This is a genomic window from Qipengyuania gaetbuli (assembly GCF_009827315.1).
Lineage (GTDB): Bacteria > Pseudomonadota > Alphaproteobacteria > Sphingomonadales > Sphingomonadaceae > Qipengyuania > Qipengyuania gaetbuli.
In genome coordinates this window covers 1509175-1622393 of sequence record NZ_WTYF01000004.1, presented here as the reverse complement: position 1 = coordinate 1622393, position 113219 = coordinate 1509175, and the positions used below count along the sequence as shown (strand labels likewise).

Genomic DNA, 113219 nt, shown 5'->3' with positions numbered 1-113219 from the left:
GGCATCACCGTGACCGACGATGCGGATTTCGACCGCTTCGGCCGCCGCCTGCCGCCCCTGGGCGCAAGGGCCAGCAGCAGCCTTTAAGGACTGTCTAGGGCACCAGCACCGTGTCGCGCGCGACGGGGTCCGTTTCCGGATAATCGAGAATGAAATGCAGCCCGCGGCTCTCGTGCCGCTTGAGGGCGCTGCTGACGATGAGCCCTGCGCATTCGAGCAGGTTGCGCAGTTCGATGAGGTCCGTGGTCACGCGGAAGTGGCCGTAATAATCCTCCACCTCCTCGCGCAGCAGGCGGATGCGGTGCGCGGCGCGTTCGAGGCGCTTGGTTGTGCGCACGATACCGACATAGTTCCACATGAAGCGTCGGATTTCGGTCCAGTTCTGTTTGATGACCACTTCTTCGTCGGAATCGGTCACGCGGCTTTCGTCCCACGGCAGGATTTCCGGCGGTTCGTCGAGCTGGTCCCAGCAGCGCAGGATGTCCTTTGCCGCCGCCTCGCCGAAGACGAAGCATTCGAGCAGCGAGTTCGATGCGAGGCGGTTCGCGCCGTGCAGCCCGCTCTCGGTACATTCGCCCGCCGCCCACAGGCCGGGCAGGTCGGTGCGCGCATCGAGGTCCACTTTCACCCCGCCGCAGGTGTAATGCTGGGCGGGGACGACCGGGATCGGCTGCTTCGTCATGTCGATGCCGAGGCCGAGCAGCTTCTCGTGGATCGTGGGGAAATGCTCCTTCACGAATTCGGGCGGCTGGTGGCTGATGTCGAGATGGACATAGTCTAGGCCGTAACGCTTGATCTGGTCGTCGTTCGCGCGCGCCACGATGTCGCGCGGGGCAAGCTCCATGCGCTCCGCGTCGTATTTCTCCATGTATCGTTCGCCCGTCACCGGGTTGAACAGGCGTCCGCCCTCTCCGCGCACGGCCTCCGTGATGAGGAAGTTCTTGACCTCGAGATTGTAGAGGCAGGTCGGGTGGAACTGCATCATCTCCATGTTGGAGACGCGCGCACCGGCCCGCCACGCCATCGCGATGCCGTCTCCGGTCGCGCCGCGCGGTGCGGTCGAGAACAGGTAGACGCGGCCTGCCCCGCCTGCGGCCAGCACGGTCGCCTTCGCAAGATGGGCGACGACCTTGCCGCTCTCCTCGTCCAGCGCATAGGCGCCCCAGACGCGGCCGGATCCCGAATAGTCCTTCTGGTTGCGGCCTGTGATGAGGTCGATGCAGCTCTGGTTGGGCAGCAGCGTGATATTCGGATTTTCCTCCGCCGCCTTGAGCAGGGCGGCCTGTACCGCCCAGCCGGTCGCATCGTTCACATGGACGATGCGGCGGTGCGAGTGGCCTCCTTCGCGGGTGAGGTGGAGGTCGCCCTCTTCGCGGTTGAACGGCACGCCCAGTTCGCACAATCGGTCGATCGCCGCAGGGGCGCGTTCGATGACGAATTCGACCGTCTCGAGATCGTTGAGGCCGGCGCCTGCTACCATCGTGTCGTGGATGTGGTTTTCGAACGTGTCGCCTGCATCAAGCACGGCCGCGATGCCGCCCTGTGCCCAAGCGGTCGAGCCGCTGGTCAGCTTGCCTTTCGCAAGCACCAGCACCTTCTTGTGCTGGGCGATTTCGAGCGCGGCGGTGAGGCCTGCTGCCCCTGATCCGATGACGAGGACGTCGTGTTTCATGGGGCCGTGTCATGCCCATGCAATCGCCATGCGGCAAGCACAGAACGCCTCGCCGATTCCCCGCTTAACACCGCGGATTTGCGCGGTATGCGAGCGTTAACAGGGGTCCCGGGACTTTGGAGGGTCGCAAAAAAATGAAAATGGGTCTGCTTGCCTGCGCCTTCGGGCGCCACGCCGTCGATCATGCCAACATGCGCAAGTCGGGCGGCATGCATGTCGGCAAATGCAAATGCTGCAAGACACCGATGGAAGAAATCGAACCGCACGTCTGGGGCGTGATCCGGGTGAAGGACGCAGGGCTCGGCCCGCGCAACTTCGTCTGAGGATCAGCCCGAACCGGTAAGCTGGACGAAGACATCCTCGAGGTCCGCCTCGCGGGTGGTCACGTCCTCGATACCGTAGCCATGCGACTGGACGAGCGCGAGCACCTGGCCCGCGCTCGCCTTGTCGCGGTCGTAGGTGATGTCGAGCCGGCGCGGCTCGACCACGTCGGCGCGAAGGAAGGCTTCTTCCATGATCGGCCCGCCGAGATCCTTGTCTACCGTGACGGAGACGATCTTTTCGCGTGCCATGCCGACCAGCTCGCGGGTCGGCTTGTTGGCGATGAGTTCGCCGTGGTTGATGATGGCGATGCGGTCGCACAGTTGCTCCGCCTCCTCGAGGTAGTGCGTGGTCAGGACCACGGTGACGCCTTCGTCGTTCAGTTCCTGCACCAGTTCCCACAGCTGGCGGCGCAGTTCGACGTCGACGCCCGCGGTCGGCTCGTCGAGCACGAGAATCGGCGGAGAATGGACCATGGCCTTGGCGATGAGCAGGCGGCGCTTCATCCCGCCCGATAGCGTGCGGGCATAGGCATCGCGCTTGTCGGCAAGGTGGACGGCGGCAAGGAGTTCCTCGCTGCGCCGGTCCTTCTTGCCGATGCCGTAGAAGCCACCCTGGTTTTCCAGCACCTCGAACGGCGTGAAGAAGGGATCGAAGACGATTTCCTGCGGCACGATTCCGATCGACCGCTTGGCATTGCGGGGGTTGTCGTCGATGTCGAAACCCCAGATTTCCGCGCTTCCGGAAGTCTTGCGGACAAGGCCTGCAAGGATGTTGATCAGCGTTGACTTGCCCGCGCCATTGGGGCCGAGCAGGCCGAAGACGCCGCCCTGCGGCACGTCGAAACTGACGCCCTTCAGCGCCAGCTTGGGCGGCTCTCCGGGACCGGGCGGGGCATATTCCTTGACGAGGTTGTCGATGCGGATCGCAGAAGGCGTGGTCATGCAGCGTGACCTAGGCTCTTGAGCGCCTCCGTCAAACCTATTATCGGCCCCTCTCATGAGCCTGCCTCCTCCCGAAGTGTCCAAGGTCACCACGCGCCGCGTGTGGTGCGACGGTGCAACCGACATCCGCAGCGGTGAAAATTACAAGCCGATCGCGCTCGGCCATCCCAAGGTCTACCTCGAGATCGACGAGCATGGCTATGTCGACTGCGGCTATTGCGACCGCCGCTTCGTCCTCGAAGGCGGTCCGGCGGACGGGGTTGACCAGTCCACCCTGATGGACATTTCCGAAGGCGGCGATCCGGGCCACCGGTAAGCCCACTCGCTTATCGCGCGCGAGGTCCCTACATTGGCTGGCATGACGCAAGCCAACGACCCCCACGCACTCCTATACGGCACGAAACTGGACCCGGCAGACGCGCAGCGCCTGACGCGCCAGCTGCTCTCGTCCTGCGATGACGGGGAGCTGTATCTCCAGTTCATCGCGTCCGAGGCCTTCGGCTTCGACGACGGGCGGCTCAAGACGGCCGACTACAGCCGCGATTCGGGGTTCGGCCTGCGCGGCGTGTCGGGCGAGATGACCGGCTTTGCCCATGCCAACGAGATCAGCGCGGCGGCGATCGCGCGCGCGGGCGAGACGCTCAAGCTGCTCGATGCGACGAAGAATCCGCTGGCTGCCCCGCCCGAGCGGACCAACCGCCACCTCTACACCGATGCCTGCCCGCTCGACCTCGTGCCCTTTGCCGAAAAGGTCGCGCTGCTGGAAAAGATCGACTCGGTCGCCCGCGCGAAGGATCCTCGCGTGGCGCAGGTGTCCGCCAGCCTCGCCGCCAGCTGGAGCGTGGTCGAGATCGTGCGTCCCGACGGCCATGTCGCGCGCGACATCCGCCCGCTGGTGCGGCTCAACGTTTCGGTCGTCGCCGAACAGAACGGGCGGCGCGAAACGGGCTCTTACGGCTTCGGCGGACGCCATCTCTACGACCGCCTGTTCGACGAGGGCGCGTGGATGTACGCCATCGACGAGGCAGTGCGCCAGGCGCTGGTGAACCTCGAAAGCATTGCCGCCCCGGCGGGCGAGAAGACCGTCCTGCTCGGCCCCGGCTGGTGCGGCGTGCTGCTGCACGAGGCAGTCGGCCACGGGCTTGAAGGCGATTTCAACCGCAAGGGCACCAGCGCGTTTTCGGGCCGCATCGGCGAACGCGTGGCCTCGCCCGGCGTGACGGTAATCGATGACGGTTCGCTCGCCGACCGGCGCGGCTCGCTCACCATCGACGACGAGGGCACGCCCACGCGCGAAACGGTGCTGATCGAGGACGGCATCCTGAAGGGCTACATGCAAGACCGCCTCAATGCGCGGCTGATGGGCGCCGAGCCGACCGGCAACGGTCGCCGCGAAAGCTACCAGCACGCGCCGATGGTGCGCATGACCAATACCTTCATGCAGGGCGGGCAGGACGATCCTGAAGAACTGCTGAGCCGGGTGGAAGACGGCATCTATGCCACCAGCTTCGGCGGCGGCCAAGTCGACATCACCAGCGGGAAGTTCGTCTTCGCCTGCACGGAAGCCTACAAGGTCGAGAAGGGCAAGGTCGTCGCCCCGATCAAGGGCGCGACGCTGATCGGCGACGGGCCCAGCGTGCTGACGCGCGTGAAGGGCATCGGCAACGACATGGCGCTCGACCAAGGCGTAGGCATGTGCGGCAAGGGCGGGCAGAGCGTGCCTGCCGGCGTCGGCCAGCCCAGCCTGCTGATCGACGGGATCACGGTAGGCGGCACCGGCTGAGCGCTGCCAGGGCTCGACTCATCGCCGGTTCATTTAGGCCATGATACAAGGTTATATCCTTCAAGGAGACTCGCGATGATCAGACGCCTTGCTCTTGCTTCCGCCGCCCTCGGCCTGCTGGCCGCCCCCGTCGCTCACGCCGAAGAACAGGCCGAGATGACCAAGGGCGAGGCCAAGCTCGCCAAGATGCTCGAAGGCCGCGTTGCGGGTAAGCCGGAAAGCTGCATCACGATGATCGGTTCGCGTCCGCTGACGCGGATCGACGAGACCGCGCTGGTCTACAAGTCGGGCAACACGATCTGGGTGAACTACACCAAGACCCCCGACGCGATCGACGACAGCGACTACATGGTGATCCGGAAGTTCAGCGGTTCGCAGCTGTGCCGCAGCGACCAGATCACCACGCGCGACCGCTTCTCGGACATGTACACCGGCTTCATCTTCCTCGATGATTTCGTTCCCTACCGCCTTGCCGACAAGGAAGGCGAAGGCTGACGCTCAGCGTCTAGAACGCTTGGTTCCTGTCTCGCACAAAGCGAGCGCGGGGCAGGTTCCGCATTCAACCGAGGCGGGGCGGCACCAGGTCTGCCCCAGCTTCTTCATCAGCAGGTGGTGCTCGTCGTAATCGGCGGCGCTCCATTCGTCCGGCATCGCGGGCATGATCGCATCGAAAGCTCGGTCGGTCGTTGCCTTGGCCGGCACGAGGCCCATCCGCTGGAGGATACGGGTGTGATGCCCGTCGAGCACGATCGCGCGGCGGTCCAGCGTGGAGGCGTTCATGACTCCCGCCGCAATCTTGCGACCGATGCCGGGCAGCTGTTCCAGCCAGCGCATCGCGGCGCCCGTATCCATCTCGGCGAGGTGCGAGAGGTCCACGGCTCCCCGCAGGGCCACGAGCGCGGTCAGGCTCGCCTTGAGCCGCTCTGCCGCAATGTTGGGATAGGTCTGCGTTGCCAGTTTGGCCTGCAGTTCATCGAGCGGCGCATCGGCCACTGCCTCCCACGAACCGTATCGCCCCAGCAGCCGGTCCGTCGCTATGTTCGACACTTCGGACTTGGTGCGCGCGCCGATCACGCCCTGGACCAGCACCCATTCGGGCTTGCGCCATTCGGCTGCCGCGCGCTCGATCCGTCCGAACCGCTGGACCAGCAGCGCCTGCAACCGGCGCAGCGTCTCGGTACGGGGGTCCGGTCCGAGATCTAGCTGCAAGTCACTCCCACTCGATCGTGCCGGGGGGCTTTGACGTGTAGTCGTAGACCACGCGGTTGATGCCCTGCACCTCGTTGACGATGCGCGTGGCACAGCCTGTCAGGAAGGCGGCGTCGAAGGGATAGACATCGGCGGTCATGCCGTCGGTCGATGTCACCGCGCGCAGGCCGCAGACGCTGTCATAGGTGCGATAGTCGCCCATCACGCCCACGGTCTTGACCGGCAGCAGCACGGCGAAAGCCTGCCAGATCGCGTCGTAGAGGCCCGCCTTGCGGATCTCGTCGAGGTAGATCGCGTCGGCCTTGCGCAGGATATCGCAGCGTTCCTTGGTGACCTCGCCCGGGATGCGGATCGCGAGGCCCGGTCCGGGGAAGGGATGGCGGCCGACGAACATGTCGGGCAGGCCCAGCTCGCGGCCCAGTTCGCGCACTTCGTCCTTGAACAATTCGCGAAGCGGCTCGACCAGCTTCATGTTCATGCGTTCGGGCAGGCCGCCGACATTGTGGTGGCTCTTGATCGTCACGCTCGGTCCGCCGGTGAAGCTGACGCTTTCGATGACGTCGGGGTAGAGCGTGCCCTGCGCGAGGAAGTCCGCACCGCCGACCTTCTTGGCCTCTGCCTCGAACACGTCGATGAAGGTCTTGCCGATGAACTTGCGCTTGGCTTCGGGGTCGGTGACCCCGACAAGGCCTTCCATGAACATCTCTTCGGCGTCCACGACGACCAGCGGGATGTTGTAATGGTCGCGGAACATGGTCTCGACCTGTTCGCGCTCGTTCAGGCGCAGCAGGCCATGGTCGACGAAGACGCAGGTCAGCTGTTCGCCGATCGCCTCGTGGATGAGGATTGCCGCGACCGAGCTGTCGACACCGCCCGACAGGCCGCAAATGACCTTGCCGTCGCCGACCTGCTCGCGGATTTCGCGCACCTTGGTCTCGCGATAGGCGGCCATGGTCCAGTCGCCCGCAAGGCCGCAGACATGGCGCACGAAGTTCGCGATCAGCCTGCCGCCGTCGGGCGTATGGACGACCTCGGGGTGGAATTGCGTGCCGTAGAACTTGCGTTCCTCGTCGGCGATCACTGCGAAGGGCGCGCCGTCGGAAATGGCGACGATCTCGAAGCCGGGGGCGAACTTGGTGACCTTGTCGCCATGGCTCATCCAGACCTGGTGGCGCTCGCCGACCTGCCACAACCCGTCGAACAGGGCGCAGTCCTTGGTGACGGTGAGATAGGCGCGGCCGAATTCGCCGCCTTCGCCCGTTTCATGGCCCGGACGAACTTCGCCGCCCAATTGGTGGCTCATGACCTGCTGGCCGTAGCAGATGCCGAGGATCGGGATGCCTGCTTCAAACAGCATCTCGGGCGCGCGGGGGCTGCCCTCTTCGGGTACGCCGGCGGGAGAGCCCGACAGGATGATGCCCTTGGGCTTCAGCCGGTGGAATGCCTCTTCGGCCTGCGTGAAGGGCGCGATCTCGGAATAGACACCCGCTTCGCGCACGCGGCGTGCGATGAGCTGGGTAACCTGGCTGCCGAAATCGACGATAAGGATGGAATCGGGAAGGTGCGCGTCGTCCATGGCGCAAGCGGTTAGGCAGGACGCGCGCGCAAGTCCAGCGCGCCCGCCCTTGCCTGCAGTCGAATTTACAGATCCGGCTTCCGATTGATGATGACAGGGTCGATGATGATGTCCTTGGACGCCTTGCCCAGGGTGAATTCCATCACCAGGCAATACTTCCAGCTATTCCCGTCGTCATTGTCGTCCTGGAGGATGGCCTTGGTCGAATTGGAATCGTTTCCGACGGCGAACTGGTTGTCCAGCTTGCCCCCGCCCGCCATCGGCGGTGCGTTGCCCTTGCCCGGAGGCGGTCCGCCCTGCCGCGCAATCCAGAAGGCCTCGTTCACGTTTGCCGGAAAGGCACACTGGTAGGACTGGTTGTTCATCACGAAACTGGTGGTCTTGAGATTGAAGGTCAGCTTGGCGCCTTGCGTGACACAGGACAGGTCGACGTCGCCATTGTCCGTCACTTCGCTGGAAGTCGAGGCGAAGTGGAAATCGCACTCGTACTGGTCGGTATAGGGTTGTCCGGTGCGTTTCCTCACGTTGCTGATTGTCACGTCGATCGAGATGTCCTTGCTCATCGTCTGGTCCTCTCTCCTGCTGGTTCGTCGAAATGTCCCGCCTCAAAGCCGGTCGTCGATGAGCGGGTCGATGCCCATCTTCTTCAGGCGGGCGCGAAGCTGTGCTGCCATGCGCGGCTGGCCGGTCTTCTCCGCTGCGACTGCGCGTAGTGCGATGGAGCGGAAGTCGACCCTTTCGCCCTTGGTTTCCGGCACGGCGAGCGCGGCGGAATAGGCTTTGTGGGCGCGGGCGGTATCGCCTTCCTTCCGGTAGGCCGCGGCATGCACCATCCGGCTGGCGACGCGGACGAACTGACGGTCCGGATCCTCGGCATCGAGCGCGTTTTCCCACTTGTCGGCTATTCCGTGCAACGCCGCTGCAGGCAGATCGCTGCGGTCGGTAAGGGCGCGCTGCAGGGCGAGGACGGCCGGACTGCTGACCGTCCATTCGTGATTCTTCGGGTCGCGCGCGATCAGGTCGGTTTGGATGGCTTCCAGCCGGTCGAATTGCCTGCTGGCAAGGGCATTGTCTCCGTCGGACCATGCCAGCAGGGCGCGGTCGCGCAAGGCGGAGCGGCCCAGTTCCTTGAACAGCGTATTGTCCCGGTCCGTGGCGAGCACCCTGTCGAAGTCCGCAATCGCGGCATCGAGCGATCTTCGTGCCGCCGCGCGGTCGCCCTGGAAAGCCTCGAGCTGCCCGATATTGGCCAGCGAGAAGATCCGGCCCTTGCGCGCCTCGATATTGGCAGGACCATCGGCCACGACCTTGTCGATTATGGCGAGTTCCTTGCGCCGTGCCTCCAGCGCCTCATCCATCCGGCCCAGCGACTGCAAGGTAGAGGCGACCCATGACAGGCCGCCGGCGATCTCGATCTCGCGGGCGACGGGGCGCCCTTCCTTTACCGAGACGATCTCGGTCAGTTCGACATTGCGGCGGAAATAGTCGAGCGCGCTTGCCAGCTCGCCCGCCTCCTTGGCCATCGTACCGAGATTGGAAAGCGAATAGGCCTCCTCCATTTGCCAGGCGAGGTTGGAGCGGTCCTTCGCCGCGAGCCGGTGGGAGATGTCGGCATATTCCTCCATCGCCTTGCGCGCCTCCTCCAGCCTGCCGTGCTGCCAGGCGATGTAGCCTACCCAGAACAGGCTCTGTCCGTGGTTGAACATGCGCTCCGGGTCGTCGGGCTTGCGTTCGAGCAGTTCGGCCGTGGTGCGCGCGGCCTGGCGGAAGGCGGGCAGGGCCTCGGCATTGTTGCCGCGCAGGTTCTGGACCTCGGCCACGAGCATGGTGGCGCGTGCACGGCGGCCGAGTTCGGTGGCGGACAGGTCGGCCAGCTTCTGGCGGGCGTAATAGTCCATCGCGCGCTTGCCCACGCCGTCGAGCAGTTCCAGCCGGCCGACCGGCTCCAGCTGCTTGCGCAGGTCGGTCAGCATGTATTCGATCAGACCGTCGGCTTCCGCCCTTTGCTCGCGCGCCTCGTTGCGCTGGTCGATCGCATAGGCCGACAGCGCCGTGGTCCCGATCATGCCGAGGGCCGATGCCCCTGCCACCAAGACCAGCTTGCGCTGGCGGCGGGCCGCATCGCGCTGGACGAGATGGTCGAGATCGACACCCGCCAGCCCGGCGACGAGCTTGAGCTTGGCCAGTTTCTTCCCGTCGGCTTCGGGCCGCATGTCGGCAGCAATGGGCTCGGCCTCGCGGTCGGTCGGCTCGCCGTTCTCGTAGTGGACCAGCAGCGGGGCCGGGAAATTGCCTGGCGGCTCGCCCTCGACCACCACGGGCATCACCCCGCGGTCGCCATGGATGCGCTTGTAGAGATCGACCTCGCGCGCGATCCAGGGCGATGCGGCAGCAGCCGGCGAACACAGGACGATCAACGCGTCACTCGAACGGATGGCGGTCTCGATCGCATCGCCGAGGCTGTCGGATGCTGGCAGCTCGTCGCGATCCTTGAAGATCGGGCGCAGGCGTTCGGCCTTGCCGGCGGCAATCATGTGCGGGGGCAGGCGATAGGTTTCGAGCGCGCGATGGAGCCAGTTCGCCACCTGCCGGTCGCGGTGCGAATAGCTCATGAATGCCTTGTAGTGACGCTCGGCCAAGTGTGCTCTCCGGATGCGACCCCGGATTCGACTCGGCAACCCCCTCTATTTTTTCGCGATTTTGTCGCAGTCTTGCGCGGGATGCAAATGCGGGCGGCGTGCCGCCCTAGGGAGGTGGCGGTTTGGTACTTGCGCAAAACGCAACACACCCTGACCTTTTCTCACTTTTGTTCGTCCGCCAGCAAGATTATTACAACGCTCACATCCGGCGCCGAGGGCACTGCCCCGAGCGTTACCGGAACAGAGATGGCGGCAGATCCTCCTCCCGAGTTTCCTGTCGTCGCCTTCCTCGCTCGGGACGAGCCGGCCAAGTGCCGATGCGACTCCTAGCGCAATGCCGTCCGGCGCGAGGCGATATGGCAGCGAGTAGAGACGCGGCCGCCCACACCTCCTCTCCCCCCTCCCCCCGTGTCGGCGCCGCGTCTCGAACGCGGCTGCCGCATTTCACGCAATGGGATGGGCTGTCAGTCGGGTGCGCCGAGCGTTTCCGCAATCCGGCGCAGTTCCGTCTTGAGCAGCTTGCCGATGTGGCTCCGCGGCATGTCGTCGATCGCGTGCAGCTGGGCGAGGCGCTGCGTTTTGCCGAGCCGGGCATTCACCGCCTCGCGGATCGCGTCGGGTTTCTCGGCATCCTGCGACAGGGTCACAAAGCCGACCGGCGTCTCGCCCCAGCGGCGCGAGGGCATGCCGATGACCGCCGCTTCGCGCACGCCCGCTTCCTTGAGCAGTTCGTTCTCGAGGTCGACCGGGAAGATGTTGAACCCGCCCGAGATGATCATGTCCTTGGCGCGGCCCACCAGCTCGACGAAGCCCTCGGCATCGACGCGGCCGATGTCGCCCATGCGCTGCCAGGTCTCGCCCGTGGCGGGATCGTTCCAGTAGCCGTCGCGCGTCTGGTCGGGGCGGTTCTTGTATCCGCTCATCATGGTGTGGCTGCGGCCCACGAGGTTGCCGGGCGTGCCCGGCGGGACTTCGCGGTCATCGTCGTCCAGCACCTTCAGCTCGCTGCCGGGGGCGGGGCGCCCCACGGTGTGCAGCTTGTCGGGGAACTTGTGCGCTTCCAAGAGGCACACGACCCCGCCTTCGGTCATCGAATAGATCTCGATCAGCGCGCCGGGCATCCGCGCCAGCACCTCGCGTTTCAGCTCTGCAGAGAAGGGGGCGGAGGTGCAGTATTTGAGCTGCAGTGCCGACAGGTCGAAATCGTCGAACCGCGGCTCGTCCATCAGGCGCTGGTATTGCACCGGCACCAGCATGGTGATGGTCGTGCGGTCGGCTGCCGCATGGCCGAGCCAGCCGATCGTGTCGAACTTGCCCATCACGCGCACCGTGCCGCCGGCGAGCAAGGCAGGCAGGAAAGCGACCATGGTGGTGTTCGAATAAAGCGGCGTCGATGCCAGCGTGCGCACCGGCAGACCCGCCTCGATCCAACTGGCGGCGGTCGCGGCGAACTGGCGCCAGCGCATCTGGTGCGAATGGACGATGCCCTTGGGCGTGCCGGTCGTGCCCGAGGAATAGATGATGTTGAACGGGTCGTCCGGCTCGGGGACATGCCTCCGCGCAGTGGTGCCGGCGGGAGCCATCCAGCCGGCGAGCTCCTCGTCGAGGATCACGCGTTCCATGCCCGGAAAGGCGCCATCGCCCATGTCTTCCAGCTTCGCGCGCGTGACGAAGATGTGCTGCGCGCCCGAATCGCGCGCCATGGCGGCAAGCTGCTCGGGACTGGCGCTGGTGGTCAGCGGCGCGGCGACGCCGCCCGCCCTGATCGCGGCAAGAAAGACGAGGGCATAGGGAATCGACGAGATGCCGAGGATGGCGACCGACTGTCCGCGTTCCAGCCCGGTCTCGAGCAGGCGCGCGGCGATCCGTTCGACCTGGTCCCCAAGTGCTCCCCAGGACAGGTTGTCCGCCCCGTCGCACAGGGCAGGCGCATCCGGCTGGCGCTGCGCCCAGTCCGAAATGATCGCGGAAAAATCGCCGAAAGGTTCAGCGAGTCGAGCGGCCGGTTCAGTGTCTCCCATCACGGTTTCCTAGCTGGCTTGTCGCATCTGTCCAGAATCACCCGCTGCGTGCTGCATGAGAGGCGAGATTTAGGTTACGCGCTTCAGCGACAAGATATGCAGTTAAGGTTTCAAAACGCCACGCAAATGTGCCGAACTTACCGGCGGGCGCAAGAAGATTGCGAATTTGGCTGGAATCGGGGATTGTCCGGTCGTGTTTTTGACATTTGCCGAAATCGGCGTAGCCTCGCGACTGCCCGGACAGTTTCCGCAGACCAGTGCCGGGTCGGATCGACCATAGACCGTCATCGCATACACAAATACCACCAGTCGCACCTTGTGTGATACTCTCTGCGGCCGATCATCCCGCCTTAGCGAAAGGATGATCACAATGTTTAAGCCAACCTATTTCATACTAGCCACAGCGGCGGCAGCATCGATGCTGGCCGTGCCTCTTTCCTCGAAGGATGCCGACCAGGACATCATCGTGTCCCTGCGAAGCGACCAGAGCTTCGTCGAAGAAGTGTCGAGCGATCTCGATACCCAGCTGCGCCGGATGCGGTTCGACCCGCGCTGGGAGCCGGCCGGGATCGTCAAGATTCGCTTCCGCGCCGGCGAGGACGGAACGCCTGTCGACATCACGACCTACGAGTCCTCGGGAAGCAAGCGCCTCGATCGTGAAGTCGGCAAGGCAGTGGAGCGGCTCGATTCGCTCACGCCGCTGCCGTCCAGCGCAGGCGATGATCCCGTGATCCAGGCCAATGTCATCGTGGCTTACAGCAAGGGCCACATGGAAAAGCTCAGCCGCAAGCTCGCCGAATCGGAGGCAGCACGTCTCGCCTCGGCCGATCCCGCCGAACGGGCGGTGCTTGCCCTCAGCTTCGCGCCGCGTCCGAGTTCCTGACCCTTCCCCCAAGGGCCAGGAGCCGTCTCGGCGTTGGGGCGGTATCTGTCTGCGGGGTGCCGCCCCGCGCCGGGTCTGCCTAACGAAAGGGCTCCGTCTTCGGACGGGGCCCTTTTTTGATGGCCGGCCGATGCTCCGGATTCGAAAATTGCGCGCCCGGATTCGCATCCTGCGCAATCCCGGATAGCCGGCTTTGCCCGCAAAAATTTTTTCGCAGATTCATTTTGGGGCTTGCGCACGCACAAACCCCAGCTTGGTCCACGCGTCGCTGCGTTGCACCACAATCATACACCTCGCGAAAGCGGCGAATTGACGCATTAAATCTTCATTCACCCTCTTGCGCCGGACTCGGCTCTGATTCACTATCTAGTGGTCGGTCACCGGGGGGTACCCACAAGACCTAGCGAAATACGGCATCCGGCCCCATATCGGGCGGGTGCCGCAATCACGCCGGGCCTGTGGGGAAAAAGGGGATAAGTTTTCGCCCCGGAGACCTGCGAAATTGCTAGGCAGGCATTGCGCTTGCCGACTCGGTTGAAACACGAAATCGCAGGCGGGGCGAACAGCCCGCCGGATGACAACGGACGGTGGGGCACACAATGGATTTCAAGAGCGGGGACGAAGCGGCGATGGGACTGGATCTGGACACTCAGGACACCGTCGATGACACCGCGCCCGTCAAGAACAGCGCAAAGGCGCAGAAGGCTGTCGCAATGGAAAACGAAGACAAGGGCAGCGAAGCACTGGTCGCCGAAGCGGCCGGCGCAGCCATGGCCGGCGCAATGGCCGAAGTCGCCAAGGCCGCTTCCGAAAAGGAAGACAGCAAGAAGGTGCTCGACCGCCGCTTTGACGTGAAGACGGATGCCTCGCGCGACGACCTGCTAACCGCTTTCGGCAAGGAAACGCTCGAAGACCGCTATCTCCTGCCCGGCGAAAGCTACCAGGACCTGTTCGCGCGCGTCGCCGATGCCTTTGCCGACGACGGCGACCACGCCCAACGCCTCTACGACTACATCTCGAAGCTGTGGTTCATGCCCGCAACGCCCGTGCTGTCGAACGGCGGCACGACCCGCGGCCTGCCGATTTCCTGCTACCTCAACTCGGTCAGCGACAGCCTCGACGGCATCGTCAACACCTGGAATGAGAACGTCTGGCTCGCGTCCAAGGGCGGCGGCATTGGCACCTATTGGGGCAATGTGCGCGGCATCGGCGAGCCGGTCGGTTTGAACGGCAAGACCAGCGGCATCATTCCCTTCGTGCGCGTGATGGATAGCCTTACCCTCGCGATCTCGCAGGGTAGCCTGCGCCGCGGTTCGGCTGCCTGCTACATCGACATCACCCACCCGGAGATCGAGGAGTTCCTCGAGATCCGCAAACCCTCGGGCGACTTCAACCGCAAGGCGCTGAACCTGCACCACGGCGTGCTGGTCACCGACGCCTTCATGGAAGCGGTCCGCAACGGTGAGGAATTCGATCTCATCAGCCCGAAGGACGGTTCGGTCCGCAAGACGGTCGACGCGCGCAGCCTGTTCCAGAAGCTGGTCGAGACCCGCCTTGCCACGGGCGAACCCTACATCGTCTTCTCCGACACGGTGAACCGGATGATGCCCAAGCATCACCGCGAACTCGGCCTCAAGGTCTCGACCTCGAACCTGTGCGCCGAAATCACCCTGCCGACCGGCATCGACCACCTCGGCAACGACCGCACTGCGGTCTGCTGCCTGTCCTCGCTCAACATCGAGAAGTGGGACGAATGGTGCACCGACAAGCAGTTCATCGAGGACGTCATGCGCTTCCTCGACAACGTCCTGCAGAACTACATCGACCGCGCGCCCGACGAGATGGCCCGCGCCAAGTATTCCGCCATGCGCGAACGCTCGGTCGGCCTCGGCGTGATGGGCTTCCACTCCTTCCTCCAGCAGAAGGGTATCGGCTTCGAAAGCCCGATGGCCAAGGTCTGGAACCTCAAGATGTTCAAGCACATCCAGTCGAAGGCCTCCGAAGCCTCGATGGTGCTCGCTCAGGAACGCGGTGCCTGCCCGGACGCGGAAGAAATGGGCGCGATGGAACGCTTCAGCTGCAAGATGGCAATCGCGCCGACCGCGTCGATTTCGATCATCTGCGGCGGCACCAGCGCCTGCATCGAGCCGATCCCGGCGAACATCTACACCCACAAGACGCTTTCGGGCAGCTTCGTGGTGAAGAACCCGTACCTTGAAAAGCTGCTCGACAAGAAGAGCAAGAACTCGACCGCGATCTGGAACTCGATCCTCGAGAAGGGCGGCAGCGTCCAGCACCTCGACTTCCTGACGCCGGAAGAGAAGGCGACCTTCAAGACCAGCTTCGAAATCGACCAGCGCTGGCTGCTCGAATTCGCTGCCGACCGTGCGCCCTATATCGACCAGGCCCAGTCGCTGAACCTGTTCATCCCGGCCGACGTCGACAAGTGGGACCTGATGATGCTGCACTTCCAGGCATGGGAGAAGGGCATCAAGTCGCTCTACTACCTGCGCTCCAAGTCGGTGCAGCGCGCCGGTTTCGCTGGCGGGGTCGAGGCGGACAACACCGCCGATGCCGCCAAGTACGAACTGAGCGCGGGCGAGCAGACCGACTACGAGGAGTGCCTCGCCTGCCAGTAAACGATCCCTTGGACGGGACGAACGGGACGGGCCGGCACACCATGAAGGTGAGCTGGCCCGTCCTGCTTTTCGGCCTGGCGCTGTTCGCCGCGTGGCTCGCGCTGATCCCGGTGCTGCAGGATGCGGCCGGGGTCGATCCGCAGTGCCACGGCAGGGTCTATGGCAAGGCGCGCTTTACCGGGCTGGTCCTGTGCTCGCTCGAGGCGGGCTCGCGCGGCTGGCTGTTCCTCGGGTTCCTTGCCTCCTTCCCGGCGCTGACGCTCACATGGCTCGGTGGCAGGTTCCGCGCGATGCGGGCCGGGCGGGACGGCTAGAGCGCCCGCGCGGCGCTTAGCGCCTTGCCCTTTCGCGCTGCCCACGGCACCTAGGTCGCCCATGGGTTCGCTGCGCATCCTTTTCATCTCGCCCAATTTTCCGCCCTATGCGCAGGCAGGGGCCGCTCGCACGGGCGCGCTGGCGCGGCACTGGATCGAACAGGGCCACGAAGTCACCGTGATCGGCGCGCGCATCGGCGCGGCGAACGGCATCCATTCTGGCCTCGACCACGAACACCTCACCGCGATCATGTTGCCGGTAGAAAAGTTGCCTGCAGCCGAAGGAGCCCCTGTGCCTTCCGCCGCGCCGGACAAGCCCGTCAGTCGCCCCAGTCGCCTGCGCCGCTGGCTCTGGCTCTCGCGCCAGATGCCCGACCGCTTCCATCCGCACTGGACCCGCCGCGCGGTCGATACCGCGCGCGGCCTGTGCCTCGCGAAGGGGTTCGACCTCGTCTATTCCTCCGGCCCGCCGCATTCCGCGCATATCGCCGCGCAGAAGATCGCTGCCGAAAGCGGCCTGCCTTGGGTGTGCGAGCAGCGCGACCTGTGGGCCGACAATCCCTATATCGACCGCCAGCCGGTGCTGACCACGCTCTACAACCGGTTGGGCCGGCAGGTGCAGCGCCACGCCGACGCCTTCGTCGCAGTGACCGAAACGGCGGCGGGAGAGCTTGCGGCGCAGACGGGCAAGGCGGTGACGCTGGCGCGCAATGGCTGGGACGGGGCCGATTTCGCCGGACTGGAAGACGTGACGGCGCCGCTCGATTCGGAGCGGCTGACCATCATCCACGCCGGCCTCATCTATGCCGAGCGGCGCGATCCGAAGGCCCTTTTCGAGGCGATCGCCATGCTGGGCGAGGACCGCCGCCGCGTGCGCGCGGTGTTCTATCACGACGAATACGGCTTCCTCGACCAGAGGATCGCGGAATACGGCGTGGCGGACTGCGTCGAGATGCGCGAGTTTCTCCCCCGCAGCGAAATCCTCAAGGTGGAGCGGCAGGCCGACGTGCTGCTGATGTGCCGCTGGCCCGATCCGGCGGAAGACGGGGTGATCCCCGGCAAGCTGTTCGAATATATCGGCGCGCGCCGCCCGATCCTGGCGACAGGACTGGAAAGCGGGGAGGCCGCGGCCATCGTGCGCGAGGGCGGGTTCGGCCTCGCCACGCAGGATGCCGCGCATATCGCTGAGCAACTGCGCACATGGATCGCGGCCAAGGACGCCGGCGGAGGGCGCGTGCCCGACCTGCCGGCGGAAACGGCACGCGGCTACACGCGCGACCAGGCCTTTGCCGATATCGACGCCGCGATTGCGAGGATGCTCGGCGACACATGACAAGACCCCCGCCGGCCGGTGGGCTGGCGGGGGTCTGGCGTGTCTGCGCTTAGGCGCGAGATTGAGGGTCAGGCGCTTTCCATCACCGCCTTGTTGCCAAGGCCTGCGGGGATCCGCGCGCCTTCCTTCAGGTAGATGCGGTTGTCGTCGATCTTCTCGACGTCATCCAGCTTGAGGAAGTGGTGGATGTCGTCGGCGCTGTCCGACTTGGTCAGCTTGATCGCGTCGCCATCGACCTCGTCGACGGTGCCGACGTGCAGCCCTTCCGAATTGGCGACTTCCATGTGTTCCTTGATGCGGAGCTTCTCGAACATAAAATTCCCTTTTGTCTGTGTGGGTTACACCTAACCAACGGACGCAAGGGCAATGCGGTCCACGCTTCGCCGAGGCTCATGCACGGCTCGTTGGATTGGGTCGCAGGGGGGCGAAAAGTTGACGCCCCGACCTCTTGCGAGGCGGGGCGTCGGGGATGCGGAGCCGTAGCCCGCAAAAGGGGAAACCGGACCTGGTCCGCTTAGCCCCGAACCGGCTCGGTGGCCGATTGCTATCCCAACGTCGCATCCGCGCATCGCGTTCCGGCAAATAGTGCCGCGCAAAGAATTTTTTCCCGCGCTTATCCCCGCCGAATCATTCACTCTTGCCTTCGATTCCGGGCTGTGATTCCCTATATGAGTCGTTCACGCGCCAAACCGGAGATCCACAAGATGTCGTTGCTCGAAGCCCGCAAGACCTACAAGCCCTTCGAATACCCCTGGGCTTACGAGTTCTGGAAGCGGCAGCAGCAGATCCACTGGATGCCGGAAGAAGTTCCGCTCGGCGAAGACTGCCGCGACTGGGCGCAGAAGCTGACCGAGCACGAGCGTAACCTGCTCACGCAGATCTTCCGCTTCTTCACGCAGGCCGACGTGGAAGTGCAGGATTGCTATCACGACAAGTACGGCCGCGTGTTCAAGCCGACCGAGATCAAGATGATGCTCACCGCCTTTTCCAACATGGAGACGGTGCACATCGCGGCCTACAGCCACTTGCTCGACACGATCGGCATGCCGGAAAGCGAATATTCCGCCTTCCTCGAATACGAGGAAATGGCCGACAAGCACAATTACATGCAGCAGTTCGGCGTCGACAACGATGAAGACATCGCCCGCACGCTGGCCATGTTTGGCGCCTTCACCGAAGGCATGCAGCTGTTCGCCAGCTTCGCCATGCTGATGAACTTCCCGCGCTTCAACAAGATGAAGGGCATGGGCCAGATCGTCAGCTGGTCGGTGCGCGACGAATCGCTGCACTGCGAAGGCATCATCCGCATGTTCCACGAGTTCGTGCGCGAGCGGGACTGCCTGACCAAGGCGGTCAAGGAAGACATCGTCGACATCTGCCAGAAGACGGTGCGTCTCGAAGACAACTTCATCGACCTCGCCTTCGAAATGGGCCCGGTGTCGGGCATGACGGCGAAGGACATCAAGAAGTACATCCGCTACATCGCCGACTGGCGCCTGGGCCAGCTGGGCATGCAGCCGATCTACATGGTCGACGACCACCCGCTGCCCTGGCTCGCCCCGCTGCTCAACGGTGTGGAGCACGCAAACTTCTTCGAAACCCGCGCGACCGAATATTCCAAGGGCGCAACCCGCGGCAACTGGAACGACGTCTGGGCCAGCTTCGACAAGCGCCAGAGCGCCAAGGCCGCGAACGAGGAAGAAGCCGAAAGCGACGGCCCGGGCCTGTTCGGCGACGACGCGGGGGCCGTGGCGGCGGAGTGATTGCAAAGAGGCGGTTTGGTTAGGACTGACCTTTGTCGCGAGATAAGCGACAGAACATTGCGGGTGGGGTGAAAGTCCCGCCCGCAGTTTTTTTGAGCTTGGATTAGCAGGCGCCGATTCCGATTGGCAGACCGACGCGAATATTCTTCATTCCCCGGACTTGGTTCCCACCAGCAGGGGCATTGCTCCGAATGTGATTTGCCCAACCGTTCCCAAGAGCTGCGGGACTTTCCAGAGTCTTGCGAACCAATCGCCTACGCTCTGTCCCGACAGGCTGGTGGCCAGTACGAGTTCGGCAAGCATCAGAAAAGTGAATGCGCAGACGCCCATTACGGCAGCGCTCGCGAAAGAGTTGATTGAATGCCGGACGCGTAGGCTCCGGGCCGACCACCAGCTCGCTATAAGCAGGATCGGCACTTCGAACAGGATGAAGGTTGTTTCGCCTAGCGCCGCGGCGCCCCACAAGGTGCGAACGGTACCCAGCACAAAGCCGAGCGCAAATATCGTCGCGAAGTAGCTGATGGCGGCGATAACGGTTTTCATGACTGGACTATGCATGACGTTCTCTGCGGCGTCATTACCTCTACCCTAATCGCACCACTCCCTGCCCTCACCCCAGCCGTTACCCTCGGCCAGCCCGGCACCGATCATATGCTCCGCCAGCGTCTCGTCGCCGCGTGAGGCTGCGCGGAGTTCCCGGCCATAGCGGTCGCGGGGAGGGTCGGTGCCGCCGGTCCAAGTGAAGGGGCCTTGGGCGAGCCAGGCGTGGAGGGCCGTGCGGGCCAGACGGGCTTGCGCACTTTCGGCATTGCAGGCGCCGTCCATTTCGGGCGCGTCGAAGCCGGTGAGGCGCACGCGGCGCTGGCCGATGGCCACCGTGTCGCCGTCGATTACGCAGGCGCTGCCCCCGCGCTGGCCGCACAGGCCGAAGCGGTACGTAACCTCGTCGAGCCGCTCGGGCGGGCCCAGCCTGCCGCCGTTGATGTAAAGCATCGCCGCCAGCGCCAGCAGCAGCACCAGCCACCACAGGCTGCGCATGCCCATCCGCCTTCGGCGTGTCGTTCGGAAGCGGATCGGCCGTGCCATTGCCCCCGAACGATAGCGGGCCGGCGCAGGGGTTCAATCCCGCGCCGGCCCGCAATCCGTCCAGCCGTGCAAAGCGTCAGTAGCGCCGCCGGCGCTCCTCCGCCCCGCGCCGTTCGCCCTTGCGACGATCGGGCCCGTCGAAAGGAAGCTGCTGCACGCGCCGGTCGCCCATGCGCCGCTCTTCCCCGTTCCGGTCGTCCATCTTCGTAGCCATGTCGTAACCCCCCAAAGCCCGTTCGCGAAGAAGAGTATCGGGCGGCGGGTTACTTTTCCGTGTATGTCAAATGATGGGCCGATACGGAAAAAAGGATTGAAATCGCGCAGGATTTAAAGCTTTCGCAAGGGCGCGCACGCAGTATCATCGGAGCATGCAGGAAACCCTTTCGCCGATGCGGCTGGCCGAATTCGTCACCTATTACCTGATCGCGGTGAACCTCGTCGCCTTCATCGCCTTCGGCCTCGACAAGGCGCGGGCGGAAAACGGCAGCTGGCGCATTTCGGAAGGAACCTTGCTGATGTGGGCTTTCCTCGGCGGCAGCATCGGCGCCTATGCGGGGCGGTCGGCCTTTCGCCACAAGACCCGCAAGCAGCCCTTCTGCACCATGCTGCACTCCATCGCTTTCATGCACCTGCTGCTGGTCGGGCTGCTGCAGTCAGCAATCTGGGTCGGGCTGGGGGACCGCGTGAACTGGGGCACTGGGGACGGACAATCCTTCGCCTCCGCCTACGCAAATTGACCTGCCTCAAAGATGCCGTGACTTCGCCGTATTACCCGATTCCCTGCAACCACTAGGGAAAGGTATCCGCATGTCGCAGCACACGCCCAACGAACTGACCAAGATCTTCGCCCGCGACCGTGAACTGATCACGCAGCTGAAGACGCAGGACGGGCGGTTCGCGCGCCTCGCCGACGACTATCACGAGGTGAACCGCCAGGTGCACCGGATCGAGGCGGAAACCGAAGCGGCCAGCGACGAGCGGACCGAAGCCCTCAAGAAGCAGCGCCTCAGCCTGCTCGACGAGATCACCGCCATCGTCACCAAGGCCCGCAGCGCACCCTGACAGAAGGAAACACGACCATGAAGTTCGACCCCGTAACCCCGCTCCGCCTCGCCGCACCCGTCGCCGCAGCCCTGCTGCTGGCCGCCTGCGCGCAGGAAGCGGAGGAAAAGACCTACGCCACCGATGTCGAGGATGTCGGCGGCGGCGAGCTGATCGTCACGCAGGAGGATCCCGACGCGGTGCCGGTCGACACGCCCGACACGCCGATGACCCCGACCGCCGAGGCGGAAGAGGAAGCTCCGGCCGAATAAGCGCGGCAGGCGCGGCTTCGCCACCTCGCTCTAGAACGGGCCAAAGGCCCGCAAGGGCGACCGGCCGCCCGCAGCGACCGAAGGGAGCGAGGAAAGCCAAGGGGGCGGATGCCCCCGCCGGCGCATGAGGCGCATAAAAACGATGTCGCCTTTGAACAATACACCCATGTTGCGGTGCACTATTACTGCGCGCCATAAAGAACACGCGGTGTCGCTGTCTGTACGTCTGCTTTGTGGAGCCACGTCATGTCAGCCCAGTTCGTTGCCCTCGAGTATTTCGTTTATTACCTGATCGCGATCAATCTGTGCGCCTTCCTCGCCTTTGCGGTGGACAAGGCCATGGCCGAAAGCGGCGGGTGGCGCGTTCCCGAAACCAGCCTGCTCGGCTGGGCGATGATCGGGGGTACGCCCGGTGCCTATGCCGCGCGCGCGGCCTTCCATCACAAGGAACGCAAGCAGCCCTTCTCCAACCAGCTCCACGGGCTCGCCTGCGTGCACGTGATCCTGCTGGCGGGAACGCTGCTCTATCTCAGCTTCGCCTGACGAGGCGGCGCAATTCCCGGGTGCGGTCTGCTTGTTTGCCGCCGTGATCGCACCCCTGTCCCGGCCCGTGTCCCCCAGGGGATGCGGGCCGTTTCACGCCTGCAAGCCGGTCCCTACCAGCCCCAAGCGGGCAGAGGCGGAGTTACCGGAGACGATGTGTCGAACTCGACGCGGAACAGGCGGGTGGGATCGTTGCGGCGGGTCAGCTGGTAGGCGAAGCGCGTGGCCTGCGTACCGGCGGGGTCGACCTCGATCCGCCAGACATTGGTGAGCGAGGCGGACAGCCCCTCGCGCTCGAACAGGGCGATGGAAAAGGCGTCGACGGGGAAATCCTGCACCCCCGCCGTGCCCGCCGACAGCGTGTCGCCGCCATATTGCGTGACCGCGTCCTCGCTACCGTCCTCGTGCCGGTGGTCGTGCTTGAGCCTCAGGCCATCGGAGGTGCGCGTCAACAACCAGGTGCGCGAGCGGTTCCAGCCGCCCGGTGCCTCCGCGTCCTCAACATGGAAGGCGATGGCGACGCGGCTGTCGGAGCAATCTGCCCAGTGGGCGATCATGCGCTTGCCCGCCCAGTCCGCATCGCGCGCGTCGCTGCTGGCGAGCGCGCCCTCGTAGGCCTCGCCGCAATGGCTGGAGAGCGCCTGCCAGAACCATTCCTGCGTCTCGGGCAGCGGCGGCGCGTCGGGCGTGCTGGCGCAGGCAGCGAGCGGGAGGAGGACGGCGAGGGAGAGCGGGCGGGGCGTGGTCATGACCCGGGGCCTGCCACCACCGCCACGCCCGCGCAAGGTGTTACCGGAACGGTCGTGGTGCGCGGGGCATTGTTTGGGAGAATGCAATCAAGGAGTTAGCCATGACCGACCCCGTTCCCGATACCAAGCCCGGCACGCGCTGGATGTATGTGGGCATCCTCGTCTTCCTCGTCCTCGCGCTGGTTTTCTATCTCTTCAACACCGATGGCGGTGAAGAGCCGGTACCGGTCGGCGAAGTGGCGGGCGAGGCGCCGAACCCCTTGCCGACCACGACTTCGGTCCCCGTTTCGCCCGAGGGCGAATTCGGCGCGGCGCCCGTCAATGGCGACGAACCCGCCGCCGATGCCGATCCCGAGGTCGAGATCGAACCCGCCCCGCAGGCCGAATAACGCCGAGCCCTCTTTCGCCCGCCAGCCGGGCACGCTAACGCCTGCGCATCCCCCGGTGGGACGCGCAGGCTTTGCGCATGAATGGAGCGAAGATGTGACCAGCACGGGCGGCCAGCCGATGCACGAGGCAAGCACCAAGGCGCAGACGCTGATCGAGGCGCTGCCCTATTTCCAGCGCTATGCCGGCAAGAGCTTCGTGGTGAAATACGGCGGCAACGCCATGGGCGACGAGGACGCCGCCCGCGAATTCGCCGAGGACGTCGTGCTGTTGAAAGCAGTCGGCATCAACCCGGTGGTGGTGCATGGCGGCGGCCCGCAGATCGGCCGGATGCTGGAGAAACTGGGCGTGGAGACGCAGTTCATCGACGGGCTGCGCGTCACCGACAAGGCGACCGCCGAGGTGGCGGAGATGGTCCTGTCCGGCGCGATCAACAAGGCGCTGGTTTCCTCCATCGCGCGCGCCGGCGGCAAGGCGGTGGGGATTTCCGGCAAGGACGGCGGCCTCGTGACTGCGCGCAAGGTCGAACGCACGACCAAGGACCCGGAAAGCAATATCGAGCGTGCGCTCGACCTCGGCTTCGTGGGCGAACCCTGCGCGGTCGACACCACGATCATCGAAACCGCGACCGCAGCCGGCATGATCCCGATCGTCGCCCCGATCGCAGCGGGCGAGGACGGCCACACCTACAATATCAACGCCGACACCATGGCCGGCGCGCTGGCTGCGGCGCTGGGCGCGGCAAGGCTGCTGCTGCTGACCGACGTGCCCGGCGTGCTGGGCAAGGACGGCGCGCTGCTGACCGATCTGACGCCTGCCGACATCGCCACGCTGCGCGCCGACGGCACGATCAGCGGCGGGATGATCCCGAAGCTGGAAACCTGCGTCGCGGCAGTCGAGGCGGGATGCGAGGCCGCGGTCGTGCTCGACGGGCGCATTCCCCACGCCATGCTGCTCGAATTCTTCACCCAGCGGGGCGCAGGTACGCTGATAAGCGCCCGATAGGGCTTGGCGCGCCGCGTCCGCCACGTGTAGGACGTTTCGACACGGGATTGCTCAGACAGAAACGGGGTTCACCCTAGTGCTTATCACTCTCTACCAGATCCTCGAGATGCTCACGAACGTGTTCGTGATGCTGATCATCATCCAGTTCATCATCGGCCTGCTGTTCGCCTTCAACGTGGTCGGCCGCAACGAATTCCTGATGAGCTTCTACGACGGCATCAACCGCCTGCTGGACCCGGTGCTTAGGCCGATCCGCAACCTGCTGCCGCAGACCGGCATGATCGACTTTTCACCGCTGGTGCTGATCATCGCGCTCAACATCATCCTTATCGTGCTCGGGAACATCATCTACTCGCTATGACCGCTGAACGGATCGACGGAAAAGCCTTTGCCGCCCTCCTCAGGGAGCGCGTCGGCGCGCTTGCAGGGCAGTTCGAACACAAGGCGGGCCGCAAGGCAGGACTTGCCGTGGTGCTGGTGGGCGAAGACCCGGCAAGCCAGGTCTATGTCGGCTCCAAGCACAAGGCGACCGTGGCCGCGGGCATGGAAAGCTTCGAGTATCGCCTGCCTGCCGATACGTCCGAGGCGGAGCTGCTGGCGCTGGTCGACCAGCTCAACAATGACGATGCGGTGGACGGCATCCTCGTCCAGCTGCCACTGCCCGGTCATCTCGACGAACAGGCGGTCATCGCGAGCATCAGCCCGGACAAGGACGTGGACGGTTTCCATGTCACCAATGCGGGACGCCTCGCCGTGGGTCAGCGCGGTTTCGTGCCCTGCACGCCGCTCGGCTGCATGATGCTGCTGACCGACCGGCTGGGCGACCTCTCCGGCCTCGAGGCGGTGGTGATCGGCCGCTCGAACATCGTCGGCAAGCCGATGGCGCAGCTCCTGCTCGACGCCAATGCCACCGTCACCATCGCGCACAGCCGCACCAAGGACCTGCCCGCCGTGGTCAAGCGCGCGGATATCGTCGTGGCCGCCGTGGGCCGCGCGGAAATGGTCAAGGCCGAATGGCTGAAGGACGGCGCGACCGTGATCGATGTGGGCATCAACCGCCTGCCTCCTGCCGAGGGCGAGGAGAAGGGCAGGCTGGTCGGCGACGTCGACTATGCCGGCGCGCAGAACGTTGCCTCGGCCATCACGCCCGTGCCCGGCGGCGTCGGTCCGATGACCATCGCGGTGCTGCTGCGTAACACGCTGGTCGCGGCCTATCGCAATGCAGGGCTGGAAGTGCCGTCCGCGCTGTGACGCTGCGCCTCGCCTTACTCGCCGCGAGCGCACTGGCTCTTACCGCCTGCTCCACTGCGCCGGGACCGCGCGACCGCTATGCACGGCTGCTGACGCCGACGGCCAGCCCTTCCAAGGTCATCGCCACGGAACTCGCCTTCGCCCGCGCCGCGCGGGAAAAAGGGCAGTGGACCGCCTTCGCCGAATATGCGGCGGATGGCGCGCTGCTGTTCGGACAGAACGGCGCGATCGAGGCCAAGCCCTGGCTCAAGCAGCAGCAGGACCCGCCGCAGGCGGTCGCCTGGGAACCGCATCGCGTGTGGTCGAGCTGCGACGGTTCGATCGCCGTCACGCAAGGGGCCTTCCGCGATCCCGATGGCAAGGTCGGGACCTTCAACACCGTCTGGCAGCGCCAGCGCGACGGCGAATATCTCTACGTCTTCGATTTCGGCATCCCGCAGGACGCCGCGCCGCAAGCGCCGGACATGATCGGAAGCGAAGTGGCTGCCTGCCGCCGTCCGGTCGATGTGGGCGAACCGGATTCGGCTATCCCCTTGCGCGCATCGCGTGACGGTTCGCTGGCATGGGGCTTCCATACCGGCGTCGCGGGCGAGCGTCGCTACGTCGTCTGGCTGGCGAAGGAGACCGGCTGGGAACAGGTCGTCAATGTCACCCTTGGCGCAGGAACGGCCGAATGACCCAGCTTTTCATCTCCGCCTTCATCACGCTTTTCGTGGTGATCGACCCGCCCGGATGCGCACCGATCTATGCCGGCCTGACTAAGGGCGCGAGCGCGGCACAGGCCCGGATGATGGCGATCCGCGCGACGATCATCGCCGGCGTGATCCTGCTCATCTTCGCGCTGTTCGGGCAGGATTTGCTCGGTGCGCTGCATATCGAGCTCGACAGCTTCCGCATCGCGGGCGGGCTGATGCTGTTCTGGATCGCCTTCGAGATGGTCTTCGAAAAGCGCACACAGCGGCGCGAGGAGCGCGCGGAAAAGGTCGCCGCCACGCCCGAGGTGGAGGACGTGTCGGTCTTCCCCATGGCCATGCCCATGCTGGCCGGCCCCGGCGCGATCGCGGCGATCATGCTGCTGATGAACGAGGCGCAAGGGCTGGAACAGTCGCTGGTCGTGCTCGGCGCGCTCGCGAGCGTGCTGCTGCTCACGATGCTGGCGCTGATTGCCGCCGGCCCCCTGATGCGCCTGTTCGGCGACCGTGTGGAGGCAGTGATCACCCGCCTGCTCGGCGTGCTGCTGGCCGCGCTGGCCGCGCAATATGTGATCGATGGCCTCAAGGGCAGTTTCGGGATTTAGTCTAACTGCTTCCAAGGGATGTCGTGGTTGATCCCGCTCAGGCGGAGTCCGCTTTCGCCCGCCTCAAACCAGACCTTGCCGTTGTCCATCATGCATCCGCGCCAGCCGATCGGTTCGAGCCGATCCTCTCCGCGTTTTGCGATGCTTTTCCAGTCGGCGGGGGAAATCAAGCCAGGGGTCGCGGCGCTGAAGTCGGCCTTGTTGTACCGGATATGCCGTCCGTCGCGGGTCACCCCGAAACTGTGACCGAGAAACCCATCGAAATAGGATGCCGAGCGGTTCTCTTCTAAGCCCTGTCGCAAGGCCGCAAAAAATCTGCGCACTTCGATCTTAGTGGTTTCGCCGCCACAATAGACAACTTCGGATTTGGGAAGAATCCCGGCTTGCTCATCGACACTCGCATCCACCCCAGTTTGCGCCATGGCTCCAGAGCGGTCTTCCGCGCGTGCAGCCAGTGGCACCACCGCAAGGCACACAGCGCCGGCGGTGAGGTGGGACAGGAGGTTCACTGCAACGTCACGATCTCATCGCCGTCGTCGCGCAGGGCGAAGAACTGCATCAGCTGGATCATCAGCTCGCACCGCTCCGAGAGGTCGGGGGCTTCGAGAAGGGCTTGCTTGGCGGCCGAATCGAAGGGGATGATCTGGGCGACGCCGTTGATCAGCGTCTCGTCGTCCAGCCGCTCGACCGAATCCCAGTCGACCGAATAGCCCTGCATGGCGGCAAAGCGCTTGGCCTCGAATTCGAAGGCAGCACGCTCGACGCTGGAGAGCACCTCGTCCTCCGGATCGTCGATCAACTCGGCCTCGATCTGGCGGAAGGCGGTCGTCACGTCGAGTTCGCGCAACATGCGGAAGCGCGCCTCGCCTTCGAGCACGATATTGTAGCGCCCGTCTTCCAGCGCCTCGACATCGCCGATGCGGCCGACGCAGCCGACCTCGTAGAGCGGCGCGTTCTCGCCCCCGCGCTGCGGCTGGATCATCGCGATCAGCCGGTCTTTCGCGAGCGCGCTGCCGACCAGTTCGCGGTAGCGCGGCTCGAAAATGTGCAGCGGCAGCTGCAGCCCCGGGAACAGGATCGCGCCGGGCAGGGGGAAGATGGAGAGACGCTTCGTCAACGGATCATCCGAACAGCAGGCGCGACAGCTTGCGGCGCGTGTCGACCACCCAGGGGTCTTCGAGGCCGACGGCGTTGAAGATGTCGATCAGCTTGGCACGGGCCGCACCCTCGTTCCATTCGCGGTCGGCTTCGACCATGGCGAGCAGTTCGCCCGCCGCTGCATCGCGCTGGCCGGCAGCGAAGGCGGCCTCGGCATAGGCCATGCGCGCATCCATGTGGGCGGGGTCGGCCGCGGCCTTGTCGCGCAGGGCGACGAGTTCGCCGTCGTCGACCTTGTTACCGGCGAGTTCCAGCGCGGCAGCGGCATTCTCGACCAGCGGGTCGGCGGCGAGAGCGGGATTGGCGCGGACGGCCTCGAGGACCTTGCGGGCTTCCTCGACTTGGTCGGCCTGCACCAGCGCGCGGATCAGCCCGGCATGGGCCGCTGCGCTGTCGGGTGCCATTTCGGTGACCTGCGCGAAGATACCCGCGGCGCGCGGCGCATCGCCCTCGGCCAGAACCTGCTCGCCCATGGCGACGAACTGGTCGATCTGCTGGGCGGCCTGCGCCGCCTCGTCACCGCCCGCCTGAACGGGAAGCTGGGCGAGGATCTGGTCGAGCGTCTGTTTCAGCTGCGATTCGCTGCGGGCATTGGTGAGGTCGGCGACCGGCTGGCCCTGGAACATGGCATAGACGGTCGGGATCGACTGGACCTGGAACTGGGCTGCAATGAACTGTTCCTTGTCGACATCGACCTTCACCAGCACCACGCCCTTGTCGGCATAGTCGGCCGAAACCTTTTCCAGCAGCGGGGCCAGCGCCTTGCAGGGCCCGCACCAGTCGGCATAGAAATCGAGGATGACGAGCTTCGTCATCGACGGTTCGACGACGTCCTTCTTGAACCGCTCGACTGCCTTCTGCTCGTCGATGCTCAATCCCATGCTCGCCACTGAAACCGCCTTTCCTGGATGAATTCGTTTCGCCCCATGTGGGCCTTCTTGGCCGAATGTGAAGGACCTGCAGCGCCTGCACAAGGGCGGGCCGGGCAGGGCCAAAAAAGCTGCATTTTTTCTCTTGCGGGACTCAAGAGGCGTTGCTAGTTGCGCGCCTCCCCACCGGGCCTTGCGGTTCGGTAGAGCGCCAGTGAGCGGGCGTAGCTCAGGGGTAGAGCACAACCTTGCCAAGGTTGGGGTCGGGCGTTCGAATCGCCTCGCCCGCTCCATTTTCCCGACATCGACATGTATCCGGGCGACACACAAGTCGTTCGTCGTGCCGCGTGCACATTTGGCGGATTGTGCTTGAAACCGGTGGATCGCGCGTTATGTGGCGCGATATGTTGTATCAGAGCAAACACCCCCTCGCCGCCTCCCTGTCCCTGATCGCTATTGCCGTGGCCCAGCCTGCGCTGGCGCAAGACGCGTCTGCGCAGCCCGCCGATGGCCAGGTGGCGCAAGAGCAGGTGGAGGACGATCTCCACGACCGCCGCATGGATTCGCGCGGGACCATCGTGGTCACTGCAGCCGGCCTGCGCCAGTTCGACCTGCTCGCGGGGACCAGCGTCGTCGAAGGCGCGGCGCTCGACGCCAATCTCGACGGCCAGCTGGGCGAAGTGCTCAACAGCGTGCCCGGCGTTTCCGCCAGCGGCTTTGCGCCCGGTGCCTCGCGCCCCGTGCTGCGCGGCTTTTCGGGCGAGCGTGTCAAGGTGCTGGTCGACGGCATCGGCGCGATCGACGTCTCCAACACCTCCGCCGACCATGCCGTCTCGATCGACCCGCTGACCGCAGAGAGCATCGAGGTCCTGCGCGGCCCTGCTGTCCTCCTTTACGGCAGCCAGGCAATCGGCGGCGCGGTCAACGTGATCGACAAGCGCATCCCGCGCCGCGTCCCGAACGAGGCGTTCCATGTCGATGCCATCGTGCGCGCCGACACGGTTAGCGACCTGCGCGAAGGCGGCGCGTCCTTCGATGTGCCGCTGGGCGGCGGTTTCGTCGCCCATGCCGACGGCTCCTATCGCACCACCGATGACCTGAGCGTTCCCGGTTTCCTCGTGGCACCCGAACTGCGCGCCGAACTCCTCGCCGATGCCGACGAGGAAGAGGAAGAGGGCAATCTCGGCGAGGCCGAGGAACTGCGCGAACTCGCGCTCGCCGAAGGCAAGCTGTTCAACAGCGGCACGGAAACCTGGACGGCCAACGGCGGCCTCGCCTTCTTCCGCGACCAGTCGAGCCTTGGCGTATCCTTCGGCGTTTACGACACCTTCTACGGCATCCCGATCCGCCCCGGTGCAGGCCACCACGAGGGCGAGGAAGAAGGCGGCGAAGCCGAGGCCGGGGAAGAAGGTCCGGAAACCGTCAACATCGGCCTGCGCCAGTACCGCGCCGACATGCGCGGCGACATCTACCTTGGCGAGGGCCTGTTCGAGAAGCTGAAGATCCGCGCCGGCTATTCCGACTACACGCACACCGAATTCGAAGGCGCCGAAGTCGGCACGACTTTCGACGTGCAGGGTATCGAGGCGCGCGCCGAACTCGTGCAGAACCCCAACGGCCGCTGGCGCGGTTCGATCGGTACGCAATACTATTTCCGCGACTTCTTCGCCGAGGGCGAGGAAGCCTATGTCGCTCCGAACCGCACCGAGCAGCTCGCCCTCTTCGCCCTGCAGGAATATGGCGACGGCCCGGTACAGCTCGAAGGCGCGGCGCGGTTCGAGACCACCACGGTCGATTCCACCTTCCTCGGGCTTGAGCGCAATTTCGACACCTTCTCCGGTGCGATCGGCCTTGCCTATGACGGACCGCAGGCCTTCCGCGCCGGCATCAACCTGTCACGCGTGGCCCGCGCCCCGAGCGCGGAGGAACTGTTCTCCAACGGTCCGCACATCGCGACGCAGGCGTTCGAGATCGGCGATCCGGACCTTGGCGTCGAACGCGCATGGGGCGCTGAACTGTTCGCGCGCGGCACCGTGGGCGACTTCGAATTCAGCCTCGCAGCGTTCAAGAACTGGTTCGACGACTACATCTACCTGTCCGAAACCGGCGAGGAAGAGGACGAGCTGCCGGTCTTCGTCTACCTCCAGCAGGACGCTACCTACCAGGGCCTCGAAGGCGAGCTGATCTGGCGCTTCCTCGATACCGGCACCTTCGCCATGACGGCGGACCTGCGCGGCGAATATGTCGAAGCGGAACTGTCGGACGGCACGCCGGTCCCGCGCATTCCGCCGGTCAGCCTGCTGGGCGCGCTCGAGGCATCGACGGGCGACCTGGACCTGCGCGGGGAAGTCGAATGGTACGGTGCCCAGCGCGAAGTCGCGCCGTTCGAAACCGAAACCGACGCATTCACCTTCGTCAATGCGATCGCCACCTGGCGCCCGCTACGCAACCAGCCGTCGGTGAGCGTGATCCTGAAGGCGGAGAATATCTTCGACGTCAGCGGCCGCCGTCACGCAAGCTTCACCAAGGATTTCGTGCCCCTGCCCGGGCGCAATATCTCGGCGAGCCTGCGTTTCAGCTACTGATCCCGCTCAATCCTCGACGGCAAAGGTCAGGGCGGCGTGCTCGCGCAGCCGCTCGACCAGCGCTTCGCCGAGGAACGAGCCGGGCGTGCCGACCCCGCCTTCGGCCTTGCAGTCGAGCAGCGCCATTCCGGTTTCGCCCAGCATGCGGCTGGTCGAGCCATAGCCCGGATCGTACTTGCCCTTGACGGCATAGTTCAGCGTCTCGCCGTCCGGCATCTCGGCGATGAACAGCACGTCGTAGAACCCGTTCTCGCGCTCTTCCGGCGTCGGGCCTTCGCCGGGCTTGGGCGGCTTGGCGCCGAAGGGGTTCTTCATCATATCGGCGAGCGCGCTCGCCGCAGCCTTGCCGGCATCGCCGGGGCTGGTCAGCACCATCTCGTCATAGCGGAAGTCCTCGCCATAGGGGTGGCCGAGCAGGAAGTTCGTCCGGTGGACGTTCTTGGTGTTGATCGGCGCCATGACGAAGGGCGCGGCCCACTTGCCGAGCTTCTCTTCGTAGCGCGGCACGAGGCCGGACGGCTGGTCCGGACCTTCGAAACCGGGCGTCAGACCGAAGCTGCTCTTGAGGATCGAGATCAGCTTGGGATTGCGCGCGACCGCCTTCATCGTCTCGGTCAGGCTGGCGACCGTGCCGCCCGACGCGCCGCCCGCCATGCCGCGCACGCGCCCCTTGATGCGCGGTGCGGGCTTGCCGAACCGCTCCTTGGCGACCTTCTGCGCCATCAGCACGCCGAGGTCGAAGGGGATCGAGTCGAAGCCGGAGGAGAAGCAGATCCGCGCGCCGCTCGCCTTGGCGGCTTCCATGTGCTCGTCGATCTTCTGGCGCATCCAGACCGGCTCGCCGCACAAATCGGCATAGTCGGTGCCGGTCTTGACGCAGGCTGCGACCAGCGCGTCGCCATAGAGCTGGTAGGGGCCGACCGTGGTCAGCACGACCTTGGTGCGGTTGCACATGGCCTCCAGGCTTGCCGGATCGTCGGCATCGGCGACCACCAACGGTGTCGACTCCGGCGCGCCGATCTCGTCGCGCACCGCTTCCAGCTTGTCTATGCTGCGGCCGGCCATGGCCCATTTCGGCCCACCGTCCTTGCCGCCGTATTCGCGCACGAAATGCTCGGCGACGAGACGGCCGGTATAGCCGGTGGCGCCATAGACGATGATGTCGAATTCGGTATCAGCCATGGGTTCTCTCCTTTGTCCGCCTGAATGCGCGCGGCGCGGGAGAGAGTCAAAGACGTAGCGTCAGGGCTGCCTTGTCATAGGCGCGGCAGCGTCACCCCGCGCTGGCCCATGTATTTGCCCGCGCGGTCGGCATAGGTCACTTCGGGCCGTTCGTTGCCCTTGAGGAACAGGAACTGGCACGCCCCTTCGTTGGCGTAGATCTTGGCCGGTAGCGGCGTGGTGTTCGAAAACTCCAGCGTCACATGGCCTTCCCAGCCCGGTTCGAGCGGGGTGACGTTCACGATGATGCCGCAGCGGGCATAGGTGCTCTTGCCGAGGCAGATGACCAGCACGTCCTCGGGAATGCGGAAATATTCGACTGTGCGCGCCAAGGCAAAGCTGTTGGGCGGGATCACGCAGACGTCGGTGTCGCGATCAACGAAGCTGTTGCTGGCGAAATCCTTGGGATCGACCACCGCGCTGTCGACATTGGTGAAGATCTTGAACTCGGGCGCGACGCGCGCGTCGTAGCCATAGCTCGACAGCCCGTAGGAAATGCAGCCTTCGCGGCGCTGCGCTTCGACGAAAGGCTCGATCATGCCTTCGTTGAGCGCCTTGTCGCGGATCCACTTGTCGGAAAGAATCGCCATGACAGTGTGATTCCCCACCCGCGCCGCTCGGGCAAGCGGGAGGGGCGTTTAATCCCCTCCCGTGTCGCAAAGCCCGCCTCACGCGTCGGAGAAGAAGCCGCTTTCCTCCCACCGCTGGCGCTCGCGATTGTAGGTGAATTCGATCCAGTCGCATTCGTTCACGAGGCTGCGCGTCGCGGTGACCGCGAAGGATGCGGACGCCCCTTTGCCGAAGCGGAAGCTGCCTGCCGCGCCTACCTTGCTGATGCGCACCGTCTGGCCCTCTGCATAGCCGAAGCTGCTTCCGCCCGAAGGCGGGCGCGACAAGGTCATGTCGGCGATGATCGCGTCGGCAAGCGTGACCGCCATCAGCGGCGCGGTGACCTTTATCTCGCCAGGGCCGGAGAACGCAGGCGCGGCGTACCAGCCGCGCGCCCAGTAGCTGGTGCTGGGCGCGCCGGGGCCGAAGGTGACGAGCGGCATGGAGACGGGCGCGTCCCCGCCGTTGGGAACGCGGCCGCTCGCATATTCGCCCTGCGCGTGGATGGAGCAGGAGGCGTCGACGAGGCCGCTCCAGCTGACGCCCAGCCATTCACGCCCTGCCTCCCGCGCGGCGCTGGTGCGGCGGTGCGTGATGCGCAGCGAGACATTGGCAGGCGGGCGCTTGAACACGCCGGCGGGTGCGCCCGGGACCTGCTCTTCCAGCGTGTCCAACCCATAGAGGCCGAGCGCGTGGATGTTGGTCTTGCGGTCGAGCAGCGCGTCGATCCCGAGGTCCACGTCCCTGATCGCCTGGCCGTCGCTGCCCGGCAGGCCGACCGGCGTGTCCACCGTGCGGATAGATCCCGAAACCCAGCTGAGCACGCGCAGCCAGCCGACGTCGCGAAACTCGCAATTGTCGAGCAGGGTGAGCGGGGGCGGCAAAGCCTCGACGCGCGTCGGCCAGACCCAGTTGTAGAGAAACGCGGCGGTCGAACCGCTGCCGATCGTCGTGTGGTCGCAGTCGTGCCACACGCAATTGCGATAGATCGCGCGGTTCTTGCCGGTCTCCTCCTGCGCCTGGAATGCGTCGCCGAAGGAACAATCGGTGGCGAGGATTTCGGCATTGCAGCCGGGATTGAAGGCGCTGCCATTGGTGCTGGCGAAGCGGCAGCGGGCCAGTTCGACCCGCTCCACCGCGTCGATCGCGCCGCCGAGGTAGAAGATCTCGCCCTTCCAGCCGATCATGTCGGTATCGCGGCAGACGATCTCGCCGACATGGCAATCCTGCACCCACAGCGCCTTGTCGGTGATGTCCCACCCGTCGCCTGTCACAGGATAGGCGGGCCAGGCATGATTGCCCGTGTGCTGCCGGTTGCCGTAAAGGACCAGCCGGTCGAGTTCCAGCCGGGCGACAGTGCGCTGCCCCTTGCCGGGGTCGACGGTATCGCCGCTCACGAAAATCCCCCCGCCGCGCCAGACGGCAAGCGACGGGTCGGATGCGGAGGCGGGGACAAGCTGCCAGTCGCTCTCCGCCGGAGCACCATCGAGCGCGCGGAAGTCGAGCACCGTCCGCCCTGCCGCCATGCCCCTGAAAGCCAGCGACTTGCTGATCACGATGGGGTGCCCGTCACGCGCAAGGCTCTGGTCTGCAGGAGAGGTGCGCAGCGGGCAGTCGATCCGGTAGCGAGGTGCAGGAAAGCGCACCTCCTGCGCGCCCACGGCTTCGGCGTAGTCGACCGCCGCCTGGATCGCGGGCTGGTCGTCCGTCACCCCGTCGCCCGCCGCGCCGCCCTGTTCGGGCGTGATGGCGCCGCTTTCGGGCAGGAGGCGGAAGATGCGCCCGTTGGCGGTGCGGACGACGAAGCGGGGGTGCGCGGCCAATAGCTCGGGCGTGCAGCGCGCATCGCAGACATAGGTGCCCGCGCCAAGGCCGGGCGCTGCGTGCCCGCTCGACACCAGCAGGCCGGCATCCTGTCGGGGCGATTTGAGGGCTAGGTCCGCGAAGAGGCAGGGTTTGCCCTGCGCCGCCTCGACGGCAAGGGCGAGGGAGGAAATCGCCAGCGCGTTCATTGCGCGAGCCTGTAGGCCAGCGTTCCCGAAGCAAGCGCGCAATCGAGCCAGAGCGAGGCCCCCTGTTCGCTCTCGATCCACACCGGCTCGCAGGCCGGTCCGCCGAATTCGGCCCAGCGCACGCCGCCCGCCGTCAAGGGATGCAGCGTCGCGCCGCGGTCGAGCGAGCGCATGACCCCGACCGTGCCGGTGAAATCGCCCGCCAGCGTGCAATAGACCGGATCGAGGCCGGACGGCTCGAAGGGCCCGGCAAGGCCCGAGCCCGTCAGCGTCCCGTCAAGCGGCTCGCTGGTGCTGCCGGCCACCGCCGTGACCGGAAGCGGGCTGGCCGAACTGACGGGCGCAAGATGACCCGTTCCATCGTCGAACCCGCTGGCGGAAAGGGGTGCAAAGCCGCCGGGAGCCTGCAAGGGAATGGGGTTGCTCATCTATCCGGTACCTCTCAATGATTAAACGAGCCAAATCGGTTAATCAGTGGGTGAGGTGTAGGAAAACGGTATTTTATGCCGCCAGCACATCCGGTGTCCGGCGCGGCATGGCTTGAGGTCAGCCGAGCAGGTCTTCCATTGCCGCTTCAAACCCGTCGACCACCTGCCCCTTCGACCAGCGCTCCACGCCTGCGCGCCTCGCATTGGCACCCATCGCCCTGCACGAGGCGGGGTCCCCGGCCAGCTGTTCGATCGTCCATGCGAGGGCGGCAGGATCGCCCGGCGGGACCACGACGCCCGATCCCTCGATCTCGTCCGCGATGCCCGTGCCCCTTGGCACTGTCGCGAGCACGGGGCGGCCCGAGGCGAGCATGTTGCCGAGCTTGGAAGGAAGCACGAGATCCGCCGCTTCGACCAGCTGGGGCAGCAGGTGCACATCCGCCATATGCAGCAGGTCGCCGACGTCCCCGCTCGGCTGCAGGTCCTTGAAGTGCAGCGTAGCGATGCCTTCCCCGAGCTTCTCGAGCCGGCCCCGCGTTGGACCGTCTCCGCAGACAAGCACGGCGATATCCTCGCGATGGACCAACAAGCGCGCTGCTTCCACCACCGTGTCCAGCCCCTGCTTGTTGGCGATGTTGCCCGAGTAGAGCGCGACGAACTTGCCACCGAGGCCCCATTCGGCCCGGTAATCGCGCTCGCCGGCAGGGGAGGCATGGTTGGCCCAATTGCGCAGTTCGACGATCTTTTCCGGCGCCACGCCCTTGGCTGCGAGCAAGCGTTTCATCGGTCCGCTGATCGTGGACACGATGTCGGCGGCGGCAAGCGCGCGTTCCTCGAACCGCAGCGCAGCGTCGGCCACGCGCCCCTTGCCGAGCAGGCCGGTGGCCTGTGCCGCGCCGACCTCGAAATCCTGGACGTGGAGCCAGTAGGGCACGCCAGCACGCCGCGCCATGCGCGCCGCCACCGGCGCAGCGACCAGCGAAGGCGCTACCGTCATGACGAGATCGGGGCGCAGGTCGCGCCGCGCGAGGCGGGCCGCAGGATAGGCGCTGCTGGCAAAGCTGAGGTGATGCGCCAGCCGCCGCGATCCGGTCGGATTGGCCGGGATGTAATGCGGGCAGCGCGTGATGGTGACGCCGTTCTCGGTCGTGTTCGTCCACCGTCCGTGGAAGAATTCGTGCATCTTCCATTCGGGGTAATAGGGCTGGCCGACCACCGCGTGGACCGTGTGGCCCCGCTCTGCCAGCGCCTCCATCAGCCCTGCGCTATAGGGACCGATGCCGATCGGTTCGGGCGCGTAGTTCAAGCCGATGAAAAGGATTCGGCGACTTCGCGACTTCCCGCTCACGCCGGGCGCAGGCCACTCACGCCAGAGGCACCGCCGTCGGTCGCGGAAAGGCCGGCAAAGAGCGTGTCGACGATGGCGGCGAGCTTGTCCTCGGTCAGCCGCTCGTCGACCGTCTGCAGCAGGTCGGGCATGGTGTAGGCCACGGTCATCTGGTTGATGAGCGTCAGCGCGCGGTCGATCTCGAGGCCGGGGAAATGCCCTTCGGCCTGCGCTTCGGCGATCAGTTCGCACAAATAATGGTCGGCAAGGTCGACGAAGCTGCGCACGCGTTCGAACCGCCGTGCGCCCAGTTCGCACAATACGGCGAAGGCGGACGGATCGCGGCGGAATTCCGCGCGGTTGCGGCGGAAACGGCGGACGTAGAATTCATAGAACTTGCGGTTCGGCGGCAGGTCGCTTGCCAGCACTTCTTCCATGATCGCGACATGGGGTTCGAACCAGAGTTCGACCACGGCATCGAACAGGTCCGATTCCTCGGGGAAGATCGCCTCGATGCGCGCCCGCGATACGCCGACCTCTGCCGCAAGGATTTCCGGCGTTACCTCGCCCCCGCGCCGACCGGTCAGGTCCATGGCATAGGCGGCAAGGCGCGCCCGTTCCTGCCTGAGGTCGGGCGTGTTCATGCGCGGCGGGCCGTTAGGTCGGTCATTGGGATAGAGGATAGTGTCCGCGAGCCGCGGGTGCCAGAGCATTGGTGCGAAAAAGGCGGTTTTTTCAGGCGGCGGAGCGCGGCGGCCACGGAATGAAGGACGACGTGCGGCGCTTGTATTCCTCGTACCCCGGGCGCGAATGCTTCATGCCCTTTTCCAGCAGCGCCGCGCCCGACCACTTCACCAGCGTGAAGGTCAGGAACAGCGGGCCGGCGACGGTCAGTGCAGCCACTTCCCAGGCAATGCTCGCCGCGACCAGCCAGATACCCCACCAGGCGCAGGCATCGCCGAAGTAGTTGGGGTGGCGAGTATAGCGCCACAGCCCGCGGTCCATCACCTGGCCCTTGTTGGCCGGATCGGCCTTGAACTTCGCCAGCTGCCAGTCCCCGACCCATTCGAAGAAGATGCCGACCAGATAGAGGGCGATACCCGCCCAAGCGATGCCGGTGATCGGGGCCGGTTCCGCGCTGCTGAGGATGCCGAGCTGCGCGGGAGAGGAGACGAGGAACAGCAGCACGGCCTGGCCGAGCCAGATCTTCGTCAGCGCGGCGATGGCGAAGCGGCCTTTCTCGCGGTCCTTGCGCAGCATGCGTTCATAGCGCTTGTCCTCGCCTTCCGCGCGCCAGCGGCGCAGCAGGTAGATACCGAGCCTGAGGCCCCAGGCCGCCGTCATCGCCAGCAGCAGGTTTGCAAGGGCGCCCGGCTGGGCAAGCTGCATCCAGCTGGCAAAGGCCACCAGGGCCATGCCCGCACCCCAGAAGGAATCGATGAAGGACACATCGTCGATCTGGACGGAAATCACCCACAGGATGAGCACCACGCCGACCAGGATCGCGGCATTGGCAAGCAGGGCGTCGATCATGCGGTTTTCGCCTCCTCGGTCAGACCCAGCGCCTGGGCCTCCAGAACCTTGTAACGTTCGTAATCCGGCAGTTTGGAGCGCATGAAGCGCGCGATTTCAAGCAGCGTCTCGCCGTAATCGGCGGTCGGCACGATGGCCGGGCCGAAGCCGAGTATGCGGCGTTCGTTGCACACCCAGGCCGGAACGATCGGGACATTCGCCGCGCGGGCGATGTTGTAGAAACCCGATTTCCATTCGCCGTTGGAACTGCGCGTGCCTTCTGCCGCGATGACCAGTGCGAGATGGTCGCGTTGCTCGAACTCGGCGGCGACCTGCTCAACGACATTGCTGCGCTTGGTACGGTCGATCGGAATGCCGCCCATGTCGAACATGAAGTTCCTCATCATCCCCTGGAACAGCGTGTGCTTGCCCATGAAATTGGGCTGCACGCCTTCTTCTGCGGTCGCCCCGATGAAGAAAACGAAGTCCCAGTTCGAGGTATGCGGCGCCCCCGCGATGACGAATTTCGGCAGGTCGGGCAGGTGCCCGTCCAGCTTCCAGCCCTTCCAGCGGTAGAGCACCATGATGATGCGCCGCACGATGCGGCTCAGAAGCGAAGGCTTCCGGAAATTGGCTTGCGACATTCTCTCTCCTGCCTGCGAGCCCTAGCAGTTACGTAGCGGAATGCGAGAGGGATGCGGCAGAATCGACACAGCCTGCGAAGGTACTGGGCAGTTCAGGACCAGTCGATGCCGTCAAACCGTTCCGCGCCAAGGACATAGGCCGACAGGACCTGTTTCACTTCTTCCAGCTGGAATGTGGCATCTTGGCCGCCTGCTGCCCGACTGGCCAATTTCGGCCAGTCATCGCCCGCCGCGCGCAGCTCGATCGTGAAGCCGTAGATCGACGGGGCGCATTGCATGAACTCCGTTTCGCTGCGGCTCAGGATCACATGGGTTTCCGTCCCGTCTTCAAGCGCGTCGAGTACGGGAAGCAGGTCGGCCGGGACAATTGGACCGGAGTGGCGCGATCCGGATACGTCCATGCTCACCGGCACGCCCCCTTCCGCCGGCACTTTAAGGCACAGCGTCTTGGGTTGCGACCGCGGCTCGAATTCGCGGCGCAGCGCCTTGACGACGAGGTTTCGATTGGGGTCGGAGCGCAGCGTGAGCCATGCACCTCCCACCAAAGCGGCAAGGGACAGGGCGAGAATCGGGATGGCGCCCATCGGATAGAGACTGCCATTCATCAGGCCGCTCGCAGCCCATAAGGTGCCGAGCGCAGGCAGCAGCAAAAGGGCGAGCGATGTCGCAAGGGAAAAGGTCATGCCCTGGATGCGCGACGTCCAGCCGTTGCGCCGGATCAGCGCCACGCATTCCGGCTGGTTATGGGCACCCATCCCCGACCAGATGCACACGAACCGGCCCACGACGAAGCCGCGCGGGCCCGTCGTCATGTCGAACCAGGGCCTGAGCATGCCGCGAATACGGCGCCGCGTCTCGGCCACATCGCCGCTGGAACTGATCGAAAAACCGAAGTGCGACCCCCGCTTTGCCACGTTTACATTCGGAACACGCCGAACTGCGGCCTCTCCGGAATCGGTGCCTCCAGCGTGGCGGCAAGGGCGAGGCCAAGCACGTCGCGGGTCTGCACCGGGTCGATCACGCCGTCGTCCCACAGGCGGGCGGTGGCGTAATAGGGATTGCCCTCGTCCTCGTATTTTTGGCGAATCGGGGCCTTGAATTCCTCGGCCTGTTCGGGGGTCCAGCTGTCGGCGTCGCGGTGGACGGTCGCCAGCACGCTGGCCGCCTGCTCGCCGCCCATCACGGAAATGCGGGCATTGGGCCAGGTGAACAGGAAGCGCGGCTGGTAGGCGCGGCCGCACATGCCGTAATTGCCCGCGCCGAAGCTGCCGCCGATGACGACGGTGACCTTGGGTACGGTCGCGGTGGCGACGGCGGTGACCAGCTTGGCCCCGTGCTTGGCGATGCCTTCCGCCTCGTATTTGCCGCCGACCATGAAGCCGGAAATGTTCTGGAGGAACAGCAGCGGGATGCGGCGCTGGCACGCGAGCTCGATGAAATGCGCGCCCTTCTGCGCGCTTTCGGAAAACAGCACGCCATTGTTGGCCAGGATCGCCACCGGCATCCCCCAGATATGGGCGAAACCGCAGACCAGCGTGCTGCCGTAATGCGCCTTGAATTCGTGGAACTCTGACCCGTCGACGAGGCGGGCGATAATTTCCTTCACCTCATATGGCGCGCGCACGTCTTCGGGCACGATCGCGTACAGATCGTCCGCGTCGAACTTCGGCGGGCGCGGTTCAACCAATTGTACTCCCGTTGCGGCGGCGTAATTGTCACCCAGGTGACTAACGATGTCGCGCACGATGGTGAGCGCGTGCTCGTCGTTTTCAGCGAGGTGGTCGACCACGCCCGATTTGCGCGCATGGAGGTCGCCGCCGCCAAGGTCCTCGGCGCTGATTTCCTCGCCGGTGGCGGCCTTCACCAGCGGCGGTCCGGCAAGGAAGATCGTGCCCTGTTCGCGCACGATCACCGTCTCGTCCGACATGGCCGGCACATAGGCACCGCCCGCGGTGCAGCTGCCCATGACGCAGGCGATCTGCGGGATACCCATCGCGCTCATGTTCGCCTGGTTGAAGAAGATGCGCCCGAAATGGTCGCGATCGGGGAAGACCTCTGCCTGGTGCGGCAAATTCGCCCCGCCGCTGTCGACGAGGTAGATGCACGGCAGGCGGTTTTCCTGCGCGATTTCCTGGGCGCGCAGGTGCTTCTTGACCGTCATCGGATAGTAGGTGCCGCCTTTGACGGTGGCATCGTTGCACACGATCATCACCTGCCGGCCCGACACGCGGCCGATCCCGGCGATCAGCCCGGCGCCGCTGATCTCGTCGCCGTAGAGGCCGTTGGCCGCCAGTTGGCCGATCTCGAGGAACGGCGCACCCGGATCGAGCAGGCGTTCTACCCTTTCGCGGGGCAGCAGCTTGCCGCGGCTGACATGCCGTTCGCGGTGCTTCTCCGGCCCGCCGAGCGCGGCTTCGGCGACACGCTTGCGCAGTTCCTCGGCCAGCGCCTTGTTGTGATCGAACCGCGCCTTGGTGTCGGGCGCCTCGCGGTCAAGCTTCGTGGTGAGAGCGGGTGCTGTCATGCCTGTGGTCTTACCGTTTCTTCACGAATTCGGCACGCAGGACGAGGCCCTTGATGCCGGGATATTTGCAGTCGATTTCCTGCGGGTCGCCGGTGAGCCGGATCGATTTGATCAGCGTGCCCTGCTTCAGCGTCTGGCCCGCGCCCTTGACCTCGAGGTCCTTGATCAGCGTCACCTGGTCACCGTCGGCAAGCAAATTGCCGACCGCATCGCGCACCTCGACCGTCTCGGCCGCCGCCTGTTTGGCCGCCAGTTCGGAAGCCGGCATCCATTCGCCGCTGTCCTCGTCGTAGACGTAGTCCTCGTCCCCGCTCATCGGGCGGCGCCGATCAGTTCGCGGCCGATCAGCATGCGGCGGATTTCATTCGTGCCGGCACCGATGTCGAGCAGCTTGGCATCGCGCATGTAACGCTCCACCGGCCAATCGAGCGTGTAGCCTGCGCCGCCCAGCGCCTGCACACTCTCGGCCGCTACGCGGAAGGCGTTTTCCGAGGCCAGCAGGATCGTGCCTGCCGCATCGAACCGGGTGGTCTGTCCGGCATCGCAAGCCTTGGCGACGGCGTAGGTGTAGGCACGTGCGGACTGCAGCGCGACATACATGTCGGCGACCTTCGCCTGCATAAGCTGGAAGCTGCCGATGGGCTTGCCGAACTGCTGGCGTTCCCGAAGATAGGGAATGACCGTGTCGAGGCAGGCCTGCATCACGCCGAGCTGCAAACCTGCGAGCACGACGCGCTCGTAATCGAGCCCGCTCATCAGCACGCCGACGCCGCCGTTTTCGGGGCCCATGACGTTTTCTTCCGGAACGAAGCAATCGTCGAACACCAGCTCTGCCGTGGGCGAGCCGCGCATGCCGACCTTTTCGATCTTCTGCCCGATCGAGAAGCCTTCGAACTCCTTTTCGATCAGGAAGGTGGTAATGCCGCGGCTGGCCGCTTCGGGCGAGGTCTTGGCATAAACCACCAGCACGTCCGCATAGGGGGCGTTGGTGATCCAGAACTTGGTTCCGTTGAGGACGTAGCCGCCATCGACCTTGTCGGCCCGGGCCTTCATCGACACGACGTCCGAACCGGCGCCCGCCTCGCTCATGGCAAGGCTGCCGACGTGTTCGCCGCTGATCAGCTTGGGCAGGTATTTCGCCTTCTGGTCATCATTCGCCCAGCGCGCAATCTGGTTGACGCAGAGGTTAGAATGCGCGCCGTAGGACAGTCCGACCGAGGCACTGGCGCGGCTGACTTCCTCGACCGCGATCACGTGTTCGAGGTAGCCGAGGCCAAGACCGCCGTCCGCTTCGGGAACGGTGATGCCGTGGAGGCCGAGTTCGCCCATGGCGGGCCACAGTTCCGCCTTGGGAAACCAGTCCTCGCGGTCGACCTTGGCGGCGAGCGGGGCGATCTGTTCGTCGGCGAAGCGCGAAACGCTTTCGCGGATCATGTCCGCATTGTCGCCGAGCTGGAAATCGAAATCGGGGGTGGCGCGCATGGTGTCTCCTGCTTGCCCTCTGTAGGGGCATTCTCTTGCCGCGCGCGATAGCGAAGGAATGGCGGTCGGGCAAACCGCTTGGTGCGGCAAGCGGCGTCGGGGTTACCGAACTGGACTCTGCCCCGGATGGCTTTATTTAGAACGTCACGGATACAATGGCTTATCGACCCCGCCTTCCCTGGCCCAGCGGCGCCAGCCCGAACTCTGCCGTGTGCGGGGAAGAGGACCGGCTTGCCATCATGGCGTCCTATGGCCTCGATGCGCTTGAAGGCGCACCGGAATTGTCGCGCATCGTCCAGTTCGCTGCCTCGCTATGCGAAGCGCCGATCGCGCTGGTTTCACTGGTGGAAGAAGAGCGCCAGCGGTTCCTCGCCAAGCAGGGGCTGGAGGTCGGGGAAACCCCGCGGCCGACCAGTTTCTGCGCCCATGCAATGCTCGGCGATGCGACCATGATCGTGCCCGATGCAACGCTGGACCCGCGTTTCAGCGGCAACCCGCTGGTCACCGGCGCGCCGCACATCCGGTTCTACGCCGGTGCCCCGCTCATCTCGAGCGAGGGCGCGCCGCTCGGCTCGCTCTGCATTATCGACACGGTGCCGCGCGAGGGGTTGAGCGACCTGCAGCGCGAAGGGCTGGAAGTGCTGGCGGCAAGTGTCATGCAGCGCCTGCTGATCCAGCGGCAGGACCGCGCTGCCATCGCTGCACTCGAGGCGCGGCAGCGCGAATTGCAGCACATGCTCGATTCGGTACCGGGGATTGCCTGGTCGGTCGATCACGCGGGCAATTTCGACATGTTCAGCGCGCGCTGGAAAGAGGTCACGGGCCGCGAACCGCCGCGCACGGCGGACGACTGGGCGGAATTCATCCATCCCGAAGACTACGCCCGCAGCCGCGCCAGCTGGGACAAGGCCTTCAGCGAGGAACGGCTGTTCAACGACGAGTGGCGACTGCGGCAAGCAGACGGCAGCTATCGCTGGGTGCTGAGCCGCGCCATGCCGGTCGACGGGGAGCCGGGCGGACGCCGCTGGTTCGGGACCGTGATCGACATCGACGAGGCGCATCGCACTTCCGAAATGCGCGACCTCCTGGCAAAAGAGCTGTCGCACCGGATCAAGAACATTTTCGCAGTTGTCTCCGGCCTCGTGACCCTCCACTCGCGCGGCAAGGAAACCGTGGCGGATTACGCCGAGGCGCTGTCGACAACCATTCGCGCGCTGGGCAAGGCGCACGACTACGTCCAGCCGGCATCGCCGAGCCGGAAAGAGCATCTGGTCGGGCTGCTCGATGAGCTGCTCGCACCTTACCAGGATGGCGGTGAAGGGCGGATCGAGATTTCGGGCGGCGACGTTGCCATCGGCCCGCGCGCGGCGACTCCGCTGGCGCTCATCATCCATGAACTGGCGACCAATGCAGCCAAGTACGGCGCCCTGTCGCGTGATGGCGGCAAGGTCACGGTCGGGGTCAATGCTGATTGCGATGGCGAAGGCACGGTATGTCTCTCGTGGCGCGAAAAATCCGATGGTTTTGCGCAGGCCGAGCAGGCAAGCGAGGGGTTCGGATCGCGCCTCCTGCGCATGGCTGTCGAAGGCCAGCTGTCGGGCCAGTTCACCCGCGAATTCGAAGACGACGGCCTGAGAGTCGAACTCAAGATCCCTTCCACATCCATCGCCGGATAGGGGCAGGGGTCGCCAGCGGCGAGTGCAGGGGTTATGCCGGAAACCATGAAATCACTCGTCAGCTCTGCCGTGCTCCTTTCCGCCTCCCTCTCTTTGTCCGCCTGTGCGGCCGAACAGGACCTGGCCGCAGATAGTCCCGGCGATGTCGAAGCCTCTGCCGAAGCGGCCGAAGAGGCGAGGGAGCTGAAGGAATTCGTCGGCACGGCCTGGCGCGTATCTGCCGAGGACGGCGCCCGCTATGTCACCTATCTGGATGCGGAAGGGCGCTACCGGGACCTGCGGAATGGCGATCCATGGCAGGAAGGCGGCTGGGCGCTGGAAGCGGCCCCGGGTGACGAGGCGGGACAGGTCCTCCTCTGTTTCCAGCCCGAAGGTGACAATGTCAGGGAGAGGTGCTGGGAAACCGGCAAGCTCGACGATGGTAAGCTGATCGTCACCTCGGGTGGTGGTCGCCGGGTCCAGCTCGAAAAGGTCGCCTACGAAGCGCCGCAGGACGCAGAAACCGCCGAAGCCGCACAGTGAGCGAATCCGGCGAGACGGCGCTTTCCTTCGAGGGCGTCTGCAAGCAATTCGGTAGTGTGCGGGCAGTCGAATCCGTCACCCTCGCAATCCCCTCAGGCCAGTTCGTCGCGCTGGTCGGTGCCTCGGGTTCGGGCAAGTCGACATTGCTGAAGACCGTCAACCGGCTGGTCGATCCCGATGCCGGGCACGTGGTCCTGCAAAGGCGCGAAGTCGCCTCGGTCCCACTTGCGCGCTTGCGCCGCAGCATCGGCTACGTATTCCAGTCGGTCGGGCTCTTCCCGCATATGACGGTGGCGGAAAACATCGGTATCGGGCCGCGTATCGCGGGTGAACCGGTGGACGCGGCGCGGATTTCCGCGCTGCTCGAACTCGTCGACCTCGATCCCGGCATGTCCACGCGCATGCCCGACGAACTCAGCGGCGGACAGCGCCAGCGCGTCGGTGTCGCGCGGGCCTTGGCGAGCGAGCCGTCGATCCTGCTGATGGACGAACCCTTCGGAGCGCTCGATCCCGTCACGCGCGACGCGCTGGGAGAACGGGTGCTCGACCTCCACCGCCGTCTCGGGCTGACCACGGTGATGGTCACGCACGACATGACCGAAGCCCTGCTGCTGGCCGACCGCGTGCTGGTGATGGAAGCGGGCCGCATCGTGGCGGACCAGACCCCGTCTGCACTCGTTGCAGGCGCAGGCGGCGCGGCGGCGCAGGCGCTTGTCGCGGTGCCGCGTCACCAGGCGCAGCGCTTGGCGGAGCTGTCGCAGTGACCGGCCTGCTCGACGCCATCACGGGGCTCGGCGACCAGCTAGCCGCCCATGTCCTCCTGTCGGCTGCGGCCATCGCGCTGGGCATCGCCGTGGCGCTGCCGCTGGCAGTCTGGGCCAGCCGTGCACCCGCCGTGTCGCGCGCGTCGCTGGCATTTGCCAGCCTCGTCCAGACCATTCCGGCGCTTGCCTTGCTGGCGCTGTTCTTCCCGATCTTGCTGAGCCTTCGGGCAGTCTTCGGGGAAGGATTGCCGACATTGGGTTTCCTGCCCGCACTCCTCGCTCTGGCGCTCTACGCCCTGCTGCCGATCCTGCGCAATGCGGTGACTGCGCAGGCCAATCTCGATCCCGGCGTGATCGAGGCGGCGGAAGGCATGGGCATGAGCTTCTGGCAAAGCCTGCGCCTGGTGGAGGCCCCGCTCGCCGCGCCCTATGTAATGGCCGGGATCAGGACCGCGGCCGTCTGGACCATCGGTGCAGCCACGCTGGCGACCACTATCGGGCAGAAGAGCCTGGGCGATCCGATCTTTGCCGGCTTGCAGACGCAGAACTGGATTCTCGTCCTCGCCGGATGCCTTGCCAGCGCCGGGCTCGCACTCTTGGCAGACACGCTGCTGGGCACGATCGAGCGCGGCTTTCGCGAGCGGCGGCGCGGTCTCTGGCTCGGCGGGATGCTGGCCGTGGCGCTTGGCGTCGCCGCGGCGCTGGTGGCGCAGTTCGGGGGCGAGCGAGACGAGGGACGCATCGTGATCGGCGCCAAGGGCTTTTCGGAACAATACATCCTCGCCCGGCTGATCGGCCAGCGGCTAGAGGCGGAGGGCTTCACTGTCGAATATCGCGACGGGCTGGGTTCGGCAGTGGCCCATAGCGCGGCTGCCAGCGGCGAGATCGATATCTATGTCGATTACACCGGCACCATCTGGACCAACCAGATGAGGCGCAAGGACAACCCGCCGCGCGAGCAGATGTACCGGGAGTTAGCTCGCTGGGAAGAAGCGACGAGCGGGATGAGAGTGTTCGGGCGGCTCGGCTTCGAGAATGCCTATGGCTTCGCCGTCAAAGCCGAGACTGCGCAAATGGGAGGGATCGAGAGTATCGAGGATCTCGTCAAAACGGCACCGCAACTGACCGTCGGGGGCGATCCTGAATTCTTCGAGCGGCCCGAATGGTTCGCTGTGCGCGATACCTATGGCCTGCGTTTCAGGGAGCAGCGCAATTTCGCGCCGACCTTCATGTACAGCGCGCTTTCGTCGGGCGAGGCACAAGTGATTGCCGCATATACCTCCGACGGGCGCATAGCGGCGGACAATCTCGTCGTGCTCGACGATCCGCGCGAAGCCTTCCCGAATTACGATGCCGTCCTGATGCTGAGCCCGCAGGCGGCGCGCGAGACGGTGCTGGTCGCAGCGCTCGAGCCGCTGATCGGGGCTCTCGACGTGCACATGATGCGCGAGGCGAATTTCTCGGTCGACCGCGAACAGGACAAGCTGGGCTTCGAACAGGCCGCCCGGCGGCTGGCCGAAAGGGCCGGGCTGTAGCTCAGCGGGCGCGGGTCCAGACCTGTGTCTGGCAGAAGGGACCAATGCAGCCTTTCACTTCCAGCCGGTTAGCGTCCTTGCGCCTGACCACAGAGCGATAGGTCTTGCCGCTCTTGGGATCGTAGATCTGGCCGCGCCACAGTTTGGCGTCTTCGCTGAAACCGGTGAGAACCGGCATGCCGAGCAGCTTGCGCTGGCGCAGCTTCGCATCGGCATTGTTCACGTCGCGCTGGTCGAGGCCCTTGGGCGGAGCAACGAGGAACTTGGTTATCCGCCCGCAGGTCGAACTGCCGCATTCGCCGATGGTGATCACTGCGTCTTCTTCGGCCGTGATCCAGCGCCCCTCGATCGGCTGGGCGGCCAGCAGGGGAGTTGCGCAGAGCAGCGCGGCGAGAGCCAGGGTCGTTTTCCTCATGCGATTCTCCATCCGCGCGAATGCGATTACCGGTTACAGCTTTTTGGCCGGGTGCATATGAACCTCAGCCGAAGCCGGCGCCCTGCGGCCAGCCGGGTGCCGAAACGGCCATTACCTTGAACAATTCGCCCATCTCGTCCGCCGAAGTCAGGCGGTGGAATGCCTGCGAGACGGCCTGCGCATGATCGGGGCTGCGCCGGGCAAGAGCCTGTGCGCGAAGGCCCATGCCCATGGCCAGCAACCATTCGCCCTGCGTGGCGGTGGCCACCTGCAAATCCATGCCGCGCGCCATTTCCGCGAGAGTGGCGAAATCGACATGGGCGGTGAGGTCCATCTCGCCCGGATGATCGAATACGCCGACCTTTTCATGCGTGCGGAGAGCCTGCAGCGTTTCGCCGTTGCGGGGCTCCAAATGGCCGTAGTCGATGAACAGCGCTGCGCCGCCCTGATCGCGCAACCGCTCGCCAAGCGCGCCAATCAGAGCGGCGGCTGCGGGACAGGTCTCGATGACGGTGCCCACCGGTGCATCGCGACGGTCCTGCGGAACGGCCTCGTCCATGGGATTGGGGCCGGCTGCAAAAACGAAGCGGTCATCGTCCAGCGCGACCATCCGCTCGCGCCAGCCATCGGGCGTGTTGACCAGCTGGCGGATCGGAAGCGCGTCGATGAACTCATTGGCGACGACTATCAGCGGCCGGTCGTCCGGCAGCGTGTCGACAGTGTCATGGAAGCGGGCGGCGACCAGAGCGTCGGCCTGCTTTTCGCGCAGTGCCGAGGAGCCTTCCACGAGGTGGATCTCGGGCTGGAGGCCCTGGCTGCCCATGGCGCGCAGCGCATCGCGGGCAAGCGTGCCGCGTCCCGGGCCCAGCTCCACCCAGGCGATCTCGGGGCGGTCTGCCCGCAACCAAAGGTCAGTGCACCACAGCCCCACCATCTCGCCGAACATCTGGCTGATTTCGGGCGCAGTCGTGAAATCTCCGCCCGCGCCCAGGGGGTCGCGGCTGTTGTAATAGCGCGCGTTGTTTTCGCCCATGTAGCGCGACACGGGCATCGGCCCGTGCCGTTCGATCAGCCGCCTGAAGCTTTGCGCGAGCGGCGTTTCGCCGCCGGCTGCGCTCATGCCGATTGCGGCGCGGCGGGCTTGGCCTTGCCGATCGGCTGGCGGGTGAAGGCGTAGATCATGACGATCACGCCGACCGCGATCATCGGCAGGCTCAGCCACTGGCCGCGCGACAGGCCGGTCTCCGCCACCACATAGGCAAGGTGCGCATCGGGTTCGCGGAAGAACTCGCTGACGAAGCGGCCGATGCCCATGCCGATGGTGAATAGGCCGACCAGCAGGCCGGGGCGGTAGCGCGCCCGGGTCTTCCAGAACAGTGCGATGAGGAGGATGCCGAGCAGCAGTCCTTCAAGGCCCGCCTGGTAGAGCTGCGAGGGATGTCGCGCGACGTCGCCGCCACCCGGAAACACCATGGCCCAGGCAATGTCGCCTTCCACCGGGCGGCCGTAAAGCTCGCCGTTGATGAAGTTGGCGATGCGGCCGAGCATGTAGGCGAGCGGCACGTTGACCGAGATATAGTCGCACACCCGCAGCCAGTTGAGGCCGCCGCGCAGGGCCACCCAGCTGATCGCCACCAGCACGCCGATGACCCCGCCGTGGAAGCTCATCCCGCCGTCCCACAGGCGCAGCAGGTCCCAGCTGACGAACTCGCCCGCGGTGAAGCCGGTGAACAGTTCGGGCTTGTAGAAGGCTGCGTAACCGAGCCTTCCGCCCAAGATCACGCCGAGCGTGCAGTAGAAGAACAAATCGTCCGCGTGGCGCTGGGCCATCGGGCTTCCGGGCGCTTTCACCATCTTCGACAAGTGCCAGTACCCCAGCAGGATGCCGAGCAGGTAGGCGAGCGAATAATAGCGCAGCTGGAAACCGCCGATGTCGAACAGGTAGGGCCTGAGGCCCAGTTCCGCCCACTGGATCGGTTCGGCAGAAGCTGCAGTTGCAGCCAATAGTGACAGCAAGGTTTTATCCCCTTAGAGACGTCTCGGAAGCCGCGTGCGCGACCCGTTGCGGGGCGGCTTTTGGCATAGCAGGGGTTTTGGGGAAAGCCTGCGTCGCAACTTCATCGTCCACCGGGCGATGGGAAGCGATTTGTCGCCTTGCGCGTGAAATGGAGAGAGGAAACCGAACGACCATGCCGACCGAACTCGACAAGGATATCCATCGTTTTACCGCCGCCGTGACCGCCCCGGGTCAAATGTTCGAACTGAAGACGGTCGAACGCCGCGGCGTCGAAATGCCCGCATTCGTCAATGCGCCGCCTAGCCTCGCGCATTACTTCGCCCACTTCTGCAACGAGAAGAAGGACGTCCTCTTTCTGGTCGATGGCGACCTGCGCCTGACCTTCGGTGAAGTCTACGCGGCCGCGACCAAGGTCGCGCACGGCCTTGCCACTTTCCACGGCGTCAAGAAGGGTGACCGGGTCGGCATCGCTGCCCGCAACTCCGCCAACTGGATGATCGCCTACATGGGCACGCTGATGGCCGGCGGCTGCGCCACGCTGCTCAACGGCTGGTGGACGGGCGAGGAACTAGCCTACGGCATCGACCTGTGCGGCTGTTCGCTGATCCTTGCCGACGCGCCGCGCGCCGCGCGCATGGAAGATGCCGATATCAAGGCCAAGGTCGTCATCTTCGGTCACGGCGAACCCGCCACGGGCCTGTCCGAGATCTGGGCTGATGGCGATACGGCGATGAAGATGCTCGGCGAACTCGGCCCGTCCGACCTTGCCACCATCCTCTACACCTCGGGTTCGACCGGCCATCCCAAGGGCGCCTATTCGGATCACCTCGGTGTGGTGTCGGGCACGATGAACTATGTCGCGCAGACCGCCATGATCCTGCAGATCCTGACCGAGCGCGGTGAGGCCCCGACCGTCCAGCCGTCCGCGCTGGTCGCAGTGCCGCTGTTCCACGTTACCGGCGAAATCCCGCTGTTCCTCCAGAGCTTCGCCCTGGGGCGCAAGCTGGTGCTGATGCCCAAGTGGGATGCACGTGAAGCGCTGCGCCTGCTGGACGAGGAAAAGGTCACCTATTTCGTCGGCGTCCCGCTCATGAGCTACGAAATGGCCACCCATCCCGAGCGCGACCAGTTCGACCTGTCGAGCTGCAAGAGCTTTGCCGCCGGCGGTTCGCCGCGCCCGCCCGAACATGTGAAGAAGATCAAGGACGCCTTCCCCGAAGGCTTCCCGCTGCTTGGCTACGGCCTCACCGAAACCAATGCGGTGGGCTGCGGCAATCTCAACGAGAACTACATCGCCAAGCCCGGTTCGACCGGCATGGCGTCGAAGCCGCTGGTCGATCTCGCCATCCTCGACGATGACGGGAACAAACTGGCGTCGGGCGCAGTGGGCGAGGTCTGCATCCGCTCGGTGTGTAATTTCCTCGGTTACTGGAAGAACGAGGACGCGACCAAGTCGGCCTATACGGACGATGCCTATTTCCGCACCGGCGACCTCGGCTACGTCGACGAGGACGGATACCTCTTCATCGTCGACCGCAAAAAGGACATCATCATCCGCGGCGGCGAGAACATCTCCTGCATCGAGGTGGAAGAGGCCATTTACGCGCATGAAGCGGTGGCCGAATGCAGCGTCTTCGGCGTGCCGGACGAACGCTTCGGTGAAATCCCGGCGGCGGTCTACATGACCCACCCGGGCAAGGATTTGACGCCCGACGATTTGCGCGAATTCCTTGCCGAGCACATCGCGGCCTTCAAGATCCCCGCGCACGTGTTCCGTTCGGCCGACCACCTCCCGCGTCTCGGCACGCAGAAGGTGGACAAGCGGACGGTCAAGGCGACCTTCGCCAAGGAGCTCCTCTAGGCTTGGGCGAGCCCCGGATCCCCGACCAGCGCGCAATCATCGACCGGCGGGCACTGGCCTCGCGGATCGAGGTGCTGGCCGGCGAGCGGGGGGCAAAGGCGCGCGGAGAAGTCGTTGCCGCGCTGAAGGAAGCGCTGGAGGCCGGGCGGGCCGAAATGGAAGCCCGGCTGACGGCGCGCCCTTCTGCGGGTCATGCCATCGCAGGCGGGTACTCTTTCCTCGTCGACCAGCTGATCCGCGTCATCCACGAATATGTGACGCGCTTCGTCTATCCGGCACCGAACCGTTCTTCGGGAGAGCGGCTGGCGATCATGGCGGTGGGCGGATACGGTCGCGCCGAAATGGCGCCCCATTCCGACGTCGATATCGCCTTCTTGGTGGGCGAGCGGCGCAACGCCTGGTGCGAACAGGTGGTGGAGGCAATGCTCTACCTGCTGTGGGACCTCGGCCTCAAGGTCGGCCATTCGACCCGCACGCTGGACGAGGCGATCCGCCTTGCGAAAGACGACCTCACGATCCGGACCGCGCTGCTCGAAGGGCGCTATGTCTGGGGCGACCGCGAGCTTTATGAAGAAGGCGAGCGCCGGTTCACCGCCGAGGTGGTGAAGGGGAACGAACGCGCCTTCCTCAGCCAGAAGCTGGAAGAACGCAACGCGCGCCACCGCCGTATGGGCGACAGCCGCTATGTCGTCGAACCCAACGTCAAGGACGGCAAGGGCGGCTTGCGCGATCTCCAGACGCTTTACTGGATCGGCAAGTTCCTCCACCGTGTGCGCAGTGCGTCGGAACTGGTCGATGTCGGCCTGATGACCGACAATGAATACCGCACCTTCCGCCGGGCAGAGCGGTTCCTGCTCGCCGTGCGCTGCCACATGCATATCCTGACCGGCCGCGCGGACGACCGGCTCACCTTCGACTTGCAGCGGCGCGTGGCGGAGCGGATGAATTTTGCCGATCGCCCGGGCAAGAGCGCCGTCGAGCGGTTCATGCAGTTCTATTTCCTGCAGGCAAAGCGGGTGGGCAGCCTGACCGGCGTATTCCTCGCCCATATCGAGGACGATCTGGCCCAGCGCGCCGCGCGCAGCGGCTTTTTCGCGACGTTCCGGCAGAAGCCGCGCGTCCTCAAGGGATACCGCGTCTTCGGCGGGCGTATCGCCGCGCCCTCGGACGATTATTTCCGCAAGGACCCGGTCCGGCTGGTCGAGATTTTCCAGGTCGCCGAGGCGGAAAGTCTCGACATCCACCCCGAAACCATGCGGCAGGCTGCACGCGATGCGAAGCTGATCGACAATGCCGTGCGCGAGGACCCGCGCGCCAACGCTCTGTTCCTCGACCTGCTGAGCGGCCGTAACGATCCCGAAACGGTCCTGAGGTGGATGAACGAGGCCGGCGTGTTCGGCCGCTTCGTGCCCGATTTCGGCAAGGTCAACGCGCAGATGCAGTTCGACATGTACCACCACTACACGGTGGACGAGCACACCATTCGCGCCATCGGCCTGCTGAGCCAGATCGAGAAGGGCGAGCTGAAAGCGGACCACCCGCGTGCAACCCGCCTGATCCACAAGGTCAACTCGCGCCGCGTCGCCTACGTCGCCGCGCTGCTTCACGACATCGCCAAGGGCCGCAAGGGGGACCATTCCATCCTCGGCGCGGAGGTGGCGCGCGAGCTGTGCCCGCGCTTCGGCCTGAACGAGAACGAGACCGAGCTGGTCGCCTGGCTGGTGCTCAATCACCTGCTCATGAGCCATGTCGCGCAAAAGCGCGATCTCACCGACCCCAAGACGATCGAGGATTTCGTCGGCCAGGTCCAGAGCACGGAGCGCCTGCGCCATCTCGCCATCCTCACCGCGGTCGATATCCGCGCGGTCGGGCCGGGCACGTGGAACAGCTGGAAGGGGCAGCTGCTGGGCGAGCTTTACGACACGGCATCGGAGCGTTTGCGCCTTGGTCACATGCGTCATGGCCGCAAGGAAAAGGTCGCCGCGAAGAAGGCGCAGGCCGCCGAACTGCTGGGCGACAAGGCATCCCTGATCGAGGATCTGTCCGCGACCTTCGACGATTCCTACTGGATTGCAGAACCCGTCGACATCATCGCCCTCAACCTCGTGCACTACGCGGCGGCGCGCGATCTGGAGCACGCGCTTTCGGTCCATTGCGAGTATTACGAGGCGCGAGGGGCAACGCTCGTCACCGTCATCGCAGCAGACCACCCGGGCCTGTTCTACCGCATTGCCGGCGGAATCCACCTGGCCGGCGGGAACATCATCGATGCCCGCATCCATACGACGCGGAACGGCTGGGCGCTCGACAACTTCCTCGTCCAGGACCCGCACGGCGCGCCGTTCCGGGAAGCTTCGCAGATGAAAAGGATCGAGACGACCATCGCCGATGCGCTGGCGAACCGGATCGATCTTGCGCCCAAGCTGGCCCAGCGTCCGCTGCCGCACAGCCGCTCGCGCGCTTTCGATGTGAGCCCGCGCGTCCTGTTCGACCACAAGGCGTCCAACCGGTTTACCGTGATCGAGGTCAATGCCCGCGACCGCCCTGCGCTGCTCAACCGGCTTGCAAGGGTGTTGTTCGAAAACCGCCTGGTGGTGCATTCCGCACACATCACCAATTACGGCGAACGGGCCGCAGATACCTTCTATGTCACTGATCTTACAGGCGGCAAGCTGGTGGAAGGGGAGCGCCTAAACACCATCGAGGCGCGCCTCATCGAAGCGGCAAGTGATGCAATGCAGGCACGGTTGGAAGACGCCTGACAGCCGTTTGACGTTTGATAGTTGCGTTTTGCATACCTATTCGCCATCCAAAATTTCGAGAGAAACACAGAGGAGAGGTCTTCCCATGAGGAAAACATCAGTTTCATTGCGCACGCTTGCTTTCATGGGTGCAGGTCTTGCACTTGCCCCGCAGACGGCTTTTGCCCAGTCCGCCGACGCTGCGGACAGCGGCGATGTCGAGGCGGATACGCCGGTCATCATCGTTACCGCACAGGGCCGTGCCCAGGAACTGGCAGACGTCCCCGTGGCAATTTCGGCAGTTTCGGCCGAAACGCTGGAGAACTCCGGCACCACCGACATCCGCGAACTGAACCAGGTCGCCCCGTCGCTGCTCGTCTCCTCGACTGGTAACGAAGCCAACGGTTCGGCGCGTATCCGCGGTATCGGTACCGTGGGCGACAACCCGGGCCTCGAAAGCTCGGTCGCCGTGTTCGTCGACGGCGTCTACCGTTCGCGCTCGGGTAACGCTTTGTCCGAACTCGGCCCGCTCGACCGCATCGAAATCCTGCGCGGTCCGCAGGGCACGCTCGGCGGCCGTAACTCCTCGGCCGGTATGCTCAACATCTTCACCGCGCCGCCCAGCTTCGCCTTCGAAGGCCATGCCAGCGCCAGCTTCGGCAACTTCAACGCCCTGCGCTTCGAAGGCGGGGTCAATGCGCCGCTGTCGGAAAGCATCGCGGCCCGTATCGACGGTGTCTGGTTCCAGCGTGACGGCTTCTACACCGACGTCACCAACGACACCGACGTCAACAATCGCGACCGTTACCTCGTTCGCGCGCAGGTCCTCTTCGAGCCGAACGACGACGTTAGCTTCCGTCTGATCGGCGACTATTCGAAAAAGGACGAAGCCTGCTGTGCTGCGACCTTCGTCCAGCCCGACTTCGCCCAGTTCGCACGCGTTTCGCCGGGCCTCGATCCGTTCGCGCAGCCGGTAGGCGCATCGCCTGCGCTCACCAGCACCAGCAACCCGATCGTCAACGTGCTCCTCGGCCTCGGCCAGGATCCGCGCGGGCTTACGCAGTCGACCTTCGACCGCAACATCTACCCGACCGCCGGTCGCAGCTATGACGGCGAGACCGAGGATTACGGTATCTCGGGCGAACTCAACTGGTCGCTCGGCAATGTGAACTTCACCTCGATCACCGCCTATCGCGAATATGCGAACACGCAGGGTTCGGACACCGACTACACGACGGTCGACATTCTCTACCGCGCACCCGGCGACAATGCCGGTGCGCGCGAGTTCGCGACCTTCACGCAGGAATTCCGCCTCAACGGCACCGCCTTCAACGACAAGCTCGACTGGCTGGTAGGCGCCTATTACGCGAACGAAGACCTGCAGACGCGCGACAACCTGCGCTTCGGCAATGACTACGGCACTTTCGTGAGCTGCCGTATCGCGCTCGCCATCAACCCGGCGCTGGTCAACCCGGCAGCACAGGACTGCCTCGGTGCAACCGGCCGCGGTGCCTTGCAGGCTGCAAACGGCGGTGCCGGTGCCTTCGGCGCTGCCACCCCGGCGATCCTGGCCGGCATCACCAACCTGTCGAACGTCAACGACCTCGGCGGTACGGGCGATGTGTACAACCAGACGAGCGAAAACTTCGCCGTCTTCACGCACAACATCTTCCACATCACCGATACGCTCGATCTGACCCTGGGCCTTCGCTACACCAGCGAAACCAAGGACTTCGACGCGACCTTCAGCAACGACAATGTGATCTGCCCGCAGAACCGCGCGCTGCTGTCGAGCTTCCTGACGACGCCGCTCGCCGGCCTTGCAGGCGGCCTCATCGCACTGTCGTGCCAGGGCAACTCGACTGCCGAACTCGACGGCGTGTCGCTTTCGGACTCGCGTGACGAAGACAAGCTCACCGGCACTGCCATCCTGAGCTGGAAGCCGGTCGACGACCTGCTCGTCTACGGTTCGTATTCGCGTGGCTACAAGGCCGGCGGCTTCAACCTCGACCGCTCGGCACTGGGCAACCCGGTGACCCTGCGCGTCGCGAACCTCGACCCTGCAACTCTGCAGTTCGATGAGGAAACCGTGGATGCCTATGAAGTGGGCCTGAAGTACTCGGGTCGTCGCTGGGGCGTCAGCCTTGCCGCGTTCCGCCAGGAGTTCAGCAACTTCCAGCTGAACACTTTCAACGGCTCGGTCTTCCTGGTGCAGAACATCAATGGCTGCTCCACCAGCCTGAACGGTGCTGACAGCGACGCCAGCGCTGCGACCGGTGCCTGCGCTGCGGACGATGTGAGCCCGGGCGTGGTTTCGCAGGGCTTCGAATTCGAAGCCTCGCTCAGCCCGATCCGCGATCTCACCATGACCATGGGCATCACCCACGCCGACACGCGCTATGCCGACGACGTCGTGGGTAGCGATGCGGGCGCTCCGCTCGATCCGGCGCTGCGCCTGCTGCCCGGCGACAACCTGTCGAATGCACCGGCATGGGTCGGCACCAGCTCGCTGACCTGGACTCCGCCGATCGGCGACAGCGGCATGGAGGGCCTGTTCTTCATCAACGCCCGCATGACCAGCGACTACAACACCGGTTCGGACCTGCTCTACGGCAAGGAACAGGACGGCTACATCCTGGTAAACGGCCGCATCGGCCTGACCAATATCGCCGACCGCTTCTCGATCGAGGGCTGGGTGCAGAACATGTTCGACGTCGACTACACGCAGGTCGCGTTCAACACCCCGTTCGTCGCACCGCAGCAGACCTACTCGGCGTTCCTCGCCGAGCCGCGCACCTACGGTGTCACGGTCAAGGCCAAGTTCTAAACTCGGCGCCGGTCACGGCAAGAAAAGGAAGGGCGCTGCCGGAAGGCGGCGCCCTTTCCCTTTGGCAGGCTAGGGATTGACGGTCAGCCGCGCGCGCCGAACAGCGCGGTCCCCACGCGAATATGGGTCGCGCCGAGCATGATGGCGGTTTCGAAATCGCCGCTCATCCCCATCGACCGGCCGGGCAGGCCGTTTTCGCGTGCAAGCTTGTCGAGCAGTGCGAAGAAAGGTGCTGGTTCAGTATCGGCCGGCGGGATGCACATGAGGCCCGCAAGCGGAATGCCTGCCTTCCGTGCCTCGGCAACCAGCGCGGGCAGGTCGGCAATCGCACACCCGCCCTTCTGGTCTTCCTCGCCCACGTCGACCTGGATGAAGCATTCGGGACAGCGTCCAGCCTTCTCCTTCGCCTTGGCCAGCGCCTTCACGAGGCTGGAGCGGTCGAGCGAGTGGATCACATCGAACAGTTCGACGGCATCCTCCGCCTTGTTCGACTGCAATTGCCCGACGAGGTGCAGCACGGTTGCAGGGAACTGCTCTTTCAGCGCGGGCCACTTGCCTTGTGCTTCCTGCACCCGGTTCTCGCCGAAATGGCGCTGGCCTTCGATCAGCAAGGGTTCGATCGCTTCAGCGGGATGCGTCTTGCTGACGGCGACGAGCGTCACCTCGCCCGGATCGCGGCGGGCAATCTTGCAGGCCTTGGCGATCTGTGCCCGGACCTCTTGAAGCGGAGTCTCTGCCTTTTCCATGGCGAGGCGCTATAGCGGTCCCATGCACGCGCGCCAGTCCCTCCCACTGCTTTGGCTCCTTTCGGATGCGCGTAACGATGCCGGGCTGGAGCAGGCGCTCGAGAGATTGCCGCAGGGGTCGGGCTTCGTCTTCAGGCATTACCACCTCGATCCCGCCCCCCGCCGCGCGCGTTACGAAACGCTTTGCGCCAAGGCGCGGACGAGGCGACACCTCGTGATCCTCTCGCGGGCAGACTGGGAAACGGTCGCCGCGTGGGATGCGGACGGCCTGTACGGATCGCCGGAGCACTTCGCGGGTGCCCCGCCGGAGGGCAAGTTGTGGCTCGCGACGGCGCACGATAGCGAGGAGATGCAGCGTGCTCTCGCGCTTGGCGCCTCGGGCATCTTTCTCTCGCCCGTTTTCGCCTCGGCCTCGCACCCGGGCGGCGAAACGCTTGGCGTGTTCGGTTTTCGTGTGCTCGCGCAGCAATCGCCGGTGCCGGTAATCGCGCTCGGCGGGATGGACGAGGCGCGTGCAAGGGAACTCGATTGGCCGCGCTGGGGCGCGATCGACGGACTCGCCTCGACGAAGGTCGCTTGACGGGCGAGTCCCGCCCGATTCATACTGCAAATTCACGACGGACCAGGGGAAAGACAATGGCATCGCGCGCAGGCGCCAAACCCGATTGGCGGGCGGCTTTCCGCCGTTCGCTGCGCCGCGCCATGCATATGGCGGGCGCCGCCTTCCTGCTGTTCATGCTGGTGTTCCTCGCCCTGTCGTTGGCCAGCTATACGCAAACCGATCCCAGCGCCTCGACCGCTGCGGCCGGTACGCAGGTGGCAAACTGGATGGGAGCGAGCGGCGCCTGGATAGCAGAGCGCGCCTATTTCTATTTCGGTCTTCCGGCCCTGCTTCTGCTGCCGCTGCTGTGGATCTCGGCCCGCCGCCTCTGGACCGGTGTCGAGAATGCCGACGAGGAGGAAACGCCGGGCAAGTGGTGGGGCCCCCTCGCCCTGCTGTTGCTCGCAATGGCCCTGTTGGGAACGGTCGTCGCGCTGCTGTTCGACACCAGCCCCGGCCCCTTCCCGGCTGGCGCGGGCGGGCTCGCCGGCCTGCTGGGCGCAGGCGGGATCGATGCCGTGGCGACCCGCTTCGGCGGCGATTTCAGCGGCTGGATTACGGGTGCACTCGGTGTCGTGTCGCTGGGTGCCGGACTGGCACTGGTAACGAAGGTCTTTGCGCTCGACTGGGCGCAATTCTTCACTCTGCCGCGCTTCTTCGACCGGCGCGTCGAACTGTCCGATATCGACCTGCCGCTGGTCCCGAAGAAAGCACGCCGCGCCCGGCCCAAGGTGGACGGGGGCGACGACGACGCGGACGAGGACGCGCCGCAGGAACGCCGCCGCGCGCCGGAAATCGCCGACCCCAAGCCCGCTCCCGCCCGCTCGCAGCCGGCCAAGGCGAAGCAGCGCGACATGTTCGCCAATTACCAGCTACCGAGCCACGATTTGCTCGACGATGCGCCGCCGCATTCGGCGCAGAAGCTCGACAAGATAGCGCTCGAACGCAATGCCCGCCTGCTCGAAAATGTGCTCGACGACTTCAACGTCAAGGGCGAGATCACCGCGGTGCGCGCCGGTCCGGTCGTCACCATGTACGAGCTGGAGCCCGCGCCCGGCATCAAGGCCAGTCGCGTGGTCGGGCTTGCCGAGGATATCGCCCGCAACATGAGCGCGATCAGCGCGCGCGTTTCCCCCATTCCGGGCAAGACGGTGATCGGCATCGAACTGCCCAACGCCGACCGCCAGATGGTCAGCTACAAGGAGCTGGCGACTTCGGCCGCCTTCGTTGACAGCAAGGGCTCGCTGCCGATGATCCTGGGCAAGGACATCGCGGGCGAACCGATCATCGCCGACCTTGCAGCCATGCCGCACCTGCTGGTCGCAGGTACCACCGGTTCGGGTAAATCGGTGGGGCTCAACGCGATCCTGCTGTCGCTGCTGTACCGCTTCACGCCGGACGAGTGCCGCCTGATCCTGATCGATCCCAAAGTCTTGGAACTCAAGACCTACGACGATATCCCGCACCTCCTTTCGCCCGTGGTGACCGAACCGGCGAAGTCGGTCCGCGCGCTCAAGTGGGCGGTCGAGGAAATGGAGCGGCGCTACCGCATGATGAGCAGCGTGAATTCGCGCAACATCGCGGGCTTCAACGAAAAGGTGAAGGCGGCCGCCGCCAAGGGCAAGCCGCTGGGCCGCCGCGTACAGACGGGCTTCGATGCAGAGACGGGCGAGGAACTCTACGAGGAAGAACAGCTTGATTACCAGCCGCTGCCGCTGATCGTCTTGATTGTCGACGAGCTGGCCGACCTCATGGTCACCGTCGGCAAGGAGATCGAGGTGCTGATCCAGCGCCTGTCGCAGAAATCGCGTGCCGCCGGCATCCACCTGATCATGGCGACGCAGCGCCCATCGGTCGACGTCATCACCGGCGTGATCAAGGCGAACCTGCCGACGCGCATCAGCTTCAAGGTCACCAGCCGCATCGACAGCCGCACGATCCTTGGCGAACAGGGCGCGGAGCAGCTGCTGGGCAAGGGCGACATGCTCTACAAGCCGAACACCGGCGCGATGATCCGCGTACACGGCCCCTTCGTCGCCGACGAGGAGGTCGAGCGGGTGGCTGATCACTGGCGCGCGCAGGGCAAGCCCGACTATGTCGACGCCGTTACCGAAGAGCCGGAAGACGGCGGCTTCAATTTCGAGGACGATTTCACCGCTTCCGACAATCCGGAAGAGCGCAAATACCGCCAAGCCTGCCAGATCGTGGTCGAGAACCAGAAGGCGAGCGGCTCGTGGCTGCAGCGCCAGATGGGGGTCGGCTACAACACCGCCGCCAAGTGGATCGAGCGGATGGAAAGCGAAGGGCTGGTTGGACCCGCAAACCATGTGGGCCGGCGCGAGATTTATCGCGACCAGGACGGCAACCCGATCTAGGGAGACACGATGGCCCGTATCGTCACGCCTGAAGCCGAAGAAGCGGACCGCCGCCCCACGCCGGGCTGGGTTCACAGTCCGATCGGCCGGGCGCTGGTCCCGCTGCGCCGGTGGTGGTTCGACAGCGTTATCGAGGGCGTCGACCATTCCGCCGTTATCGCCAAGGTCGCCGGCGAGAGCGATACCAGCCCGCGCTATATCTTCATGATCATGATGTCGGCGGGCATTGCCATCCTCGGCATGCTGTTGTCTTCGCCGGCGGTCGTCATCGGGGCCATGCTGCTGTCGCCGCTGATGAGCCCGATCATCGGTGCGGGCTTCGCGCTGGCCTCGGGCAAGATCAAGTGGCTCAAGATCAGTATCCGCGCACTCGCCATCGGGACGATTGCGGCGGTCCTCTTCACTGCGCTCATCGTGCTTGTCTCGCCGCTGCAGACGGTGACGCCGGAGATCGCGGCCCGTACGCAGCCGAACCTGTTCGACCTGCTGGTGGCGTTGTTCTCCTCGCTGGCAGGCTCTTACGCACTCATTCGCGGACGCGAAGGCACTATCGTGGGCGTCGCCATCGCCACGGCCTTGATGCCGCCGCTGGCTGCCGTCGGTTACGGCCTTGCCACGGCCAACTGGACCGTCTTCGGCGGGGCGCTGGCGCTCTATGTCACCAACTTCCTGACCATCGCCCTGTCGGCGACGGTCATGGCGCGCCTCTACGGTTTCCGCACCGATCTGTCGGCGCGGCAGGGCTGGTTCCAGAACGTGGGGATCTTCGTGGTCTTCATCGCGCTGGCGATCCCGCTCGGCTTTTCGCTGCGCGACATCGCCTTCGAGGCCACCTCGCAGCGCGTGGTGATCGACACGATTTCCGACAGTTTCCCGGCCAAGGCGCGGGTCAGCGATACCGTTATCGACTGGGATGCCGAGCCGCTGCAGATCAGCGCCACGGTCTTTACGCCGCAGTTCAACACGGGCGCGAACGATGAGATCAAGCGCCGCCTCGAGCGCCGGTTCGAACGGCCCGTCACAGTGGTCATCGAACAGCTGCGCGTAGGCGCGGACCCGGGCGCGGCCGAGCAGGCCGAACTGGTCAAGGCGCGCGCGGAACAGCAGGCTGCGGCGACCGAACGGCAGATCTCCGAAATGGTCGGCGAGCTCGCCATGGTCGCAGGCGTCCCCAAGACCGAGGTCACTGTCGACCGCGACAACCGCCGCGCAGTGGTCGAGGCATCGCAGCTGCCCGGCCTGACGCTGGATGGGTGGCGGATGCTGGAAGGCCGTGTCGATGCAGGCATGCCGGGCTGGACCATCGAACTGCACCCGCCGATGCTGCCGCTTCCCGCCATTACGCTGATCGATGGCCAGCCGGACGAGGCGGGCAAGGTGGCCATGGACGTCATCGCTTGGGCTTCGGAGCGCCGCGACCTTGGTGTCGTGGTGGCGGGTAGGGGCGAGGCCCTCGATTCGGTCGCTACGGCATTGCGGGCAAAGGGCGTGACACTAACGCAAACCGACGGCGGCTCCGCCAACCGTATCGAAGTGCGCTGGCAGGCGCTTCCGCAATAAGATTTCGCGCGCCCCGCCCGTGCTTGCCGGTGGGACGGCGCGGGCGTAACGGCTGGTTCCGAGAAGGAGACCCAGGCAATGCGCATCGGCTGCCCCAAGGAAATCAAGAACCACGAATATCGCGTCGGCCTGACGCCCGAAAGCGCGCGCGAACTGACCGCACGCGGCCACGAGGTGTGGATCGAGACCGGCGCCGGTCTCGGCATCGATGCGACCGATGCGCAGTACCAGGCCGCCGGTGCGAAGATCGTCGACGGGCCGGACCCGATTTTTGCCGAGTGCGAAATGGTGGTGAAGGTCAAGGAACCGCAGGCGGTCGAACGGGCCAAGCTGCGCGAAGACCAGATCCTCTACACCTACCTCCACCTCGCGCCCGATCCGGAGCAGACCAAGGAACTCGTGGCGAGCGGTGTGACCGCGATCGCCTATGAAACGGTGACCGGACCCAACCGGACGCTCCCGCTGCTGAAGCCAATGAGCCAGGTCGCAGGTCGCATGAGCGTGCAGGCCGGCGCCACCGCGCTCGAAAAGGCCCATGGCGGCCGCGGCGTGCTGCTGGGCGGCGTTCCGGGCGTGATGCCGGGCAAGGTCGTCGTCATCGGTGGCGGCGTGGTCGGCTTCAACGCGGCGCAGATGGCAGCGGGCCTCGGCGCCGATGTCACCATCCTCGACCGCGATCCCGAAGTGCTGGAGCGTGTCGGCACGCATTTCGAAAGCCGCGCCAAGACGCGCTTCTCCAATGTCGCGAACCTGCATGATGCAGTGTGCGGTGCGGACCTCGTCATCGGTGCAGTCCTGATCCCGGGCGCTGCCGCACCGAAGCTGGTCACCCGCGAGATGCTGGGCGACATGCAGAAGGGCGCAGTCCTCGTCGACGTCGCGATCGACCAGGGCGGCTGCTTCGCAACCAGCCGTCCCACGACCCATGCAGAGCCGACCTATGTGGTCGACGACATCGTGCATTATTGCGTCGCCAACATGCCCGGTGCCGTCGCGCGCACCAGCACCTATGCGCTGAACAACGTGACGCTGCCGCACGCGCTGCGCATTGCCGATCTTGGCTGGAAGGAAGCCCTGCGCACCGACCCGCACCTGGCAGAAGGCCTCAACGTGCACGCCGGCGAAGTGACCTATGAAGCCGTCGCGCGCGAACTCGGCTACACTTACCGCCCGACCAGCGAGCTCGTCGGCTGATCAGTCCCGGAAGGGTGCCAGCACTTCGCTGCGCACCCTGACGAGGCGCTGGGTTTCCCGGTCGAGCATCGCCCATGTGGTCGATGCCGAGACGATGACCTTGCCCGCCTCGTTGCGGAACTCGACGCGGCGAACGGATGTCGCCCCGCGCGGTTCGCCCTCGATCCAGGTCCGGCCGGTGACTGTCTGGCCTTCGTCGACATTGCCGCGGTAATCGATCTCGTGGCGTGTCACGACCCAGAAACAGGTGGCACGGTCTTCCTCGCGTGCGGCACTTTCCCAGTGGCTGGTCGCAAGGTCCTGGATCCACTGGACCCAGACGGCATTGTTCACGTGGCCGAGCTCGTCGATGTGCTCGGGCCGGGCGGTGAATTCTTTCGAAAACAGTTTGGTCATGCGGTGCATCCCGGTGCGCGGCGGCCCACGCGCGCCAGCATGGCGCAAAGGTCTGCCTGCGGGTCGTCGGACCCGTCGTGGATGAAACTGCGGACGCGCGCGGCCAGTTCGCGGTCCTTGCTCTCGCGGGAGAGCTGGGCGAGCCAGTCGCTCACCGACACGATCCCGTCGCCGCCCTTGTCGCGGCGGTTCGCATCGATCAGCGAACGCCAGAAATTGAAGAAGTCGCGCGATCCGTTCTGCTGCGCCGCCCCTTCGGCGATCATGCCGAGCACGGTGCCGCAGGCATAATTGGCACGGTAGTCGCGGCGGTTGTCAGCCTCGTCGAGCGGTCCCTTGGAGGACAGATCGATACAGTCCTTCCACTCGCGCGCGATATCGAAGCCGGGCTCGTAAGCCGGGTCGATCGACTGGGTCAGGCGATACGCGAGCAGCGTCGCGCCGCCTTCGCTGATCCAGGCCGCCGTCTCGTCGGGATGCCTGACCGTCTGGCCGAGCCAGAAATGGGCAGTTTCATGGGCGAGGAACCAGCGGACTGGCTGGATCTCGTCGGCTCGCTCTTCGAGCATGCTTTCGCCTTCGAAACGCAGGGTGACCATCCCTGGAAGAACGCTTCCTCCCCGCGTTATGACATCCGCAGTAGGTCCGGCCCATGTCGCTAGGATCGTGGGGTCACTGTCCATCGCATGCGGCCCCAGCCGCGCAGCCAAACCGTCGAGTAGTCGGGGGACCAAGAAATGAAGCTTTGTTCGCATCCAAGCGGGGATCCCCGGGTCGATGATCGCGGTAAGATGGGGTGTCGTCACAAGCTGGGGTGTTCCGACAATCACGTAGGTATTGAGATCGGCGGTCTTTACCGATGCGACCTTCTCCCCGTCGGCGATGAACCCACTGTCGTCGGATCTGAAAGTGAGTTCGGTGAGGGGCGCTTGTGAGGGCGCGTATCCATCTGCGCCTGTCCAGGGCCAAATCTGAAAATGACCGGTATAAAGCGCGACGGTGCCATCGCTGAAAACCATGGCCGGGTGATAATCGGCGTTTAGGTCCCCATCGAAGAGATCGAATTCGATCGTCACATTTTCCGGCATGGTCGTCCCGGTGGCGCGCAGCAGATCACGTTCGCCTTCGCGCACCAGTTCCACTCCCGGCGTGATTATTCGCCAAGTCGCTAGGCGCCAGCTGGCATCGAGTTGGCTGGATCGATTGGAACGAACAAAGGCCCATTCCTTATGGTTGCCCGGAAATTCGAACGTTGCGAACCACTGCTCGTCTTCCTGCGAGACGGTTACGCGGAGCGGTCGCGCGGCGGCGCTCTTGCTGTCCTCCGCCGCCAGCGGCGCTGCGAAAGCAGCAAGGAGGAGGGTGAGCGCCCCCCTCACCAGCCTCATTTGGTCATCCCGAGCTGCCACAGGATGAAGGCGTATTCCTCGGCCACCTCGTAGATCGAGGCGAAGCGGCCCGACTTGCCGCCGTGGCCTGCTCCCATGTTGGTCTTGAGGAGCAGCTCGTTGTCGTCGGTCTTGTATTCGCGCAACTTGGCGACCCACTTGGCAGGTTCCCAATAGGTGACGCGCGGATCGTTGAGGCCGGCGGTGACCAGCAGCGGCGGATAGTCCTGCGCGATGACCTGGTCGTAAGGCGAGTAGCTGAGGATGTAAGCGAAGGCCTGCTTGCTCTCGATCGGGTTGCCCCATTCAGGCCATTCGCCCGGAGTCAGCGGTAGGTCCTTGTCGAGCATGGTGTTGAGCACGTCGACGAAAGGCACATGCGCCACCACCGCGCCCCACAGGTCGGGATCGGTGTTGAGCACCACGCCCATCAGTTCGCCGCCGGCCGAACCGCCGCTGGCGGAAATCTTGCCCTTCTGCGTGTAGCCCCTGTCGATCAGGCCCTTCGCCACGTCGACGAAATCGTTGAACGTGTTGGTCCGCTCGTTGAGCTTACCCTGCAGGTACCAGTTGCGGCCCAGATCGTCGCCGCCGCGGATATGCGCGATGGCGAAGGCGAAGCCTCGATCGACCAGGCTGAGGCGCGTGGTCGAGAAGTTCGGCGGATATGCAAAGCCGTAAGCGCCGTAGGCATAAAGGTGCAGCGCGCCGCCCATGGGGCGATCTTTCAGGCTGACGATGCTGACCGGCACCAACGTACCGTCGCGTGCCTTCACCTCGATCCGCTCGACCTTGTAGAGCGAGGGGTCGTAACCGCTCGGGATTTCCTGCTGCTTGAGGAGTTCCAGCTCGCCCGTTTTCACGTGGTAGTCGAACACCGAATCCGGCGTGACCATGCTTTCATAGGCGAGGCGCAGCCTGTCGGTATCGTATTCCGGATTGTTCGACAGGCCGGTCGAAAAGCTCGCCTCGGTAAAGGCGACCGGCTTGACCAGGTTCGGGTCCGCGTACGAACGCAGCTGGATCTGGTCGAGGCCGCGCAGGCGCCCTTCGGTGACGTAGAAGTCCTTAAACAGCTCGAAACCCGAAAGGTAGAATTCGTCCGAGCCGGGGATTAGCGTCTTCCATTCGCCGGGCTTGTCGAGGCTGGCCGTGGCGAGGCGGAAGTTCACGTGATCGTCGTTGGTGTGCACGTAGAGGACGCCGTCGCGCACATCGACGTCATACTCGCGGCCACGCTTGCGCGGGGCGACGAGGATCTGCTCGCCGGTCGGATCGTCGGCGCGGACCAGGCGGATCTCACTCGTCTCGTTGTCGCCGGTGGCGATGACCAGCCAGTCTTCCTGTGCGGTCAGGCCGGTAGCCACGCTGAAGCCTTCTTCTTCTGTTTCGCGGTAGAGTTCGACGTCCTCGGACACCGGCGTGCCGAGCACGTGCAGCGTCGCGTCATGGGTACGCCACTGTTCGGTGCTCTTGCCGTAGACGATGCCCTTGTCGCCCATGACCCAGGTCGGGCCGGAACGCGTGCCGGGAATCTCGTCCGCCAGCATCTCGCCCGTCTCGAGGTCCTTGATCACGATGGTGAAGCGTTCGGACCCGTTGGTGTCGGTCGAATAGGCGAGATAGCGACCGCTCTTCGACACAGAGAAAGCACCGAGGCGGAAATAGTCGAGCCCTTCGGCAAGCTGGTTCTCGTCGAGGATCAGCACCTTGTCGCCGCCGGCCACCGGCTTGCGGTACCACTTGCGGTATTCCGCGCCTTCCTCGAACTCGGTCCAGTAGAGCCAGTCGCCGTCCTTCTGCGGCACTGTGGAATCGTCTTCCTTGATGCGCGCCTTCATCTCTTCGTAGAGTTCGTCGACGAGCGCCTTCTGCGGCTCCATCCGCGTCTCGAACCAGGCGTTCTCCGCCTTCACATAGGCGAGGATGTCCTCGTCATCGACGACTGGATAACCCTGGTCCTTCAGCCAGTGATAGGGGTCGGAAATCGTGATCCCGTGGTGGGTATAGGAATGGTCGCGCTTCTCTGCAGTGGGCGTCGAGGTCGGTGCAGTCACGGAAGTCCCTTCGGATGTTTGCGCGGCAATGGGGGCGCCGGCGAGAAGTGAGGCAGCAGATAGGCACGCGGCCATTCGCTTCAAAGACATGAATCATTTCTCCCCGGGGCGGCACAAAGGTGGAAAGCCGTGCCGCGAGTGGCTAAGTTGGCAAAGTGACTATGCGGCGGGACGCCCCGCCGCAAGCGCGCTCTCCACCGATGCGGGAGGGCGCCCGACGAACGAATACTGGAAGGATCGCCGCCATGCTGATGCAGACCCACGAAGCGCGTCTCGATGCGCTCAGGACCGAACTCGAAAAGCGGGGCCTCAACGGTTTCGTCGTGCCGATTTCCGACGAGCACATGAGCGAATATGTCGGCTCCTATGCCCAGCGCCTGCACTGGCTGACCGGCTTCGGCGGCAGCGCGGGCAGCGCGGTCGTGCTGAAGGACCGGGCCGCCATGTTCACCGATGGCCGGTATACCGTGCAGGTGCGCGAGCAGGTCGACGGCAAGCTCTACGATTACGAGGATGTGCCCGCGACGAGCCCGGCCAAGTGGATCGCCGCCAATGCGCCTCAGGGCGCGAAGATCGGCTACGACGCATGGCTGCACGGCATTGGCTGGGCGGAAGAGGCTGAAAAGCTCTTCGCCAAGAAGGGCATCGAACTGGTCGCGGTCGACGGCAATCCGATCGACGCGGTCTGGGGCGACCGGCCCGAGCCGAGCAAGGCGGCGGCCGTCCCGCACGACGAACGCTTCGCCGGCCGCTCCAGCGCCGACAAGCGCGCCGAGATCGCCGACTGGCTGAAGCGCGAAGGATACGACGCGACCGTAATCAGTGCGCTCGATTCGGTGGCATGGCTGCTCAACATGCGCGGCACCGACGTCGACAATACGCCGGTCGCGCTGTCCTATGTACTGGCCCATGCCGACGGCACGGCCGAGCTGTTCATCGCACCGGACAAGGTCACGCCGGAACTCTCGCAGCACCTCGGCAATGCCGTGCGCATTCGCGACCGCGACCAGTTCGAGCCTGCGCTGGCAGAACTCGCGGGCAAGACCGTGGCGGTGGACCCCAAGCATGCCGTCGCAGGTATCTTCCACGCGCTCCAGGCGGGCGGGGCGAAAATCGTGCGCGACGATGATCCGACAGTCCTGCCCAAGGCTATCAAGAACGAGGCCGAACGCCAGGGCCACCGCGATGCGCAGGCGCGCGACGGCGCGGCCATGGTCAAGTACCTGCGCTGGATCGAAGAGAACGCGCCTTCGGGCGAAATCGACGAACTGGGTGCGGCGGCCAAGCTGCGCGAATTGCGCGGCCTCAGCCCCGACATGAAGGATACCAGCTTCGACACCATCAGTGCCGCAGCCGGCCACGCCGCCCTGCCGCACTACAAGGTGGACGAGGACAGCAATATCCCGATCCCGCCGTCCAGCATCTACCTGTGCGATTCGGGCGGCCAGTATCCCGACGGAACTACCGATATTACCCGCACCGTGTGGGTCGGTCCGGGCGAGCCGACTGCGGAAATGATCGACCGAAACACCCGCGTGCTGAAGGGCCATATCGAGCTCGATCTCGCCCGCTTCCCCGACGGGACGCCGGGCGGTGCGCTGGACGTGCTGGCGCGCATGCACCTGTGGCAGGCGGGCATGGATTACGGCCACGGCACCGGCCATGGCGTCGGCAGCTACCTGTCGGTCCATGAAGGCCCGCAGCGCATCTCCAAGCCGGGCGGTGCGTTCCCCGGAACGGAGACCCCGCTGCGCGAAGGCATGATCCTGTCGAACGAGCCGGGCTACTACAAGCCGGGCGCCTACGGCATCCGCATCGAGAACCTCGTGCTGGTGGTCGATGCACAGATCGAGGGTAGCGAGGGCAAGTACCTCACCTTCGAGACGCTGACCCACGTGCCGCTCGACCGCAGGCTCGTCGACAAATCGCTGCTGACCGAGCGCGAGATCGCATGGTGGAACGCCTATCATGCCAAGACCCGCGATATTCTCGCGCCGCAGCTCGAAGGCGACGACCTCGCCTGGCTCGAACGGGAATGCCGCCCCTTGTAGCGCGCCAAATGTTCCCGTAATGTTCCGACGGTCGCGAGTCGTATTCGAAGGAGCAGGCTGATGATCGGTTACGTTACACTGGGGACCAATGACCTCGCGCGAGCGGCGAAGTTCTATGACGCCATCGCCGCCGAAATGGGCGTCGGGCGCATGATGGATTTCGACACCTTCATCGCCTGGGGCAAATGGGATGGCGGGGCCGGCATCGCTGCCACCAAGCCGTTCGACGGCGAAGCGGCAAGCGTTGGCAACGGCACGATGGTGGCGCTTGAAGCGAAGGACCGCGACCAGGTCCAGCGGCTCTACGACATCGCACTCAGCCACGGCGGGTCCGACGAAGGCGCGCCCGGTCCGCGCGGCGAGCCGGACGAGAACGGCTTGGTGTTTTACGCTGCCTATTTCCGCGATCCGGATGGCAACAAGCTCAACGCCTTCCTCATGGACAAGGTGGCCTGAGCCGGGCGGGACCTTGCGCCTGAGTGAACGCGGCGGCGTGGCTGCGACAAAGCGATACAATTCGTCCTGTTTGCGGCATAAAGCTGCGACATGGCGCGCCTAGACAAGGGGGCATGAGCTGCGGCGCTGTCCCTACAGACCCTCCCCCCAGACCCCGGCGCGTCGCAGCTCTCCCGTTTTCAGGAGATTGAACCATGAAGAAGATCGCCCTTTCGCTTTCGGCAGCCGCCCTTGCCCTGACCGGCACCGCCGCGCTCGCCAACCATCACGGCCAGCGGCCCAATCCCGATGCCAATGGCGACGGCAATGTCACCCGCGCCGAAATGACCGCCCATGCCGACAAGGCCTTTGCCCGCATGGACGCGAATGGCGACGGCGCCATCAATGCGCAGGACCGCACCGGACACCGCCAGGAGATGTTCGCCAAGGCGGATGCCAATGGCGATGGCGAGCTCTCGCAGGCCGAGCTGAAGGCCATGCACGAAGCGCGCAAGGAACGCCGCGAACAGCGCCGCGAAGCCCGCGCGCCACAGCGCGAAGCCCGCATGGCCGAACATTTCGCACGCATGGATACCGACAAGTCGGGTGGCCTTTCGCAGGAAGAGCTGAAAGCCATGCACGAGGCGCGCGGCGAACGCGGCAAGGAAGCGCGCAAGGGTCGCCGCGGCGGACGTGGCGGCGGCATGCAGATGCTGCGCACGGCCGATGCCAATGGCGACAAGAGTGTGACCCGCGCCGAATTCGACGCGGCCCTCAAGGCGCACTTCGCCAATGCGGATACCGACGCCAACGGCGTGATCACCGCCGAGGAACGCCAGGCCATGCACGAGGCGCGCAAGGAGCGCCGCATTGAACGCCGCGGCCAGTAAGGCGCTTGCTCCACCCTATGCCCGCACGGTAGGCGCAGTGACGAGACATGACCGAAACTGCGCCCACCAAGCTCCTGCTCGTCGATGACGAGCGCACCTTGCGCGAACCCCTGGCCGAATATCTGACCGGGCAGGGGTTCGTGGTGCAGGAAGCCGAAAGTGCTGCTGCCGCGCGCAACCTGCTGACGCGCGATACGCCCGATCTTGTCCTGCTCGACATCATGATGCCGGGCGAGGACGGCCTGTCACTCTGCCGCCACCTCGTCGAGAGCCGCGGCCTGCCGGTTATCCTGCTGACCGCCAAAGGCGAGGCGATGGACCGGATCATCGGCCTCGAAATCGGCGCCGACGACTATGTCACCAAGCCCTTCGAACCACGTGAATTGGTCGCCCGCATCCGGTCGGTCCTGCGCCGCGCGGACCGCGTGCCCGACCAGGCCGACGAGGAAATGCTCTATTCCTTCGAGGGCTGGCAGCTCGATCCGCTGAAGCGCCGCCTGACCGATCCTGAAGGGACGCTGGTGCCCATCTCGACCGCCGAATTCCGCATGCTGCGCGCGTTCTGCGACCATCCCCGCCAGGTCCTCGACCGCGACCGCCTGCTCGACATGGTGCAGGGACGCGAGGCGCAATTGTTCGACCGTGCGGTCGACAACCAGGTTTCTCGCCTGCGCCGCAAGATCGAGGCGGACAGCCGCGACCCGCAACTTATCCAGACCGTGCGCGGCGGCGGCTACCGGCTCGCGGCCGATGTCGTGCGCATTCAGGGCGGGAAGGGCTGATGCGCCTGATGCCGCGTAGCCTGCTGGGCCAGGTGATGCTGGCGCTCGCCGTAGCCCTGCTCGCCGCGCAGGCGATTTCGGCGACGCTGCTCTACCGGGCGTCCGAACAGCGGCGCGAACTTGCGCTGATGCATGCCGCCGCTTTCCAGCTCCTCGCCGGCTCGCAGCGTAGCGAGGGGGGGCGGGACTATCGCGCCATCGATCGCGAGATGGCACGCCCCCTACGCCCCCGCGGCGACGGTCGCACGCGCCTGCCGCGCCGCTTGCGCTACATCGAAAGCGCGGCGAGCCCCTTGAAGCCGGGCGAAACACGCATGGCCGAGCGCGAGGAAATGCTGGCAGGCCTGCTCGAGACGCAGGGCATTCCAGTCGACCGGGTCGAAATGACCATCCGCCCGATGCGCGAGGACGAACGGGTCCTTCAACTCATGCGCGATCGGCCCCGCCTGCGCCGGCTGCACGGCGACATGCCATCTGACCTGCTGGTCGTCGGACTGCGCCAGCAGGGCAGCGACACGTGGCAGGTCGCGCGCCTGCCTGTCCCGCAGCGCGACCGCGCCCCGGTCCGCACGCTGATCATGCAGAGCATCATCATGTTCGTGCTGCTGGTGGGCATCCTCTATCTGGTGCTGCGCCGGATAACCCGCCCGCTCAATGCACTGGCGGAGCGCACAGCACGGTTCGGCACTTCGGGCGTGGCTGCGGAGCCGCTCGAACCGACGGGCCCGGATGATGTCAGCCGCCTGATCACCGCCCACAACGCGATGGAAGCGCGCATCGGCGCCATGCTCGATGAAAAGGACGTGATGCTGGGCGCCATCGGACACGACCTCAAGACACCGCTCGCCGCCTTGCGCGTGCGCGTCGAGGGTGTGGAGGATGCAACCGCGCGCGAACGCATGGCGGAGAGCATCGAGGACATCACCCGCACGCTCGACGACATCCTTTCGCTGGCGCGCGTCGGCAGGGCCAACGGGGACGCGGAACGCACCGACCTATCCGCCCTGGCCGCCTCCGTGGTCGAGGAATTCGAGGACATGGGCGAGCCCGTCACCCTGGCCGAAGGGGAACGGCTGGTCGCCCCGGTCCATGTCACATGGCTCAAGCGGGGGCTCCGGAACCTCGTCACCAATGCGCTGCGCTACGCAGGGTCCGCCCGCGTGGCAGTGCTGCGCGGCGAGGGTGGCATAGTCCTCCGCGTCGATGACGAGGGGCCGGGCATTCCGCCCGACCGCATTGCCGACATGCTCGAACCGTTTGCTCGCGGCGAAGCCAGCCGCAACCGATCGACCGGCGGTGCCGGCCTCGGCCTCACGCTGGCGCGCGCGGTGGCCGAACAGCACGGCGGCAAGCTGGTGCTGGCAAACCGCCCGGAAGGCGGATTGAGAGCGGAAATCCGCCTGCCGGCCTAGCGCATCAGCCCGCCGACGATATTGCGCACGAAGGCGTTGAGCCCGGTGCGCACCGGGTCGGCGCTCGACTTCTTGCCCAGCACCGTCGCCACCGCGATCGAGGTGAGCGAGCCTGCAGCCGCAGTGGCAGCGGCCTTGCCGGCCTTGCCCCACATGGACGTCGTCTTGCGGCTGCGCTTGGCAACTTCCTCGCGGCCTTGCTCCTCGACTTCGGCGGCGGTGGCGGAGGCGTCCGCGGCCTTGGCGGCCAGCACTTCCTCGGCACTCTCGCGGTCGACCGCTTCGTCGTATTTCCCGTCGATGTCGCTCACCGAATTGATGATCGCCCGCTCTTTCTCGGTCACCGGGCCGAGGCGGGAATGGGGCGGCTTGATCAGCGTGCGCTGGACGATGGAAGGCGCGCCGTCCTCGTCGAGCGTGGACACCAGCGCCTCGCCCACTTTCAGCTGGGTGATCGCCTCGGCGACATCGAGGTCGGGATTGATGCGGAAGGTTTCGGCGGCCGCCTTGATCGCCCGCTGGTCGCGCGGGGTGAAGGCGCGCAGCGCGTGCTGCACGCGGTTGCCCAGCTGGCCGGCAATCTTTTCGGGAATGTCGATCGGGTTCTGGGTGACGAAATAGACACCCACGCCCTTGGACCGGATGAGGCGCACGACCTGCTCCACCTTGTCCTCCAGCGCTTCGGGTGCGCCGTCGAACAGCAGGTGCGCCTCGTCGAAGAAGAACACCAGTTTGGGCTTTTCGGGATCGCCCACCTCGGGCAGGGTTTCGAACAGTTCGGCGAGCAACCACAGCAGGAAGGTCGCGTAGAGCTTGGGGCTGCGCATCAGAGTGTCGGCGGCAAGTACGTTGATGACGCCGCGCCTCTGGTCGTCGACCTTGAGGAAATCGTCGATCTCCAGCGCCGGCTCGCCGAAGAAGCGGTCGGCCCCTTGCGATTCGAAGCTCAGCAGCTGGCGCTGGATCGCCCCGACCGTGGCCCGAGCGACATTGCCGTACTTGCCCGACATCTCGCTCGCATTCTCGCTCGCGAAAGCCAGCATCGACTGCAAGTCGCCAAGGTCGAGCAGCAGCAGGCCGTTATCGTCGGCATAGCGGAAGATGATGTTGAGCACGCCTTCCTGCGTCTCGTTGAGATCGAGCAGGCGGGCGAGCAGCAGGGGCCCCATCTCCGACACCGTGGTGCGGATTGGGAAGCCTTTCTCGCCATAGAGGTCCCAGAAGACGGCTGCGTTATCGGCATAGGCATAGTCGTCCATGCCCAGTTCCTTCGCCCGGCTTTCCAGCTTGTCAGCGTGCTTGAACTGGGGCGAGCCGGCCGTGGAGATACCGGAGAGGTCGCCCTTCACGTCGGCGACGAAGACCGGCACGCCGTGCGCGGAGAAGCTTTCCGCAAGACCTTGCAGCGTGACCGTCTTGCCGGTGCCCGTCGCACCCGCGATCAGGCCGTGGCGATTGGCCTGCGCCAGCCGCAGGAACTGGTTCTCGCCATTTGCGCCTAGACCCAGGAAAATATCGTCCATCGACCCTCTGTCCCTCTCGTCAACTGTCGGCTGCGGTGTGGCGCAGGGGGAGCGGCAAGGTCAAGCAATCCCTCGACATGAGCGGCGGCTGCGGTAAAGGCTTGGCCCATGGCGGGCCGCGAACCTTTCGTATTTCTCGACGATGCACGCGATCATGGTGCAGCAGATGCGCTGCTCTATTCCGGCCCGCGCCAGCTGTTCATCGCCTCCCGCCCCGACGAGGTGGCCGGAGCACTGGCGGCGGCCGATGCCGCACGCCGCGAAGGCGGGGAACTGGCAGGCTATATCGCTTACGAGGCTGGGCTCGCGCTGGAGGATCGGCTGTCTGGTCTTGCAGCGGAGAAGTCCGGCGGTTCAGGGCCGCTGGTCTGGCTCGGCCTGTTCGACGAGCCGGAGCGGATCCCGGCTGGCGAGGTGGAAGCATGGCTGCAGGCAAGGGCGGAAGGGACCGGAAGCGTCGGGCCGCTCGAGCCGCAGCTTTCGCCGGGCGGATATGCCGCCGCCTTCGAGCGGCTGCAGGAAGCCATCCGCGCAGGCGATATCTACCAGGCAAACCTGACCTTCCCGCTGGCGGGCAATTTCACCGGCGATCCCATGGGCCTTTATGCCGCGCTGCGACCGGCAGCGCAGGCGGGCTATGGCGGCGTGATTTTCGACGGGTCACACTGGCTACTCAGCCTCAGCCCCGAACTTTTCTTCTCGCTGAAAGGGCGCGAGGCCAAGGCCAAGCCGATGAAGGGCACCCGCCCGCGTTCGGCAGACCCGGTGCAGGACGCCGCGCAGGCTGCGGAACTGGCGGCTTCCGTCAAGGACAAGGCCGAAAACCTGATGATCGTCGACCTGATGCGCAACGACCTCGCCCGCGTGGCCGAGGCAGGCAGCGTGCGTGTGGACGAACCGTTCGCCGTCGAAAGCTATCCGACGGTCCACCAGATGGTCAGCGTCGTGCGCGCAAGCCTGAACGAGGAAGCCGGCGCCATCGACCTCGTGCGGGCGCTGTTCCCTTGCGGCTCGATCACCGGTGCACCCAAGATCCGCGCGATGGAGTTGATCCACGAGGTCGAGCGTGACCCGCGCGGGCCCTATTGCGGGGCGATCGGACGGATCGGCGCGGACGGCGATGCCGCATTCAACGTCGCTATCCGCACGCTGCGCCTGACCGAGATCGAGAACAGTCGCGGCAAGGCCGTGCTCGGCGTTGGCGGAGCAATCGTGGCCGACAGCGATGCGCGCAGCGAATGGCGCGAAGCCGTGCTCAAGGGAGCCTTCGCCCGCGCGTCCTCGCCTGCCCACAAGGCAGCCCAATTCGACCTGCTCGAAACCATGCGCTTCACTCCGGAAGAAGGCATCGCCTTTCTGGAAGAGCACTTGCTGCGCATGAAGAACAGCGCGGCAGAGCTCGGCTTTGCCTTCGATCGCCACGAAGCGCGCAACCAGCTCCATGCGCTGTGTTTCGTGGTCGAGAAGGCGAGCCGGATCAGGCTGATGGCCGCCCGCTCGGGCGCCTTGGCGCTCGCGGTGGAGGACATGCCGCCGGCCTGGAGCGAACCTGCGGCATGCGTGCTGCTGCCGCTGCCGGTCGATCCGGGTGACTGGCGCCTGCGGCACAAGACCAGCGACCGCGGCTTTTACGAGGACGCGCAGAGCGTGGCGCGCGCCAACGGGGCACAGGAAGCGATCTTCGCGCGCGAGGACGGGCTTGTGACCGAAGGCTGCGTCACCAATATCTTCGTCGAGCGCGATGGCGTATTGCTGACCCCGAGGGCCGAGAGCGGCCTGCTTTCGGGCATCCTGCGCCAGCACCTCCTCGAAACGGGAGAAGCGCGGGAAGCCGACCTTACCATCGCCGACCTGGAAGCAGGTTTCTTCCTCGGCAATTCCCTGCGCGGCATGATGCGCGCAAGACTGAAAGACTAGATGACCGACATTTCCATCCTGTTCGAAGACGGCGAAGCCCTTGTCATCTACAAGCCCGGCGGCCTGCCGATCGAACGCCCGCGCAAGGGTGGCCGCAGCCTCGAGGACCATTTCGCGCAGCTGCGTCTCGGTTTCCAGCGCGACCCCGTGCCGGTGCACCGGATCGACACCGATACCAGCGGCTGCCTGCTGCTGGCCCGCAATCCCAAAGCGCTGAAACGCTTCGCCAAGGCCTTCGAAGACCGGCTGGTGGGGAAGCGCTATCTGGGCATCCTAGCCGGCGTGCCGTCGGACGCGGAAGGGACGATCGAGCTGTCGCTGTCCAAGATCAGCAGCGCCGAGAAGGGCTGGCGCATGATCGCGGCGAAGAAGGGCAAGCCTTCGGTGACGCACTGGAAGCTCTTGGGCGAAAAGGATGGGCGCGCGCTCGTCGAATTCCGCCCGGAGACGGGGCGCACCCACCAGATCCGCATCCACTGCCAGGCCGGCCTCGGCCTGCCGCTGCTGGGCGATCCGGTCTATGGCGATGGCAAGGGCGCACCGCGCACCATGCTCCATGCCGCAGGGCTGGTCGTGCCGCGGGACAAGAAGGACCCCATCGAGGCGACCGCTCCCTTGCCGCGCGATTTCGCGGCCCTCGGATTTTCGGATGGGTAGGATCGTCGACAAGGCGATGGAAATTGCCGAGGAGAAGTTCATCGCTTCTTCCGGCCCGGGCGGCCAGAACGTCAACAAGGTCGCCACCGCAGTGCAGCTGAGGGTCGACGTCTTCCAGCTGGGCCTGCCACCCGACGCCTTCGAGCGGCTGAAGGAACTGGCCGGCAGCCGGTTCACGCAGGATGGCGAGATCGTGCTGACCGCCAACGAGCACCGCACGCAGGAACGCAACCGCGAGGCGGCCCGCGCACGGCTGACCGCAATGCTCACCGAAGCGCTGACGCCGCCGCGCAAACGGGCCAAGAGCCGAGTCAACCGCGTCGGCAAGGTCAAGCGGCTGAAGGCCAAGAAAGCCCGCGGCGAGGTGAAGGCGAACAGGGGCAAGGTGCAGCTCTAGGCGCACGGCGCTGCACGCTTGACTTTCGCCCGTGAATCGCCCAATGGGCGCGCCGGACGGCGGTGCAGCTCGCGCCGCCCTTATTTTTTCGGCCCTGAAACGGCCCATCTTTAGATCTTTAGGAACACGCCATGGCGAAGCCCGCAACCGTCAAGATCAAGCTCGTCTCGACCGCCGACACGGGCTTCTATTACGTGACCAAGAAGAACCCCCGTAACCACACGGAAAAGTTCACCTTCCGCAAGTACGATCCCGTCGCGCGCAAGCACGTCGAGTTCAAGGAAGCCAAGATCAAGTAATCGGCCGCGGGCGGATGCCCGGGCTAGCTGAACGGCGGGAACGCATCGAGTTCAGTGACAGTTCAATGCTCCGACGCTAAATCCCGGAGCATGAACACCTTGACCATCTTCAAGACCAAGCCTTTCGCATCGGCCATCGCACTCGCGGTGGCCGCAGCGATTCCTGCATCCTTCGTCGCCGCGCCGGCTCCTGTCGAAGCGGCCGCCGGCGATCTCGACCGTGCGGTTGAGGCCCTGCGCGGCATCAGCACGATGAAGGCCGATTTCGTCCAGACCGACCGCAATGGCCAGTCGGTCTCGGGCGTCATGACGCTGAAGCGCCCCGGCAAGATCCGCTTCGAATACGAAAAGTCGGTGCCTCTGCTCGTCGTCTCGAACGGCAAGTCGATGTACATGGTCGACTACGAGGTGAACCAGGTCCAGCGTTGGCCGATCAAGAATTCGCCGCTCGGTGCGCTGCTCGATCCCAGCCGCGACGTGAAGCAGTACGGCAAGCTGATCCCGACCGGCCATGGCGATGTCATCAGCATCGAGGTGCGCGATCCCAAGCGGCCCGAATTCGGCGCGATCACGCTGATTTTCTCCCGCGATGCAGCCTCGCCCGGCGGCCTCAGGCTGACCCACTGGGTAGCGCTCGATTCGCAGAATCATCGCACCACCGTGCGCCTGCGCAACCATCGTTACGGCGTGTCGGTGGCCGACAGCGCGTTCACGTTCCGCGATCCGCGCAAATCGTCCCGTCGCCCGGGGTAAACGCTCTGGCGACGAACCGTTCGCCTGATGCGATTTTCCGCTGTGCAATGTTCATTGAGCAGCAAGCCGGGGACGCCTATTTATGAGTCTACGAAGCGACGGAAGGCAATTTCCCCCCTGTTGATTGCCACCCCTCAAAATCGCTTCGTTCCAAGCGTGACGAACGCTCACAAGGAACCCTCGAGCCATTTGCCCCCGGCTCGAGGGTTTTTTGTTGTGCGCGGCAGGGTGGACCGACCGCCTTTGCGGCCCTATCTCCGCCCGCATGGTCTCAGTCGCTTCCTGGAACATCAATTCCGTCCGCCTCCGCATGCCGATCGTCGAGCGCTTCCTTAGGGAACAGGCGCCCGACATCCTCTGCTTGCAGGAAATCAAGTGCCAGGAGCACCAGTTTCCTTTCGAAGCCTTCCGCGCGCTCGGTTACGAGCATTTCGCGATCCACGGGCAAAAGGGCTATCACGGCGTCGCCACGGTCGGGAAAGTGCCCTTCCGCGATTTCTCCAGGCACGACTGGCAGGACAATGGCGAGGCGCGCCATGTTGGCGTGGAGCTGACCGACCCGCAGTACCAGGCCATGATCGTCGAGAATGTCTACGTGCCTGCAGGCGGCGACGAGCCCGACCGCGAAATCAATCCCAAGTTCGGCCAGAAGCTCGACTTCCTCGAGCGCATGACCCGCTGGGCGGACAAGGTGGATCGCCCGACGCTGATCGTGGGCGATTTCAACATCGCCCCGCTCGAAAGCGACGTGTGGAACCACAAGCAGCTGCTGAAGGTGGTCAGCCACACGCCGATCGAGGTGGAGGCCCTGCAGCGCTTCATGGACGCGCACGGCTGGGCCGATATCGGGCGCGAGCACATTCCTGCCCCTGAACGCTATTACAGCTGGTGGAGCTACCGCGCGAAGGACTGGCAAGCGAACGATCGCGGGCGGCGCCTCGACCACATGTGGGCGAGTCCCGAACTGGCAAAGCAGGCAACCGGTCACAGAGTGCACGAGGATGCGCGCGGCTGGGAAAAGCCGTCTGACCACGTTCCGCTGGTGACGGAGTTCACGTTCTGAACGCAGCCTCGCCTTCCCGCCGCGCGGCGCAGGCGGTGGACGCGCTCCGCCATGGCTGGCCGCTGGCGATCGCGGGTGCGCCGCTGCTCCAGCCGGTGGAGACGGCGTTTGGCGAAGTGTCGGGCGACACCATGCTAATTTCCGCGAGCCGGGCGGCAACGCTCAAGCTGGCGAACCAGCGTGAAGCGGCAGTTCCGCGCCAGCCCGTGCTGCTGCGCGGGGCGGAAGGTTTCGACCTGGCGCACGCATTGGCGGCTGCGGACCCTGCGCTCGACCTCAATGCCCCGATGAAAGGCCCGTTCAAGGCCATGCCGTTCGCATGGGAAGAACAGGCCCGCGCGGCGCTCGAACTGGCGCGCATTGCCGGAATCCTGCCCGCCTTCCTGGTCGATCCGGTCGGAGCGGGAGAACCGGTCGCGCTCGAAGCGGCCGACCTTGCGGAATTCTCGGACGCGCAGGCACTGCGGATCGCCTCGCGTGCGCACTTGCCGGTTAAAGCGGCTCCCGAAGCGAAGATCGTCGCATTCCGCAGTCCGGACGATACGCGCGAACACGTGGCGCTCGTCATCGGAAAGGAGCGGTCGGACCGTCCGCCGCTAGTGCGGCTGCATTCCGAATGCCTGACCGGTGACGTGCTCGGCAGCTTGAAGTGCGATTGCGGCCCACAGCTTGACGCTGCGCTCCATGCGATGGCCCATGAAGCGGGCGAGGGCGGCTGGGGCGTCCTGCTCTACATGCGCCAGGAAGGGCGCGGCATCGGTTTGATCAACAAGCTGCGCGCTTACCGCCTGCAGGACCAGGGCTTCGACACGGTCGACGCAAACACCCGTCTCGGCCTGCCGGACGAGGCGCGCGATTTTCCCACGGCTGCGCGCATGCTCGACCTGCTCGGCGTGCGCGATATCCGGCTGATGACGAACAATCCGGCCAAGGTCGATGCGCTCGCCGCCCACGGTGTCAGCATTACCGAGCGTGTGCCGCACGCCCTGCCGGACAACCCGCACAACGCCCGCTACCTTGCAACCAAGCGCGACCGGGCGGGCCATTTGCTGCCATGAGCGCGATCACCATCCGGCCGGAGCGCGACGGTGACGAGGCGGTCATCCACGAACTCACCGAGGCTGCCTTTCGCGACATGCCGTTCAGCGAGGGGGACGAGCAGGACCTCGTCGATGCGCTGCGGAACGAGGGCGACCTGACCCTATCGCTGGTTGCCGAAGACGGAACACGGATCGTCGGCCACATCGCTTTCTCCCGAGTCGCGATCTCGGACGGGACGCGGGACTGGTACGGCCTCGGCCCGGTCAGCGTCTGGCCCGAGCTACACGGGCAGGGCATCGGCTCGGCGCTGGTCAGGCGCGGGATCGCGGACATGCGGGCCAAGGGTGCGAAAGGCATCGTGCTGCTTGGCAGCCCGGACTATTATGGCCGCTTCGGGTTCGAGCACGACCCGCATTTGCAATATCCGGGGCCGCCGCCGGAATACTTCCAGCGGCTGGTACTGGATAGCCCCGCGCCGAACGGCGTCGTGCGCTACGTGCCCGCCTTCGGCTAGAGGCGCCGGCCCAGCGCCTGCCCCATGCGGACGGCGTCGCCGGGCTTGAACTCGGCCAGCCATTCGACCTTGCCCGGTTCGAAAAGCAGCACCACGGTCGAGCCGAGGATAAAGCGGCCCATCTCGTCGCCAGCGGCGAACCGATGTTCGTCCGATTGGAAATCGCGGCGCTTGAGCCGGGGCGAATGAGTTTCTTCCAGCCCCGACCACACGGTCTCGATACCTGCGACAATCATTGCGCCAACCATGACGCTGGCAAAGCTGCCGTCGGGCCCGTCGAACAGGCAGGCAAGCCTCTCGTTGCGGGCGAACAGGCCGTCGACATTCTCCGCCGTGACCTGGTTCACCGAAAACAGTTCACCGGGAACATAGGTTGCCGATGCCAGCGTTCCGGCTGCGGGCATGTGAACGCGGTGATAATCGCGCGGGCTGAGATAGATGGTGGCAAAGGCGCCGCCTTCGAAGCGCGCTGCCGCCTCGGTATCGCCGCCCAGGAGCTGCGTTGCCGTGAAGTGCCTGCCCTTGGCCTGGAAGATGCGTCCCTCTTCCACGCGCCCGATCTGGCTGATCGCGCCGTCGGCAGGAGACAGGATGAACTCCTCCGCATCAGCCAGCGGGCGGGCGCCGGGCTTCAGTTCGCGGGTGAAGAAGTCGTTGAAGCTGCGGAATTCGCCGATGCCGCGCGCCGCCTCTCCCATGTCGACGTCATAGGCGTCGATGAAGCGGCGGATCATCAGGTCTTTCAGCCAGGGCACTTCGCTCGAGGCGAGCGCCCCTGCCGAACGCGAGACCGCGTGATGCGGCAGGATATGCTGGAGCCAGATGAAGGGTGAGGACATGGGGGAGCGCCGTGGACGCAATCGCGCTTCAGCGCAACTGGCTGTCCTTGCTGCCGCGCCGGTTTATCGCCGAATGGCGAACCGCTGTATCGCGGCCCGACTGGCACGCGACACAGGTGCGCACGCCCGGCAGGGCCTCGCGGCGTTTCTCCGGGATTTGCTCGCCGCATTCGTCGCAATATTCGGCGCTTTCCCCGCGCGGCATTCGCGCGCGTGCAGCCCTCACTGCGTCGCTCACCGTGTCGTCGATCTGGTCCTGAACCGCGCCGTCGCGCGCCCATCCGCCTGCCATGGTCCTAACTCCTCGACCCAAGAACGGGTGTAGGGGCAGAGGCGTTCCTCAGCGGGTTTCGAACGGCTTGAGATTGGGGCCGAGCGCATTCCTGCCGATAGCCAGCCGGTCGCCCGTCCAGTCTGCCACGAATACCGGTTGACGAGTGATGCCGGGCGCAAGGCGGGCATCGTTGCCCTCTATGACGAGGCCGTCGGAGGAATATTTCGCGCCTTCCGCTCCAACGGCGATCAGGGTCGACCAGTTTTCCTTGTCCTTGCCCTGAACGAACCAGTTGCCGGTGATCGATCCCGCACCGCCGGAGGGCAGGTCGATCATGTAGTTGGTGCCGCGACCGCCGGTATCGTCGAAGCTATTGTCGGAAATCGTGTTCCGCGAGGCGCGCGACTTCACATAATGGCCGCCGCGCCCTTCCTCGAACCGGCTGCGGGTGACGACCAGTTCGCCATAATCGCCGATGTAGATCGAATGTGCGCAGCCGCCGCGTCCTTCGCAGGTGCCGAGACGGGTGAAGGTCGACTTGTCGATGGTGATGCGGCTCTGCTTGCCGTTGACGGTCAGGATGCCCTGTTCGCTGTCGCGGAACCAGCTCTGGCTCACGTCCAGCGTGCCGTTTTCGAGCCGGATGCCCGCACCGTTCTTCTCGGGCACGCGCATGTTGGTGAAGGTGAGGCCCGTGACACGCGCCGCTTTGCCGCGCAGGACCAGTGCGGCCTTGCCTTCGCAGATCGTGCCGTTGAGCACTGTCCGGCCCGGTTCTTGCGCGCGGTATTCGATGCGGCCCGAGCGCTGGATAGCGCATTGTTCGTGGATGCCGGGAGCGATGAGGATCGCCGCATCGCCGTCACCCACGGCATCGACTGCCGCTTGCAGGCTGGAGAAGCCCTGGCCTGTTGCCGCGATGGTAAAGCTTGAAGAAGCCGGCTGCGCCATGACCGCGGCAAGCGGGATGGCCGCGACGGCAAATGCCGCGACGCCGCCGACGAACCAGCGCGGCAAGCGTTCGGCGGCAAGGGCGAAAGGCGAAACCATCACTTTTGCATAGGAGATAATGGTTAACATCGCGGAAAGACTGCCCTCCGCGACGGCCGAAATCAATCGTCCCCGCCCCAACGCCACTTCCAGCCGCCACGAGTCTTGGCCTTGGCGATGTACATGAGGGCGATTGTCGCGACGAAGAAGATGGCAAAGCCCGTCGCCCCTCCGATCTCGGCATCCCATTCGATGAGCAGTGCCACCGAGAGGGCGATCGCGATGTAGCCGATAAGCAGCGCCCAACCCTGCCACGCGATCGGCAGGCCCGCGCCGTATCCGTAGCGTTTCGGAGCGAACCAGCCTTGGTCTTCCTTGCTCATCCTCAATCCTCCCTGGCAGGCCGTCCGCGCTGGGGCTGCGGGCTGGTCTTCACCCTGATCCCGCGCCGCTCCAGCGCTTCGCGCAGCAGCATCTCGATCTGCGCGTTGGCGCTCCTGAGTTCGTCTGCCGCCAGGCGCTCGATCGCGGCATGGACTGCCGGATCGAGACGCAAGGCGAAGGCTTTCTTTGCTGGTGCTTTGGCCACGAGGCCTCTCCGTCAGGCGCCGATCAGTAGATCGAACCGGCGTTCACCACCGGATGGGCGTCCTTCTCGCCGCACAGCACGACGAGCAGGTTCGAGACCATGGCAGCCCGGCGTTCGTCGTCGAGGTGGACGATATCGTCCTGTGCCAGTTTGGTCAGCGCATCCTCGACCATGCCCACCGCGCCGAGCACGATCTTAGCGCGTGCCGCGATCACCGCATCGGCCTGCTGGCGTTTGAGCATCGCGCTGGCGATCTCGCTGGCATAGGCGAGGTGGGTGAGGCCCGCCTCGTCGACTACGACGCCGGCGACCTTGAGCCGGTCGTTCAGTTCTTCCAGCAGCTCGCGGTTCACGGTTTCCGCGCCGCCGCGCAGCGTCACTTCCTCGCCTTCGAAATCGTCATAGGGGTGGCGCGAACCGACCGTGCGGAGGCCCGCCTCGATCTGGATGTTCACGAACTCCTTGTAATCGTCGACGTCGAAGCTGGCCTGCGCGGTGTCGCGCACGCGCCATACGACGTTGCAGGCGATCTCGATCGGGTTGCCGCGCAGGTCGTTGATCTTCACGCGTTCCGAATGGACGTTGTGCGCGCGGGCGGAAATCTTGTTGCGCCCCATCCACGGCCAGATCCAGCGCAGCCCCTCGGTCCGCTCCGATCCCTTGTATTCGCCGAACAGCGTGATCACCACGGCCTGGTTCGGCTGGATCATGAAGAAGCCGGCCGAAATGACCAGTACCGCGGTGACCGAGAACACCAGCGAGCCCACGAAGAGGATCTTCGCGCCCTTCGATGCCCCGCTTTCGGGCGCCATGCCCGGCAATACGAATGCCAGCAATGCGATCAGTGCAACCAGCACCAGCAGCATCACATAGCCGTTGTAACTCGTGGCCACGCTTTCGCGGCTTGTCTTCATCCCTGTTAGTTCGACGGACATCTCACACTCCTTCGATATAATTATGATATCATGATTATATCAAAAGATGCGGGTCGTCAATGATTCGCGATTTCCCTCAGGAAGCGCTCGCCATAGGCATCGAGCTTCTTCGCGCCGACGCCGCCGAGCCGGCCGAGTTCGGCAAGGCTCGACGGTCGCGATGCGGCCATTTCGCGCAGCGTCGAATCGTGGAAGATCACATAGGGCGGGACCTGTGCTTCCTGCGCCAGTTCGCGGCGCAAATCGCGCAGCGCCTCGAACAGCGGATCGCCCACGGGATTCGCTGCCGCATCGCCCCGGCGCGAACGCGAACGGCGCGGCGGCACGACGATTTCCACCCCGCGCTCGCCCTTCAGGATCTCGCGCGCGGCACCGCCCAGCGCCAGCCCGCCGTGTTCGGTCGGGACGAGGTCGCCGCGGGCCTGCAGCGCGCGGCCAAGCGGCTGGAGCAGGCGCGCCTCCTCGCCCTCGACGATGCCGAAGACGCTCAGGCGGTCGTGCCCGCGCTGGCGCACGCGCTCGTCTTCTGCGCCGACCAGCACCTTCTGGAGGTGGCCCATGCCGAAGCTCTGCCCGGTGCGGTAGACCGCCGAAAGCAGCTTGCGCGCCAGCTCGGTGGCATCGGTCACGGCAGGCGGGTCGAGGCAATTGTCGCAATTGCCGCAAGTCTCCGGCGGATCTTCCCCGAAATGGCGCAGCAGCACGGCCCTGCGGCACTGCGGTGTCTCGACCAGCCCGGCAAGCGCGTCGAGCCTGGCGCGTTCGGCGTTGCGGCGGTCTTCGGGCACTTCGGCCAGCCGCTGGCGCGCCGTGGCGAAATCGCCCGCGCCCCAGAACATCGTCGCAAGCGAAGGATCGCCGTCGCGCCCCGCGCGGCCCGTTTCCTGGTAATAGCCCTCGATCGACTTGGGTACGCCGACATGGGCGACGAAGCGCACGTCCGGCTTGTCGATGCCCATGCCGAAGGCGATAGTGGCCACGATCACCATGTCCTCGCTGGCGACGAAGGCGGCCTGGTTCGCCGCGCGCGTCTCCGCCGGCAGGCCCGCGTGATAGGGCAGCACGCTGCGACCTGTCGCCGCGGCCAGCTTTTCGGCAAGCTCCTCCACCTTGCGGCGCGTCTGCGCGTAAACGATGCCCGGACCCGGCTGGCGTGCCATGAGATCGGCGATCTGGCGCACCGGGTTGTCGCGCGGGCGGATCGCGTAGCGGATGTTCGGCCGGTCGAACCCTGCCAGCACCAGCCCGTCATCGGGAATGCCGAGCTGGGCCATGACGTCGCGCCGCGTCTGGCTGTCCGCCGTCGCGGTCAGGGCAAGGCGTGCAACCTGCGGGAACTGGTCCATCAGCGGGCGCAGCATGCGGTAGTCGGGGCGGAAGTCGTGACCCCATTCCGAGACGCAATGCGCCTCGTCCACAGCGAACAGGGCGATCGGCGCCGCGGTGAGGAAGTCGCGGAAGCCCTGCTGGCTGGCCCGTTCGGGCGCGACGTAGAGCAGGTCGAGCTCGCCTGCGCGGAAGGCGTCCTGCGTCTCGCGCCAGTCGGCATCGGCACTGGTCAGCGTGGCGGCGCGGATGCCGTTGGCCCGCGCGCTGCGCAACTGGTCGTGCATCAGCGCAATCAGCGGGCTGATGACCACGCAGGTCCCTTCGAGCATGACTGCGGGAAGCTGGTAGGTGAGCGACTTGCCAGCCCCTGTCGGCATGACCGCCAGGGTGGACTGGCCGTGCAGCACCCGCTCCACCACGTCCTCCTGCCGGCCGCGAAACCCGTCGAAGCCGAAAGTCGCGCGCAGGGCCGTGCGGGCGCGTTCGAGTTCGGAGGTCGCAAGCGGGGACATGCCACCCCTCTTGCGGCAGGCTTCGCGCGGCGCAACCGGCGGAGATGCATTTTCCCCTTGGACCTTGGGCGCAGGGCATATTAACCACCCTCCGCCCGCGCCGACGTGCGCGTTCGATAGGAGATACAGATGAAGTTCCGCATTCTTGCCGCCGCCACCGCCTCGCTCGCCCTTGCCGCCTGCGGCAGCGCCGACGACGCATCGACGGAAGCCGAAGCCGACACCGTCGAAATCGCTGCCGACGAAGCGCTCGAAGAAGTGACGGAAGAGCCGGTCGCCGACGCTTCGGCCAACGACGTTTCGGAAACCGCTGCCGCAGCGGAAGCCGCCGAAGCCGCCTCGATCGAGGAAGCTGGCGACAATGCCGCCGCCACCGCCGAAGCGGCGATGGACGCGATGGCCGAGGAAGGCCAGTAATGGACTGGCGGGCGGACCTGCTCGCAGGGCCCGCCCGCTCCCTTGCCGTAGGGGATTTTGCGCAGGCGCGGCGCGGCGATAGGTTCGCCGCCATGACCCGACTCGCGATCCCCTGCGCACCCGCCCTCCTGCTGCTTGCCGCCTGCGGCGATGCCGGTGACGAAGGACCCGAGCCTGTCAGCGTCGAAGAGGCGCAGGCGCTCGATGATGCCGCCAGCATGCTCGACGAACAGCGGCTGGAAACCGAGGTCGCACCCGAGAACAACGAAACAGAATTACCGGAAGAGGAGTGAGCCCCATGTCGACCGTCAACCCGGGCATGGATTCCGACGTTTTCGACCAGTTCCTCGACCAGCTTGAACGATATGTCCGCGAACGGCTGATCCCCGCCGAGGCGGAAGTGATCGAGACCGACAAGGTCCCCGACGATATCCTCGCCGAAATGAAGGACATGGGCCTGTTCGGCCTGACCGTGCCCGAGGAATACGGCGGCGCAGGGCTGAACGTGACGCAATATGCGCGAGTGGTGCAGACCATGGCCTATGCCGCGCCGGCCTACCGCTCGATCTTCTCGATCAATGTCGGCATGTTCAATTCCGCGATCAAGAACGGCGGTACCGAAGCGCAGAAGGCCGAGTGGTGGCCGAAGATCGCCAGCGGCTCGATCGCCTGTTTCGGCCTGACCGAACCGGGCTCCGGCAGCGACAGCGCCGCGATGCAGACCTTCGCCAGGCCCGATCCGGACGGCAACGGCTGGATCCTCAACGGCACCAAGCGCTACATCACCAACGCCCCCCACGCCGACGTCGCGCTGATCATGGCGCGCACCGAGAAGGAGGCGCTGCCCAAGAACGCGCATGTGTCGGCCTTCATCGTGCCGATGGACACGCCGGGCATCTCGACCGGCAGCCCGGACAAGAAGATGGGCCAGTCGGGCAGCCATATCTCCGACGTGATGCTCGACGACGTACACGTGCCGGGCGAGGCGCTGCTGGGCGGCGAGACGGGGCAGGGTTTCCGCTTTGCCATGATGAGCCTCGACAATGGCCGCATTTCCGTAGGCGCGGCCAGCACGGGCTATGCGCGCCGCGCGCTCGACAGCGCGATCCGCTATGCCAACGAGCGGCAGGCGTTCGGCGAACCGATCGCCAATTTCCAGCTGATCCAGCAGATGCTCGCGGAAAGCTGGACCGAGATCTACGCGGCCGAGGCGATGATGGCGGACGTGACCGCACGCGTCGATCGCGGCGAGAACGCGATCAAGCAGGCTGCCGCCTTCAAGGTCTTCGCTTCGGAAATGTGCGGCCGCGTGGTCGACCGCGTGGTGCAGATTTACGGCGGCGCGGGCTACCTTGCCGAGTACGATGCCGAACGCTTCTTCCGCGATGCGCGCATCTACCGCATCTACGAGGGCACGACGCAGATCCTCCAGCTGCAGATCGCCAAGCACATGCTGCGCGATTACGCTGCGGGCCTGTAAGGGGTGTACAAGCTCCTCAGCGATCTCTCGATCATCGAGACGTCAAGCTTCGTCGCCTCGCCCACGGCCGGCCTCTACTGCGCGCAGATGGGGGCCGAGGTGATCCGCGTCGACCACAAGGAAGGCGGGCTCGACTACGACCGCTACATGCTCACCAAAGAGGGCCGCTCGCTCAGCTGGGAGAACCTCAACCGGGCGAAGAAGTCGGTCGCGCTCGACCTGCGCAGCGCGGAAGGGCGCGAACTGCTGGTCGAACTGGCGGCGAAGACCGGCAATCTCATCACCAATCTGCCGGAGAAGAGCTTCCTGTCGCAAGAAGCCGTGGCGGCGAAACGCGACGACCTCGTCAGCGTGCGCATCATGGGCTGGCATGACGGGCGCCAGGCGATGGATTTCACGGTCAATGCTGCAAGTGGCTACCCGCTTATGTGCGGGCCGGAAGACTGGGACGCGGCAACCGCGCCGCCGGTAAACCAGGTGCTGCCGGCCTGGGACTTCATCACCGGCGCCTATTGCGCTTTCGCCATGATCGCCGCGATCCGCCACCGCGACCAGACGGGCGAGGGCAGCGAGCTGCGCGTGCCTCTGGGCGACGTTGCCATCGGCACGGTCGCCAACAGCGGGGCGATGGCGGAAATGCTCTATCGCGGCGCGGACCGCGAACGGCTCGGCAATGCGATCTGGGGCGCTTTCGGGCGCGATTTCCGCAGCAAGGACGGCACGCGTTTCATGGTCGCCGCGCTGACGCCCAAGCAGTGGGACGGGCTCGTCACCGCTTTCGGAGTGGAGGCGGAGATCGCCGCGCTGGAGCAGGAATGCGGAGTGCGTTTCGCCGATGGCGACCGCCCGCGGTTCGAGCATCGCCATGCACTCTTCGACCTGTTCCAGTCCCGCGCCGATGCGCTGTCGTGGGACGATCTCGCCAGTCGCATGGGCGCGCAGGGCTGCACGTTCGAACGCTACCGTACCATGCACGAGGCGGCTAACGACCCCGTTCTGGTGGACCAGAACCCGCTGTTCACGCGCACCAGCGCGAACCCCTCGGGCTTCGAATATCCCGCCACCCGCAGCTTTGCGAACATCCCGGGACGCGAGGCAGCACCTCCCGCACCGGCCCCCTATCTGGGGCAGCACACCGAGGAGGTTCTCGCGACACGTCTCGGCCTGTCCTCCGGCGCGATCGGCGACCTGATCGACCGCGACATCGCCCGCCTTTCCGATGCCTGATTTCTTGAGGGACTAGACCATGACCCAGCTTCGCCGCGTCGCCATCTGCAAGCCCTTGCGCACGCCCGTGGGCAAGTATCTCGGCAGCCTCGCCCCGCTTGAGGCTGGCGCCTTGGGCGCGGTCATCATCAAGGCGCTGGTCGACCGATCCGGGGTGGACCCTGAGCGCGTCGACGACGTGGTATTCAGTCAGGGCTACGGCAGCGGCGAGGCCCCGGCCATCGGGCGCTGGAGCTGGCTTGCCGCAGGCCTGCCCATCGAGGTGCCCGGAATGCAGCTTGACCGGCGCTGCGGTTCGGGCCTGCAGGCGGTCGCGACGGCGGCCATGATGGTCCAGACCGGCATGGCCGACTGCGTGCTGGCCGGCGGCGTCGAAAGCATGAGCAATGTCGAGCACTACACGACCAAGGCCCGCCACGGTGCGCGCCTTGGCGACATGGTGCTGTGGGACCGCCTTACGCGCGGGCGCCTGATGAGCCAGCCGATCGAGCGCTTCGGCATCATCACCGGCATGATCGAGACCGCCGAGAACCTCGCCAAGGATTACGGCATTTCGCGCGAGGCATCGGACGAGTTCGCCGTGCGCAGCCACATGAACGCGGCAAAGGCATGGTCCGAGGGCAAGTTCGACGAACAGCTCGTGCCGGTCGAAATCCCCTCGCGCCGGGGCGATCCGGTCGTCTTCGCGAAGGACGAGGGCTTCCGCGAGGATGCCAGCATGGAAACGCTGTCGGCGCTGCGTCCGATCGATATCAAGCGCGATCCCGATGCGGTCGTGACGGCTGGCAATGCCAGCCAGCAGAACGATGCCGCGGCCGCCTGCCTCGTGGTAGCGGAAGACAAGGTCGAGGAACTGGGGCTCGAACCGATCCTGTGGTTCCATTCGTGGAGCGCGGCGGGCTGCGATCCCAGCCGCATGGGCATCGGTCCGGTTCCGGCGGTCGAGCGCCTGTTCGCGCGAAACGGTCTTGGCTGGGACGATATCGGCCTCATCGAACTCAACGAGGCCTTCGCCCCGCAGGCGCTGGCCGTCTTGAAGGGCTGGGGCTTTGCCGAAGACGACAGCCGCCGCGAGATCGTCAACGTCAACGGCTCGGGCATCTCGCTCGGCCACCCGATCGGTGCGACCGGCATCCGCATCCTCGCCGACATGGCGCACGAGATGCAGCGCCGCGAGGTCCGCTACGGGCTGGAAACCATGTGCATCGGCGGCGGGCAGGGCATGGCCGCTGTGTTCGAGCGGGCTGCCTGATGCCGGACTGGCAGGAGTGGGTCGGGCGCGAGATGCGCGCCCGCGATGCGCTGGGGCCGCGGCTGGCGGCGCAATGGTGCGCGACCTTCGACCGCGATGCGCCGCCCGATACCGCCATGCCGCAGGGCATCCACCTGTGCCTCTGCACGCCGGACGCGCGCACGGGCGACCTGGCTCCCGACGGGCATCCGGTCCGCGACGACGACATGACGAGCTTCCTGCCGCCCGTGCCCCTGCCGCGCCGGATGTGGGCCTCGAGCGCGATGCGCTTCCATGCGCCGGTGACCGTCGGTGCCGCTATCGAGCGGACCAGCAAGGTTGCCTCGGTCACGCCCAAATCGGGCAGCCGCGGCGAGATGGTCTTCGTCGAGGTCGATCACGAAACCCGCGCCGACGGCGTGCTGGCGGTGAGCGAGCGGCAGAGCATCGTCTATCTCGAAGGGCTGGCCCCCGACGCGCCGCTTTCGCCGCCCGAAACGGACGGAGGCAGCTTCGATCCGGCGGGCTGGGACGCGCACCGCGAAGTCCTGCCCGACGAACGGCTGCTGTTCCGCTATTCGGCGCTGACCTTCAATACCCACCGCATCCATTATGACGCGCCCTATGCGCAGCGTGTGGAGCGGTATCGCGGTCTCGTGGTCCACGGTCCGCTCAGCACCAGCCTGCTGCTCCAGCTGGCCGGAGCCCACTTTGGCGAGAACCGCCTCGCCAGCTTCACCTTTCGCGGGGTCAGCCCGGCGATCTGCGGCGAGCCGCTGCACCTCGTCCTGCGCGGCAGCGGCGAGGACATCGAGATGGGCGCCTTTGCCGCCGATGGCCGGCAGGTCGTGAAGGCGAGCGCGACGCTCGCCTAGGTGACCGGATAGCCCCGCAGCGGCTGGATCTGCGAATAGGTCTCCACCGCGGGCTCGTGGCCGAGTTCGGGAAAATCGATAGCTGGCGGCTCGACCTGCATGTCAGGCAGGCGGTCGAGCAGGTCGCGCACCAGCGTCAGCCTGCCGCGCTTCTGGTCGTTGAAATCGACCAGCGTCCACGGTGCCCAGTCCGTGTGGGTTGCGGCCAGCATGGCCTCGCGCGCCTTGGTATAGGCATCGTATTTTTCGCGCGCGGCGAGGTCGACGGGGGAGAGTTTCCAGCGTTTCAGCGGGTCTTCGAGCCTTTCGCGCAGGCGTTCCTCCTGCTGCGCCTGGTCGGTCCCGAGCCAGTATTTGAACAGCAGTATCCCATCGTCGACCAGCATCCTTTCGAACGTCGGGACCTGGCGAAGGAAATCCTCCACCTGCTCCTCGTCGGCATAGCCCATGACCTTCTCGACCCCGGCACGGTTGTACCAGCTGCGGTCGAACAGGACGATCTCGCCCGCGCTCGGCAGGTGGGCGACATAGCGCTGGAAATACCACTGGGTCAGTTCGGCCTCGGTCGGCTTCGACAGGGCCACCACACGGCACTGGCGCGGGTTCAACTGTTCGCGCACCGCCTTGATCGCGCCGCCCTTGCCGGCGGTATCGCGCCCCTCGAAGATCACCACGATGCGCTGCCCGGTCGTGCGCGCCCAGCGTGCCATTCCGACCAGCTCGGCCTGCATCGGCTCGATCGCGTCTTCGTATTCGTCCTTTTTCAAAGGCATCCCCCCGCCTGCGGTTTGTGTCGGGCCGCCAAAGGTAGTATCAATGGCAACTATGGCGACTCTAGCAGAACCCGAACATGACTTCAGCCGTTTGCCCGACCTTCCGGCAGATGTCTTTACCGCACCGCTGAAAAAGCCCGCCCACGTGGGCGACGACTGGCTGGAACCGGCGCAGACGCAGTATTCTTCCGAAGACGATGCGATCTGGAACGACCTGTTCGCGCGCCAGATGGACGTCCTGCCGGGCCGCGCGGCGAGCGCGTTCATGGCGGGCCTGCAGAAGCTCAACCTCAACCGCGGCGGCGTGCCCGAATTCGGCAAGCTGTCGGAGGATCTGAATGCGCTGACCGGCTGGACGGTCGTGCCCGTACCCATGCTGATCCCCGATCACGTGTTCTTCTGGCACCTTGCCAACCGCCGCTTCCCGGCCGGCAATTTCATCCGCACGCGCGAGACCTTCGACTATATACAGGAGCCGGACGTATTCCACGACGTGTTCGGCCACGTGCCGATGCTGACCGACCCGGTCTATGCCGGCTACATGCAGGAATACGGCCGCGCCGGGTGGAAGGCGATGCGCTACAACCGGCTGAAGGCGCTGGGCTCGCTTTATTGGTACACGGTCGAATTCGGGCTGATCCAGGAGAGGGACGGCATAAAAGCCTATGGCGCGGGCATTCTCTCCGGCCCGACCGAAGTCGTCTACGCGACCGAGGCGAAGAGCCCCAACCGCATCATGCTCAACGTCGACCGCGTAATGCGCACCGATTACGTGATCAGCGACCTCCAGCCGACCTATTTCGTGATCGAGAGTTTCGAGGATCTCTACCGCCAGACGGTGGAGCGCGATTTCGACAAGCTCTACCGCCATCTCGGCCCCGGTTTCACCTATGCCAACACGGCGGTGATTGACGTCGATTACGTGGTGAACGAAGGCACGCTCGAATACACGCTGCGCGGCGGGCGCGGCAGCGGCGCGAAGCCCGTATAGCAAAACGGCCCCGGATTGCTCCGGGGCCGCTTCGTTTTATCCGATTGGAAAAGCGTCTTAGTTGACGGCTTCTTCCGCGCCTTCGGTCAGCGCATCGGTGTCGCCTTCGGCAGCATCTTCGATGTCGTCGGCTTCAGCTTCCATGGCGTCGGCCTGTTCGTCGGTGATCGCGCCGGCGTCTTCCATGGCATCGGCCTGGTCTTCGATGGCTTCAGCCTGCTCTTCAGCAGCTTCTTCAGTCGGGCTGTCGCAAGCGGCGAGGCCGAGGCTCAGAGCGGCGGCCGAAGCGACGATGGCAGCTTTGTTGAACTTCATTTCAGTCTTCCCCTTTTAAATTCGGGAGCAGCCGGGATGACGGCTCCCACTGGTAATCAGGTTTTGGTGGAACCGCCTGTCAGCGGACAGCCCGCTGACGGACGAAGTTGTAGAGCCCGATCGCGACGATGGCGCCCAGCACGGCCCACAGCAGGGTGCTTCCACGGATCGCTCCGAGGAATACGCCGCCAGAGGTCGCGATCCCCACTACGAGCGAACCGGCAATGCCAGCGAGCACGTTGCGGAGAATGGCACGGCCATCTTCGATTTTCAGTGCGATCGTTCCCAGCCAGCCCAGAAGGGCACCGGTTACGACCAGAATGATCAGACCCATCGGTCAGTCCTTGCGGTTACTTCGTGACCAGTAAAACCGCATTGCCACGAATGGTTCCGCGATTGTGACGAAAAGAAGGCTAAAAGGGGATCCGGCCTAGAGGAAGAGCAGCAAGGCCGCGCCCAGCGCCACGCGGTAGAGGACGAAGACCATCATCGATGCTTTCTTCAGGAAATTCATGAGGAAAATCATCGTCGCGAGTGCGGTGAAGAAAGTGAGCGCACCGGCTACCAGCGCATCCTGCTGCATCTGCGCTGTCGCCTCGACAAGGTCGAGCGCTGCCAGGAGGCCCGCTCCGGCGACGGCCGGAATGGCCAGCAGGAAGGAAAAACGGGCGGATTCGACGCGCGAATATCCGAGCGCGCGGGCCGCGGTCATGGTCGCTCCGGAACGGCTGGTGCCCGGGATCAGCGCCATCGCCTGGGCAATACCCACGAGGATCGCGTCGCGCAGGCTCATGTCCTCATACGCCTTGGTTTCGCGCCCGAAGCGGTCGGCGATGCCGAGCAGGATACCGAAGACGATCAGATTGGTCGCCACGAGCTGAGTCGAGCGGAAGCCTTCGAGATAGTCGCCCATCTTCAGGAACAGGCCCAGCGCGACCGCCGGGATCGTGCCAATGGCGACGAACCAGAACAGGCGGCGCTGCGGATCGTCCTTGCCGATGCCCACGCTGGCGAAACCGCCCCGCGCGAGGCCCATCACGTCCTTGCGGAAGTAGAGGATGATCGCCAGCAGCGAACCGACATGGACCGCGACATCGATCAGCGGCCCCTGGTCGGGGAAATCGGTCAGCTTGGGAATGAGGATCAGGTGCCCCGACGAAGAGATCGGGAGGAATTCGGTGATCCCCTGCACCAGCGCGATCAGCAGTTCTTGGAAGAAGGTCATGGCTTGAGCCCCATGAACAAAGGGCGGAGCAAGTCAAGCGACCTGCTCCGCCCCAAGGCATTTCTGCGCCGGAATGCGCTTACCAGATGGAAATGCGCTGCTCCGGAGGCAGGTAGAGCGCATCGTCCGGACCCACGTCGAACGCATCGTACCATGCATCAATGTGGCGAACGGCGTTGTTGAGGCGGAATTCGCCCGGCGGGTGGTTGGCGGTCATCACGCGGTTGCGCAGCGATTCCTCGCGCTCCATGCCGCGCCAGATCTGCGCGAAGCCGAGGAAGAAGCGCTGGTCGCCGGTCAGCCCGTCGATCACCGGCGCTTCCTGTCCGTTCAGCGACAGCTTGTAGGCGCGGTAGGCCATCTGCAGGCCGACCACGTCGCCAAGCGTTTCGCCCATCGACTGGCGGCCGCGCAGGCAGACCGGGCCTTCGGGGCTGTCGACCGGGCAATAGGCCTCGATGAATTCCGCCATGCGGGCGGTGTACTGCTCGAAGCCCTTGCGGTCGTTGTCCTGCCACCAGTTCCTGAGCGTACCCTTGGCATCGTACTGCGAGCCCTGGTCGTCATAGCCGTGGCCGATCTCGTGACCGATGACCGCCCCGATGCCGCCGTAGTTCACGGCCGGGTCGGCGCTGGCATTGAAGAAGGGCGGCTGCAGGATCGCGGCCGGGAAGACGATGCGGTTGGTCAGCGGCGAATAATAGGCATTCACCGTCTGAGGGGTCATGCCCCATTCGCTCGGGTCGACCTCGGTGCCGAGGCGCGCGCGCGAATCTTCCACGTTCCAGCGGATCGTGTTGAGGCGGTTGCCCAGCGGGTCTGCCGGATCGATCTCGAGGCCGTCATAGGTCTCGAACTCGTCGGGATAGCCGATCATCGGGACGAAGCCGTTCAGCTTTTCGCGCGCCTGGGTGATCGTGTCGGGCGTCATCCAGTCGTTCTTGTCGAGCGCCATGCCCATCGAACGCGAAAGGTTTGCGACGAGCTCGTCCATCGCGGCCTTGCTCTCCGGCGGGAAGTGGCGTTCGACGTAGAGCTTGCCCAGCTGTTCGCCCAGAGCACCTTCGACCGCGCTGATCGCGCGCTTCCAGCGGTCCTGCTGCTTTTCCTGGCCGTTGATGGTGCGGCCGTAGAAATCGAACACCGCATCGTCGAGTTCGGTCGAGAGGACCGAGGCGCTCGAGGACAGGAAGCTCTTGGCCATATAGGCCTTGAGCGTGGCGAGCGGGGTTTCCTGCAGCAGCTTCATCATCGCCGGCAGTCCGCCGCCGATCATGGCGAGCTGTTCAGGCGTCAGGCCGAGCTGCTCGATTTCCTCCGCGGTCGGCGGGATCTGGCGCACAAGGTAGCGCTCCTGCCCGCCGAGCTGTGCGGATTCGAGCAGCGCATCGATCGGGAAGTCGCCCGCCATTGCCGAGACGTCGGCCGGGGTCAGCTCGTTATAGGTGAGCGTCGGCATGCGCAGGACCTGGCGGGCCCATTCGAGTTCGGCGACCTTGTGCTCGAAGGCATAGACCGCTTCCGCTGCAGCAGCCGGATCGGCGTATCCGGCCTTGCCCAGCAGGGTGGCCAGCAGTTCCTTGTAGGCGGCGCGGATCTTCAGGTTGCTTTCCGAATCCACGAGGTAATAGTCGCGGTCGGGCAGGCCCGTGCCGTTGAAGTTCAGCCCCACCGCATACTGCGTGGGGTTGCGGGCATCGATGGTCACGCCCGCGCTCACCAGCGAAGGATATTCGGGCTGGCCGAACAGGCGCACCAGCGCCTCCAGGTCGGGCGCGCCGGCAATCTCGTCGAGATAGGGCTGGGCGGGCGCGATGCCGCTGGCATCGATCGCCTCCACGTTCATGAAGGAATTGTAGGCATCGACGATGCGGCGGGCCTGCGTACCCGGAGCCGGGTTAGAGGCAACGAGGTCGTTGACCAGCTTCTGCACGTCGCGGACCGAACCTTCGCGCAGCATGTCGAAGGCGCCATAACGCTGGCGGTCGGCGGGAATCTCGTTTTCCGCGACCCACTTTCCGTTGACGTAGGCGTTGAAGTCGTCGCCCGGATCGACGGTCTTGTCGATCAGGTCGGTGCCGACACCCCAGGTGCCGAAATCCATGGTCGGGGCTTCTGCCTCCTCGGCGGCGGCAGGCACCGCCATCATCAGCGCAAGCGCGGATGCGCCGGCAGCGAGAATAGTCCTGGTCATGTGTATTGTCCTTTCCTCCCGGCCTCGCGTGCTCCCCCGCGCGCGTAGGGCCGTGTGCAGCCTTGCTAGCAGCAGGCGCGCGGCGCGGTCGCCTTTCGTCGTTCCCGCAAGGGGATTGGTCGATTTTCGCCCCTGAAAGGGCGGTTCGTCAGGCGCTTTCGAGCGTGAACTGCAGCGATGCGAGGCGGGCGTAGAGGCCGCCTGCGGATGCCAGCTGGTCGTGTGTGCCCTGCTCGACGATGCGCCCTTCTTCCATCACCACGATCCGGTCGGCGGCGCGCACGGTGGCGAGGCGGTGGGCGATGACCAGCGTGGTGCGGTCTTCCATCAACCGTTCGAGCGCGTCCTGCACCAGCCGCTCGCTCTCGGCATCGAGCGCGCTCGTAGCCTCGTCCAGCAGCAGGATCGGGGCATCGCGCAGCAGCGCACGGGCAATCGCGACACGCTGGCGCTGGCCCCCCGACAGCTGCGTACCGTTCTCGCCGAGATAGGTGTCGAGGCCTTGGGGGAGCTTTTCGAGGAATTCGGCGGCATTAGCGGCGCGCGCGGCGGTCCAGATGTCCTCTTCCGATGCATCCCAATTGCCGTAGCGCAGATTGTCGCGCGCACTGGCGGAAAACAGCACGCCCTCCTGCGGCACGAAAGCGATGCGGCGGCGGATTTCGGCCGGGTCGGCACTGGTCAGCGGAATGCCGTCGATGCGCACGCTGCCGGCCTGCGGATCGTAGAACCGTTCTGCCAGCTGGAAGATGGTCGACTTGCCGCCGCCCGAAGGGCCGACGATGGCGACCGTCTCGCCCGGCTCGATCTCGAGGCTGAAATCGGCGAGCGCCGGGGTTTCCAGCCGCGTCGGATAGCGGAAGGTCACGTTGCGGAACGACAGGCTGCCGCGCGGCGGCTCGGGCAGGGCTTCGGGGCGCGCGGGCGGGGCGATGGTCGGCTTTTCCTCCAGCAGCTCGGTCAGGCGGCTGGCCGCGCCCGAGGCGCGCAGGAGATCGCCGTAGACTTCCGTCAGGGCACCGAAGGCCCCGGCGACAAGGCCGGCCGTAAGCACGAAGGCGAAGATGGTGCCGTAGCTGATCGTGCCGGCGTTGGCGGCTTCCGCCCCGCGCCACACCAGCATGGTGATGCCGCCGAAAATGAACAGGATGATGCAGGCCGTCAGCACGGCGCGGATGAGGATGCGGCGCTTGGCGACCGAGAATGTCCGTTCGACCGCGGCGCCGAAACGTTCATGCTCGCGCGCTTCCTGGTTGAAGCCCTGGACGATTTTCATCGCCGACAGCACTTCGGTCACCATCGCGCCGATGTCGGCCACGCGGTCCTGGCTGGTGCGGCTGACCGTGCGGAGGCGGCGTCCGAAGACGGTGATGGGGATGGTGATCGCCGGGATGATCAGGAACAGGCCCAGCGTCAGGCTGGGGACCAGCGTGAAGAGGTAGATTGTGCCGCCCACCGCGACGAGGAAATTGCGCAGCGCGACGGAAATGGTGGTGCCCACGACCTGTTCGATCAGCGCGGTATCGCTGGTCATGCGGCTGGAAATTTCCTTGGGGCTGTTCTCTTCGTAGAAGCCAGGCGCGAGGCGCAGGAGATTGGCTTGCACCCGCATGCGCACGTCGGCGACCACGCGTTCGCCCAGCCAGCTGACAAAATAGAACCGTGCTGCCGTGCCCATGGCGAGCACGCCGACGATCAGCAGCAGGTACTGGAACCAGCGACCGATATCGCTGCCGTCACCGGCAAAGCCGCGGTCGACCACCAGCTTGAAGCCTGCCGGAATGGCCAGCGTGGCGGCCGCCGTCACGATCAGCGCCACCAGCGCCATCGCCACGTGGCCGGGATATTTGCGTGCTTCCTCGAACACCATGCGCAGCGGCCTGAGGCTGCGCGGTTCCGCGTCCTTGTCGCGGCGGAACAGCTTGCGGCGCTTCTTTTCGTTCGAACCCGTCTCGTCCATGCCGGTCAACTAGGCTTGCTGCGGCGCAAAATCCACAGGTGAGGCGCAATTCGGGCACTTTTGCACGTTTTGTGCATTGCACAACGACCGATCGCTCGGCAGACTGCCCTTTTTTCAAGGAGTGCCCGCAGCGAGAACACAACAGCGCGGGCAGCAGGGGACGCCGATGCTTTATCACGCCTATGAATTGCAGCGCAGCTGGCTGTCGAGCGCCAGCGCTTGGGCCTCGATCGGGGCCGAGATGCTGTCCAATCCCGCCATGCCCTTCGGCTACATGGGGATGGGGCCCGTCGCCGCGAGCGCGCTGGAAGTCTTCGCCCACGCCACTGCCACCTACGGCAAGCCGGCCTGGGGCATCGAAAGCGTGGAAGCGGGCGGCAAGCACTGGCCGGTGGTCGAGGCAACCGTGCTCAACAGGCCGTTCGGCGATCTGAAGCGCTTCCACCGCGAGAACCTGCCCGACGACGCCCCGCGACTCCTCATCGTCGCGCCGATGAGCGGGCACTACGCCACGCTGCTGCGCGGAACGGTCGAGCGGATGCTCGAAAACTACGTCGTCTACGTCACCGACTGGGCCGATGCGCGCAACGTGCCGCTGCACGAGGGGCAGTTCGACCTCGACGATTACATGGACTACGTCATCGAGTTCCTCGACCATATCGGTCCGGGAGCGCACGCGATGGCCGTGTGCCAGCCCTCGGTCCCCGTCTTCGCCGCGACGGCGATCATGAACCGCGACAAGCACCCTTGCACGCCGAAGACGCTGACCATGATGGGCGGCCCGATCGACACGCGCTGTTCGCCGACCAGCGTCAACGACCTTGCCATGGAACGCCCGATCGAGTGGTTCCGCCACAATGTCATCGCCACCGTGCCGATGCAGTATCGCGGCGCCGGGCGCGACGTGTACCCCGGTTTCATGCAGCTGGCCGGCTTCATGAGCATGAACCTCGGCAATCACATGATGAGCCACTACGAGATGTTCAAACACCTCACCGTAGGCGACGAGGCGAGCGCGCAGGCGACCAAGGATTTCTACGACGAATACCGCAGCGTCTGCGACATGACGGCGGAATTCTATCTCCAGACGGTCAAAGAGGTGTTCCAGGATCACGCGATCCCGAACGGCACTTTCATGCACCGCGGCAAGCTGATCGACCTCGGCGACATCACGCAGACCGCGCTGCTGGCGATCGAGGGTGAGCGCGACGACATTTCCGGCCTCGGCCAGACCAAGGCCGCGCTCGACCTGACGCCCAATCTCAAGGCTTCGAAGAAGCGCTACTACATGGCCGAAGGCGCCGGGCACTATGGCATCTTCAACGGCAGCAGGTGGCGCACGAAGATCGCCCCGGTGGTCGAGGATTTCATCGCCAAGCACGGCTGAACGGCCGGGGTCTTCGCGCCCCTTTGCACTTGGACTAAAGTCGATGCGACGAAGCGGCACCAAAGGTGCTAGGCTTCGCGCATGGCCAGCGAGCTGAGCGAGATCCGGTCCTTCCTGGGCGATGTGTCGCCCTTCGACAGGCTGGACGCGGACTGCATCGCCGCGATCGCGCGGCGGGTGACGGTGCGCTATTTCCGGGCCGGGGACACGATCCTCGAGGCGGGTTCGCACAACGACCAGCTGTTTATCGTTCGCTCCGGCTCGGTCGAATTGCGCCTCGCGGGCGAGGAACTGACCATGCGGCTGGGGAAGGGCGGCAGCTTCGCCTTCCCGTCGCTCCTGCGCGGCGGCGAGGTGCGCAACACGACTACGGCGCTGGAAGACACGCTGGTCTATTGCCTGCCGGGCGAGGAATTCCACCGGCTGCGCAGCGAATGCGATGCCGTGCGCGACTATTTCAACGAGAGCGAGACCGAACGCATCCGCAGCGCCGTGCGCGACTTGCGCCTGAAACGACCGAGCACGCTCCAGCACGCGACCATCGATCAGCTGCTGGTGCACAAGCAGCCAGTGTCCTGCGAGCCCGGCCTCAGCATTGCCGATGCCGCCACGCTGATGAGCGAGCGCGACGTGAGCACGCTGGCGATCTGCGAGGGCGGGCGGCTGGTGGGCATCTTTACCGACAAGGATTTGCGCAAGCGCGTGGTCGCCGCGCGGACCGATTTCGACAGGCCGATCCGCGAGGTCATGACCGCTGCGCCGCGCACCCTGCCGCGCCACGCCACTGCGGCAGAGGCGATGGCGCTGATGGCGGCTGGCGGCTTTCGCCACATCCCCGTGCTGGGTTCTGCAGGGGAACTGGTCGCTATCCTCAGTGCGACGGACATCCTCGCCTATCTCGGCGACAGCGCCATCGATACCGGCATGCTGGTAGCGAAGGCCGCCGGTCCGCAGGCGCTGGTCGCAGCGGCGCGCCAGATACCCGAAGGCTTTGCGCGAATGGATGCGGGCGGCTTCCATGCCGAACACACGATGCGGTTCACCTCGGCGCTGGGCGAGGCGGTCCACCGGCGTGCGGCCGAGCTGGCCGAAGCGGAACTGGGGCCGCCGCCGGTTCCCTATGCGCTGCTGGTCTTCGGCTCGCTTGCGCGGGGGGAGCAGCTGGTCGGTTCGGACCAGGACAACGGCATCGTCATGGACGACCGCGTGGACGAAAGCGGGCGCGAATATTTCGCAGCGCTGGGTGCGCGCATATCCGACCTGCTCGACGAATGCGGCTTCGTCTATTGCAAGGGCGGCATCATGGCGAAGAATGCCGAACAGCGCCTGACGCGCAGCGAATGGAGCGAGCGTTACGGCCGCTGGATCGCCAATCCGGACGAGGACCGCATCCTTCGCGCAACGATCTATTTCGACATGCGCGCAGTCCACGGCGATGCGGTGATGGCACAGGCCCTGCACGAAGACGTGGTCGACAAGGCACGCGGTTCGGGCCTGTTCCTCAGCTTCCTTGCCCGCGATGCGCAGCGCAGCAAGGTGCCGCTGGGCTTCTTCCGCAACCTCGTGCTGGAAAAGTCGGAGGACGGGCAGAAGGTCTTCGATGCCAAGGCGCAGGCCATCCTGCCGGTGATCGACATCGCCCGCACTTTCGCGCTGGCGGAGGGGCTGGCCGCGGTCGGCACGATCGAGCGGCTGGAGGTGCTGGCTGCCGCCGGACGCATGGCGCGCGGCGATGCCGAAAGCCTGAAGGACGCCTTCCTGCTGGTGAGCGAGTTGCGCATCGCACACCAGGCCGCGCAAGTCCGCGCGGGCACCGCGCCCGACAACGCGATTGCCCCTGCGGCCCTGTCCCCGCTCGAGCGGGATTACCTGAAGGATGCGTTCTCGGTCATCAGCGGCGGGCTGGATTCGCTGAAACGCAACCTGGCAGGCGGGATTGCGTGAGCGCATAGCCGACTGGCGCTTCCGGCGCCGTCTCGCAGCGCTCGGGAAGAGCGGGCAGGAGCTGCTCTGCGCCTATGCCGGTGCCCGATGGCCCGCCCCCGACCTGCCGCTGCGCGAAGCGGCGCTGCTGGCGCTCGATTTCGAGCTCGACGGACTCGCGCGCGATGCGCACGTCCTCCAGGCGGGATGGCTTGCCTTCGATACCGGCGGCATCGCGCTGGACGGGGCGATGTCGCTCGACATCCGCAGCGCGCGGCGTCTCGATGACGGCGCAGTCACCGTGCACGGCATCGGCGAGGAACGCGCACGCGAAGGCCAGCCGCTGCGGCAGGTCCTCGGACCGCTCGTTTCGGCGCTATCGGGCCGCGTGCTCGTCGCTCACGGCGCCGCGATCGAGGTAGAGGTCATCGAGCGCACGACGCGCGCCTGTTTCGGCGAGGCGCTGCCGGTGCGCGCCATCTGCACGCTGGAACTGGAGCGCAGGCTTCACCCCAATCTGGTGGGCAGCGATGCCTATCGCCTCGCCGCCGTACGGGCGCGCTACAACCTTCCCGCCTACGACCAGCACGATGCGCTGTCGGACGCGCTGGCGGCGGCGGAACTGCTGCTGGCCCAGGCGCGCAGGCTGCCTGCCGACGTGCGGCTGGGCTCGGTCCTGCGGGGCTGAGGCCCTATTAGACTTATGTCGCTCTCGCCGCGGGGGCCACGCTCCCATAGCCTTCCCGTGATGCTCCCGTTTCTGCGGGTGGCAGACACCACAAGACGACGCCAAAAGAATACGAGGGGGAGGCCATGTCAGACGATACCGATACCCACCAGACCAGCGAGGCAGAGGGCGCCTACTGGCGTGACAATGTCCGCCTGCTGATCACACTCATGGCGATCTGGTTCGCCTGTTCCTTCGGGGCGGGCATCCTGTTCCGCGAGTTCCTCGACCAGTTCATGATCGGCGGATACCCGCTCGGCTTCTGGTTCGCCCAGCAGGGCTCGATCTACATCTTCATCGCGCTGATCTTCTACTACGTCGTCAAGATGCGGAAGCTCGAGCGCAAGTACGATCTCGACGACTGAGGGAGGGGACGATGGACACGCAAACTCTGATCTACCTCTTCGTCGGCGCCAGCTTCGCACTCTACATCGGCATCGCCCTGTGGAGCAGGGCAGGTTCGACGAAGGAATTCTACGTCGCCGGCGGCGGGGTGAACCCGGTCGTCAACGGCATGGCCACGGCTGCCGACTGGATGAGCGCGGCCAGCTTCATCTCGATGGCGGGCCTGATCGCCTTCCTCGGTTATGACGGCTCGGTCTACCTGATGGGCTGGACCGGCGGCTACGTCATGCTGGCGCTCCTGCTGGCGCCTTACCTGCGCAAGTTCGGCCAGTTCACCGTGCCCGATTTCATCGGCACGCGGTACTATTCCAAGACCGCGCGCGTAGTCGCGGTGATCTGCCTGATCTTCATCAGCTTCACCTATATCGCCGGTCAGATGCGCGGCGTGGGGATCGTGTTCTCGCGCTTCCTCGACGTCGACATCACCATGGGCGTGATCATCGGCATGGGCATCGTCTTCGTCTACGCCGTGCTCGGCGGGATGAAGGGCATCACCTACACGCAGGTCGCGCAATATTGCGTGCTGATCTTCGCCTACATGGTGCCGGCCTTCTTCCTGAGCTTCATGATCACGGGCAACCCGATCCCGCAGTTCGGCCTGGGCAGTCAGGTCAACGACGGGTCGGGGCTGTACGTGCTGCAGAAACTCAACCTGGTGCTCACCGACCTGGGGTTCGGGGAATATACCGACGGGTCCAAGAGCATGATCGACGTGTTCTGCATCACGCTGGCCCTGATGGTCGGGACCGCGGGCCTGCCGCACGTGATCGTGCGCTTCTTCACCGTTCCCAAGGCATCCGATGCCCGCAAGTCGGCCGGCTGGGCGCTGATCTTCATTGCCCTGCTCTACACGACCGCACCGGCCGTGGGCGCCTTTGCCCGCCTCAACTTCATCGATACGGTGAACGAGACGAGCTATTCGGAAGCACCGCGCTGGTTCAAGAACTGGGAGCGCAACGATCTCATCGCCTTCCAGGACAAGAACGGCGACGGCGTGATGCAGTACCGTAGCGGCGCAGCCTTCGAGGGCGCACCCGCCTATGGCGAGGGTACCGGTCCTTCGGGCGAACGCGTGGTCACCAATGCGCCGGTTACAGACAGCCAGAACGAGGTCTATGTCGACAACGACATCATGGTCCTCGCCAACCCGGAAATCGGCAATCTGCCGGGCTGGGTGATCGCGCTGGTCGCCGCCGGCGGGCTTGCCGCGGCATTGTCGACCGCAGCCGGCCTGCTGCTGGTGATCTCCAGCTCGGTCAGCCACGATTTGCTCAAGTCGACCTTCAAGCCCGACATATCGGAGAAGGGCGAATTGCTGGCGGCGCGCCTTGCGGCAACGGCAGCGATCGTGGTGGCAGGCTATCTCGGCATCTACCCGCCGGGCTGGGTGGCACAGGTGGTGGCATTCGCCTTCGGCCTTGCCGCAGCCAGCCTGTTCCCCGCCATCTTCATGGGCATCTTCTCGAAGCGCATGAACAAGGAAGGGGCGATTGCGGGCATGGTGACGGGCCTGGCCTTCACCTTCGGCTACATCTTCTACTTCAAGCTGGCGAACCCGGCAGCGAACGTGGCGGACAACTGGCTCTTCGGCATCTCGCCCGAAGGGATCGGCGTGGTCGGAATGGTGCTGAACTTCGTCGTCGCCATCGCGGTGTCGAAGATGACCGCCAGCCCGCCGGTCGAAATCCGCAAGCTGGTGGATTCGATCCGCGTGCCCCGCGGCGCGGGCGATGCCCACGCACACTGACGCCCACAGGGACAGTCGCAGAGGAAGGGCGGTGCCGCGCGGCGCCGCCCTTTCTTGCATGATGCGGCAGTTTCGATAGGCTGCATGTGGGGGAAGGGAGAGGTCCATGCTGTTCGGCACGGCGATCGTTACGGCGACGCTATACCTGGCACTGCTGTTCTGGCTGGCATCGCGGCAGGACCGGCTGGCCGAGACCGGCCGCACGGTGTCCGCCCGCCGGCGCGACTGGATCTACGGCCTCAGCCTGGCGGTCTATTGCACCAGCTGGACCTTCTTCGGCGGGGTCGGTTCGGCCGCAAGTTCCGGCTGGCATTACCTGCCGATTTACCTCGGCCCGGTGCTGGTCTTCTCGCTCGGCTATCCGCTTGTGCGGCGCATCCTCGCGCAGGCCAAGGCCCAGCATTCCACCTCGATCGCCGACTTCCTGTCGGCACGCTACGGCAAGAGCGCACTGGTCGCCGCGCTGGTGACGATCTTCGCGACAGTCGGCTCGCTCCCCTACATGGCGCTGCAGCTGCAATCGGTCGGCACGTCGCTGCTGGCGCTCGATCCCGAGCTGGAGGCGAGCGTCTCGCCCGACGAGCTGGTCCTGCTGGTCGCAGGCAGCATGGCGCTGTTCGCGATCCTGTTCGGTTCGCGCAGGGCCGACCGCGCCGGCGACAATGCCGGGCTGGTCCTCACCATCGCGGTGGAATCGGCAGTGAAGCTGTTCGCGCTGCTGGCGCTGGCGGCATTCGCGATGGTGCTGCTTGCGGGGCAGCCTGGCGGTGCGGGAGCAGCGGTCTCGCCCTTCTCCGCGCAGCAGTTCGATGCGCGCTTTGCCGTACTCACCCTGATTGCGGCCTGTGCCGCGCTGTGCCTGCCGCGCCAGTTCCACATGACCTTCGTCGAAGCCCAGACCGACCGCGCCAGCGCGGCGATGCGCTGGGTCTTCCCGGCCTATCTGGCGGTCACCTCGCTGGTCATCGTGCCGATCGTGCTGGCAGGCTTGTCCGCGCTTCCGGCGAAGACGCCGGGCGACATGATCGTGATGGCCCTGCCGCTTTCCTCGGGCAGCGAGTTGCTGGCCCTGCTCGTCTTTATCGGCGGGTTCGCGGCATCGACCGGCATGATCGTGGTCGCCAGCGTGGCGCTTTCGACGATGATCACCAACGACCTCGTACTGCCAGTGGTGTTCCGGCGCGAATTGCGTGGCGGGGGCGATCGCACCCGGCTCGCGCTGCGCCTGCTGATGGTGCGCCGCCTCGTCATCGGCGGCCTGCTGTTCTTCGCCTATCTGTTCTATCTCGGCTTCGGCGCGGCGGCAGAACTGGCCGGTCTCGGCACGCTGGCCTTTGCCGCCATGGCGCAGTTCGCGCCCGGCCTCGTGCTCGGCATGATGACGCGCCACGGCAACAAGACCGGCATGACCAGCGGCCTGCTGGCCGGGTTCGCCTGCTGGGCGGTGCTGCTGATCCTGCCCGCGGCGACGAACCAGCCACCGGTCTTCGCCATCCATCCCGATACGCTGGTGTCGGGCGTGCTGCTGAGCCTCGGTTTCAATGTCGCGGCCTACTGGGCTGGCTCTGCCTTCGGGCGCGAGACGCTGGTCGATGCCGCGCAGGCGGCGGCTTTCGTCGGTACCGCACCGCCCGGCGCACGGCCCGGGTTCGTCACTGCCAAGCGCGTTGCCGACATCCGCCTCCTGCTGGCCCAGTTCATCGGCCAGCGGCGCGCGGCAGAGGCGCTGGGCGCAGGCTACCGCGACAGCGATCCGGCCGACGAGCAGGCGCTTGCCATGGCGGAACGGCTGATCGCGGGCGTGGTCGGCACATCGTCCGCGCGGATGCTCACCGCCAGCTGGGCGCAGGGCGATGCCGTCCCGCTCGAACAGGTCGTGGCCATGTTCGACGAGACCAGCCGCCGCCTGACCTTCAGCGGCGACCTGCTGCAACTGGCCATCGAGAACATCGACCAGGGCGTGGCGCTGGTGGACAGCGACATGAACCTCGTGGCGTGGAACAGCCGCTACCAGGAAATGTTCGCGCTGCCCGACGAGCTTGCCAGCGTGGGCACGCCGATCGCCGATCTCATCCGTTTCAACCTGCGCCAGGGCGGCGTGCCGCATGCCGAGATCGAGGAACAGGTCGCCCGCCGGCTCGAACACATGCGCGCCGGGCGTACCCACCGCATGGAGCGCGAGCAGCACGACGGGCGGATCATGCGCATCGTCGGCAACCCCGCGCCGGGCGGCGGCTACGTCACCAGCTACAGCGACGTGACCGCGGACCGGCGGGCGGAACAGGCGCTCGAACAGAAGGTCGCAGAACGCACGCAGCAGCTGAGCGAGGCGAACAACGCGCTCGAAGCGGCTACCCGGTCGAAGACGCGGTTCCTTGCCGCTGCCAGCCACGATCTGATCCAGCCGCTCAATGCGGCGCGCCTGTTTGCCTCCGCGCTGGGCGAGGAAGTGCGCGGGCGCGACCAGCTCGAACGGCTGGTGCGCGATCTCGACGGGTCGATTACCTCGGCCGACCGGCTGATCCGCACGCTGCTCGATATCTCCAAGCTCGATGGCGGCGGTATCGAACCGCGCCCCGAACCGGTCGCGCTCGACGAGATATTCGACGAGATGATGCGCGAGTTTTCGGTGCAGGCGGAAAGCAAGGGGCTGGCGCTGAAACGCGTGCCCACCAGCGTGTGGATCGACACCGACCGCGCCCTGCTCGGCAGCGTGGTGCGCAACCTCCTCAGCAATGCCATCCGCTATACCGACAAGGGCGGCGTGCTGCTCGGCGTGCGGCGTGCGGGAGGCGACGTGGACCTGTGCGTCTACGACACCGGCGCAGGTATCGCGGACGAGGATATCGAGCGGATGTTCGGCGAATTCCAGCGCGGCAGGACGCAGGACCGCGAAGGCCTCGGCCTCGGCCTTGCCATCGTCAGGCGCATCACCGCCCTGCTCGGAGTGGAGGTGCAGACGCGCTCAGTCGTCGGGCGCGGCAGCCGGTTCGCGGTGCGCCTGCCGGTGCTGCGCTGGGGCGCGCGGGTGCAGGCGGAGCGGAGGCGTGCGGCATCCTCGCTGGCGGGCGCGCGGATACTGGTGGTCGACAATGATCCCGCCGCGCTCAGCGCCACGGCGGCGTTGCTGGGCAAATGGGGCCTCGCCGTGACCTGTGCGCATGGCCTGTCGCAGGCGTTGGAGGTGGCCGGAACGCCGCCCGACGTCGCCATAATGGACTTCCGCCTCGACGAGGACGAGCGCGGCGACGGTGTCTACGAGGCGCTGTGCGCAGCCTGGGGCAAGCGGCCACCGGCCATCCTGCTGACCGCGGAGGCGGGCGAGGAAACCGAGCGGGCGGCAGCGCGCATGGGTGCCCAGCGACTGCTCAAGCCGTCGTCTCCCGCAGCCCTGCGCGCACTGATTTCGGATTGCGTGGCGCGGGGAACCGGCGGCGATCAGCCGGCCGCGGGGTCCGCCTCCGCCTGATCGACATCGAGCTTGCCCGCCAGCAGCACGGCCTGCGTGCGGTTGACCACGCCCAGCTTGCGGAAGATCGCAGTGATATGCGCCTTCACGGTCGCTTCGCTGATATCGAGTTCATAGGCGATCTGCTTGTTCAGCAGGCCTTCGCTCAGCTGGCCGAGGATGCGGCGCTGCGCGGGAGTGAGGCTGGCGATCTTCGCCAAATCTTTGTCCGGTCCGCTGCCGGTTTCGGGAAACCAGTTCTCGCCCTCGCGCACGCGGGCCAGCGCCTCGCGCATGGTCTCGAGGCTGGCGGACTTGGGAATGAAAGCGGCAGCGCCCAGCTGGCTGGCGGCGGCATAGACCCGCGTTTCCTCGCTCGCCGAAACGATCACGACCGGCAGTGCCGGGAAATCCTGGCGGAAGTCCATCAGCGCCGACAGCCCGTTCGAATCTTCCATATGGAGGTCGAGCAACAGGGCTTCGGCCCCCGTCTCCACCGCCTCGCGCGCACCCTTGGCCGACGAGGTCTCGACGATTTCGGCCTCGGGCCACACCCGGCCCACTGCGTGGCCCAGCGCCGTGCGGAAGAGCGGGTGGTCGTCGGCGATGATGATGCGCTGTGCCATGCCTGTCAGCGGTTCTGCCGTCCTTCGATCAAACGATCAACCAGGCTTGGATCGGCCAGCGTGGAGGTATCCCCGAGCGAGCCGTAATCGTTCTCCGCGATCTTCCTCAAGATGCGCCGCATGATCTTGCCGCTGCGCGTCTTGGGCAGGCCGTCGGTGAACTGGATGTGGTCGGGCGAGGCGATCGGGCCGATCTCCTTGCGCACATGGCCGCGCAGTTCTGCATAGAGGGCATCGGAACCTTCCTCGCCCGCGTTGAGCGTGACGTAGCAATAGATACCCTGGCCCTTGATGTCGTGCGGGTAGCCGACGACCGCCGCCTCGCTCACCTTGGCATGGCTGACCAAGGCGCTTTCGACCTCGGCCGTGCCCATGCGGTGGCCGGAGACGTTGATGACATCGTCCACGCGGCCTGTGATCCAGTAGTATCCGTCCTCGTCGCGCTTGCAGCCGTCGCCGGTGAAGTACTTGCCCTTGTAGGTGCTGAAATAGGTCTGCTCGAAGCGCTCGTGATCGCCGTAGACCGTGCGCGCCTGCCCCGGCCAGCTGTGCGTGATGCACAGATTGCCCTCGGTCGCGCCCTCCAGAACCGCGCCGTCATTGTCGACCAGCTGCGGACGGATCCCGAAGAAGGGCTTGCCTGCGCTGCCCGGCTTCATGTCGTGGGCATTGGGCAGCGTCGTGATCATCACGCCGCCGGTTTCCGTCTGCCACCAGGTGTCGACGATCGGGCAGCGCTTCTCGCCGACCACGTCGAAATACCAGCGCCAGGCTTCCGGATTGATCGGCTCGCCCACCGTGCCGAGCAGGCGGAGCGACGAACGATTTCGGCTGGTCACGAATGCATCGCCCTCGCGCATCAGCGCGCGGATCGCGGTGGGGGCGGTGTAGAGGAAGTTGACCTGGTGCTTGTCCACCACGTCCCAGAACCGGCCGTGGTCGGGGTAGTTGGGCACGCCCTCGAACACCACCTGCGTCGCCCCGTTCAGCAGGGGGCCGTAGGCTATGTAGCTGTGGCCCGTGATCCAGCCGATATCGGCGGTGCACCAGAACACCTCGCCCGGGCGATAGTCGAAGACATAGCTGAAGGTGGTCGCCGTCCACACGCCGTAGCCGCCGGTGGTGTGCACCACGCCCTTGGGCTTGCCGGTCGAACCGGAGGTGTAGAGGATGAACAGCGGGTCTTCCGCGCCCATCGGCTCGCACGGGCATTCCTCGTCGCTGGCGAGCTCGTGATACCAGTGGTCGCGCCCCTCAGTCATGGTGACCTCGGTGCCGGTGTGGCGCACGACCAGCATGCCGTCGATCGGCGTGTCGTGATCGGGTTCGGCCAGCGCGGCATCGACATTGGCCTTCAGCGGCACGCGCTTCGATCCGCGCAGGCCTTCATCGGCGGTGACGACGAAGCGGCTGGCACAGCCTTCGATTCGGCCGGCCAGCGCCTCGGGAGAGAAGCCTCCGAAGACCACCGAATGGATCGCGCCGAGGCGGGCGCAGGCCAGCATGGCGAGCACGCCTTCGACGATCATCGGCATGTAGATGGTCACGCGGTCGCCGCGCTTGACGCCTATCGCCTTGAGCGCATTCGCCATGCGCACGACCTCGCCGCGAAGCTCCGCATAGGTCAGGCTGCGGCCCGGGGTTGCCGGATCGTCCGGCTCGAAGATCAGCGCGGTGGCATCGCCGCGGCCCGCCTCGACATGGCGGTCGACGGCATTGTGGCACAGGTTGAGCGTGCCGTCGGCAAACCACTCGATACCGACCGGATCATACGACCAATCGCCGCCTTTGGTCGGGGGCGTGACCCATTCGAGGCGCTTGGCCTGTTCGAGCCAGAAGCCGTCCGGATCCTCTACCGAGCGGCGATAGAGCTGCTCGTACATTTCCGGCGTGCAGTTGGTTTCGCGGGCCGTATCGAGGCGCTGGACGGCATTGAGCATGGGTCGTCTCCCTTCACCTTCGTGATAGCAGCACAAGGCCCCCTCGCGCTTTCAGACGAAGGTCTTACGACCATCCGCTCATACCCTTCGCGGCGTCTTGCAGCCCATACTTGCCTGAAATGACAGCGAGGGAGGCTGCGATGGCGATGAGGGGAATGAGGACCGTACTGCGTGCAGGCCTGCTGGCGGGTACGTGCATGGCAGCTGCACCGGCAGCGGCGCAGGATGCGGATGTAGAGCAGCGGCTCGACCGGCTGGAAGCGCTGGTGATGCAACTGGTCGAACGGCTCGATGCGCAAAAGGGGCAGATGGAAAGCCAGCAGGCCGAAGCTGTCGCCGCCACGCAGCAGGCGCTGGCCGAAACGAAGGCGCTGCAGGCGCGCCAGGCCGAACTCGCCGCCCAGATCGACGAGCCCAAGAAGCAGGAAGACAAGGGCTTCCGTGTGGGCAACACGACCATTTCCTATGCCGGCTACGTCAAGTTCGACGCGATCTCGCAGCGCACCAGCGGCGGGCAGGTAGACAGCGGCAATATCGTGCGCGATTTCCTCATTCCCGGGGCGATCCCCGTGGGCGGGGACGGGTCCGGCTGGGACACCGATTACAACGCCCGCCAGTCGCGCCTGATCTTCAAGACCGCGACCGACGTCGGCGCGGAACACACGCTCAATTCGCAGATCGAGCTCGACTTCATGGTCACGCCGGGCGGGGACGAGCGGATTTCGAACAGCTACGAACCGCGCCTGCGGCAGGCCTTCATCACTTACGACAACTGGCTGTTCGGCCAGGCCTGGTCGACCTTCCAGAACGTGGGCGCGCTGCCGGACAGCCTCGACTTCATCGGCACGACGCCGGGCACGGTCTTCGTGCGCCAGCCGATGATCCGCTACACCAGCGGCGGCCTAATGCTCGCTGCCGAACAGCCCGAGACGACCGTGACCACGCCGGCGGGCGGGCGCGTGCTGGGCGGGGACGACACGCTTCCCGATTTCGTGGCGCGCTATAACTTCTCGGGCGACTGGGGCAGCGTGACCGCCGCCGGCATCCTGCGCAATTTGCGCATTTCCGACGACGACCTCGGCTCCGACGGCGACAGCGCGATCGGCTACGGCCTCAGCGTGTCGGGCAAGCTGGCTTTGGGCGAGCGGGACGATCTGCGCTTCATGGGCACGGTCGGCGACGGCCTGGGTCGCTACATCGGGCTCAACATCGTCAACGATGCCGCGCTCGACCTCGATGGCGACCTCGACCCGATCTTCACCTATTCGGGCTTTGCCGCCTACCGCCACCTGTGGTCGGACAAGCTGCGCTCCAGCGTGGCGGGGTCCTATTTCAAGGCCGACAACCCGGTC

At 65.5% G+C, this 113219-nt stretch carries 109 protein-coding genes and 1 tRNA gene (2 of these 110 only partly in view); 60 read left to right on the top strand and 50 right to left on the bottom strand.

Annotated elements, in window-relative coordinates; genetic code table 11:
* Positions 1-87 carry the end of a PilZ domain-containing protein gene (locus GRI42_RS10450; RefSeq protein WP_160608434.1) on the top strand. Its footprint begins 279 nt before the window's first position, so 87 of the gene's 366 nt are visible here — the last part of the coding sequence; its start codon lies beyond the left edge, outside the window; its stop codon occupies positions 85-87.
* A 7-nt stretch (positions 88-94) separates the two neighbouring features.
* On the opposite strand, the gene nadB is transcribed toward GRI42_RS10450, so the two are convergent.
* A complete protein-coding gene (gene nadB, locus GRI42_RS10445) occupies positions 95-1672 on the bottom strand; it encodes an L-aspartate oxidase (RefSeq protein ID WP_160608433.1) in 1578 nt (525 codons plus the stop codon).
* A gap of 134 nt (positions 1673-1806) precedes the next feature.
* Between nadB and GRI42_RS10440 the strand changes: the two genes are divergently transcribed.
* Entirely contained in the window at positions 1807-1995 is a 189-nt protein-coding gene (locus tag GRI42_RS10440) for a hypothetical protein (RefSeq protein ID WP_160608432.1), read from the top strand.
* A 3-nt stretch (positions 1996-1998) separates the two neighbouring features.
* Here GRI42_RS10440 and GRI42_RS10435 read toward each other — a convergent pair whose 3' ends face one another.
* The gene (locus GRI42_RS10435) at positions 1999-2937 is read right to left on the bottom strand and encodes an ABC transporter ATP-binding protein (protein WP_160608431.1); all 939 of its coding nucleotides are present in this window, start codon (positions 2935-2937) and stop codon (positions 1999-2001) included.
* A gap of 55 nt (positions 2938-2992) precedes the next feature.
* Here GRI42_RS10435 and GRI42_RS10430 point away from each other — a divergent pair, with 55 nt between their 5' ends.
* From GRI42_RS10430 to GRI42_RS10420, 3 genes are all read left to right on the top strand, one after another.
* Complete coding sequence (locus GRI42_RS10430; protein ID WP_090476750.1) at positions 2993-3253, top strand: zinc-finger domain-containing protein; 261 nt, start codon at positions 2993-2995, stop codon at positions 3251-3253.
* Positions 3254-3295: 42 nt separating this feature from the next.
* Positions 3296-4720 carry a metalloprotease TldD gene (tldD, locus tag GRI42_RS10425; protein WP_160608430.1) on the top strand — a complete coding sequence of 475 codons (1425 nt, stop codon included), beginning with the start codon at positions 3296-3298 and terminating at the stop codon, positions 4718-4720.
* A gap of 75 nt (positions 4721-4795) precedes the next feature.
* Positions 4796-5215, top strand: coding sequence for a hypothetical protein (locus GRI42_RS10420; RefSeq protein ID WP_160608429.1), 420 nt, complete (start codon positions 4796-4798; stop codon positions 5213-5215).
* 3 nt (positions 5216-5218) lie between these two features.
* On the opposite strand, the gene GRI42_RS10415 is transcribed toward GRI42_RS10420, so the two are convergent.
* The 5 genes from GRI42_RS10415 to GRI42_RS10395 all read right to left on the bottom strand — a co-directional run bounded on the left by GRI42_RS10415 (position 5219) and on the right by GRI42_RS10395 (position 12165).
* A complete protein-coding gene (locus GRI42_RS10415; RefSeq protein WP_160608428.1) occupies positions 5219-5929 on the bottom strand; it encodes an endonuclease III domain-containing protein in 711 nt (236 codons plus the stop codon).
* Between the two features lies 1 nt (position 5930).
* Positions 5931-7505: a glutamine-hydrolyzing GMP synthase gene (gene guaA, locus GRI42_RS10410; protein ID WP_160608427.1), complete on the bottom strand. Its 1575-nt coding sequence runs from the start codon at positions 7503-7505 to the stop codon at positions 5931-5933.
* A 65-nt stretch (positions 7506-7570) separates the two neighbouring features.
* Positions 7571-8068: a hypothetical protein gene (locus tag GRI42_RS10405; protein ID WP_160608426.1), complete on the bottom strand. Its 498-nt coding sequence runs from the start codon at positions 8066-8068 to the stop codon at positions 7571-7573.
* Between the two features lie 42 nt (positions 8069-8110).
* The gene (locus GRI42_RS10400) at positions 8111-10144 is read right to left on the bottom strand and encodes a toll/interleukin-1 receptor domain-containing protein (protein ID WP_160608425.1); all 2034 of its coding nucleotides are present in this window, start codon (positions 10142-10144) and stop codon (positions 8111-8113) included.
* 464 nt (positions 10145-10608) lie between these two features.
* Complete coding sequence (locus GRI42_RS10395; RefSeq protein ID WP_160608424.1) at positions 10609-12165, bottom strand: class I adenylate-forming enzyme family protein; 1557 nt, start codon at positions 12163-12165, stop codon at positions 10609-10611.
* Positions 12166-12535: 370 nt separating this feature from the next.
* On the opposite strand from GRI42_RS10395, the gene GRI42_RS10390 reads away from it, so the two are divergent.
* From GRI42_RS10390 to GRI42_RS10375, 4 genes are all read left to right on the top strand, one after another.
* A complete protein-coding gene (locus GRI42_RS10390) occupies positions 12536-13048 on the top strand; it encodes an energy transducer TonB (protein WP_160608423.1) in 513 nt (170 codons plus the stop codon).
* 599 nt (positions 13049-13647) lie between these two features.
* Positions 13648-15687 (top strand): ribonucleoside-diphosphate reductase subunit alpha, encoded by a 2040-nt coding sequence (locus tag GRI42_RS10385; protein ID WP_160608422.1) that lies wholly within the window; start codon positions 13648-13650, stop codon positions 15685-15687.
* A 41-nt stretch (positions 15688-15728) separates the two neighbouring features.
* Positions 15729-16001 carry a hypothetical protein gene (locus tag GRI42_RS10380; protein WP_234033933.1) on the top strand — a complete coding sequence of 91 codons (273 nt, stop codon included), beginning with the start codon at positions 15729-15731 and terminating at the stop codon, positions 15999-16001.
* Positions 16002-16062: 61 nt separating this feature from the next.
* Complete coding sequence (locus GRI42_RS10375; protein WP_160608420.1) at positions 16063-17334, top strand: glycosyltransferase; 1272 nt, start codon at positions 16063-16065, stop codon at positions 17332-17334.
* Positions 17335-17402: 68 nt separating this feature from the next.
* Here the strand turns inward: GRI42_RS10375 and GRI42_RS10370 are convergent, their stop codons facing one another.
* Positions 17403-17648: a DUF2171 domain-containing protein gene (locus GRI42_RS10370; protein ID WP_160608419.1), complete on the bottom strand. Its 246-nt coding sequence runs from the start codon at positions 17646-17648 to the stop codon at positions 17403-17405.
* 390 nt (positions 17649-18038) lie between these two features.
* On the opposite strand from GRI42_RS10370, the gene GRI42_RS10365 reads away from it, so the two are divergent.
* Positions 18039-19097: a ribonucleotide-diphosphate reductase subunit beta gene (locus GRI42_RS10365; protein ID WP_160609180.1), complete on the top strand. Its 1059-nt coding sequence runs from the start codon at positions 18039-18041 to the stop codon at positions 19095-19097.
* A gap of 147 nt (positions 19098-19244) precedes the next feature.
* Here the strand turns inward: GRI42_RS10365 and GRI42_RS10360 are convergent, their stop codons facing one another.
* The 3 genes from GRI42_RS10360 to GRI42_RS10350 all read right to left on the bottom strand — a co-directional run bounded on the left by GRI42_RS10360 (position 19245) and on the right by GRI42_RS10350 (position 20397).
* Positions 19245-19640, bottom strand: coding sequence for a hypothetical protein (locus GRI42_RS10360; RefSeq protein WP_160608418.1), 396 nt, complete (start codon positions 19638-19640; stop codon positions 19245-19247).
* 45 nt (positions 19641-19685) lie between these two features.
* Positions 19686-20183, bottom strand: coding sequence for a thermonuclease family protein (locus GRI42_RS10355; protein WP_160608417.1), 498 nt, complete (start codon positions 20181-20183; stop codon positions 19686-19688).
* A gap of 76 nt (positions 20184-20259) precedes the next feature.
* A complete protein-coding gene (locus GRI42_RS10350) occupies positions 20260-20397 on the bottom strand; it encodes a hypothetical protein (protein ID WP_160608416.1) in 138 nt (45 codons plus the stop codon).
* A 154-nt stretch (positions 20398-20551) separates the two neighbouring features.
* On the opposite strand from GRI42_RS10350, the gene GRI42_RS10345 reads away from it, so the two are divergent.
* The 4 genes from GRI42_RS10345 (at position 20552) to GRI42_RS10330 (ending at position 22039) form a co-directional block, all read left to right on the top strand.
* The gene (locus GRI42_RS10345) at positions 20552-20920 is read left to right on the top strand and encodes a DUF1294 domain-containing protein (RefSeq protein WP_234033932.1); all 369 of its coding nucleotides are present in this window, start codon (positions 20552-20554) and stop codon (positions 20918-20920) included.
* A 70-nt stretch (positions 20921-20990) separates the two neighbouring features.
* The gene (locus GRI42_RS10340) at positions 20991-21245 is read left to right on the top strand and encodes a YdcH family protein (RefSeq protein WP_160608415.1); all 255 of its coding nucleotides are present in this window, start codon (positions 20991-20993) and stop codon (positions 21243-21245) included.
* A gap of 17 nt (positions 21246-21262) precedes the next feature.
* The gene (locus tag GRI42_RS10335) at positions 21263-21496 is read left to right on the top strand and encodes a hypothetical protein (protein WP_160608414.1); all 234 of its coding nucleotides are present in this window, start codon (positions 21263-21265) and stop codon (positions 21494-21496) included.
* Between the two features lie 246 nt (positions 21497-21742).
* Entirely contained in the window at positions 21743-22039 is a 297-nt protein-coding gene (locus GRI42_RS10330) for a DUF1294 domain-containing protein (protein WP_160608413.1), read from the top strand.
* 113 nt (positions 22040-22152) lie between these two features.
* Here the strand turns inward: GRI42_RS10330 and GRI42_RS10325 are convergent, their stop codons facing one another.
* Positions 22153-22788, bottom strand: coding sequence for a hypothetical protein (locus GRI42_RS10325; protein WP_160608412.1), 636 nt, complete (start codon positions 22786-22788; stop codon positions 22153-22155).
* Positions 22789-22889: 101 nt separating this feature from the next.
* Between GRI42_RS10325 and GRI42_RS10320 the strand changes: the two genes are divergently transcribed.
* The 6 genes from GRI42_RS10320 (at position 22890) to GRI42_RS10295 (ending at position 26728) form a co-directional block, all read left to right on the top strand.
* The gene (locus GRI42_RS10320) at positions 22890-23177 is read left to right on the top strand and encodes a hypothetical protein (protein WP_160608411.1); all 288 of its coding nucleotides are present in this window, start codon (positions 22890-22892) and stop codon (positions 23175-23177) included.
* Between the two features lie 118 nt (positions 23178-23295).
* A complete protein-coding gene (gene argB, locus GRI42_RS10315) occupies positions 23296-24180 on the top strand; it encodes an acetylglutamate kinase (protein ID WP_160609178.1) in 885 nt (294 codons plus the stop codon).
* Between the two features lie 76 nt (positions 24181-24256).
* A complete protein-coding gene (locus GRI42_RS10310; protein ID WP_224831389.1) occupies positions 24257-24541 on the top strand; it encodes a YggT family protein in 285 nt (94 codons plus the stop codon).
* A complete protein-coding gene (folD, locus tag GRI42_RS10305; protein ID WP_160608410.1) occupies positions 24538-25431 on the top strand; it encodes a bifunctional methylenetetrahydrofolate dehydrogenase/methenyltetrahydrofolate cyclohydrolase FolD in 894 nt (297 codons plus the stop codon). The genes GRI42_RS10310 and folD overlap by 4 nt, the downstream gene beginning before the upstream one ends.
* Positions 25428-26108, top strand: coding sequence for a Cif family virulence factor (locus tag GRI42_RS10300; RefSeq protein ID WP_160608409.1), 681 nt, complete (start codon positions 25428-25430; stop codon positions 26106-26108). Before folD ends, GRI42_RS10300 begins: the two co-directional genes overlap by 4 nt.
* Positions 26105-26728, top strand: a complete 624-nt coding sequence (locus tag GRI42_RS10295; protein WP_160608408.1) for a MarC family protein — start codon at positions 26105-26107, stop codon at positions 26726-26728. Before GRI42_RS10300 ends, GRI42_RS10295 begins: the two co-directional genes overlap by 4 nt.
* On the opposite strand, the gene GRI42_RS10290 is transcribed toward GRI42_RS10295, so the two are convergent.
* Genes GRI42_RS10290 through GRI42_RS10280 form a run of 3 tightly spaced genes read right to left on the bottom strand, consistent with a single transcriptional unit; the run spans position 26725 to position 28767 of the window.
* Positions 26725-27237 (bottom strand): hypothetical protein, encoded by a 513-nt coding sequence (locus GRI42_RS10290; protein ID WP_160608407.1) that lies wholly within the window; start codon positions 27235-27237, stop codon positions 26725-26727. The two genes, GRI42_RS10295 and GRI42_RS10290, sit on opposite strands and share 4 nt — an antisense overlap.
* Positions 27234-27845, bottom strand: a complete 612-nt coding sequence (locus tag GRI42_RS10285) for an LON peptidase substrate-binding domain-containing protein (protein WP_160608406.1) — start codon at positions 27843-27845, stop codon at positions 27234-27236. The genes GRI42_RS10290 and GRI42_RS10285 overlap by 4 nt, the downstream gene beginning before the upstream one ends.
* A gap of 4 nt (positions 27846-27849) precedes the next feature.
* On the bottom strand, positions 27850-28767 hold the full coding sequence (locus tag GRI42_RS10280; protein ID WP_160609176.1) for a tetratricopeptide repeat protein: 918 nt from the start codon (positions 28765-28767) through the stop codon (positions 27850-27852).
* 206 nt (positions 28768-28973) lie between these two features.
* Between GRI42_RS10280 and GRI42_RS10275 the strand changes: the two genes are divergently transcribed.
* Positions 28974-29048, top strand: a tRNA-Gly gene (locus GRI42_RS10275).
* Positions 29049-29159: 111 nt separating this feature from the next.
* The gene (locus GRI42_RS10270; RefSeq protein WP_160608405.1) at positions 29160-31340 is read left to right on the top strand and encodes a TonB-dependent receptor; all 2181 of its coding nucleotides are present in this window, start codon (positions 29160-29162) and stop codon (positions 31338-31340) included.
* Positions 31341-31346: 6 nt separating this feature from the next.
* Here the strand turns inward: GRI42_RS10270 and GRI42_RS10265 are convergent, their stop codons facing one another.
* The 12 genes from GRI42_RS10265 to GRI42_RS10210 form a co-directional block, all read right to left on the bottom strand.
* Complete coding sequence (locus tag GRI42_RS10265; protein ID WP_160608404.1) at positions 31347-32522, bottom strand: saccharopine dehydrogenase family protein; 1176 nt, start codon at positions 32520-32522, stop codon at positions 31347-31349.
* A gap of 74 nt (positions 32523-32596) precedes the next feature.
* Complete coding sequence (dcd, locus tag GRI42_RS10260) at positions 32597-33151, bottom strand: dCTP deaminase (RefSeq protein WP_160608403.1); 555 nt, start codon at positions 33149-33151, stop codon at positions 32597-32599.
* Positions 33152-33229: 78 nt separating this feature from the next.
* Positions 33230-35182, bottom strand: a complete 1953-nt coding sequence (locus tag GRI42_RS10255) for a pectate lyase family protein (protein WP_160608402.1) — start codon at positions 35180-35182, stop codon at positions 33230-33232.
* Entirely contained in the window at positions 35179-35610 is a 432-nt protein-coding gene (locus GRI42_RS10250) for a hypothetical protein (protein WP_160608401.1), read from the bottom strand. The genes GRI42_RS10255 and GRI42_RS10250 overlap by 4 nt, the downstream gene beginning before the upstream one ends.
* Before the next feature lie 118 nt (positions 35611-35728).
* Positions 35729-36958, bottom strand: coding sequence for a WcaI family glycosyltransferase (locus GRI42_RS10245; RefSeq protein ID WP_160608400.1), 1230 nt, complete (start codon positions 36956-36958; stop codon positions 35729-35731).
* On the bottom strand, positions 36955-37650 hold the full coding sequence (locus GRI42_RS10240; protein WP_234033931.1) for a hypothetical protein: 696 nt from the start codon (positions 37648-37650) through the stop codon (positions 36955-36957). Before GRI42_RS10240 ends, GRI42_RS10245 begins: the two co-directional genes overlap by 4 nt.
* A gap of 22 nt (positions 37651-37672) precedes the next feature.
* Complete coding sequence (locus GRI42_RS10235) at positions 37673-38470, bottom strand: DUF1295 domain-containing protein (protein WP_160608399.1); 798 nt, start codon at positions 38468-38470, stop codon at positions 37673-37675.
* Positions 38467-39093 carry a 1-acyl-sn-glycerol-3-phosphate acyltransferase gene (locus GRI42_RS10230; protein WP_160608398.1) on the bottom strand — a complete coding sequence of 209 codons (627 nt, stop codon included), beginning with the start codon at positions 39091-39093 and terminating at the stop codon, positions 38467-38469. Before GRI42_RS10230 ends, GRI42_RS10235 begins: the two co-directional genes overlap by 4 nt.
* A gap of 92 nt (positions 39094-39185) precedes the next feature.
* Positions 39186-39956 (bottom strand): hypothetical protein, encoded by a 771-nt coding sequence (locus GRI42_RS10225; RefSeq protein ID WP_160608397.1) that lies wholly within the window; start codon positions 39954-39956, stop codon positions 39186-39188.
* A gap of 53 nt (positions 39957-40009) precedes the next feature.
* On the bottom strand, positions 40010-41617 hold the full coding sequence (locus tag GRI42_RS10220) for a carboxyl transferase domain-containing protein (RefSeq protein ID WP_160608396.1): 1608 nt from the start codon (positions 41615-41617) through the stop codon (positions 40010-40012).
* A 10-nt stretch (positions 41618-41627) separates the two neighbouring features.
* Positions 41628-41933: an alkylphosphonate utilization protein gene (locus tag GRI42_RS10215; RefSeq protein WP_160608395.1), complete on the bottom strand. Its 306-nt coding sequence runs from the start codon at positions 41931-41933 to the stop codon at positions 41628-41630.
* Positions 41930-43099, bottom strand: coding sequence for an isovaleryl-CoA dehydrogenase (locus GRI42_RS10210; RefSeq protein ID WP_160608394.1), 1170 nt, complete (start codon positions 43097-43099; stop codon positions 41930-41932). The genes GRI42_RS10215 and GRI42_RS10210 overlap by 4 nt, the downstream gene beginning before the upstream one ends.
* Positions 43100-43254: 155 nt before the next feature.
* Between GRI42_RS10210 and GRI42_RS10205 the strand changes: the two genes are divergently transcribed.
* Genes GRI42_RS10205 through GRI42_RS10190 form a run of 4 tightly spaced genes read left to right on the top strand, consistent with a single transcriptional unit; the run spans position 43255 to position 47596 of the window.
* Positions 43255-44775, top strand: coding sequence for a sensor histidine kinase (locus GRI42_RS10205; protein WP_160608393.1), 1521 nt, complete (start codon positions 43255-43257; stop codon positions 44773-44775).
* 45 nt (positions 44776-44820) lie between these two features.
* On the top strand, positions 44821-45297 hold the full coding sequence (locus tag GRI42_RS10200; protein ID WP_160608392.1) for a hypothetical protein: 477 nt from the start codon (positions 44821-44823) through the stop codon (positions 45295-45297).
* 56 nt (positions 45298-45353) lie between these two features.
* Positions 45354-46061, top strand: a complete 708-nt coding sequence (locus GRI42_RS10195) for an ATP-binding cassette domain-containing protein (protein ID WP_325065324.1) — start codon at positions 45354-45356, stop codon at positions 46059-46061.
* Entirely contained in the window at positions 46058-47596 is a 1539-nt protein-coding gene (locus GRI42_RS10190; RefSeq protein WP_160608390.1) for an ABC transporter permease/substrate-binding protein, read from the top strand. The genes GRI42_RS10195 and GRI42_RS10190 overlap by 4 nt, the downstream gene beginning before the upstream one ends.
* A gap of 1 nt (position 47597) precedes the next feature.
* Here GRI42_RS10190 and GRI42_RS10185 read toward each other — a convergent pair whose 3' ends face one another.
* The 3 genes from GRI42_RS10185 to lgt form a co-directional block, all read right to left on the bottom strand.
* Positions 47598-48011, bottom strand: a complete 414-nt coding sequence (locus GRI42_RS10185; RefSeq protein ID WP_160608389.1) for a DUF2147 domain-containing protein — start codon at positions 48009-48011, stop codon at positions 47598-47600.
* Positions 48012-48075: 64 nt separating this feature from the next.
* Positions 48076-49131 (bottom strand): class I SAM-dependent methyltransferase, encoded by a 1056-nt coding sequence (locus tag GRI42_RS10180; RefSeq protein ID WP_234033930.1) that lies wholly within the window; start codon positions 49129-49131, stop codon positions 48076-48078.
* Positions 49128-50027, bottom strand: coding sequence for a prolipoprotein diacylglyceryl transferase (lgt, locus tag GRI42_RS10175; RefSeq protein ID WP_160608388.1), 900 nt, complete (start codon positions 50025-50027; stop codon positions 49128-49130). Before lgt ends, GRI42_RS10180 begins: the two co-directional genes overlap by 4 nt.
* 173 nt (positions 50028-50200) lie before the next feature.
* Between lgt and GRI42_RS10170 the strand changes: the two genes are divergently transcribed.
* The 3 genes from GRI42_RS10170 (at position 50201) to GRI42_RS10160 (ending at position 57457) form a co-directional block, all read left to right on the top strand.
* Positions 50201-51889, top strand: a complete 1689-nt coding sequence (locus tag GRI42_RS10170) for a class I adenylate-forming enzyme family protein (protein WP_160608387.1) — start codon at positions 50201-50203, stop codon at positions 51887-51889.
* Between the two features lie 2 nt (positions 51890-51891).
* Positions 51892-54651, top strand: coding sequence for a [protein-PII] uridylyltransferase (locus tag GRI42_RS10165; protein WP_160608386.1), 2760 nt, complete (start codon positions 51892-51894; stop codon positions 54649-54651).
* Positions 54652-54775: 124 nt separating this feature from the next.
* A complete protein-coding gene (locus GRI42_RS10160) occupies positions 54776-57457 on the top strand; it encodes a TonB-dependent receptor (RefSeq protein WP_234033929.1) in 2682 nt (893 codons plus the stop codon).
* 83 nt (positions 57458-57540) lie between these two features.
* On the opposite strand, the gene GRI42_RS10155 is transcribed toward GRI42_RS10160, so the two are convergent.
* Positions 57541-58203, bottom strand: coding sequence for a YggS family pyridoxal phosphate-dependent enzyme (locus GRI42_RS10155; protein ID WP_160608384.1), 663 nt, complete (start codon positions 58201-58203; stop codon positions 57541-57543).
* Between GRI42_RS10155 and GRI42_RS10150 the strand changes: the two genes are divergently transcribed.
* The 4 genes from GRI42_RS10150 (at position 58202) to ald (ending at position 63933) form a co-directional block, all read left to right on the top strand.
* Complete coding sequence (locus GRI42_RS10150; RefSeq protein ID WP_160608383.1) at positions 58202-58783, top strand: thiamine phosphate synthase; 582 nt, start codon at positions 58202-58204, stop codon at positions 58781-58783. The two genes, GRI42_RS10155 and GRI42_RS10150, sit on opposite strands and share 2 nt — an antisense overlap.
* Positions 58784-58839: 56 nt before the next feature.
* Entirely contained in the window at positions 58840-61179 is a 2340-nt protein-coding gene (locus tag GRI42_RS10145; RefSeq protein ID WP_160608382.1) for an FtsK/SpoIIIE family DNA translocase, read from the top strand.
* 9 nt (positions 61180-61188) lie between these two features.
* A complete protein-coding gene (locus GRI42_RS10140) occupies positions 61189-62739 on the top strand; it encodes a DUF389 domain-containing protein (RefSeq protein WP_160608381.1) in 1551 nt (516 codons plus the stop codon).
* Positions 62740-62817: 78 nt separating this feature from the next.
* Entirely contained in the window at positions 62818-63933 is a 1116-nt protein-coding gene (gene ald, locus GRI42_RS10135) for an alanine dehydrogenase (RefSeq protein WP_160608380.1), read from the top strand.
* Here the strand turns inward: ald and GRI42_RS10130 are convergent, their stop codons facing one another.
* From GRI42_RS10130 to GRI42_RS10120, 3 genes are read right to left on the bottom strand one after another with little or no spacing between them, the layout of a single operon-like run.
* A complete protein-coding gene (locus GRI42_RS10130; protein ID WP_160608379.1) occupies positions 63934-64329 on the bottom strand; it encodes an acyl-CoA thioesterase in 396 nt (131 codons plus the stop codon).
* A complete protein-coding gene (locus GRI42_RS10125; RefSeq protein ID WP_160608378.1) occupies positions 64326-65717 on the bottom strand; it encodes a hypothetical protein in 1392 nt (463 codons plus the stop codon). Before GRI42_RS10125 ends, GRI42_RS10130 begins: the two co-directional genes overlap by 4 nt.
* Positions 65714-67864: a S9 family peptidase gene (locus GRI42_RS10120; RefSeq protein WP_199800455.1), complete on the bottom strand. Its 2151-nt coding sequence runs from the start codon at positions 67862-67864 to the stop codon at positions 65714-65716. The genes GRI42_RS10125 and GRI42_RS10120 overlap by 4 nt, the downstream gene beginning before the upstream one ends.
* A gap of 155 nt (positions 67865-68019) precedes the next feature.
* Here GRI42_RS10120 and GRI42_RS10115 point away from each other — a divergent pair, with 155 nt between their 5' ends.
* The 5 genes from GRI42_RS10115 (at position 68020) to GRI42_RS10095 (ending at position 73344) form a co-directional block, all read left to right on the top strand.
* Positions 68020-69825, top strand: a complete 1806-nt coding sequence (locus tag GRI42_RS10115; protein ID WP_160608377.1) for an aminopeptidase P family protein — start codon at positions 68020-68022, stop codon at positions 69823-69825.
* A gap of 60 nt (positions 69826-69885) precedes the next feature.
* Positions 69886-70281 (top strand): VOC family protein, encoded by a 396-nt coding sequence (locus tag GRI42_RS10110; protein WP_160608376.1) that lies wholly within the window; start codon positions 69886-69888, stop codon positions 70279-70281.
* Between the two features lie 194 nt (positions 70282-70475).
* Positions 70476-71150, top strand: a complete 675-nt coding sequence (locus GRI42_RS10105; protein WP_160608375.1) for an EF-hand domain-containing protein — start codon at positions 70476-70478, stop codon at positions 71148-71150.
* Between the two features lie 47 nt (positions 71151-71197).
* The gene (locus GRI42_RS10100) at positions 71198-71932 is read left to right on the top strand and encodes a response regulator (protein WP_160608374.1); all 735 of its coding nucleotides are present in this window, start codon (positions 71198-71200) and stop codon (positions 71930-71932) included.
* Positions 71932-73344 carry an ATP-binding protein gene (locus tag GRI42_RS10095; protein WP_160608373.1) on the top strand — a complete coding sequence of 471 codons (1413 nt, stop codon included), beginning with the start codon at positions 71932-71934 and terminating at the stop codon, positions 73342-73344. The genes GRI42_RS10100 and GRI42_RS10095 overlap by 1 nt, the downstream gene beginning before the upstream one ends.
* Here GRI42_RS10095 and GRI42_RS10090 read toward each other — a convergent pair.
* Positions 73341-74867, bottom strand: a complete 1527-nt coding sequence (locus GRI42_RS10090) for a helicase HerA-like domain-containing protein (RefSeq protein ID WP_160608372.1) — start codon at positions 74865-74867, stop codon at positions 73341-73343. The two genes, GRI42_RS10095 and GRI42_RS10090, sit on opposite strands and share 4 nt — an antisense overlap.
* 108 nt (positions 74868-74975) lie before the next feature.
* Between GRI42_RS10090 and pabB the strand changes: the two genes are divergently transcribed.
* The 8 genes from pabB to GRI42_RS10050 all read left to right on the top strand — a co-directional run bounded on the left by pabB (position 74976) and on the right by GRI42_RS10050 (position 81508).
* Entirely contained in the window at positions 74976-76784 is a 1809-nt protein-coding gene (gene pabB, locus GRI42_RS10085; RefSeq protein WP_160608371.1) for an aminodeoxychorismate synthase component I, read from the top strand.
* Positions 76785-77441 carry an RluA family pseudouridine synthase gene (locus GRI42_RS10080; protein WP_160608370.1) on the top strand — a complete coding sequence of 219 codons (657 nt, stop codon included), beginning with the start codon at positions 76785-76787 and terminating at the stop codon, positions 77439-77441.
* Positions 77434-77838: an alternative ribosome rescue aminoacyl-tRNA hydrolase ArfB gene (gene arfB / locus GRI42_RS10075; RefSeq protein ID WP_160608369.1), complete on the top strand. Its 405-nt coding sequence runs from the start codon at positions 77434-77436 to the stop codon at positions 77836-77838. Before GRI42_RS10080 ends, arfB begins: the two co-directional genes overlap by 8 nt.
* A gap of 131 nt (positions 77839-77969) precedes the next feature.
* Complete coding sequence (gene rpmG, locus GRI42_RS10070; protein ID WP_050601641.1) at positions 77970-78137, top strand: 50S ribosomal protein L33; 168 nt, start codon at positions 77970-77972, stop codon at positions 78135-78137.
* Between the two features lie 90 nt (positions 78138-78227).
* Positions 78228-78890, top strand: a complete 663-nt coding sequence (locus GRI42_RS10065; RefSeq protein WP_160608368.1) for a LolA family protein — start codon at positions 78228-78230, stop codon at positions 78888-78890.
* 265 nt (positions 78891-79155) lie between these two features.
* Positions 79156-79953 (top strand): exodeoxyribonuclease III, encoded by a 798-nt coding sequence (xth, locus tag GRI42_RS10060; RefSeq protein ID WP_160608367.1) that lies wholly within the window; start codon positions 79156-79158, stop codon positions 79951-79953.
* Positions 79954-79988: 35 nt separating this feature from the next.
* The gene (ribA, locus tag GRI42_RS10055; protein ID WP_160608366.1) at positions 79989-81011 is read left to right on the top strand and encodes a GTP cyclohydrolase II; all 1023 of its coding nucleotides are present in this window, start codon (positions 79989-79991) and stop codon (positions 81009-81011) included.
* Entirely contained in the window at positions 81008-81508 is a 501-nt protein-coding gene (locus GRI42_RS10050) for a GNAT family N-acetyltransferase (RefSeq protein WP_160608365.1), read from the top strand. Before ribA ends, GRI42_RS10050 begins: the two co-directional genes overlap by 4 nt.
* Here the strand turns inward: GRI42_RS10050 and asd are convergent.
* From asd to recQ, 7 genes are read right to left on the bottom strand one after another with little or no spacing between them, the layout of a single operon-like run.
* Positions 81505-82347 carry an archaetidylserine decarboxylase gene (gene asd / locus GRI42_RS10045; RefSeq protein WP_160608364.1) on the bottom strand — a complete coding sequence of 281 codons (843 nt, stop codon included), beginning with the start codon at positions 82345-82347 and terminating at the stop codon, positions 81505-81507. The genes GRI42_RS10050 and asd overlap by 4 nt on opposite strands.
* A 28-nt stretch (positions 82348-82375) precedes the next feature.
* The gene (locus tag GRI42_RS10040) at positions 82376-82639 is read right to left on the bottom strand and encodes a DksA/TraR family C4-type zinc finger protein (protein WP_160608363.1); all 264 of its coding nucleotides are present in this window, start codon (positions 82637-82639) and stop codon (positions 82376-82378) included.
* Between the two features lie 48 nt (positions 82640-82687).
* Positions 82688-83701, bottom strand: a complete 1014-nt coding sequence (locus tag GRI42_RS10035) for a right-handed parallel beta-helix repeat-containing protein (RefSeq protein ID WP_325065323.1) — start codon at positions 83699-83701, stop codon at positions 82688-82690.
* 32 nt (positions 83702-83733) lie between these two features.
* Positions 83734-83994 carry a hypothetical protein gene (locus GRI42_RS10030; RefSeq protein WP_160608362.1) on the bottom strand — a complete coding sequence of 87 codons (261 nt, stop codon included), beginning with the start codon at positions 83992-83994 and terminating at the stop codon, positions 83734-83736.
* Positions 83995-83996: 2 nt separating this feature from the next.
* Positions 83997-84200, bottom strand: a complete 204-nt coding sequence (locus GRI42_RS10025) for a toxin-antitoxin system HicB family antitoxin (protein ID WP_160608361.1) — start codon at positions 84198-84200, stop codon at positions 83997-83999.
* Positions 84201-84223: 23 nt separating this feature from the next.
* Positions 84224-85135: an SPFH domain-containing protein gene (locus GRI42_RS10020; RefSeq protein WP_234033928.1), complete on the bottom strand. Its 912-nt coding sequence runs from the start codon at positions 85133-85135 to the stop codon at positions 84224-84226.
* Positions 85136-85191: 56 nt separating this feature from the next.
* Entirely contained in the window at positions 85192-86976 is a 1785-nt protein-coding gene (gene recQ, locus GRI42_RS10015; protein ID WP_160608360.1) for a DNA helicase RecQ, read from the bottom strand.
* A gap of 129 nt (positions 86977-87105) precedes the next feature.
* On the opposite strand from recQ, the gene GRI42_RS10010 reads away from it, so the two are divergent.
* The 6 genes from GRI42_RS10010 (at position 87106) to GRI42_RS09985 (ending at position 92206) form a co-directional block, all read left to right on the top strand.
* A complete protein-coding gene (locus GRI42_RS10010) occupies positions 87106-87393 on the top strand; it encodes a hypothetical protein (RefSeq protein ID WP_160608359.1) in 288 nt (95 codons plus the stop codon).
* Between the two features lie 92 nt (positions 87394-87485).
* Entirely contained in the window at positions 87486-87686 is a 201-nt protein-coding gene (locus GRI42_RS10005) for a hypothetical protein (RefSeq protein WP_160608358.1), read from the top strand.
* 5 nt (positions 87687-87691) lie between these two features.
* Positions 87692-88873, top strand: a complete 1182-nt coding sequence (locus GRI42_RS10000) for an acyl-CoA dehydrogenase family protein (protein ID WP_234033927.1) — start codon at positions 87692-87694, stop codon at positions 88871-88873.
* 3 nt (positions 88874-88876) lie between these two features.
* Positions 88877-90100 carry a CoA transferase gene (locus tag GRI42_RS09995; protein WP_160608357.1) on the top strand — a complete coding sequence of 408 codons (1224 nt, stop codon included), beginning with the start codon at positions 88877-88879 and terminating at the stop codon, positions 90098-90100.
* A 19-nt stretch (positions 90101-90119) separates the two neighbouring features.
* The gene (locus tag GRI42_RS09990; RefSeq protein ID WP_160608356.1) at positions 90120-91352 is read left to right on the top strand and encodes an acetyl-CoA C-acetyltransferase; all 1233 of its coding nucleotides are present in this window, start codon (positions 90120-90122) and stop codon (positions 91350-91352) included.
* On the top strand, positions 91352-92206 hold the full coding sequence (locus GRI42_RS09985; RefSeq protein ID WP_160608355.1) for an FAS1-like dehydratase domain-containing protein: 855 nt from the start codon (positions 91352-91354) through the stop codon (positions 92204-92206). The genes GRI42_RS09990 and GRI42_RS09985 overlap by 1 nt, the downstream gene beginning before the upstream one ends.
* On the opposite strand, the gene ppk2 is transcribed toward GRI42_RS09985, so the two are convergent.
* Entirely contained in the window at positions 92203-92979 is a 777-nt protein-coding gene (gene ppk2, locus GRI42_RS09980; protein ID WP_160608354.1) for a polyphosphate kinase 2, read from the bottom strand. The two genes, GRI42_RS09985 and ppk2, sit on opposite strands and share 4 nt — an antisense overlap.
* Positions 92980-93031: 52 nt before the next feature.
* Between ppk2 and phhA the strand changes: the two genes are divergently transcribed.
* Complete coding sequence (gene phhA / locus GRI42_RS09975) at positions 93032-93970, top strand: phenylalanine 4-monooxygenase (RefSeq protein ID WP_160608353.1); 939 nt, start codon at positions 93032-93034, stop codon at positions 93968-93970.
* Between the two features lie 57 nt (positions 93971-94027).
* On the opposite strand, the gene GRI42_RS09970 is transcribed toward phhA, so the two are convergent.
* From GRI42_RS09970 to GRI42_RS09950, 5 genes are all read right to left on the bottom strand, one after another.
* Positions 94028-94285 (bottom strand): hypothetical protein, encoded by a 258-nt coding sequence (locus tag GRI42_RS09970; protein WP_160608352.1) that lies wholly within the window; start codon positions 94283-94285, stop codon positions 94028-94030.
* Between the two features lie 79 nt (positions 94286-94364).
* Positions 94365-94619, bottom strand: coding sequence for a hypothetical protein (locus GRI42_RS09965; protein WP_160608351.1), 255 nt, complete (start codon positions 94617-94619; stop codon positions 94365-94367).
* Between the two features lie 96 nt (positions 94620-94715).
* Positions 94716-95510: an undecaprenyl-diphosphate phosphatase gene (locus GRI42_RS09960; RefSeq protein ID WP_160608350.1), complete on the bottom strand. Its 795-nt coding sequence runs from the start codon at positions 95508-95510 to the stop codon at positions 94716-94718.
* 79 nt (positions 95511-95589) lie between these two features.
* Entirely contained in the window at positions 95590-97704 is a 2115-nt protein-coding gene (locus GRI42_RS09955) for a M13 family metallopeptidase (protein WP_160608349.1), read from the bottom strand.
* Positions 97705-97852: 148 nt separating this feature from the next.
* A complete protein-coding gene (locus tag GRI42_RS09950) occupies positions 97853-99664 on the bottom strand; it encodes an ABC transporter transmembrane domain-containing protein (RefSeq protein WP_160608348.1) in 1812 nt (603 codons plus the stop codon).
* A gap of 166 nt (positions 99665-99830) precedes the next feature.
* Here GRI42_RS09950 and GRI42_RS09945 point away from each other — a divergent pair, with 166 nt between their 5' ends.
* The 6 genes from GRI42_RS09945 to GRI42_RS09920 all read left to right on the top strand — a co-directional run bounded on the left by GRI42_RS09945 (position 99831) and on the right by GRI42_RS09920 (position 109322).
* Positions 99831-101051 carry a polyhydroxyalkanoate depolymerase gene (locus GRI42_RS09945; protein ID WP_160608347.1) on the top strand — a complete coding sequence of 407 codons (1221 nt, stop codon included), beginning with the start codon at positions 99831-99833 and terminating at the stop codon, positions 101049-101051.
* 81 nt (positions 101052-101132) lie between these two features.
* On the top strand, positions 101133-102995 hold the full coding sequence (locus GRI42_RS09940; RefSeq protein WP_160608346.1) for a DUF294 nucleotidyltransferase-like domain-containing protein: 1863 nt from the start codon (positions 101133-101135) through the stop codon (positions 102993-102995).
* The gene (locus tag GRI42_RS09935) at positions 102988-103662 is read left to right on the top strand and encodes an exonuclease domain-containing protein (RefSeq protein ID WP_160608345.1); all 675 of its coding nucleotides are present in this window, start codon (positions 102988-102990) and stop codon (positions 103660-103662) included. The genes GRI42_RS09940 and GRI42_RS09935 overlap by 8 nt, the downstream gene beginning before the upstream one ends.
* A gap of 125 nt (positions 103663-103787) precedes the next feature.
* On the top strand, positions 103788-104066 hold the full coding sequence (locus tag GRI42_RS09930; protein WP_160608344.1) for a DUF4212 domain-containing protein: 279 nt from the start codon (positions 103788-103790) through the stop codon (positions 104064-104066).
* A gap of 11 nt (positions 104067-104077) precedes the next feature.
* On the top strand, positions 104078-105853 hold the full coding sequence (locus GRI42_RS09925; RefSeq protein WP_160608343.1) for a sodium:solute symporter family protein: 1776 nt from the start codon (positions 104078-104080) through the stop codon (positions 105851-105853).
* A 106-nt stretch (positions 105854-105959) separates the two neighbouring features.
* Positions 105960-109322 carry a hybrid sensor histidine kinase/response regulator gene (locus tag GRI42_RS09920; RefSeq protein ID WP_160608342.1) on the top strand — a complete coding sequence of 1121 codons (3363 nt, stop codon included), beginning with the start codon at positions 105960-105962 and terminating at the stop codon, positions 109320-109322.
* On the opposite strand, the gene GRI42_RS09915 is transcribed toward GRI42_RS09920, so the two are convergent.
* Positions 109292-109927: a response regulator transcription factor gene (locus tag GRI42_RS09915; protein ID WP_160608341.1), complete on the bottom strand. Its 636-nt coding sequence runs from the start codon at positions 109925-109927 to the stop codon at positions 109292-109294. The genes GRI42_RS09920 and GRI42_RS09915 overlap by 31 nt on opposite strands.
* 5 nt (positions 109928-109932) lie before the next feature.
* Positions 109933-111867 (bottom strand): acetate--CoA ligase, encoded by a 1935-nt coding sequence (gene acs / locus GRI42_RS09910; RefSeq protein ID WP_160608340.1) that lies wholly within the window; start codon positions 111865-111867, stop codon positions 109933-109935.
* 155 nt (positions 111868-112022) lie between these two features.
* Between acs and GRI42_RS09905 the strand changes: the two genes are divergently transcribed.
* Positions 112023-113219, top strand: the 5' portion of a protein-coding gene (locus GRI42_RS09905) for a DcaP family trimeric outer membrane transporter (protein WP_160609169.1). It continues 177 nt past the right edge of the window; only the first 1197 of its 1374 coding nucleotides appear in the window; its start codon is at positions 112023-112025; its stop codon lies beyond the right edge, outside the window.

Bases quoted from the DNA above. Each gene is read 5' to 3' on its own strand.
- nadB (WP_160608433.1), bottom strand. From the start codon at position 1,672: ATGAAACACGACGTCCTCGTCATCGGATCAGGGGCAGCAGGCCTCACC.
- GRI42_RS10440 (WP_160608432.1), top strand. From the start codon at position 1,807: ATGAAAATGGGTCTGCTTGCCTGCGCCTTCGGGCGCCACGCCGTCGAT.
- GRI42_RS10435 (WP_160608431.1), bottom strand. From the start codon at position 2,937: ATGACCACGCCTTCTGCGATCCGCATCGACAACCTCGTCAAGGAATAT.
- GRI42_RS10430 (WP_090476750.1), top strand. From the start codon at position 2,993: ATGAGCCTGCCTCCTCCCGAAGTGTCCAAGGTCACCACGCGCCGCGTG.
- tldD (WP_160608430.1), top strand. From the start codon at position 3,296: ATGACGCAAGCCAACGACCCCCACGCACTCCTATACGGCACGAAACTG.
- GRI42_RS10420 (WP_160608429.1), top strand. From the start codon at position 4,796: ATGATCAGACGCCTTGCTCTTGCTTCCGCCGCCCTCGGCCTGCTGGCC.
- guaA (WP_160608427.1), bottom strand. From the start codon at position 7,505: ATGGACGACGCGCACCTTCCCGATTCCATCCTTATCGTCGATTTCGGC.
- GRI42_RS10405 (WP_160608426.1), bottom strand. From the start codon at position 8,068: ATGAGCAAGGACATCTCGATCGACGTGACAATCAGCAACGTGAGGAAA.
- GRI42_RS10395 (WP_160608424.1), bottom strand. From the start codon at position 12,165: ATGGGAGACACTGAACCGGCCGCTCGACTCGCTGAACCTTTCGGCGAT.
- GRI42_RS10390 (WP_160608423.1), top strand. From the start codon at position 12,536: ATGTTTAAGCCAACCTATTTCATACTAGCCACAGCGGCGGCAGCATCG.
- GRI42_RS10385 (WP_160608422.1), top strand. From the start codon at position 13,648: ATGGATTTCAAGAGCGGGGACGAAGCGGCGATGGGACTGGATCTGGAC.
- GRI42_RS10380 (WP_234033933.1), top strand. From the start codon at position 15,729: ATGAAGGTGAGCTGGCCCGTCCTGCTTTTCGGCCTGGCGCTGTTCGCC.
- GRI42_RS10375 (WP_160608420.1), top strand. From the start codon at position 16,063: ATGGGTTCGCTGCGCATCCTTTTCATCTCGCCCAATTTTCCGCCCTAT.
- GRI42_RS10370 (WP_160608419.1), bottom strand. From the start codon at position 17,648: ATGTTCGAGAAGCTCCGCATCAAGGAACACATGGAAGTCGCCAATTCG.
- GRI42_RS10365 (WP_160609180.1), top strand. From the start codon at position 18,039: ATGTCGTTGCTCGAAGCCCGCAAGACCTACAAGCCCTTCGAATACCCC.
- GRI42_RS10360 (WP_160608418.1), bottom strand. From the start codon at position 19,640: ATGAAAACCGTTATCGCCGCCATCAGCTACTTCGCGACGATATTTGCG.
- GRI42_RS10355 (WP_160608417.1), bottom strand. From the start codon at position 20,183: ATGGCACGGCCGATCCGCTTCCGAACGACACGCCGAAGGCGGATGGGC.
- GRI42_RS10350 (WP_160608416.1), bottom strand. From the start codon at position 20,397: ATGGCTACGAAGATGGACGACCGGAACGGGGAAGAGCGGCGCATGGGC.
- GRI42_RS10345 (WP_234033932.1), top strand. From the start codon at position 20,552: ATGCAGGAAACCCTTTCGCCGATGCGGCTGGCCGAATTCGTCACCTAT.
- GRI42_RS10340 (WP_160608415.1), top strand. From the start codon at position 20,991: ATGTCGCAGCACACGCCCAACGAACTGACCAAGATCTTCGCCCGCGAC.
- GRI42_RS10335 (WP_160608414.1), top strand. From the start codon at position 21,263: ATGAAGTTCGACCCCGTAACCCCGCTCCGCCTCGCCGCACCCGTCGCC.
- GRI42_RS10330 (WP_160608413.1), top strand. From the start codon at position 21,743: ATGTCAGCCCAGTTCGTTGCCCTCGAGTATTTCGTTTATTACCTGATC.
- GRI42_RS10325 (WP_160608412.1), bottom strand. From the start codon at position 22,788: ATGACCACGCCCCGCCCGCTCTCCCTCGCCGTCCTCCTCCCGCTCGCT.
- GRI42_RS10320 (WP_160608411.1), top strand. From the start codon at position 22,890: ATGACCGACCCCGTTCCCGATACCAAGCCCGGCACGCGCTGGATGTAT.
- argB (WP_160609178.1), top strand. From the start codon at position 23,296: ATGCACGAGGCAAGCACCAAGGCGCAGACGCTGATCGAGGCGCTGCCC.
- folD (WP_160608410.1), top strand. From the start codon at position 24,538: ATGACCGCTGAACGGATCGACGGAAAAGCCTTTGCCGCCCTCCTCAGG.
- GRI42_RS10295 (WP_160608408.1), top strand. From the start codon at position 26,105: ATGACCCAGCTTTTCATCTCCGCCTTCATCACGCTTTTCGTGGTGATC.
- GRI42_RS10280 (WP_160609176.1), bottom strand. From the start codon at position 28,767: ATGGGATTGAGCATCGACGAGCAGAAGGCAGTCGAGCGGTTCAAGAAG.
- GRI42_RS10270 (WP_160608405.1), top strand. From the start codon at position 29,160: ATGTTGTATCAGAGCAAACACCCCCTCGCCGCCTCCCTGTCCCTGATC.
- GRI42_RS10265 (WP_160608404.1), bottom strand. From the start codon at position 32,522: ATGGCTGATACCGAATTCGACATCATCGTCTATGGCGCCACCGGCTAT.
- dcd (WP_160608403.1), bottom strand. From the start codon at position 33,151: ATGGCGATTCTTTCCGACAAGTGGATCCGCGACAAGGCGCTCAACGAA.
- GRI42_RS10255 (WP_160608402.1), bottom strand. From the start codon at position 35,182: ATGAACGCGCTGGCGATTTCCTCCCTCGCCCTTGCCGTCGAGGCGGCG.
- GRI42_RS10250 (WP_160608401.1), bottom strand. From the start codon at position 35,610: ATGAGCAACCCCATTCCCTTGCAGGCTCCCGGCGGCTTTGCACCCCTT.
- GRI42_RS10240 (WP_234033931.1), bottom strand. From the start codon at position 37,650: ATGCTCTGGCACCCGCGGCTCGCGGACACTATCCTCTATCCCAATGAC.
- GRI42_RS10235 (WP_160608399.1), bottom strand. From the start codon at position 38,470: ATGATCGACGCCCTGCTTGCCAATGCCGCGATCCTGGTCGGCGTGGTG.
- GRI42_RS10230 (WP_160608398.1), bottom strand. From the start codon at position 39,093: ATGTCGCAAGCCAATTTCCGGAAGCCTTCGCTTCTGAGCCGCATCGTG.
- GRI42_RS10220 (WP_160608396.1), bottom strand. From the start codon at position 41,617: ATGACAGCACCCGCTCTCACCACGAAGCTTGACCGCGAGGCGCCCGAC.
- GRI42_RS10215 (WP_160608395.1), bottom strand. From the start codon at position 41,933: ATGAGCGGGGACGAGGACTACGTCTACGACGAGGACAGCGGCGAATGG.
- GRI42_RS10210 (WP_160608394.1), bottom strand. From the start codon at position 43,099: ATGCGCGCCACCCCCGATTTCGATTTCCAGCTCGGCGACAATGCGGAC.
- GRI42_RS10205 (WP_160608393.1), top strand. From the start codon at position 43,255: ATGGCTTATCGACCCCGCCTTCCCTGGCCCAGCGGCGCCAGCCCGAAC.
- GRI42_RS10200 (WP_160608392.1), top strand. From the start codon at position 44,821: ATGAAATCACTCGTCAGCTCTGCCGTGCTCCTTTCCGCCTCCCTCTCT.
- GRI42_RS10185 (WP_160608389.1), bottom strand. From the start codon at position 48,011: ATGAGGAAAACGACCCTGGCTCTCGCCGCGCTGCTCTGCGCAACTCCC.
- GRI42_RS10180 (WP_234033930.1), bottom strand. From the start codon at position 49,131: ATGAGCGCAGCCGGCGGCGAAACGCCGCTCGCGCAAAGCTTCAGGCGG.
- GRI42_RS10170 (WP_160608387.1), top strand. From the start codon at position 50,201: ATGCCGACCGAACTCGACAAGGATATCCATCGTTTTACCGCCGCCGTG.
- GRI42_RS10160 (WP_234033929.1), top strand. From the start codon at position 54,776: ATGGGTGCAGGTCTTGCACTTGCCCCGCAGACGGCTTTTGCCCAGTCC.
- GRI42_RS10150 (WP_160608383.1), top strand. From the start codon at position 58,202: ATGGCGAGGCGCTATAGCGGTCCCATGCACGCGCGCCAGTCCCTCCCA.
- GRI42_RS10155 (WP_160608384.1), bottom strand. From the start codon at position 58,203: ATGGAAAAGGCAGAGACTCCGCTTCAAGAGGTCCGGGCACAGATCGCC.
- GRI42_RS10145 (WP_160608382.1), top strand. From the start codon at position 58,840: ATGGCATCGCGCGCAGGCGCCAAACCCGATTGGCGGGCGGCTTTCCGC.
- GRI42_RS10140 (WP_160608381.1), top strand. From the start codon at position 61,189: ATGGCCCGTATCGTCACGCCTGAAGCCGAAGAAGCGGACCGCCGCCCC.
- ald (WP_160608380.1), top strand. From the start codon at position 62,818: ATGCGCATCGGCTGCCCCAAGGAAATCAAGAACCACGAATATCGCGTC.
- GRI42_RS10130 (WP_160608379.1), bottom strand. From the start codon at position 64,329: ATGACCAAACTGTTTTCGAAAGAATTCACCGCCCGGCCCGAGCACATC.
- GRI42_RS10125 (WP_160608378.1), bottom strand. From the start codon at position 65,717: ATGAGGCTGGTGAGGGGGGCGCTCACCCTCCTCCTTGCTGCTTTCGCA.
- GRI42_RS10120 (WP_199800455.1), bottom strand. From the start codon at position 67,864: ATGTCTTTGAAGCGAATGGCCGCGTGCCTATCTGCTGCCTCACTTCTC.
- GRI42_RS10115 (WP_160608377.1), top strand. From the start codon at position 68,020: ATGCTGATGCAGACCCACGAAGCGCGTCTCGATGCGCTCAGGACCGAA.
- GRI42_RS10110 (WP_160608376.1), top strand. From the start codon at position 69,886: ATGATCGGTTACGTTACACTGGGGACCAATGACCTCGCGCGAGCGGCG.
- GRI42_RS10105 (WP_160608375.1), top strand. From the start codon at position 70,476: ATGAAGAAGATCGCCCTTTCGCTTTCGGCAGCCGCCCTTGCCCTGACC.
- GRI42_RS10100 (WP_160608374.1), top strand. From the start codon at position 71,198: ATGACCGAAACTGCGCCCACCAAGCTCCTGCTCGTCGATGACGAGCGC.
- GRI42_RS10095 (WP_160608373.1), top strand. From the start codon at position 71,932: ATGCGCCTGATGCCGCGTAGCCTGCTGGGCCAGGTGATGCTGGCGCTC.
- GRI42_RS10090 (WP_160608372.1), bottom strand. From the start codon at position 74,867: ATGGACGATATTTTCCTGGGTCTAGGCGCAAATGGCGAGAACCAGTTC.
- pabB (WP_160608371.1), top strand. From the start codon at position 74,976: ATGGCGGGCCGCGAACCTTTCGTATTTCTCGACGATGCACGCGATCAT.
- GRI42_RS10080 (WP_160608370.1), top strand. From the start codon at position 76,785: ATGACCGACATTTCCATCCTGTTCGAAGACGGCGAAGCCCTTGTCATC.
- arfB (WP_160608369.1), top strand. From the start codon at position 77,434: ATGGGTAGGATCGTCGACAAGGCGATGGAAATTGCCGAGGAGAAGTTC.
- rpmG (WP_050601641.1), top strand. From the start codon at position 77,970: ATGGCGAAGCCCGCAACCGTCAAGATCAAGCTCGTCTCGACCGCCGAC.
- GRI42_RS10065 (WP_160608368.1), top strand. From the start codon at position 78,228: ATGAACACCTTGACCATCTTCAAGACCAAGCCTTTCGCATCGGCCATC.
- xth (WP_160608367.1), top strand. From the start codon at position 79,156: ATGGTCTCAGTCGCTTCCTGGAACATCAATTCCGTCCGCCTCCGCATG.
- GRI42_RS10050 (WP_160608365.1), top strand. From the start codon at position 81,008: ATGAGCGCGATCACCATCCGGCCGGAGCGCGACGGTGACGAGGCGGTC.
- asd (WP_160608364.1), bottom strand. From the start codon at position 82,347: ATGTCCTCACCCTTCATCTGGCTCCAGCATATCCTGCCGCATCACGCG.
- GRI42_RS10040 (WP_160608363.1), bottom strand. From the start codon at position 82,639: ATGGCAGGCGGATGGGCGCGCGACGGCGCGGTTCAGGACCAGATCGAC.
- GRI42_RS10035 (WP_325065323.1), bottom strand. From the start codon at position 83,701: ATGTTAACCATTATCTCCTATGCAAAAGTGATGGTTTCGCCTTTCGCC.
- GRI42_RS10030 (WP_160608362.1), bottom strand. From the start codon at position 83,994: ATGAGCAAGGAAGACCAAGGCTGGTTCGCTCCGAAACGCTACGGATAC.
- GRI42_RS10020 (WP_234033928.1), bottom strand. From the start codon at position 85,135: ATGTCCGTCGAACTAACAGGGATGAAGACAAGCCGCGAAAGCGTGGCC.
- recQ (WP_160608360.1), bottom strand. From the start codon at position 86,976: ATGTCCCCGCTTGCGACCTCCGAACTCGAACGCGCCCGCACGGCCCTG.
- GRI42_RS10010 (WP_160608359.1), top strand. From the start codon at position 87,106: ATGAAGTTCCGCATTCTTGCCGCCGCCACCGCCTCGCTCGCCCTTGCC.
- GRI42_RS10005 (WP_160608358.1), top strand. From the start codon at position 87,486: ATGACCCGACTCGCGATCCCCTGCGCACCCGCCCTCCTGCTGCTTGCC.
- GRI42_RS10000 (WP_234033927.1), top strand. From the start codon at position 87,692: ATGTCGACCGTCAACCCGGGCATGGATTCCGACGTTTTCGACCAGTTC.
- GRI42_RS09990 (WP_160608356.1), top strand. From the start codon at position 90,120: ATGACCCAGCTTCGCCGCGTCGCCATCTGCAAGCCCTTGCGCACGCCC.
- GRI42_RS09985 (WP_160608355.1), top strand. From the start codon at position 91,352: ATGCCGGACTGGCAGGAGTGGGTCGGGCGCGAGATGCGCGCCCGCGAT.
- ppk2 (WP_160608354.1), bottom strand. From the start codon at position 92,979: ATGCCTTTGAAAAAGGACGAATACGAAGACGCGATCGAGCCGATGCAG.
- phhA (WP_160608353.1), top strand. From the start codon at position 93,032: ATGGCGACTCTAGCAGAACCCGAACATGACTTCAGCCGTTTGCCCGAC.
- GRI42_RS09970 (WP_160608352.1), bottom strand. From the start codon at position 94,285: ATGAAGTTCAACAAAGCTGCCATCGTCGCTTCGGCCGCCGCTCTGAGC.
- GRI42_RS09965 (WP_160608351.1), bottom strand. From the start codon at position 94,619: ATGGGTCTGATCATTCTGGTCGTAACCGGTGCCCTTCTGGGCTGGCTG.
- GRI42_RS09960 (WP_160608350.1), bottom strand. From the start codon at position 95,510: ATGACCTTCTTCCAAGAACTGCTGATCGCGCTGGTGCAGGGGATCACC.
- GRI42_RS09955 (WP_160608349.1), bottom strand. From the start codon at position 97,704: ATGACCAGGACTATTCTCGCTGCCGGCGCATCCGCGCTTGCGCTGATG.
- GRI42_RS09950 (WP_160608348.1), bottom strand. From the start codon at position 99,664: ATGGACGAGACGGGTTCGAACGAAAAGAAGCGCCGCAAGCTGTTCCGC.
- GRI42_RS09945 (WP_160608347.1), top strand. From the start codon at position 99,831: ATGCTTTATCACGCCTATGAATTGCAGCGCAGCTGGCTGTCGAGCGCC.
- GRI42_RS09940 (WP_160608346.1), top strand. From the start codon at position 101,133: ATGGCCAGCGAGCTGAGCGAGATCCGGTCCTTCCTGGGCGATGTGTCG.
- GRI42_RS09930 (WP_160608344.1), top strand. From the start codon at position 103,788: ATGTCAGACGATACCGATACCCACCAGACCAGCGAGGCAGAGGGCGCC.
- GRI42_RS09925 (WP_160608343.1), top strand. From the start codon at position 104,078: ATGGACACGCAAACTCTGATCTACCTCTTCGTCGGCGCCAGCTTCGCA.
- GRI42_RS09920 (WP_160608342.1), top strand. From the start codon at position 105,960: ATGCTGTTCGGCACGGCGATCGTTACGGCGACGCTATACCTGGCACTG.
- GRI42_RS09915 (WP_160608341.1), bottom strand. From the start codon at position 109,927: ATGGCACAGCGCATCATCATCGCCGACGACCACCCGCTCTTCCGCACG.
- acs (WP_160608340.1), bottom strand. From the start codon at position 111,867: ATGCTCAATGCCGTCCAGCGCCTCGATACGGCCCGCGAAACCAACTGC.